This window comes from Treponema sp. UBA3813, from assembly GCA_002368605.1.
Taxonomy (GTDB): Bacteria; Spirochaetota; Spirochaetia; order Treponematales; family Treponemataceae; genus Treponema_D.
Map to the genome: position 1 here is coordinate 92782 of DFEB01000019.1, position 81293 is coordinate 174074.

At 42.1% G+C, this 81293-nt stretch carries 85 protein-coding genes and 1 tRNA gene (1 of these 86 running past the window's edge); 39 read left to right on the forward strand and 47 right to left on the reverse strand.

Annotation, left to right across the window (positions count from 1 at the left end; genetic code table 11):
• A protein-coding gene (sppA, locus tag B2089_RS02520) for a signal peptide peptidase SppA (RefSeq protein ID WP_296326364.1) crosses the window boundary here: on the forward strand, positions 1–400 show its 3' end. Its footprint begins 656 nt before the window's first position; only the last 400 of its 1056 coding nucleotides appear in the window; its start codon lies beyond the left edge, outside the window; its stop codon occupies positions 398–400.
• Between the two features lies 1 nt (position 401).
• Here the strand turns inward: sppA and B2089_RS02525 are convergent, their stop codons facing one another.
• Positions 402–1334: an alpha-hydroxy-acid oxidizing protein gene (locus tag B2089_RS02525; RefSeq protein WP_349675776.1), complete on the reverse strand. Its 933-nt coding sequence runs from the start codon at positions 1332–1334 to the stop codon at positions 402–404.
• 105 nt (positions 1335–1439) lie between these two features.
• On the opposite strand from B2089_RS02525, the gene B2089_RS02530 reads away from it, so the two are divergent.
• Positions 1440–4241, forward strand: a complete 2802-nt coding sequence (locus B2089_RS02530; protein ID WP_296326361.1) for a DNA translocase FtsK — start codon at positions 1440–1442, stop codon at positions 4239–4241.
• 80 nt (positions 4242–4321) lie between these two features.
• Here the strand turns inward: B2089_RS02530 and B2089_RS02535 are convergent, their stop codons facing one another.
• From B2089_RS02535 to B2089_RS02555, 5 genes are all read right to left on the reverse strand, one after another.
• Positions 4322–4630 carry an isoamylase early set domain-containing protein gene (locus B2089_RS02535; RefSeq protein WP_296326356.1) on the reverse strand — a complete coding sequence of 103 codons (309 nt, stop codon included), beginning with the start codon at positions 4628–4630 and terminating at the stop codon, positions 4322–4324.
• A 90-nt stretch (positions 4631–4720) separates the two neighbouring features.
• Positions 4721–5542, reverse strand: a complete 822-nt coding sequence (locus B2089_RS02540) for an outer membrane lipoprotein-sorting protein (RefSeq protein ID WP_296326353.1) — start codon at positions 5540–5542, stop codon at positions 4721–4723.
• Positions 5543–5589: 47 nt separating this feature from the next.
• Positions 5590–6600: a tRNA-dihydrouridine synthase family protein gene (locus B2089_RS02545; RefSeq protein WP_296326350.1), complete on the reverse strand. Its 1011-nt coding sequence runs from the start codon at positions 6598–6600 to the stop codon at positions 5590–5592.
• On the reverse strand, positions 6597–7190 hold the full coding sequence (locus tag B2089_RS02550; protein WP_296326347.1) for a C-GCAxxG-C-C family protein: 594 nt from the start codon (positions 7188–7190) through the stop codon (positions 6597–6599). The genes B2089_RS02545 and B2089_RS02550 overlap by 4 nt, the downstream gene beginning before the upstream one ends.
• A 52-nt stretch (positions 7191–7242) precedes the next feature.
• Positions 7243–8064, reverse strand: coding sequence for an Mrp/NBP35 family ATP-binding protein (locus B2089_RS02555; RefSeq protein ID WP_296326344.1), 822 nt, complete (start codon positions 8062–8064; stop codon positions 7243–7245).
• A 160-nt stretch (positions 8065–8224) separates the two neighbouring features.
• Here B2089_RS02555 and B2089_RS02560 point away from each other — a divergent pair, with 160 nt between their 5' ends.
• Positions 8225–9376 (forward strand): Gfo/Idh/MocA family protein, encoded by a 1152-nt coding sequence (locus B2089_RS02560; protein ID WP_296326341.1) that lies wholly within the window; start codon positions 8225–8227, stop codon positions 9374–9376.
• A 9-nt stretch (positions 9377–9385) separates the two neighbouring features.
• On the opposite strand, the gene B2089_RS02565 is transcribed toward B2089_RS02560, so the two are convergent.
• The 7 genes from B2089_RS02565 to B2089_RS02595 all read right to left on the reverse strand — a co-directional run bounded on the left by B2089_RS02565 (position 9386) and on the right by B2089_RS02595 (position 15896).
• Positions 9386–10180 (reverse strand): helix-turn-helix domain-containing protein, encoded by a 795-nt coding sequence (locus tag B2089_RS02565; RefSeq protein WP_296326336.1) that lies wholly within the window; start codon positions 10178–10180, stop codon positions 9386–9388.
• Positions 10181–10292: 112 nt separating this feature from the next.
• Positions 10293–10802, reverse strand: coding sequence for a DnaA ATPase domain-containing protein (locus tag B2089_RS02570; protein ID WP_296326331.1), 510 nt, complete (start codon positions 10800–10802; stop codon positions 10293–10295).
• A 37-nt stretch (positions 10803–10839) separates the two neighbouring features.
• Positions 10840–11118 carry a hypothetical protein gene (locus tag B2089_RS02575; RefSeq protein ID WP_296326328.1) on the reverse strand — a complete coding sequence of 93 codons (279 nt, stop codon included), beginning with the start codon at positions 11116–11118 and terminating at the stop codon, positions 10840–10842.
• 300 nt (positions 11119–11418) lie between these two features.
• Positions 11419–12429 (reverse strand): hypothetical protein, encoded by a 1011-nt coding sequence (locus tag B2089_RS02580; protein ID WP_296326325.1) that lies wholly within the window; start codon positions 12427–12429, stop codon positions 11419–11421.
• Positions 12430–12540: 111 nt separating this feature from the next.
• A complete protein-coding gene (locus B2089_RS02585) occupies positions 12541–13689 on the reverse strand; it encodes a hypothetical protein (RefSeq protein ID WP_296326323.1) in 1149 nt (382 codons plus the stop codon).
• 92 nt (positions 13690–13781) lie between these two features.
• Positions 13782–14075, reverse strand: a complete 294-nt coding sequence (locus tag B2089_RS02590) for a hypothetical protein (protein WP_296326322.1) — start codon at positions 14073–14075, stop codon at positions 13782–13784.
• A 90-nt stretch (positions 14076–14165) separates the two neighbouring features.
• The gene (locus tag B2089_RS02595; protein WP_296326320.1) at positions 14166–15896 is read right to left on the reverse strand and encodes an InlB B-repeat-containing protein; all 1731 of its coding nucleotides are present in this window, start codon (positions 15894–15896) and stop codon (positions 14166–14168) included.
• A gap of 202 nt (positions 15897–16098) precedes the next feature.
• On the opposite strand from B2089_RS02595, the gene B2089_RS02600 reads away from it, so the two are divergent.
• The gene (locus B2089_RS02600) at positions 16099–16422 is read left to right on the forward strand and encodes a helix-turn-helix domain-containing protein (RefSeq protein WP_296326318.1); all 324 of its coding nucleotides are present in this window, start codon (positions 16099–16101) and stop codon (positions 16420–16422) included.
• Between the two features lie 19 nt (positions 16423–16441).
• On the opposite strand, the gene B2089_RS02605 is transcribed toward B2089_RS02600, so the two are convergent.
• Positions 16442–16720, reverse strand: a complete 279-nt coding sequence (locus B2089_RS02605; RefSeq protein ID WP_296326315.1) for a DUF4160 domain-containing protein — start codon at positions 16718–16720, stop codon at positions 16442–16444.
• Entirely contained in the window at positions 16713–16979 is a 267-nt protein-coding gene (locus tag B2089_RS02610) for a hypothetical protein (protein ID WP_296326312.1), read from the reverse strand. Before B2089_RS02610 ends, B2089_RS02605 begins: the two co-directional genes overlap by 8 nt.
• A gap of 82 nt (positions 16980–17061) precedes the next feature.
• Here B2089_RS02610 and B2089_RS02615 point away from each other — a divergent pair, with 82 nt between their 5' ends.
• Positions 17062–19299 carry a B12-binding domain-containing radical SAM protein gene (locus tag B2089_RS02615; RefSeq protein ID WP_296685749.1) on the forward strand — a complete coding sequence of 746 codons (2238 nt, stop codon included), beginning with the start codon at positions 17062–17064 and terminating at the stop codon, positions 19297–19299.
• Here the strand turns inward: B2089_RS02615 and B2089_RS02620 are convergent.
• Positions 19291–20073 carry a hypothetical protein gene (locus B2089_RS02620; RefSeq protein WP_296326305.1) on the reverse strand — a complete coding sequence of 261 codons (783 nt, stop codon included), beginning with the start codon at positions 20071–20073 and terminating at the stop codon, positions 19291–19293. The genes B2089_RS02615 and B2089_RS02620 overlap by 9 nt on opposite strands.
• 80 nt (positions 20074–20153) lie before the next feature.
• Between B2089_RS02620 and ettA the strand changes: the two genes are divergently transcribed.
• Complete coding sequence (ettA, locus tag B2089_RS02625; protein WP_296326302.1) at positions 20154–21917, forward strand: energy-dependent translational throttle protein EttA; 1764 nt, start codon at positions 20154–20156, stop codon at positions 21915–21917.
• Between the two features lie 234 nt (positions 21918–22151).
• Here ettA and B2089_RS02630 read toward each other — a convergent pair whose 3' ends face one another.
• The gene (locus tag B2089_RS02630; RefSeq protein ID WP_296326300.1) at positions 22152–22658 is read right to left on the reverse strand and encodes a hypothetical protein; all 507 of its coding nucleotides are present in this window, start codon (positions 22656–22658) and stop codon (positions 22152–22154) included.
• 90 nt (positions 22659–22748) lie between these two features.
• Here B2089_RS02630 and B2089_RS02635 point away from each other — a divergent pair, with 90 nt between their 5' ends.
• Positions 22749–23927, forward strand: coding sequence for an NAD(P)-dependent malic enzyme (locus tag B2089_RS02635; protein WP_296326297.1), 1179 nt, complete (start codon positions 22749–22751; stop codon positions 23925–23927).
• A gap of 27 nt (positions 23928–23954) precedes the next feature.
• Here the strand turns inward: B2089_RS02635 and B2089_RS02640 are convergent, their stop codons facing one another.
• Complete coding sequence (locus tag B2089_RS02640; protein WP_296326294.1) at positions 23955–26447, reverse strand: EAL domain-containing protein; 2493 nt, start codon at positions 26445–26447, stop codon at positions 23955–23957.
• A 220-nt stretch (positions 26448–26667) separates the two neighbouring features.
• Here B2089_RS02640 and nadE point away from each other — a divergent pair, with 220 nt between their 5' ends.
• From nadE to B2089_RS02655, 3 genes are all read left to right on the forward strand, one after another.
• Entirely contained in the window at positions 26668–27453 is a 786-nt protein-coding gene (gene nadE / locus B2089_RS02645; RefSeq protein ID WP_296326291.1) for an NAD(+) synthase, read from the forward strand.
• Between the two features lie 157 nt (positions 27454–27610).
• Complete coding sequence (gene trxA / locus B2089_RS02650) at positions 27611–27916, forward strand: thioredoxin (RefSeq protein ID WP_414717853.1); 306 nt, start codon at positions 27611–27613, stop codon at positions 27914–27916.
• A complete protein-coding gene (locus tag B2089_RS02655) occupies positions 27916–28182 on the forward strand; it encodes a hypothetical protein (protein WP_296326288.1) in 267 nt (88 codons plus the stop codon). The genes trxA and B2089_RS02655 overlap by 1 nt, the downstream gene beginning before the upstream one ends.
• A gap of 41 nt (positions 28183–28223) precedes the next feature.
• Here the strand turns inward: B2089_RS02655 and B2089_RS02660 are convergent.
• Both B2089_RS02660 and B2089_RS02665 read right to left on the reverse strand, forming a co-directional pair.
• Positions 28224–28297, reverse strand: a tRNA-Ala gene (locus B2089_RS02660).
• A 237-nt stretch (positions 28298–28534) separates the two neighbouring features.
• Positions 28535–29341, reverse strand: a complete 807-nt coding sequence (locus B2089_RS02665) for a hypothetical protein (protein ID WP_296326285.1) — start codon at positions 29339–29341, stop codon at positions 28535–28537.
• 60 nt (positions 29342–29401) lie between these two features.
• Between B2089_RS02665 and B2089_RS12065 the strand changes: the two genes are divergently transcribed.
• Positions 29402–29575, forward strand: coding sequence for a helix-turn-helix domain-containing protein (locus B2089_RS12065; RefSeq protein WP_414717855.1), 174 nt, complete (start codon positions 29402–29404; stop codon positions 29573–29575).
• Positions 29576–29865: 290 nt separating this feature from the next.
• Entirely contained in the window at positions 29866–31839 is a 1974-nt protein-coding gene (gene htpG / locus B2089_RS02670; RefSeq protein WP_296326283.1) for a molecular chaperone HtpG, read from the forward strand.
• A 216-nt stretch (positions 31840–32055) separates the two neighbouring features.
• Here the strand turns inward: htpG and B2089_RS02675 are convergent, their stop codons facing one another.
• The gene (locus tag B2089_RS02675; RefSeq protein WP_296326280.1) at positions 32056–33081 is read right to left on the reverse strand and encodes a helix-turn-helix transcriptional regulator; all 1026 of its coding nucleotides are present in this window, start codon (positions 33079–33081) and stop codon (positions 32056–32058) included.
• A 186-nt stretch (positions 33082–33267) separates the two neighbouring features.
• Between B2089_RS02675 and B2089_RS02680 the strand changes: the two genes are divergently transcribed.
• The 9 genes from B2089_RS02680 (at position 33268) to B2089_RS02720 (ending at position 39957) form a co-directional block, all read left to right on the forward strand.
• Positions 33268–34656 carry an ankyrin repeat domain-containing protein gene (locus B2089_RS02680; RefSeq protein WP_296326277.1) on the forward strand — a complete coding sequence of 463 codons (1389 nt, stop codon included), beginning with the start codon at positions 33268–33270 and terminating at the stop codon, positions 34654–34656.
• A gap of 46 nt (positions 34657–34702) precedes the next feature.
• Positions 34703–34879, forward strand: a complete 177-nt coding sequence (locus tag B2089_RS02685; RefSeq protein ID WP_296326275.1) for a hypothetical protein — start codon at positions 34703–34705, stop codon at positions 34877–34879.
• Positions 34880–34930: 51 nt separating this feature from the next.
• The gene (locus B2089_RS02690; protein WP_296326273.1) at positions 34931–35290 is read left to right on the forward strand and encodes a hypothetical protein; all 360 of its coding nucleotides are present in this window, start codon (positions 34931–34933) and stop codon (positions 35288–35290) included.
• Between the two features lie 297 nt (positions 35291–35587).
• Positions 35588–35989 carry a hypothetical protein gene (locus B2089_RS02695; protein ID WP_296326271.1) on the forward strand — a complete coding sequence of 134 codons (402 nt, stop codon included), beginning with the start codon at positions 35588–35590 and terminating at the stop codon, positions 35987–35989.
• A gap of 64 nt (positions 35990–36053) precedes the next feature.
• Entirely contained in the window at positions 36054–36389 is a 336-nt protein-coding gene (locus B2089_RS02700) for a Txe/YoeB family addiction module toxin (RefSeq protein WP_296326268.1), read from the forward strand.
• A 17-nt stretch (positions 36390–36406) separates the two neighbouring features.
• Positions 36407–36982: a hypothetical protein gene (locus B2089_RS02705; RefSeq protein ID WP_296326266.1), complete on the forward strand. Its 576-nt coding sequence runs from the start codon at positions 36407–36409 to the stop codon at positions 36980–36982.
• A 13-nt stretch (positions 36983–36995) separates the two neighbouring features.
• A complete protein-coding gene (locus B2089_RS02710; RefSeq protein WP_296326264.1) occupies positions 36996–38042 on the forward strand; it encodes a type I restriction endonuclease in 1047 nt (348 codons plus the stop codon).
• Between the two features lie 184 nt (positions 38043–38226).
• Complete coding sequence (locus B2089_RS02715; protein WP_296326261.1) at positions 38227–38529, forward strand: hypothetical protein; 303 nt, start codon at positions 38227–38229, stop codon at positions 38527–38529.
• 414 nt (positions 38530–38943) lie between these two features.
• The gene (locus tag B2089_RS02720; protein ID WP_296326256.1) at positions 38944–39957 is read left to right on the forward strand and encodes a hypothetical protein; all 1014 of its coding nucleotides are present in this window, start codon (positions 38944–38946) and stop codon (positions 39955–39957) included.
• A 60-nt stretch (positions 39958–40017) separates the two neighbouring features.
• Here the strand turns inward: B2089_RS02720 and hepT are convergent, their stop codons facing one another.
• From hepT to B2089_RS02735, 3 genes are all read right to left on the reverse strand, one after another.
• Positions 40018–40428 (reverse strand): type VII toxin-antitoxin system HepT family RNase toxin, encoded by a 411-nt coding sequence (gene hepT / locus B2089_RS02725; protein WP_296326253.1) that lies wholly within the window; start codon positions 40426–40428, stop codon positions 40018–40020.
• Complete coding sequence (mntA, locus tag B2089_RS02730) at positions 40421–40858, reverse strand: type VII toxin-antitoxin system MntA family adenylyltransferase antitoxin (protein WP_414717856.1); 438 nt, start codon at positions 40856–40858, stop codon at positions 40421–40423. The genes hepT and mntA overlap by 8 nt, the downstream gene beginning before the upstream one ends.
• Positions 40859–41049: 191 nt before the next feature.
• Positions 41050–43563 carry an ATP-dependent RNA helicase gene (locus B2089_RS02735; RefSeq protein WP_296326234.1) on the reverse strand — a complete coding sequence of 838 codons (2514 nt, stop codon included), beginning with the start codon at positions 43561–43563 and terminating at the stop codon, positions 41050–41052.
• A gap of 136 nt (positions 43564–43699) precedes the next feature.
• On the opposite strand from B2089_RS02735, the gene B2089_RS02740 reads away from it, so the two are divergent.
• The 3 genes from B2089_RS02740 to B2089_RS02750 are packed head-to-tail and all read left to right on the forward strand — an operon-like array spanning position 43700 to position 44733.
• A complete protein-coding gene (locus B2089_RS02740; RefSeq protein ID WP_296326230.1) occupies positions 43700–43942 on the forward strand; it encodes an AbrB/MazE/SpoVT family DNA-binding domain-containing protein in 243 nt (80 codons plus the stop codon).
• Positions 43930–44259 (forward strand): type II toxin-antitoxin system PemK/MazF family toxin, encoded by a 330-nt coding sequence (locus tag B2089_RS02745; RefSeq protein WP_296326227.1) that lies wholly within the window; start codon positions 43930–43932, stop codon positions 44257–44259. The genes B2089_RS02740 and B2089_RS02745 overlap by 13 nt, the downstream gene beginning before the upstream one ends.
• Before the next feature lie 48 nt (positions 44260–44307).
• A complete protein-coding gene (locus B2089_RS02750) occupies positions 44308–44733 on the forward strand; it encodes a hypothetical protein (protein WP_296326222.1) in 426 nt (141 codons plus the stop codon).
• Here the strand turns inward: B2089_RS02750 and B2089_RS02755 are convergent.
• The 5 genes from B2089_RS02755 to B2089_RS02775 all read right to left on the reverse strand — a co-directional run bounded on the left by B2089_RS02755 (position 44723) and on the right by B2089_RS02775 (position 49931).
• The gene (locus B2089_RS02755) at positions 44723–45154 is read right to left on the reverse strand and encodes a hypothetical protein (protein WP_296326219.1); all 432 of its coding nucleotides are present in this window, start codon (positions 45152–45154) and stop codon (positions 44723–44725) included. The two genes, B2089_RS02750 and B2089_RS02755, sit on opposite strands and share 11 nt — an antisense overlap.
• Positions 45144–45728: a Gx transporter family protein gene (locus B2089_RS02760; protein WP_296326217.1), complete on the reverse strand. Its 585-nt coding sequence runs from the start codon at positions 45726–45728 to the stop codon at positions 45144–45146. Before B2089_RS02760 ends, B2089_RS02755 begins: the two co-directional genes overlap by 11 nt.
• A gap of 2 nt (positions 45729–45730) precedes the next feature.
• On the reverse strand, positions 45731–46636 hold the full coding sequence (locus tag B2089_RS02765; RefSeq protein WP_296326214.1) for a hypothetical protein: 906 nt from the start codon (positions 46634–46636) through the stop codon (positions 45731–45733).
• A 199-nt stretch (positions 46637–46835) separates the two neighbouring features.
• A complete protein-coding gene (locus B2089_RS02770; protein ID WP_296685773.1) occupies positions 46836–48062 on the reverse strand; it encodes an adenylosuccinate synthetase in 1227 nt (408 codons plus the stop codon).
• Between the two features lie 168 nt (positions 48063–48230).
• The gene (locus B2089_RS02775) at positions 48231–49931 is read right to left on the reverse strand and encodes an SGNH/GDSL hydrolase family protein (RefSeq protein ID WP_296326206.1); all 1701 of its coding nucleotides are present in this window, start codon (positions 49929–49931) and stop codon (positions 48231–48233) included.
• Between the two features lie 142 nt (positions 49932–50073).
• Between B2089_RS02775 and putP the strand changes: the two genes are divergently transcribed.
• The 3 genes from putP to B2089_RS02790 all read left to right on the forward strand — a co-directional run bounded on the left by putP (position 50074) and on the right by B2089_RS02790 (position 53240).
• Complete coding sequence (gene putP / locus B2089_RS02780; protein ID WP_296326203.1) at positions 50074–51642, forward strand: sodium/proline symporter PutP; 1569 nt, start codon at positions 50074–50076, stop codon at positions 51640–51642.
• 125 nt (positions 51643–51767) lie between these two features.
• Positions 51768–52073 carry a hypothetical protein gene (locus B2089_RS02785; RefSeq protein ID WP_296326200.1) on the forward strand — a complete coding sequence of 102 codons (306 nt, stop codon included), beginning with the start codon at positions 51768–51770 and terminating at the stop codon, positions 52071–52073.
• Positions 52074–52220: 147 nt separating this feature from the next.
• Complete coding sequence (locus tag B2089_RS02790; RefSeq protein WP_296326197.1) at positions 52221–53240, forward strand: metal ABC transporter substrate-binding protein; 1020 nt, start codon at positions 52221–52223, stop codon at positions 53238–53240.
• Positions 53241–53268: 28 nt separating this feature from the next.
• On the opposite strand, the gene B2089_RS02795 is transcribed toward B2089_RS02790, so the two are convergent.
• From B2089_RS02795 to B2089_RS02810, 4 genes are all read right to left on the reverse strand, one after another.
• On the reverse strand, positions 53269–53829 hold the full coding sequence (locus B2089_RS02795) for a putative ABC transporter permease (protein WP_296326194.1): 561 nt from the start codon (positions 53827–53829) through the stop codon (positions 53269–53271).
• Between the two features lie 26 nt (positions 53830–53855).
• Positions 53856–54113: a Txe/YoeB family addiction module toxin gene (locus tag B2089_RS02800; protein WP_296326191.1), complete on the reverse strand. Its 258-nt coding sequence runs from the start codon at positions 54111–54113 to the stop codon at positions 53856–53858.
• Between the two features lie 2 nt (positions 54114–54115).
• Complete coding sequence (locus tag B2089_RS02805) at positions 54116–54364, reverse strand: type II toxin-antitoxin system RelB/DinJ family antitoxin (RefSeq protein WP_296326188.1); 249 nt, start codon at positions 54362–54364, stop codon at positions 54116–54118.
• Positions 54365–54428: 64 nt separating this feature from the next.
• Positions 54429–54776 (reverse strand): helix-turn-helix domain-containing protein, encoded by a 348-nt coding sequence (locus B2089_RS02810; protein ID WP_296326185.1) that lies wholly within the window; start codon positions 54774–54776, stop codon positions 54429–54431.
• Between the two features lie 149 nt (positions 54777–54925).
• Here B2089_RS02810 and B2089_RS02815 point away from each other — a divergent pair, with 149 nt between their 5' ends.
• Positions 54926–55276, forward strand: a complete 351-nt coding sequence (locus B2089_RS02815; protein ID WP_296685781.1) for a hypothetical protein — start codon at positions 54926–54928, stop codon at positions 55274–55276.
• Between the two features lie 4 nt (positions 55277–55280).
• Complete coding sequence (locus tag B2089_RS02820; protein WP_296326178.1) at positions 55281–56519, forward strand: hypothetical protein; 1239 nt, start codon at positions 55281–55283, stop codon at positions 56517–56519.
• 74 nt (positions 56520–56593) lie between these two features.
• Here B2089_RS02820 and B2089_RS02825 read toward each other — a convergent pair whose 3' ends face one another.
• The 9 genes from B2089_RS02825 to B2089_RS02865 form a co-directional block, all read right to left on the reverse strand.
• The gene (locus tag B2089_RS02825; protein WP_296326175.1) at positions 56594–59062 is read right to left on the reverse strand and encodes a glycogen/starch/alpha-glucan phosphorylase; all 2469 of its coding nucleotides are present in this window, start codon (positions 59060–59062) and stop codon (positions 56594–56596) included.
• A 34-nt stretch (positions 59063–59096) separates the two neighbouring features.
• Positions 59097–61199, reverse strand: coding sequence for a glycogen debranching protein GlgX (glgX, locus tag B2089_RS02830; protein WP_296326173.1), 2103 nt, complete (start codon positions 61197–61199; stop codon positions 59097–59099).
• A gap of 109 nt (positions 61200–61308) precedes the next feature.
• Positions 61309–63315 carry an ABC-F family ATP-binding cassette domain-containing protein gene (locus B2089_RS02835; protein ID WP_296326171.1) on the reverse strand — a complete coding sequence of 669 codons (2007 nt, stop codon included), beginning with the start codon at positions 63313–63315 and terminating at the stop codon, positions 61309–61311.
• 37 nt (positions 63316–63352) lie between these two features.
• Positions 63353–63853 (reverse strand): hypothetical protein, encoded by a 501-nt coding sequence (locus tag B2089_RS02840; protein ID WP_296685787.1) that lies wholly within the window; start codon positions 63851–63853, stop codon positions 63353–63355.
• A gap of 65 nt (positions 63854–63918) precedes the next feature.
• Entirely contained in the window at positions 63919–64233 is a 315-nt protein-coding gene (locus tag B2089_RS02845) for a hypothetical protein (RefSeq protein ID WP_296326166.1), read from the reverse strand.
• Positions 64234–64341: 108 nt separating this feature from the next.
• Positions 64342–64731: a C-GCAxxG-C-C family protein gene (locus B2089_RS02850; protein ID WP_296326163.1), complete on the reverse strand. Its 390-nt coding sequence runs from the start codon at positions 64729–64731 to the stop codon at positions 64342–64344.
• Positions 64728–65330: a 4Fe-4S binding protein gene (locus B2089_RS02855; RefSeq protein WP_296685790.1), complete on the reverse strand. Its 603-nt coding sequence runs from the start codon at positions 65328–65330 to the stop codon at positions 64728–64730. Before B2089_RS02855 ends, B2089_RS02850 begins: the two co-directional genes overlap by 4 nt.
• On the reverse strand, positions 65327–65536 hold the full coding sequence (locus B2089_RS02860; protein ID WP_296326159.1) for a 4Fe-4S binding protein: 210 nt from the start codon (positions 65534–65536) through the stop codon (positions 65327–65329). Before B2089_RS02860 ends, B2089_RS02855 begins: the two co-directional genes overlap by 4 nt.
• 102 nt (positions 65537–65638) lie before the next feature.
• The gene (locus B2089_RS02865; protein WP_296326157.1) at positions 65639–65983 is read right to left on the reverse strand and encodes a helix-turn-helix domain-containing protein; all 345 of its coding nucleotides are present in this window, start codon (positions 65981–65983) and stop codon (positions 65639–65641) included.
• Positions 65984–66119: 136 nt separating this feature from the next.
• On the opposite strand from B2089_RS02865, the gene B2089_RS02870 reads away from it, so the two are divergent.
• On the forward strand, positions 66120–67094 hold the full coding sequence (locus B2089_RS02870; RefSeq protein WP_296685794.1) for an adenine-specific methyltransferase EcoRI family protein: 975 nt from the start codon (positions 66120–66122) through the stop codon (positions 67092–67094).
• Entirely contained in the window at positions 67094–68179 is a 1086-nt protein-coding gene (locus B2089_RS02875) for a GmrSD restriction endonuclease domain-containing protein (protein WP_296685798.1), read from the forward strand. Before B2089_RS02870 ends, B2089_RS02875 begins: the two co-directional genes overlap by 1 nt.
• A gap of 11 nt (positions 68180–68190) precedes the next feature.
• On the opposite strand, the gene B2089_RS02880 is transcribed toward B2089_RS02875, so the two are convergent.
• Both B2089_RS02880 and B2089_RS02885 read right to left on the reverse strand, forming a co-directional pair.
• Positions 68191–68823: a Crp/Fnr family transcriptional regulator gene (locus B2089_RS02880; RefSeq protein ID WP_296321370.1), complete on the reverse strand. Its 633-nt coding sequence runs from the start codon at positions 68821–68823 to the stop codon at positions 68191–68193.
• A 3-nt stretch (positions 68824–68826) separates the two neighbouring features.
• The gene (locus B2089_RS02885; RefSeq protein WP_296321373.1) at positions 68827–69825 is read right to left on the reverse strand and encodes an HD-GYP domain-containing protein; all 999 of its coding nucleotides are present in this window, start codon (positions 69823–69825) and stop codon (positions 68827–68829) included.
• A 150-nt stretch (positions 69826–69975) separates the two neighbouring features.
• Between B2089_RS02885 and B2089_RS02890 the strand changes: the two genes are divergently transcribed.
• Genes B2089_RS02890 through B2089_RS02915 form a run of 6 tightly spaced genes read left to right on the forward strand, consistent with a single transcriptional unit; the run spans position 69976 to position 75401 of the window.
• Entirely contained in the window at positions 69976–70275 is a 300-nt protein-coding gene (locus B2089_RS02890) for an ArsR/SmtB family transcription factor (protein ID WP_296321376.1), read from the forward strand.
• A gap of 36 nt (positions 70276–70311) precedes the next feature.
• Positions 70312–72411, forward strand: coding sequence for a heavy metal translocating P-type ATPase (locus B2089_RS02895; protein WP_296321379.1), 2100 nt, complete (start codon positions 70312–70314; stop codon positions 72409–72411).
• Positions 72412–72434: 23 nt separating this feature from the next.
• Positions 72435–72911, forward strand: a complete 477-nt coding sequence (locus B2089_RS02900) for a pyridoxamine 5'-phosphate oxidase family protein (RefSeq protein ID WP_296321382.1) — start codon at positions 72435–72437, stop codon at positions 72909–72911.
• A 5-nt stretch (positions 72912–72916) separates the two neighbouring features.
• Positions 72917–73816 carry a DUF4846 domain-containing protein gene (locus B2089_RS02905; protein WP_296321391.1) on the forward strand — a complete coding sequence of 300 codons (900 nt, stop codon included), beginning with the start codon at positions 72917–72919 and terminating at the stop codon, positions 73814–73816.
• A 32-nt stretch (positions 73817–73848) separates the two neighbouring features.
• A complete protein-coding gene (locus B2089_RS02910) occupies positions 73849–74694 on the forward strand; it encodes a YitT family protein (protein WP_296321406.1) in 846 nt (281 codons plus the stop codon).
• Positions 74695–74702: 8 nt separating this feature from the next.
• Positions 74703–75401, forward strand: coding sequence for an epoxyqueuosine reductase QueH (locus B2089_RS02915; RefSeq protein ID WP_296321409.1), 699 nt, complete (start codon positions 74703–74705; stop codon positions 75399–75401).
• On the opposite strand, the gene B2089_RS02920 is transcribed toward B2089_RS02915, so the two are convergent.
• Both B2089_RS02920 and B2089_RS02925 read right to left on the reverse strand, forming a co-directional pair.
• Complete coding sequence (locus B2089_RS02920; RefSeq protein WP_296321412.1) at positions 75396–75524, reverse strand: hypothetical protein; 129 nt, start codon at positions 75522–75524, stop codon at positions 75396–75398. The two genes, B2089_RS02915 and B2089_RS02920, sit on opposite strands and share 6 nt — an antisense overlap.
• Entirely contained in the window at positions 75511–75753 is a 243-nt protein-coding gene (locus B2089_RS02925) for a hypothetical protein (RefSeq protein ID WP_296321415.1), read from the reverse strand. The genes B2089_RS02920 and B2089_RS02925 overlap by 14 nt, the downstream gene beginning before the upstream one ends.
• A 423-nt stretch (positions 75754–76176) precedes the next feature.
• Between B2089_RS02925 and argC the strand changes: the two genes are divergently transcribed.
• Both argC and argA read left to right on the forward strand, forming a co-directional pair.
• Positions 76177–77121, forward strand: coding sequence for an N-acetyl-gamma-glutamyl-phosphate reductase (gene argC / locus B2089_RS02930; RefSeq protein WP_296321417.1), 945 nt, complete (start codon positions 76177–76179; stop codon positions 77119–77121).
• Between the two features lie 69 nt (positions 77122–77190).
• The gene (gene argA / locus B2089_RS02935; protein WP_296685807.1) at positions 77191–78576 is read left to right on the forward strand and encodes an amino-acid N-acetyltransferase; all 1386 of its coding nucleotides are present in this window, start codon (positions 77191–77193) and stop codon (positions 78574–78576) included.
• Here argA and B2089_RS02940 read toward each other — a convergent pair.
• The gene (locus tag B2089_RS02940) at positions 78567–80321 is read right to left on the reverse strand and encodes a DUF4153 domain-containing protein (protein ID WP_296321423.1); all 1755 of its coding nucleotides are present in this window, start codon (positions 80319–80321) and stop codon (positions 78567–78569) included. The two genes, argA and B2089_RS02940, sit on opposite strands and share 10 nt — an antisense overlap.
• Positions 80322–81293 lie beyond the last annotated feature (972 nt).

The following is an 81293-nucleotide window of genomic DNA, read 5'->3' on the forward strand; positions in this document are numbered from 1 at the left end:
CAAAAACATGGGAAATTACAACGCCCCACTCACACAAGAACAGCGGGCAATCTTTCAGTCAATCGCAGACGAGGCTTACGAGCAGTTCACAGGAATCGTCGCGGAAGCCCGCGACATGAGCCTTTCTAATGTAAAAGAACTCGCCGACGGACGAATTTACACCGCAAAGCAGGCAAAAGAAAATGGCTTGGTCGATGCAGTATGCTCATTTGAAAACGCAAAAGATGATATCCGGGAAGATTTTGATGAAGAAATCAACTTTATTGAATACAAATACCGCTACGAAGAAAACTGGATGTCTCTTCTTTCTGGAGCCTCAAGTTTTGTAAAAAATCCAGAAGCCAGCGTTTACGAATTGCTGGGAAAAAGCGGCGCAAAATGCCTTTATTTGTATCAGTAGTCTAAAATCCGTACTTTAAAAGCGAGAGCTCCAGCACTTTTCCGCAAAGCTCTTCCGCACCACCGTGGCAAAGGGCGCTGGCAAAAGGCCGACCGACCAAAACACAGTCCGCGCCCAAAGCCATTGCCGTGGCAACATCTTTAGGCGAACGGATTCCGCCGTCAATCCACAATTCACCGCAATATTTTTTCAGTTCGTCGCCGTACTTGGCAAGGAATTCGGCTGTGCTTCCCTTGCGGGTGTCGATTCTTCCGCCGTGATTTGAAATGTAAGCGATATCAGGCATCACTTCCTTAACGAGCTTTATATCTTCTTTTGTAAAAATCCCCTTGATTGCAAAAGGCATTTTCACATGTTTTTTGATTTGAATAAGCTGTTCCGCAGATTTTTTCTCTAGCTGGACTTTGTTGCGCATGGTCAGGATATTGTATGAATCGATGTCGATGCCCGTAACTTTCACGCAATCTTTCGCCCATTCAAATCGTTCCAAAATCTTTTCGTTTGAATAGGGTTTTATGAAAACAGAAGTGCTCGCATCAGGCGTTTCGATTTTTATCTTTTTTAGGGCTTTGATTCCGAATTTGAGTTTTTCATCAGGATAACCGTCCCCAATGCACAAGCCTACACCGACTTTGTGCATGGCCTGAATAATCGCATCATAAAAATCAGCCTCTCTCTCAAAACCAATATTCTCTACCGCACCAGTCATGGGAGCTATGCTGATTGAAGGAAGGCGGAATTCTGGTTCCAATTCGAGAAATTTCTGTATTTTTTCGATGTTTTTGTTCCTGACAATTTCCCAAGCCGCACAATTCAGAATGAAATTCTCATTTTGATGCACGCCGCCCATACCCGGAAGCTGACCTATGCAGCCCTTTCCGTTACAGACCTTGCAGAAGTTGCACTTAAAAGCGTTCCCGCCCGCCATACACATGATTCTTAAAGTATATCAAATCGCTCATATATTGAAAATCACATTTGGCGCAAAGTTAAAATTCCTCTCTTAACAATTTTTTTCAGATTCCGATAATCATAAAGTATGAAAAAGCAAAAGTATTCGGTTGTGGCAGGAATCATTCTTTTTGTTCTTGCGGCATTATTCTCTATTTCGCTTCTATTGGTTGCCGCTGATTTTGGCGGAATCAACCCGGCTAAAAATTCAATCTTTTATTCTTTAGGAAAGATGCTCACTGGCGTATATGGATTCTGTTCCGTATTTATTCCGATTTTTTTGATTGTTGCCGGAATTCAATGTTTCATGTCGAAATGGCGAATCCGAAATGGTGTTGTTTTGCTAGGTTCGATTTTTCCATTTTTTACGGCCGATGCGATAGAACATATTTGCCGAATGCTTATTGAGTCAGAAACAGATACTGTTTTAATAGTTAAAATTTCCTCGACACTTCTTATTGGACTCTTGATTCTCATAGGTGAATACTTGCTTCTTTCAATTCTTGGAGAAATTCTTGAATCTTCTCTGCAAGAAAATCGTGAATTCTCTCAACAAAGATTCGATGAAGACAAAAATGAAATCGTCTTTTTTAACAGCGATGAAGACGAAATCGATGAAATCACAGATGATGAAAATTCTGAGGAAAAAGAAAACGAAAAAAATTCGGAAGAAACCATCGACCTTTCAAATGATAAGATTTTTCTTGAACAAAAAGAAATTCTCAAAGATTTAATTAACGACGGAAAACCAGCACAAGAACCTGAAGAACGCCCTCTCGAAGAAGAAAACTCAGAAGAAGAGACGATTACAGAAGACCCGACAATTATTGAAAACGAAGAACTTGATAATGAAGAAACAATTCCTGAATCAGTAAAAGAAGATGAGCTTATTGATGACGAGGATTTTGCCGAGCCTATTCTTCCAGAAGAACCTTCGCCTTTTGACCATATTTTCGATGAGCAGGAAAAATCCCACGAAGAAGAAATTTCTATTAACGAAGAGGATTTTCAAAACGAATACGATGAAATGAGTGACGCACGCCCTGTAGATTTTAATGAAAACAATGAATTTACAGAACTTGAAGAAAATCCAGAAGAGGAAGAAATTTCTTTTGATGATTTTGAAGACAACGATGACTCAATAGAATTCGATGAGATTTCGGAAGAGCCTGAACCAGAATTGGAACATGAACCAGAATTGGATCCAGAGCCCGAATTTACAGAAAGCAATCAAGTTGAGAATCCAGCTGATTTCATCAACATTGAGGATATTGCTGAGGACAGTAATGAAGATACAGCCGAAAGCGAAGAAGAACCTTTCGGCGTTGAGGATATTTTCTCTCAAATGGAAGCAGATGCCGCCGCAAATCCAGTGATTAAAAATCAGGAAGAAGAGCCTGCTCATGACTCACTCTATCAACAGGAAGAAAGTAGTTCGCATGTAGATTCAGAAATTCAGGAACCATTGCGCAAATTAAGCGAGTACAAAATCCCCACAGATTTGCTTGAAAAATTCGAAAATGACGAATACTGGCGAATCGACGACGAAACCAAACAGGCCGGCGAAAACCTCAAGCAGACCCTGAATGAATTCGGCATTGAAGCAGAAGTCACTGGCATCCGTAAAGGCCCGGTCGTCACCATGTTCGAGTTGCTCCCAGCTCCTGGCGTAAAACTGAGCAAAATCGTCAACTTGCAGGACAACATTGCCCTCGCTCTGGCTGCAAAATCAGTGCGTATCGTCGCTCCGATTCCAGGAAAACACGCTGTCGGTATCGAAATCCCGAACAAAGAGCGGGCAATCGTCTCTTTCCGCGAGATTATCGAGCAGCCGCTCCCCGAATTCAAAAAGATGGCAATTCCTGTCATTTTGGGAAAAGACATTTCCGGCCAGTCACAGATTATCGACATCGCAAAAACGCCTCATTTGCTGATTGCGGGAGCTACAGGCGCAGGTAAATCTGTCTGCGTAAACTCAATCATCCTTTCGATTTTGTACAACCGCTCACCGAGAGATGTGAAACTGATTATGGTTGACCCGAAAGTCGTTGAACTGAAGCTTTACAACGATATTCCACATTTGCTTACGCCGGTAGTCACCGAACCGAAAAAGGCCTTGCAGGTCTTGCAGTATTGTATCTGCGAAATGGAACGCCGCTATGCCCTCTTGGACGGAATGGGCGTCCGCGACATCGTAAGCTACAACACCCGAATCCGCGAGCGCAAAATCGCCACGGAAAAATTGCCCTACATCGTGGTAATCATCGATGAGTTTGCTGACTTAATGGCAACCAGCGGCAAAGAACTTGAAACAAGCGTCGCCCGACTCACCGCAATGAGCCGAGCCGTCGGAATCCACCTTGTTCTTGCGACCCAGCGACCTTCTGTTAATGTCATCACCGGTCTTATCAAGGCAAACATTCCGAGCCGAATCGCGTTCATGGTCGCCAGCCGCACGGACTCAAACATCATCATTGATGCCGTGGGAGCAGAAAAATTGCTGGGCAAGGGCGACATGCTCTACACCTCAGCCGTCAATCCGATTCCAACTCGAATTCAGGGAACTTTGGTCGGGGACAATGAAGTTGAGCGAGTCGTCGATTATGTCAAATCATTCGGCGGTCCAGACTACATTGACGATGAGATTTTCGTTGATGATGACGAGGAAGGCGATGACGAACCAGGCTTATTCAGCGACGGCGAAGATCCCCTTTATGACCAGGCTTTGCAGATTGTCGTTCAGGCAGGAAAGGCCAGCGCAAGCTACATTCAGCGCCGCCTTAAAATCGGCTACAACCGTGCAGCCCGCTTAGTTGAAGACATGGAAGCCCGCGGAATCGTAGGACCGGCAAACGGCTCCAAGCCCCGCGAAGTGATTCATGTACCATGATAAAACAAAAGTCCGCAAGAACTTTCAGACAAAAAAAGAGCACCCGATTTTGGGTGCTCTTCGTATTTTAAAGCATTAATTTAGCAAATAACAACTGAGTTGTCTGTCGAGCTGAATGGTGCAGGAATATATTTGTCTGCTGCCCAATCATTTTCCCAACGAGCTCCATCAAGAAGATAACGGAACTGATATTCTTTGCCAGCTTCAAGAGCGAGCTTGACTGAGAAAGAACCATCCTTTCCCTTTTTAAGCGGAGTTTCTGTTGAGCTCCAGCTATTGAAATCTCCAGCAATCGTTACAGTTTTTGCTCCCTGTGCTGCTTCTGGAGAGACCGTAAAAGTTACATTACAAGTTTTTTTGTCTTTAGAATAAGATTTTTTCAAAGCCATGATAAAACCCCTTTTTTTTCAATAGTATTTATATTTTATAGTAAAAATAATTTATATGCAAGTTTTTTAAATTTTAATTAAGTTATTGTCCTATTTTTTATTCTTTGCTTTTGAAGCTTTTCCTGTTACAAGCCAGTTTTGCGTAAAGTATGTATCAGAAATTTCTTCATCAAAAACATAATCTTTTACTGTAGCCGTTGTTTTTCGACCAGTGATAAGATTTGTAATACAATTTGAACGACGAAGAGGATATTCAATTCCTGTAACGCCCTTAACCATTTCAATTTTGAGGCATTCGTATAATTTTATCATCCTTTCTTTTGCATCAAAGTATTCAATATGAACAGGAATATATGTTTTTTTGTCAAACCATGAGACTTGATAAGCATATTCAACTTCGCTTTTTTTGTATGGAACAGATTTGATTTTCCAGCAATTATATGTCGTTCCATTTACAGTGATTTTTACATTGTCGTCCATCATGATATTATCGTCTTCGTCTTCGTTACGAATTCGCATATCATTGTATGTAAATTCAGTTCCACCAAAGGATTTGGTTCGGTCTGCCATTGGAATTCGCCGTGCCTGGCGCAGTTTTGGCATATAAACATAGCGGTCATCGGCTTTTTTGATTTTTTCAAGTTGAAGAACGCGCATTCCTTTTACACTTGCCGGTGATTTAAAATCAAATGCGACATTTTTTAAACCATTGTCAACTCCGCTTCCATACTGATTGATTTCAAGAACCTCAATTTTACCATTTCTCTCGATATTTTCGAGAATTAATGTGGTATAATTGTAATCAGGAACTCGATCCAAATCACAGAAAACCTTGATAACATCTTGTGCAGACTCAGCCGAAAGCGCAAAAGAAGCGCACAAGAGCGAAAAGATAACAAAAAACTTTTTCATCTAATGCTCCATACTTAAAATCTATAAGAATATTTTAATGTAAAAAATTAAAATTTCAATTGGATTATTCTGTCATTCGGGCATTTTTCGAAATATTCATGCACTTTTTTTCGCGCGTCATCGTTGTCTTTTGCATTTATCATGGAAGTCTGGAAATAATGACCGAAACTGAAATTAAGGCAGTAAAAAGCAAAGAATCGCTGAAGCCGGGTTTTCCAAAATTCCTGCGGCTGAAATCTCTCCACATCATCGATAAAACGAAGAGCAAGCTCTTCCGCATCAAATGTCATTGTCGGACTTGCTCCCCCTGTCATTGTCGGGCTTGACCCGACAATCTCCCTGAAAATCCAGGGCTTTTGAGCCGCCGCCGTGGCAATCATAATGCCCTGCGCATGGGGAGCCGCTTTTTTCGCCAGCTCATAAGAATCCCGGTCTTTTACATCGCCGTTGAGAATCACAGGAATTTGAGGAAACCTGAGTGCCAAACGCTCCACCGCCTGCCAGTCCGAGTGCCTTGAATGTTTCTGCTTTTGAGTGCGGGCATGAAGTGTAATCATCTGAACGCCTTCTTCTATTAACATGGCGCAAAATGAATGTAACTTTTCCTCAGTATATTTTTCGTCTCCCAAACGGAGTTTGACCGAAAGCCTTTTTGCCGACCTGCCGTCCTTAGCCCCGTTTTCAAGGGCCGATTTTACTGCACGAACCATAGCCTGAGTTTCTTCAATAGGCTTTAGCATCCATGCGATTCCCGCGCCGGTTTTTGCAATCTGAGGAGCCGAGCAGCCCATGTTCAAGTCAATTCCGATTCCAGACCTCTCTGCCAGAAGAGAAGCCGCCTGAGCCATTTTCTCGCCGTTTTTGTCAGTCATCTGCCAGACCAGTTTTTCAGGCTCCGGCCCTTCCAGCAAATAAAACTTCTCCCAGGCTCCACCGGCAAGCAGGGAGGAAGCGTTAATCATCTCGTTAAAATATTCGTCACAGCCGCCAAATCGCCCCACAAGATTCCTGAATGCCTGATGAGTAATGGCATCCATCGGAGCAAGAAAAAGTTTCATTGGGTGCCACCGCCTATGGCGGTCGGGCTTTCCGCTGTTCCGCTATCCGCTTCATTGCTCCACTTCGTTCCGCAACGGCTGACGCCGCAGCTACAATCCCTGACACTTTGCTCATCTAAGAATCTTTGGAAAATTTCAGCGGCAATTCCGCATAACTCTGCACAGGGTCTTTTTTTGTAATATTCTTCAGTACGGGCTTCACTTACAGGAATATCGCTCTGTTTGGCAGCCAGGCCCAATAATTCACGGCATACGATAGAACCGTTTATCTTTCGGAATTCAGCCGCCAGTTTCTGCCCCATTGCGTAAGTCTCGTCTTTTTGAGTTTTGTCGCCGCCAAAGCCGTTGATTTTCCCGCCATTTTCCCCTTTTTTCGCATTGAACATGCCCAAAGAAAAGAGCATACCGCTCACCGTGCCACAGACTTCCCTCATGCGGCACATTCCGCCGCCAAAAGGCTGAACAAGGGCGCCAATCTGCTCCGGCGAAAAGCCAAACTTCTCGGCAAAAACCGCCGCCACCGACTGAGTACAATTCATTCCGGATTTGAAATTAGCCGTCGCCTTTTCGCGAGCCTCTTGTGGGGTCATAACGCTCCTTTTAAACACGAATTAACACTAATTCAGTGTAATTCGTGTCTCCTTACACCGCTTTTATCAAATCGACCGCCGCATCCAAAAATTCTGCATCCAGCCGCTCTACATCACCTTCATCGATTGCTTTAGAAATATCCTCGCTCATGGGGATTCTCGCCAGAACCGGGATTCCGTAGTCTTTTGCGATTCCGTTGATGTTGCTTTCTCCGAAGACTTTGATTTCTTCGTTACAGTGAGGACATTTTACATAGCTCATGTTTTCCACAAGGCCTACAATCGGCACTTTCATCATGTTTGCCATTTTTACGGCCTTTTCCACAATCACGCGGACAAGCTGCTGGGGAGAAGAGACGACGATAATTCCGTCAATAGGAAGGGACTGAAAAACCGTGAGGGGAACATCGCCAGTTCCGGGAGGCATATCCACAAACATATAATCGACATCGTTCCAGACAACATCCGTCCAGAACTGTTTGACCGCGCCCGCAATTACAGGACCGCGCCACAAAACAGGGTCGGTCTCTTTTTCGAGGAGAAAATTCATGCTCATAAGCTGGATGCCAGATTCCGTTTTGACAGGATAAATCGCACCAGACTTGTCACCCATAGCTTTCTGATCAGCAACGCCAAAACTTGTCGGGATTGAAGGGCCCGTAATGTCAGCATCCAGAACAGCTGTTTTAAATCCGTTTTTCTTCATTTTTGAAGCCAGCAAAGCCGTCACGAGGGATTTTCCAACGCCGCCCTTTCCAGAAACAATTCCGATTACCTTTTTGACACAACTTCCCTCGCGGAGAGTCGCCCGCAAGTCCTTGGATTTACAATTTGAGCCGCAGCTTGAGCAATCGTGCGTGCATCCTTCAGCCATTTTAATACCTCTTTAGTTTATCGGGACAAATCCGATAATGCAGATTCTTTTCTTTTATAAAGATAATTAAACATCCGTGTTTTGACAAGAATTTTTGCAGTCAACTGTCTTTTTGCCAGCTCCTTGTGGCAGTTTTTTCGGATTATGTTATAATTTCAATATGAAACAAAATCGTTACATCGCCGCCATCATCGGCACAGGCAGAATCGGATTCTCGCTGGGATTTGACAAAAAAAGGGAGCAGCCCGCAAGCCACACAATGGCACTTTTAGGCAACAAGCGAATCAATCTTATTGCCGCCGCCGAATCGAACAAAGAGAATCTTGAAAACTGGCGTAAATATGTCCGAAAGCATAACGGCAAAAAAGATTTCACGCTCGTTTTTCCGACAAGCAAGGAACTCTACGAAAATGTCACCTGCCTGGATATAATCACGGTGGCGGTAAACGAAGACAACCATCTCCAAGAATGTATCAGGGCCATTGAATATAAGCCCAAACTGGTGATTCTGGAAAAGCCGGTCGCCCTCAACTCAGAAGAAGCCGAAAAAATCCGCGACAAGGCCAAAGAATGTGGAGTGCCCGTCATGGTAAACCACGAACGGCGATTTGCAAAAGACTATCTTTCGGTAGTCAAAATGATAGGGCAAATCGGAGACATCCAATCGGTAGTAGGAGAGCTGGACTCTGGCCTGCGTATTTATGGCGAGGAATTTGAAAAAGACGGAACTTATTCGCTCTTGCACGACGGAACCCATTTGGTGGACATAATTCAGTTTTTGCTAGGAGGGAATCTCGCCAAAGATGATAAAACTAACGACCGTTCGGAAGAAAATAAGGAATTTTCCGGCAAAGAGGCAGATTCAGCTTCAAGCAAAGAAAGTCCTTGCCAAATCCTGAAAAATCCTCTCGTCACAGGCGTTTTTAAGGACGAAAAAGGAATCGTGCGGAATTTTTCCGCTCATTACCAATCGGTAGTCACTTCTTTCGGAACAATCCCTGAAGTCACAATCAAAATGAGCGGCCGCAGTAAATTCTTTGAATTCAGAATCGAAATTTTGGGCACGCTAGGTAAAATCTGCATCGGAAACGGCTTCGCCGAGCTTTTTCTCCGCAAGGAATCAAAACTCTACACGGGCTTTTACTCCCTCACCAAACAAAAACTCAAGCTGCCCAAAAAGACCGGCTACTTTTCAGGCATGATTCAAAACGCGGTGGATTTTCTGGACGGTCAAAGCGAGCTTGTCTCGCCGCTTGAAGATGCAATCAGCGATTTGCGAGCTCTGGAGGAGATTAAGGCTGGGCTAAAGTAAAATTACTGGCTAGTCCGCAAATTTTCCGGCTTTCGTCTGGTTCGCTGCAGCTTTAAGCATTTTGAACCGCTCCATTGTCCTTTCCAGAGACTTGCGGGCGATTTTCATTGCATCTACCAGAGCCTGGTCACAGGCTTCACGAAGTTCCTTGGGATAAAAGGCACCGTCTTTTTTCAACGGGCACTTTACAGGAAGATAAATCCAGTTTTCATATTCGCTTTCTCTGATTTGCAATGCATTAAATCCAGAAAGGTCTTCGGCATCGAGGGGATTTTCTGTGTTCACGCTGATTGAAAAAGCATATTCGGGATGATTTTTTTCAAAATTCGGCACAAAACCGATAAAAAAGAGCATATCAATCTGGCTTTCCCAAAAGTACCGACCGGTTCCATATTCAGAATTCTGCCCCGCCCCTTTGATAAAAAATGAATCGTCGAGAGTCTCAAGGTAAGCGGAGCAAAAATCAAGGATTTCTTTTTGTTTTGTGTCAGGCTCACTGCTGCCAAAACGAAAGGGAACGCCGTCAAAAGCAGTCTCTTCATTTTTTGGGGATTCAGCCGCCGCACTGCCAAAATCAGGACGGGGCAAGTCCAAAGTCGTAGCATCGTCTCTGAAGACATCAAGGGAAACATTCAGGGCATCTGCAAGGGCAAGAAGGTGAAATGAATCTGGGGTGCGCGAGCCTTTTTCCCATGTGCGAATCGCATCATCGCTCACGCCAAGAATCTCGGCAAACTGCGAGCGTTTCAGCCCGCGCATTTTCCGCAAAACCGCAATTTTTTTATGTATACTTAATGATTCCATAATCTGCTCCATGTGCAAAAATTATCGCACAATTCGGCAGCAGAAAAAAGTGACACTTGTCGGTTTTTCGAACTGACAATTTCTTTCTGCCGCTGCTACGAATACAAAGTTTTTACTTTACTTCAACACAGCAACAACCTAAAAGCCTTGTCATAAGGTGGTCATCAATAAAATCGAAGCCTTGAATTGGCCTGTCGCTGGTAAAAACAAGCTGCCCCGACTTCCTATGAATCTCATCGAAAATGTAAAGAATTTCTTCCTGCAAGATTTTGCTTTTTTCAAGAAATTGAATGTCATCGAGGAGAAGGATATCAAGACTACGATATTTTTTCCGAAAGTTATCGAAAGTCTGCTCCCGGAGAGAGTCCGTAAATTCATTCATCAAAGATTCCGTCGTCGTATAAAAAATTTTTACTTCCGGATAGCTTGACTGAATATAATTTCCGATTGCATTTATCAAATGCGTTTTTCCTGAACCTGTCTGCCCGTAAAAAAGAATCGGACAGAAACGCTCGTTTTGGGGATTTTGTGCAAATTTTAAAGCAGTATCATAGGCAATTTCATTATTGCCTGATTCAAAATTCTCAAATGTAAAATCTTTATAAAATATACAATCTTTCACTTTCTCTCTCCTTTAAGGATTAGCTTTAGAAAGCCGTTTATACTTTTTCAAGTACAGTCACGATGGCGTCTGCCTTTTCGGCTATGAATGAACTGATTTTCTCAGAATTTTCCTTATAGATTGGCATAAAATCATATATAGGAAGAGCCTCCCAAATAACAAAATTATTTGTCGCTGTTGGAAAACTCGCTTCTAAAACACGGCGAATGTATTTCTCTTTGCGAGAGAACACATTTGTTTCCGTGGCAAACGATTTCACGCCATATCCAAAGATATTTCGGGGACTGAATTGATTGTTGTTAAAAATGACCGGCATTTTTTTATTCTCAATACAGAACACAATTCGAAAATTATCCCAGTTCTTCTTATAGAAATAAAACTTAAATGATGACTCCAGCTTTTCTGATGTAAAAATGAGCTTCCGCGCCTCAGCAAAATCTTTAAGCACAGGAACAACATATTTTTCAAGCACACTTTGCTCCGCCTTATGAAATAAATCCTGAAAAACAAGCATATTTCCCAAAAGATTTTGCGTCTCTTTATCCTCTAATAAGGAAATCAATTCATCCTGTGTCATAAACTTTATAATCACAATAATTTATAGGGCTTAATCCCGCTACTCGTTAATCAAGTTGTAGGATTCTGCGAGGATTTCACCAACATGATTCTCTTTCAGCCAATCAGAAAAAATTTTTGCCTGCCCTTCCGCTGTCTTTTCTTTTTGAATTTCTGAGATAAGAATTCTTGCAAAAATACGATTCCCATATTTTGATGTAAAAAATATGCCAGGTTTCAGGACTTTTCCTAATTTCTTTGATAGTTTCTCTGTATTCTCAGCATAACTCTCAACGACAATTTCATCAGGACTTTCATTATAGCAGCCAACCCAAATATACGGCTTTTTATCGTACATGATGTTAAATCCAAAATAATCAGAGTTTCCGTCAAAAACAACAGCTTTATACCCATGCTCACCCGCAAAATCCGTCAAATTTTCTGACAAGAATTTGTAAAGCACATAAAAATTTTTCAACCCGCCTTCCGATAATTCCAAAGATTTTCTTTCTGCCATATTGTTTTCCTCCAAAAAGTTCAAAAAGTTTTGTATGATAAGATTTTCTTCCGAATTAAATTTCGTTTTCTTGAAAAGACCGTAAATCTGCCGCCAAAACACTGTGTTTTCAGAAGAAAAATTTTTCGAATGGGTCGAAATCGCATATTTTGAAAGAATGCGGATTCCTTTGTTTATCTCGCCATTTTCACATTGGATTTTTTCATAAAGCTCAATTTGGTCAAAACTTCCGTGCCAAGCGATTTCTGCCTCAATTTTGTTTTCAATAAAATACACATCCTTTCCATGTAGCGTGATTTTTATGTCCGGGCGGGCGGTATAGTCATAACAATTGACATAATACGAGCACTGTGTTTCAACTTTCGTGTCGCAAAAATCTTTTTCAGAGAAAGAAATATGAAAATAATCGTTCAGCAAAGTAACAGCCGCGGGATTTTTATTTTGAATAAGCTCATCAAGGATATAGGCAAACAATTCCGTTAAATAGTTTTCAAGCGGCGATTGCCCTGCCTTTTCCTTGTATTTGAAAAGATTAGTAAAAAGTGCATAGTTCATTGGTTTCCAGCTCCTTTAATTTATTTAACAAGTAAAATTATCGCACAAGAAATTCGCTCGGATAAGTGACAACTGGCGGGGTTTTGGGGAAAATGCTTTTTTCGATTATTGCTATAACGCATACCAGTCATGACATCCACCATTAGGACACCCCAAAGACGATGGTATACCAATTGTCTCTACCTCAATGCCACATTTTTTACACTGATAAGGATTTTCTCCAACTTCGCCAACATTATACCAGTCATGACATCCAGCATCAGGACACCCCAAAGACGATGGTATCCTGCATTTCTTTACTCTAGTAGCACATTTTTTACATATATACCAATATAATTTGGGTCTATTGCTTGCGTGATAAGAACTACTTCTATTAGATGAATTATAATCACTTTCTCTGCCTCTTTCTGAATATGTCGCACCACCAGATGAGGAACTATCTCCAGAATAATTACTTTCACTAGAAGATGTTCCTACCAACCGACAGAAAGCATCTAATAAAGTAAATGGCAGTTTCAAAACGAAAAGCAAAATCTTGAAAAGGTATTTTATACTTAGCAACGAAAATTTGAAAAGATATTTTATTGCTTTAAAATAATATGGGGCAAAAGTAATCAGAAAGAAATATACTTTTGCAGTATAACTTACAGTCCAAGTCCATGGATTTAATTTTACAGGAAGATTTTTTGTTTTTCGTATTCTGTTTTTAAAACCAATGGTAAGTAAAACCGCAAGAAAACTTATATACCAAATAATAAATCTTGTCCCATTACTTAAAAATGGGAAATAGTCTGTTTTAATGTTAAAAATAAATATTTCCCATTCACACAACAATGGTATCCATGGAAGTTCTATTAATAAAATCCAGCGAACAATACCACACTGCGAAGCTTTATATAATTTTACAAACTTTTTGATTTGCTTTTTTATCCATTTTTCAAAATTTATATTTGGTTTTAAATTGCATAAACTTTGAATTCTGTTACCAGAAGAATCTTCCTTAGAAAGGCAACAATCCGTTATTTCAGTGCGATTATCCGATAAAACACCGAAAATAAGTTTAGATTCATAGACTTCATCTTCTAAAAACCCCGCAAAAAAAGTAAATTCTTCTTTTGCTATTTTTGCGGTGAATAAAACACCAATTGTATTATTAGATTCATATATCTGATGTGTTTTTAATTCATATTTTTTATTGAAAACATGGGTAATTGCATCATCCAAAGAATTAGAGATTGATTGTTTTACTTGATAGTCCATAACCCCTTCAGCCTCCATATATCGTGCCTAAAATAGTCGTATATGCCTATTTTTCTAAAATCTGATAGGACTAGGAGAAGTGACAACAGGCGTTAATCACTCCATGCAAGTTCTCCGTCTGGTTTTACGAATACAGTCGCAACCATTCCTGCCTCATCATCTCTTTTTTCTGCCTTCAATTGGTCAAAAATACTTCTGATAAGATGATAAGTTCCTCTTTTGCCATCATACATTTCACCTGACTCTGTAAAATACTCATTGAAATTCAACAATTCCGCAAGCATTGGAACAGACATTTTAGCACCGCTTTCATCAAGAAGCCCTGCAAGCCCCACGATAAATTCTCTCTTTTCCGGTTTTATAAATTCTTCCTCGTTATTTACCATCATTTTCTCCTTTTTAACAACAATATTCTGTTTTTATTTAAAACTATATTACATCATTTTATAACGGTCAAACAAAATTTTACCGTACTTTTATTGTCCACTCTTTTTCCATGCATATTTGCAATATCCCTGCCACCCCTTTCCTGTAAATTCGTCCGCAGCTTCTTTGCTTTCGTTAAAAATAAAACCTCCTTGAGTCCAATACTCTCCTGTAGCCACATACCATGAAGTTTCTGTGTCTTCAAAAAACAAATCTGTCATGTTCTCACATCCATAAAATACATACTTGCCAATAAATGTGACATTTTTAGGAACTGTAAATGTCTTTAAGCCACATTTTGCGAATGCATGCCCGCCTATATACGTACAAGATTCGGGGATAACGACAGATTCAAGATTCGTACATCCATAAAAGTCTCCACCTATCGAGTCCCCTCCTCCTGTAGTTGACAATCCTAACAGATCAGTGAGTCCATCAGGGAGAATCACGCTTGAAAGACAAGTGCAATTTAAAAATGCATCGTACGACATATGATAACTGGTGGTGCCATTAGCAAACTTTGTCTCATAAACTTTTACACGAGATAAATCCAAATCTATACGCACATCGGGATAATTTTCTGAAAGTTCTCTAAGCCAGCTAGCAACCTTGCCTATATTCACTTCACCTGACGAGCCTGAATAATCTCCTCCAAGAATCAGCCGCCTTGACTCCCTTATTCCTGCAATGATTTCTCCTATTTCACTTGGCCCGTATGGAGTGACCTCCCACTTTGCAGTGAAAATAACATCTTCTGTGACAGTGTAGGTCGATTCTACAATATCCTGATTATTTGCAATCCATCCGCCAAAAGCATAATTTGTTTCCGAGAGCGAAGGAAAGTTTGATTCGTCCAAGACAGTTCCATAGTCCACTTCCATTGAATTAGGTACAATTCCAAATTGCGACTCGTATTTGACGGTGTGAATATTTGCCTTCCATTTTGCAACTAGCGTTACATCGTGGGTGACAACATAATCAATATCGTTTACGAGAGTGTCACCATCATACCAACCTTCAAACTGATAACCTTCCGCTTCCAAAGGGGGAATTTCATAATCACGGAATTTCAGACCGTAATACATAGACAATGGTTTAGGGGCTGTCGCATGGTCTGTCTCAAATTTCACTGAATACTCAGCCAGCTCCCACTCTGCATACAAATATGTATAACTCTGAACGACTGTATACTTTCCTGCAATTACAGGGATGTTCGAGTCATACCAGCCTTTAAAAATCATGCCTTCCTTATTTAATTCTGGAAGCTGCTCTGCCGTAAGAACTGTGTCGTAAGGAACTCGCAATATATCAGGAACATTTTCTTTATCATAAACAGAAGAGTACATAACGATACATTTGTTTTTTGAATCATCTGCCTGCGAATTGGTGTTCGTATTTGTGTTTGTTCCATCGGTCGTACTACCGTCACTGTCTCCGCTTCCAGCAGCAGAATTTTCCTCTGTCTTTGCCGCACTCCACTTCGCCGTCAATGTGATGTTCGCCGTAATAGCCGTAGAAAAACTGAATATCGTGTTTTCATTATACCAGTCACTAAAAGTGTATCCGGCACGAGCAGGGTCTGCGGGCTTTACCGCTTTCTTTCCACTTTCCACAAGTTGAGCCTCGATGAAAGTTCCACCATTGCTATTGAAGGAGACAGTGTAATAAGTCGGCTTGGAATTTTTCCCTTCATCCCCACCTTCCGCCTGACATGCTGAAAATCCGAACAAAAGTCCGCATACGGCCAAAATCGAAAACAGTCTCAAAAATTTCACTTTCATAAAAAGCCTCCCTATTTGTTTAACTGGAAAATTATCGCACAAGCAATTCACCAGGAAAAGTGACAGTTGTCGGGTTTTAACATCATACTGTCAGATTTTGCGTATCTTCATACAGTATAATGTTCTATTTTAAAATAGTATTCCAAATAACTGTAAAAATCAATTACAAAATAACAGTATTTTGCTAATTTCTTCTATAAATATGGATTTTAGGGAACGATTAAGAGAAGAAATCGCATTTTCGGGCTTGTCTTACAAAGAACTTTCCTCACAAACAGGCATTTCACATCGGACTATAATCAGTTATGTAAGCGGGCAGGCCTGTATGCCCTCCGCCGATGCCGCTGTTAAACTTGCGAAAGTCCTGAACACGAGCGTTGAATATCTGATTATGGGCGATAAAAATTCATTTCCTCACGAAGACGACAAAGAATCAAGGGAATTGCTCCATATTTTCAAGAAATTGCCCGCCGCACAAAAAAAGCTTTTACTCGCCATCGCCGAAGACATCGGAAAGATGAGCTGAGGGGACAGTCCTTATTTTTTTAACAATAAAATTTGATTGTCTCAACCGCAAATGCTTTCATCCATCGTTGGCAAATATAAAAAAACTGGGCTTGAATAGCCTCAAGCAAATCATTCAATTTATTCTGCGGTATCTGACTCTTGTTATGAGCAACGACACATCCACCTTTTGAGGTCAACCAAATTTTCGTTGCATTTGGCATCGGCTGTCCTGTGCTAATATGAACATGTATTGGTTCATTATTTTCATTAGACCAAAAATAAATCTGATACCCTTTGATTGCAAAAAGATTAGGCACAAATTCCCCCTGATTTTGCAAAGCGGAAAATAAGATGAGCGTTGTTTTTTAAAAATTCCAAAAATTCAGCAATTTCTTCATCAGAATACCCAGTTCGTTCAATCCATCGATATGAAGGAAGCTCGCAACGAGCAGAATCAAAACCATGCGGTGTGGGGCGTTCAAAGTTCACCTCTACAGTAGGATTTGTATTTTCATTTAAAATTTGAGTATGTACAACTTCTGTTCCATCAGGGAAACTCATGTATTCATAAACCATAAGCGCACCTCTTATATATTATAGCACAGAAAACGGTAAAATAGAAATAACATTACTCTCATTTTCTGCTATACTGTCTTCTATGAATATTCTGATTCTCCAGCCGCCAATAGTTCAGCTGAACACGGCTTACCCCAGCGGTGCCTATCTCTCTGCCTTTTTCAAGTCTCTCGGTCACAAGACCCGCTGGCTCGATTTAAGCCTTGAGCTTTACTACGAGATTTTTTCCCGTGCGGGGCTGACCAGGCTTTTTTCCCTCTGCTCAGAAAACGCCCTTAAACTTGCGGACAAGGCGGAGCAAGCTGGAGATGAGGCGACGGCCTTTAACTTACGCCGTTATGTCGCACAAAAGGATTTATGGATTAACTGGATTGATTTTATCACGGCGATTTTGCGTCCGGGCAAGCACGATTCCTTTTCTTCGGGCTACGAGAATGCCCACCGCTTTGTCTTTGGTGCCCATGTTCCCCGCGGCTCTCGAATGGAAAATTACCTCGCAAATCTTACCCACGATTTGACCACCGACGATGCCCGCTCTCTGGCCAGTTTTGCCCTTGCCGACCTTGCGGATTTTATCGCCGTAGCCTTTGACAAGAATTTTTCTCTGGTGCGCTATGCCGAAAGCCTTACCGTAAGCGAGTCCAGTTTTTCGGAGGTCGAAAAAGGAGCGGATTCCCCGATTCTAAAAGAGTTTTATGAGCCATTGTTGCAGCGATTTTTTATGAAAGGGGAAAGTCTTCCCCTCGCTACAGCCGCTTTCGCGTCTTCCGCTACCCCTTCTGCGGGGGAATCCCCCGCAACACCCCCAAAAACTCTCGTCCTTATTTCAATTCCTTTTGCGGGAACATTTGCGGCCGCCCTTGCCACCGGGCGATTTTTCAAAAATCATTTTAAAGATTCAGTCTATGTCAGCTTCGGCGGCGGCTTCGTGAACACGGAATTACGAGATACAAACGAACGAAAGTTAGTTGATTATTGTGACGCGATTTGCTATGACAGAGGCTACGCTTCCTACAGACAATTGTTAATGCAAAATGCTGACTGCATAATTAAAGATAAACCTATTTACAAACTCCGGCAGTTTATCAGACTAACGAGCGGTAGCACATCTATCATCGAGCCGCTTTCCGACGAGTCTTCCGAAGAATACAAACGAGCGTTAGCTTACGAAAGAGAAATCACCTCTTCTTTAATTCCAGATTTTTCGGACATCGATTTTTCCCAATATCCTCGGCTTATTGACGACACGAATCCCATGCACAGGCTCTGGTCTGACGGCAGCTGGATTAAGGCTTACATGGCTCACGGCTGCTACTGGCACAAGTGTGCCTTCTGCGATGTCACTCTGGATTATGTAAAAGGATATTGCCCAACGAACGTTAGTAAGTTATATGAAGGTTTACTAGCCCAGTGCAAGGAAAAGGGCATTTATGGAATCCACTTTGTTGATGAAGCCATGCCTCCTGCCATGATGATTGCCTTTGCCAGGGAGAACATCGCCCACGGCTCGCCAATTACCTGGTGGGGAAACGTGCGCTTTGAAAAATCCTTTACCCGCGATGTGGCGGACTTCCTCGCTTACGGCGGCTTAATCGGAGTCTCGGCCGGGCTTGAATCTGCCACAGGAAACGGCCTAAATGCCATCCATAAAGGAACGGATCTGGAATCAATCGTTGGAGCCTGCTGTGCCTTCAAGGAAGCGGGCATTCTCGTCCATGCCTACATGATTTACGGCTACTGGTGGGAAAAGCCGGAAGATTTAATCAACTCCATGGAAACCCTGCGCCAGTTCTACGCCAACGGCCTGCTCGATTCCTGCTTCTGGCACAAATTCGTCCTCACCCGCCATTCCCGCGTCTACAAAGAATGGACCGAAGGCAAAATCCCCGATTTAAAGCCCATCGACCCCCAGGAAAAACAGAACGCCCCTCTTTTTGCCAAAAACGGACTTCACTTCGAGGGCGAGAAAAAGAGCGAGAAATACGGAGCCGCCCTGGATTTTTCCCTCAACCAATGGATGCACGGCGAAGGTCTGGAAAAGCCTGTTCAAAAATGGTTTGATTTTTCAGTTCCTCACCCGACCGTGCCAAAAAACTTCATCGAAAATCTGATTGCCAAATACGAAGCAAAACGGGATCAAGAATTCAAAGAGATTCCCGCGTCAAATCACGGGAATGACAAATCTTACTGGCTGGGCGGCGAAAAAATCCCCCTGAGTGACGGCAAAATCGGCTGGTTCTACATGGGCGAATTCCACACGGCCAAAAAAAATGCCCCGGAATCAGCTTTCCGAGGCAAAGGATTGTGTATTTTACCGTAAGTTAACATGCATCGAAAAACCGGTTTCTGCGGTTGTGAAGTTAAATTTTGTTCCTTCAAAAATAAGCTTGCCTTTTTGTAAAAAAGCTTTTTTGGTAACAAAAAAAAGTGTCAGTGAAACCGGATGTGTATCGGTTATTAATTCAAATCCGTAATTTATAAACTGCATTTTACTCTTGCTGTAATTTTCAAAGACAATCGGTGAATATGAGAAAAAAACAACCTGAGAAAATTGCTTATTTATTTGATGCTGTAAACTCAAACCAACGACCATACTGTTATACATGACATCTTTCGATGTTGTTTCCAAATTTTTATCATCGTAGGCATAATTAATAAAAGAATAGCCTACATAAGGTGAAATCGTAAATGAAAAAAACAAACGATATGGGAACATACTCTGTATATCAAATTCAATGCACTCCAAATTTTTATTTAAATTTGATTCGTCATAAAAGAAATTAGGATTCTCCGTCCATAAAAAATTCGTTCTTTGATTAAATCCAAGATTCAACTGAGATTTTAAAGTCTGAATTCCATGCCAAAACGAGTGAAACAATATTCCCTTGAAATTTAAGCCTTTCTGTACCTGCGAACTTCCGCCATCCTCTTTAGAAACAAGCACATTCGTAATATTCTGCCAGCCGCTTGTTGTCTCTAAAGTCCAAGTAATATCATCAGTAACAGAAATTGGCTTCAATTCAAGAGAAAAGGCAACGCTTGAACATAAAAAGAGAAGTACTGAAAAAAACAATTTTATCACAAGCCGTTTCACTACTTTTTAAGTCTAACACATTTTTATCTGAAAGTCTTTCGAATAAAGACAAACTCTCATATCTACTATATAATTAAGCCATGGCAAAGACATTCGACGACAAAAAAATCATTTACACTATGGATCGCGTTTCCCGCGCGTATGGAACAAAAGTTGTTTTAAAAGACATTTCCATTTCTTACTATTACGGAGCAAAAATCGGAGTTATCGGTGAAAACGGTGCCGGTAAATCCTCACTTTTCAAGATTTTTGCAGGAATCGACAAAGACTACACTGGCGAAACAAAACTTCTTCCGGGCTATTCAATGGGATACCTTGAGCAGGAGCCATATTTGGAGCCGGGCAAAACCGTTCTCGAAGTTGTAAAAGAGGGCGTTAAGCCAATCACAGACCTTTTGGCCGAATTTGACAAGGTAAACGAAGCTTTCGGTGACCCGGATGCCGATTTCGACAAACTCTGCGCTCGTCAGGCAGAGATTCAGGAAAAGCTGGACGCGGCCGACGCATGGAATTTGGACGCAAACCTAGAACTTGCAATGGACGCTCTCCGCTGTCCTCCTGGCGACCAGGTTGTGGATGTTCTTTCCGGAGGTGAGCGCCGCCGTGTGGCATTGTGCCGCCTTCTTTTGCAGAAGCCTGACATTCTTCTTTTGGACGAGCCAACCAACCACCTTGACGCAGAGACCGTAGCCTGGCTTGAGCGGCATCTCAAAGATTATCCGGGCACAATCATCGCTATCACTCACGACCGCTACTTTTTGGACAATGTTGCGGGCTGGATTCTGGAAATGGACAGGGGCGAAGGCTATCCTTTCAAAGGAAACTACTCAGAATGGCTTGAAGCAAAGGAAAAACGACTTGCCCTTGAAGAAAAACAGGCTTCAACACGCCGCCGCGAAATGCAGGAAGAGTTGGAATGGATTCATGCGGGCGCAAAAGGCCGTCAGGCAAAGCACAAGGAACACATCACCAAGTATGAGACCTTGCTTGCAGAAGAGAGCAAGCGAATCCAGCTTAAAGACACACAGATTTCAATTCCGGCAGGTCCCCGCTTGGGAAGCCTCGTAATTGATGCAGAAAAGCTCACCAAGTCATTTGACGACAAACTTCTTTTTGAGAACCTTGACTTCCACATTCCGGCAGGAAGCGTAGTGGGAATCGTCGGCCCCAACGGTGCCGGTAAAACAACACTCTTTAAGATGATTGCTTCTGCCGCAGGTCAAGAAATTGAGCTTCCAGACGGAAAAATGGGCAAGGAAGTTCCTGATTCAGGAAGCATTAAAGTTGGCGACACAGTTAAGCTGGTTTATGTCGATCAGATGCGAAGCAAACTTGACCCCAACAAAACGATTTACGAAATGCTTTCTGGCGGAAGTGATTTGGTTAAGCTTGGCGCGGTGGACGAAAAAGGCCGCCCTGTGAACGGTGCCGTCCGCGAAATCAACGCCCACGCCTACTGCTCTTGGTTTAACTTTAACTCAGCCGAGCAGAACAAAAAAATCTCAGTCCTTTCCGGTGGAGAAAAGAACCGTCTCAACATGGGCATGATGTTCAAGGAAGCCGGAAACGTGCTCCTCCTTGACGAGCCGACCAACGATTTGGACATCACAACGACCCGCTCTCTCGAAGAGGCAATCAACAGCTTTGCAGGAGTTGTCATGGTAATCAGCCACGACCGCTACTTCCTCGACCGAATCTGCACCCACATTCTGGCCTTCGAGAACAACTCGGAAGTTCACTTCGTTGAGGGCAGCTGGTCTGATTATGTCGAGTGGAGAAAAAATGTTCTTGGAATCGACGACGATGTACCGCACAAGACAGTTTATCGCAAGTTGACGCGCTAGGGGGTGTAGCCCCGAAGTTGCCAGCTTGCTGGCAATGAGCGTGAGCGTAGGGAGCGACCCACATAGGGGCAAAACCTGTGAGACAGGTTTTGAGCGATTCTCCGAACAGCTTTGCTGTGAAGGCGTAAGGGCGAAAGACCCGACCCCGCTTGCGGGGTAGCGCCCGATTTAAAAACAAAAATCCCGCCTGCTTTTTTAACAGACGGGATTTTTTATGCCTTTGGCAGATTATGCTTAGGCAGCAGCTTTTACCTGACTTGGATGCTGAATATGAGCAGCACCAAGAATTGAACCAACAACCGCAACAATAAGACCAATCAAAACCATGTATCCACCGACAGTTGTATATCCAAAGAACGGAGTAACAGGAGTCTGATAGAAACTTGCATAAGCGCCCATGAAATTGGTAAGAGAAGGCGCAATACTTACGATTGAAGCCAATTCAAATGCCAAACCAAGCAAAGTAACGAGGATATCACCAATGATTGTTTTTGTGATAAAGAAAAGTGCGATTCCTGCGATTGAGCAGAGCCAAACAGCAACCATAAATGTGGCATTATACGCGCTTGGTGCTTTATTGAAATACACGGCAGCTCCGAAAATGTTTTTAAGAACTGTTCCAGATGCGTCTTTTACGAAAACAGTTGGAACAAGGAAACCAATGAACACAATAACCATTCCAGCAAGGAAGATAATGCGGTCAATTGAGCGTTCTTTTTTGAGTTTGTCTAAATATTGCATTTGTTTCTCCTCTATATAAAACAATAACACTTCTATTATACACTATTTCAGCCATTTATCAAGAAAAGATTTTGTATTATAATGTCCTTTATGAGTACTATTTACGAAAAAGCATTGGAAAAACACAGTGAATGGCAGGGCAAGATTTCTACTGAACTGAAAATGCCCCTTGAAAATAGAAATGATTTGTCTGTGGCATACACTCCGGGAGTTGCCGAGCCATGCCGACAGATTCATAAAAATCCCGACGATGTTTACAAGTACACCTGGAAGGGAAACACTATCGCCGTCGTTTCTGACGGAACGGCCGTTTTGGGCTTGGGTGACATCGGGCCAGCCGCAGGACTTCCCGTTATGGAAGGAAAATGCGTTCTTTTCAAAAAATTCGCAGGAGTTGACGCAGTTCCCCTTTGCATCGACACAAAAGCCCCCCAAGAAATCATAAAATTCTGCAAGCAGATTGCCCCCACTTTTGGCGGAATCAACCTCGAAGACATTTCCGCTCCCCGCTGCGTGGAAATCGAGCGCACGCTGATTAAAGAACTGGACATTCCGGTTTTCCACGATGACCAGCACGGAACGGCAATCGTCGTAACAGCCGCAATCATGAATGCCCTTAAAGTCGCAGGAAAAAAGGCTCAAGACTGCACTCTTGTTGTGAGCGGTGCGGGCGCAGCAGGAAGTTCAATCATCCGTATGCTCCACAAATTCGGTATCGGAAAAATCTACGCATTCAACATCAACGGAATCATTATTAAGGAAGATTACGACAAGTACGACTTTTTGACAAAAGAGCTTACTGAAATTACAAATCCAGACAACCGCCGAATCACCATGAAAGAAGCAATGGTTGGCGCGGACATTTTCGTGGGCGTTTCTGCCCCGAATCTGGTGAGCGAAGAAATGGTCAAGTCAATGGCACCAAAATCAATTCTCTTTGCCATGGCAAACCCTGAACCGGAAATCACCTACGAAAAAGCAAAGGCGGCGGGAGCCTACATCATCGGGACTGGCCGAAGCGACTACCCCAACCAAATCAACAACATCCTCGCTTTCCCAGGCCTTTTCCGCGGAGCCTTGGATTGCCGTGCAAGCAAAATCACCGAAGAAATGAAAATCGCCGCCGCCCGTGGTCTTGCAAGTCTTGTCTCTGAAAGCGAACTCGGCCCTGATATGATTATCCCCAACCCCTTTGACCCACGCGTGGCAAAAACAGTGGCAAAAGCCGTTGCAGAAGAAGCGCGAAAGGCTGGATTAGCAAGGGCGTAGTTTTATTTAATTTTCTTCTCTATGCCATTATTTTGTTTGGAATACGATTGCTTCGTCCGCAGGAATCGGCTTAGAGAAGAAATATCCCTGAATTGTATCTGCACCGAATTCACGCAAACGATTAAACTGCCATTCTTCCTCAACGCCCTCAATTATCATTTCTTTGTCCAAATCATGCATAAGATGAATAATGTTCTTAATAAATGAATCTTTTCCATCAACAAGATAAGTATCAACTAGGGATTTGTCTAATTTGATTACATCGACAGGAATGTAGGTTAGATATCCAAGTGAAGAATAACCTGTACCAAAATCATCCATAAGGAGTCGAATTCCCAAATCTTTGAAACGCCTAAAAATCTCATCTGCAAGTGCACTTTTTTCGAGGAACAAACCTTCTGTGATTTCAATCTCAAGCAAGTATGGTGGAATATCATATTTTTTGAGCAAATCTTCGACAAATCCAACATATCCGTGATCGTTGAGCTGATTGCTCGAATAATTTACAGAAACCGGGTGCAATTCCTTGCCTCCATCGCGCCACGCGGCCAGTTGTTTAATGACAAGTTCTGTCGTAATTCGGCCGATTCTCCAAATCCATCCGCTTCGTTCCGCAACAGGAATAAACTGTCCAGGATAAATTCCGGGTTCTTTCATTCGTACAAGAGCTTCGTATCCGGAAACTTTTTTTGTCTGAGAGTCGATTTGTGGCTGATAAAGCATAAAGAAGCCGTCGTTATCAAATGCATGCTGTAATTTTTCTTTAATGACGATTTCTTCCTGAGCCTTTTTCTTCATGTCATCATCATAGATGACAAGTCCGTTCTTTCCCCGCACTTTCGCTTCGTACATTGCGCCTTCAGCGTTGATAATATGCTGATCTGGTGCAGTAATTTCATCTGAGCAGGAAGCGCCCATACTTGCCGTAATTGCAAGAGTCTCATCTCCAAGCGGAATTGGACTTCGGAGAACATCGAACAACGCTTTTATACTTTCACAATCCATCGATATTCTTTCATTTGGAATAACAATAAGGAATTCATCACCTCCAAAGCGTGCAAGCTTCCAACCGCCATCTTCTGCCAACCCACGAATCATGGCAACAAGATACTGCAAAATGCTATCAGCAAGCGAGTGACCGTAATTTTCGTTGAGCATTTTGAAATTGTCGATATCAATTATTATGACGGAATAAACATCGCCTTTACCCATTGTGTTGTGAAGCCACTCTGTTATCGTTCGGCGATTGTAAATATCAAGGACTTCGTCATATTTTGCCTGATGCTGCAATTCTTCTTCCCGCTGAATAAGCCGATTTCTTGACTCCTGCAAAGATCTTGCCAACTCTGTCGCAATTTTTCTGCTGATGTTTGAAGAGATGAGGAACAAAAGCATTGCCAAGATAAGCATTCCGACCGCTGGCAAAAATTTACCGTACTGTTCCCAAAATGTTACGGGCCGATTATATAAAACTGTATCCGACGGCAAAATTGAAAAATCAAGGTTATAATGCTTCATTAAATTGTAATCAAATGTCGTTCGACTCGGAATTTGCTCAACAAAAGGAATCGACTCGATTTTAGATCCATTCAAAATTTCTGCGAGGATTTCTCCGGCCTTTTCACACTGCTCCTCAACATCAATGTGGACTCCACCTAAAATTCCCATTCCTTCTCCGCCTACATAATTCCGAAAAATCGGAACACTTGCGGAACGAACAACCGTACTCGTACGAGAGAGCATAGAATACACATTTCTTGATTTGTCAGAGTAGCATGTCATGTAAAAAAGAATAGAATCATTTGGAAGCGACTCAAGCAATAAAATCAAATCATTCTGAGAAAAAAGTGTCGCATCCAAATCAACGAATGCATATTCCTTATATTTTTCACGAAGAGACCAGAAAATCTCAATATCAGAAAGACCAGCTGAACTTTGATCATGAAGAGCAACCAATGTTTTTCGCTTTGGGAAAAGCTGCATGGCAAGATTGATTGTTTCTTCGAGATAATCATTTTCATAAAAACCAATCATGTTTGGTCTTTCGGAAGCCTTTCGCGCTAATTCATAATCATTAATTCCAAAATACACCATAGGCATTTTTGGAAACATTTCATTTTGATGGTCAATCGCAAATTTGAGAGCGTCATCATCGCCGAGCAAAATTGCTTCGTATTTTTTTTGATCTTTTAACTTTGCCTTTAGAAAGTTGTAAAACATGTCAATGCCAGCCTGCCCTCGCTCATCCGCATACATGTAAACGACATCATATTCAATTCCACGAGGATAAAGGCTTTTTTCGAGACCGCGGACTTGAGATTCATAAGTAAAATAAAGAGGATTGTAAGAACTAATAAATAAAACTCGATGTGAAACTTCAACAGGTGCTTGAACGGCTTTAGGTTTTTCGATTCCTAAAACTATAAAGCGTAAAAAAAGAACAGCTGCAAAAATCAAAGAAGGCACGCTTAAGATAAGAGTAATATTTCTTAATAAAGTATATGTCTCTCGTTTTTTCATAATTTGCCTATTTAAATAGAAAAATTCGTATTAATTAATATTATAAACTAGATTTACAGGAATTCTCAAGAAAATTTTTATTTTATTTATAGGTTTTTACTCGTCCTATATATATATATATATATATAGGAGTGTGTATAGTAAAGGCGAAAAACTCTCGACATATCTTAAAATTCTGAGTAAGATTCATAAGATTTAATAATCAAAAAAGGAGCTTGAAATGAGCGAATACAATTTTGATGTAAAAAAAGTCACGGCAGAAGTCATCGAATGGATTCAAAAATGGATTTCAGAAAACGGAAACGAACGAACGAAAGTTATTATTGGCGTCTCAGGTGGCAAGGATTCATCCGTAGTTTCCGCCCTTATGGTCAAAGCACTGGGAAAAGACCGGGTTATCGGCGTGATGATGCCCAATGGCCAGCAAAAAGACATCTCTGATTCCCAAACGCTCGTTAGTCATCTTGGGATAAAAAACTACACCGTGAACATCGCAAAAGCCTACGAAGGAATTCAAAGTGCATTTGCTGACGCAGGAATTATCCAAACTAACGATAGTTTCTCATCTGTCTTTAAGACCAACACTCCTGCCAGATTACGCATGGCCACCCTTTACGGAATAGGCGCGCAAATCGGAAACTGTCGCATTGTCAACACCTGCAATTTAAGTGAGGATTTAGTCGGATATTCTACATTCTATGGTGATGCTGCCGGAGACTTTGCACCAATCAACAAACTTACAACTGAAGAAGTCGTTGCAATCGGGGACTATCTCGGTCTTCCATCTTCTCTCACTCACAAAGCTCCAAGTGACGGAATGTGTGGCAAAACTGACGAAGACAACCTGGGCTTCACTTATCACGAAGTCAATGAAATTGCCCGCAAAAACGAAAAGGGGCCGAATTACGAGAAAATCATCGCAAAATATAAGGCAAACCTTTTCAAAGTAAAGATTATTGCCCTTCCATGCTACCGCCCAGAATTGCCGCTTTTTCTGGAAATTTAGAAAAATTGTAAGAAATTATATTGTATCCTATAGATTTTTCTTTCCTTTTTTCTTTTTCTGTGTTATCTTTAATTACAGGAAGGGGGAACGCAACCTTTTAGGAAAAGGCTTTCTTTCCCCCTTGAACCCCTAATCTTCCAAAACAGGAGACTCGATTATGGAAATTACACTCACAGAATCAAACTTTGAGGCTGAAGTCCTCAAATCAGAAAAACCAGTGCTCGTAGATTTTTGGGCAAGCTGGTGCGGTCCTTGCAAAATGCTTGCGCCTACAATTGAGCAGATTGCCAATGAGAATGATACAATCAAAGTCGGAAAAGTAAATGTCGATGATGAGCCGGATTTGGCACAAAAATACGGAATCGTAAGCATTCCGACCGTAATTCTTTTCAAGAATGGCGAGCCTGTTAAAACTTCGACCGGCTTCGTTCCGAAAGAAACACTAGAGGCTATGTTCAAATAATGCAGTACCGAAGAAAGGAAACTGTCGAAGCCATTCAGTGGAACGGCTCAAATCAGGCAGAAATAAAAGCTATGGCCGGGCAGTTCGCGATGTTTGACTATGCGGACACAAACCATGACGGAAAAACTTTTGACGCTGTTCTAAAAGTAAAAACTTCCGAAAAAATAATTCCTGCTCAAATTGGGGATTATGTGGTTCGCGGCGAAAAAGGCGATTTTTTCATAAGCAAAAAAACTGCTTTTGAAGCTCTGTACGAGCCGCTTTAAAAGTAAAAACTTCCACAATTTATGTGGAAGTTTTTTTGTTTTGGAGACGATCGGACTTGAACCGACTACCTCTACAATGCCATTGTAGCGCTCTAGCCAGGTGAGCTACGCCCCCGAATATGCAGAGTATGACAGATTATCGAAAAAATTTCTAGATGGCTGATATGTGGAAAGATAAGATTTATTGAATTTTCGTGCAAATCTAATTAGACTAAAAGTAAATTGTATTATCATTAAAATCATCATAACATCATCAGGAATAAAATCAGTGTGAGTATTCTTTTCATAAAAAAACTCCTTTTTTGTGCTCAAAAAACTGCGGAGAAAAAAATAATCTCCGCTCATAATTGTTTTATTCAACAACAAAATAAATTTCTGTTTTCAGCATACGATATTTAATATTTTTGATTTTTGCATTGCATGAAAATTCAGAGTCTTTTTTGGCTTTGCTAAATGCTGAAGTATTTGTAAATCCCCAAAGATAAGCGTTTCCGTTTTTGCCGTAAATTTTTGTTGCATACACATCTGGTGTATATCCTTCAACTTCCATATTATTTTTACTTGCATCGAATACTTTTAATTCAATTTTTGTATCGATATTATACAAATCATTTTCTCGTACAAAATCATCCAGCATTAATTCTGTCATGTTTGGAACAACCGAAACCAAAAAATTGATATTTGATGCAACTTCTTTTTTGTTTCTTAAATATTCTTCATCAGAAACTGCAATGTATTTCATTACATCATCAGTCGCCATTTTTTCAATCTGTTTTCCGTTTAAAATCTTTGATTTTTGGAATTTTGAGGAAGATGTCCAATTACCATTTTTATCTACAACAGATGTCAACGCATTGTTCAATTTTAATGAAATATTTCCATTGTCATTTTTAATTGTCCAGTCAAACACATGTAATGTATAACTCAGCAAAACTTTGTCTATTTGAGTTGTCAATATTCTATATTCATCAGCTGCTATATCGAAACTATTTCCCTTTTCAAAATCAAATGACTTTTCGTAAGTTCTTTCACCTGTTTTGATGTTGATTTTAGTATCCTTTAGAATCTCATTTTTCAAAAACTTTTCAATTTGCTTACTGTACTTGCTGACATTTTGATAATTATTTTCCTCAGCAAATTTCCATACTCCAACATACAAATCTCTGTTTTCTGGAATTTCCTGCGAAAACAAGAAACTTGACAACAAGTTATAGACAAAATTCGCACCTTTAGAATTGAAAGAAAAATTTCAATCGTTCAGCTCTCTGTTGATTCGGGAATTTCACGCAGCCACCTTTTTTATATAGAATCCAAAAAGACAATACCTTCCCTTGAAACACTTTCTAAAATTGCAAAGGCGATGAACCTTCATTTACGGGATTTTTTTGTATAGCCTGTGCGTTAAGGATTGTAGGGGCGGCGAAGCCGTTGCGGAACATAGTGGAGCAATGGAGCCGTGAGGCGGAACCCCGAAAAGCCTGACCCGAAGCGATGGGATTGCCGTGTCTCGCACGGCAATGACAGAGCGTAGGGTAACGCCATTCGTTTTCGGCGTTACCTTTTAACGCCCGTCGTTTTAAAAATCCCGAAAAAAATTCTTTGCCGATTCAGCGAAATTTTATTATCTTTATAGAAAATAGATGCCGAATCAAGTTCGGCATGACATCAGAGGTATAAAAAATCATGGCGGAATACCAGTTTCAAACAGAAGTAAACCAGCTTCTTAAACTTATCATTCATTCAATGTATTCAAACAAGGACATTTTCCTTCGCGAAATCGTTTCTAATGCTTCGGACGCTTTGGACAAGCTCAACTACCTCAAAGTTTCGGACGAGGCTTACAAAGGCGTTAAGAGCGAGCCTAGAATCGACATCACTTTTGATGACCCGAATAAGGTTCTGACGGTGCAGGATTCGGGAATCGGTATGAACGAGGAGGACTTGAACGCAAACCTCGGAACAATCGCACGGAGCGGCACGAAAGCGTTCATCGAAAAAATTGCGGAAGACAAAAATGCGGGCGAGTCAAATCTCATCGGTCAGTTCGGCGTTGGATTCTATTCGGCATTTATGGCGGCAAAACGAATCAATGTCTACACCCGAAAAGCCGCGACCGACAAAATCTTCAAATGGTCGAGCGACGGCACAAACAGCTACACGATTGAGGAAATCAAGGCCGACAGCGATGAGGCTAAAAAGTACGGATTCGACAAGGCCGAAACTTGCGGTTCTGCAATCGAAATGCTCTTGAACGATGACTCAAAAGAGTACGCTTCACGATGGAAGATTGAAGAGCTTATCAAACGCTACAGTGACCACATCGCATTCCCGATTTACCTTCACTACACACAGAACAAATACGACGACAAAGGAAACATCACTGGAAGCGAGGACAAGGTTGACCAGGTAAACTCAGCTTCTGCCCTCTGGAAACGAAGCAAGAGTGAGCTTAAAAAGGAAGATTACGACAACTTCTACAAGACAATCAGCCACGACGGTCAGGAGCCTCTGCACTATGTTCACACACACGCAGAAGGAACTCAGGAATACACAACACTTTTCTATGTTCCACAGAACGCTCCTTTCGACATGTATCAGGCTGACTATCAGAGCGGAGTCAAGCTCTATGTAAAACGAGTTTTCATCACTGACGATGACCGCGAGCTTTTGCCGGCTTACCTCAGATTCGTCCGCGGTATCATCGACAGTGAGGATTTGCCTCTCAATGTAAGCCGTGAGATTTTGCAGCAGAACCGAATCCTTGAGACAATCAAGAGCGCATCTGTAAAAAAACTCCTGAGCGAATTCAAAAAGATGGGAGAAGCCGCTGACAAGGCAAAGAAAACTGAGGAAAGCAAGCGAAGCGACGAGGAAAAGGCCACAATCACAAAGTGGAACACATTCGTCAAGAATTTCAATCGCCCGATGAAGGAAGGTCTTTACTCAGACTACGCAAACCGCGAGGAAATTTCAGAAATCGTCCGCTTCAAGAGCACGGACGCAGCTGGAACTGGCGACGACAACTGGACAAGCTTTGCCGACTATGTTCAGCGCATGAAGCCTGAGCAGAAAGCAATCTACTATATTACAGGAACCGACGAGAAAAATTTGCGCGCTTCACCACTCCTCGAAGCATACAAGAAGAAGGGATTTGAAGTCCTGATTATGGCAGATGAAATCGACGACATCGTAATTCCAAGCCTGATGAAATACAAGGACTTCGACCTCAAAGCAGTCAACCGCGCGGGCAGCGACGACGAGCTTGGAGTAGATAAGGACGAAGCCAAAAAGAAGGAAGAAGCCTTCAAGCCAGTCCAGGAAAAAATCAAGAAGGCATTGGGCGACCGTGTTAAGGATGTCGTCCTTTCAAAACGACTTTCTGACTCACCGAGCTGTATCGTAGTTGACGAGAACGACCCCGGAATCCAGATGGAGCGCATGATGCGGGCAATGGGTCAGGCAGGACCTGGAATCAAGCCGATTCTCGAAATCAACGGAGACCACGCAATCGTTAAGACGCTGGAATCTTGCAGTGACGAAAGCTACATTGCAGATGTGAGCGAAGTTTTGTTCGACCAGGCACTGCTTGTGAGCGGAGCCGAGCTTAAGGACCCGATGGAGTTCGTTAAGGCTGTGAATAAACTGTTGAGCAAGTAAGGTGTCACACGGATAATCTCGTCGGGGAAGTTCTGCTAACGCTACGCGTCTAACGACGCTGTGGGGAAGTTGCCTGATGATTCGATGATAAAATTTGTGCAAGCCGCTTCTTCCTTTGTTGGGAGAGGCGGCTTGTTTTGTTATATATTCTCCTTCTCCCCACACATTTTCTCCTGTAAAAATCTCAAAGTCGCCTGAAAGTTGACCAAATTCAAATTATTTTAACGCCATCTTATTCACCTTTTCAAGCCGTTCTTTCCAGTCGTCCACCAGCTCTTTTGGCGCAAGGGGATAGGCCTCATCCGCCCACTGCCAGACCCACCTTCTGATTGAAAAAAGCTGATTGCTCCTAAAACTGAGGATGATTCCGTCTCCGTCAGGCCTGAGATTTTGGGAATCGGCCTCGACTTTCTGGTTTTCGCCCCAGATTCTGTTCTTGGCGTAGCGGGCGGCGTAACCATGCAGGTGAATCTTGAAATCAAGTTTTGTATCGTGGCACATGCAGCCGAAAGAGCCCAGCGTCATCTTCCTGAAATCATAGTCTTTTGGCAGAATGAAGACTTCATTCGTAAGTTTGAGATTTTTGATTTCGCTTAAAGTGTAGCGGCGGCGGCCATTTTTGACTACATCAAGGGCGTGAAGGTTCCAGTTTCCGTTGTCATAAATCAGTTGCCAGGGCTGAACACGGCGGGGATGGCTCTCAGTGTCAGTGAGGGACTGATAATCAAAAGTGATGACAAGATTTTCCCTCAGAGCCTTGTCAATCAGCCGCCAGTTTTCGGCAGGAACTTCCTTACTGGGAGCACCGACGAAAATAATCCGATCATTGTCAGACCTCTTACTGATTCGGATATTTTCCAGCGCAAGGTCGTGATTTTCGATGGAAAGAGACTCAAAGACTTCCTGGGCTTCCTTGTAGAGGGGATTTTCTTTCACCATGTCCATGAGAGTCTTGATAAGCTTGGCAGCCTTTGCCGCATTCTCGTCAGTGTAAAATCTGGGAAGGCGGTACTTGGGATCAGTGTAAAAGTAGCCGCTGCTTTCAAAATCCGTGTCGATTGGGGCTGCATACTTTTCCTGCAATTCCTCAATGTCCCGGAAAAATGAAGTGCGGCTGGTCTTGATTCCGTATTTTGAGCCAAGCTCCGAGATGATTTCCCTCCATTTGAGTTTGCGCCCCGAAGCGATAATCTCGTCAATGGCCTGATAGCGTTTTGCTTTTTCGGTAAAGTCTACGGACATAAATCTCCCCTCCCCATCTCCAAAAATTTACCACTCAGAAATTAAACTGCACTATTTTTGCAACAAAATCATTCCCGTGACTTGGGAATAGCTTTAAATTATATTTTACGGCAAGAATGAGGAAAGTCAACTGCGAGTTGACCGCAAGCCAGCGATTTTCTCATACAGTGTATTCGGGAGATAAATATGGTAAATAATCACAGGATTGACATCAACCTTTCTGAAAAGGGTTTTTTTATTGACGGACAAAGACTTAACATGCTTAATTACCGATTTCATGAAATCCTCAATCGGAGCGGCATGTCGCATATTGGAAACAAGAAAAAATCTGCTCCTGATTCAAACTGTGCTATTTTCTATGTCTATCACTCTGACGCCATGGCCTATATCAGCCTGATGGACATTTGGTTCACGCCGGATGAATCTCCTATAACTCAAAAAGATTTTGACAGGCTTGAAAAATTCTACGAGGAGACTGACTCAAGATTCAATGAGCAGAATTACAAATATAAGCTTTCCGCAAAGATAAATCTGGATATTCTCGAAAAAATCGGGCGAGGCGAAGAATTTACCATTCCCACAGGCATTGACGAAACGACCTACACAGCAGCCTTTTATTCTCCGTCAAAGACAGGGCTTTATTGCTTCCATTTGGATATCAATCCAATTTTTACTGAAGAATTTTGGGAAAGTGACAAATACAAGACAGAAGCCAGGCTTTTTGAGTCTGTAAACAACGGAGACTTGGAGAAAATTAAACTTTATGCAAAAAAAGGGGCGAATTTAAAATTCCATGCAAAATACACGCTTGCATCTTTACTTGATATTGCCATCGTTAACAACAATCCTCAAATGTGCGAATTTTTGATTAGACAGGGGCTGGATGTGAATTACACAAACGGTTACGGGCCTGATTTTTCTTCATTAAATCTTGCCAAATCGGAAAAAGCACTGGAAGCAGGGAAAGTTCTTGTGAAATACGGGGCAAGATATGATTTGTTTAACCTTATCGAGGCAGGCACATTCTCCTCTGAGGACTGTAATCGCTTGTATATGGAAGAACTTGAATTTCTTCTGCAATGCGGCTCAGATGCCAACAAGGGCTTGAAAAACAATCTCTTTACCCCTCTCATGTGGGCGGTCTTTAACAATAATATTCAGGCGGCGGAACTTCTGATTAAGTACGGAGCGGACATAAATGCAAAGACAATTTCTGATGGGACAGCCCTTCGCATAGCCGTTTTAAATAATAATGTCAAAATGGCTTCATTTCTGATTGAGCATGGTGCAGAGGTGAATTCAATAACTGACGGCAAAAGCAACTTGCTTGAGGCTCTTATACAGCAAAATCCGGACAGGGAGATGATTTCTCTTTTATCCCTCTGTGGCGGAAAGATAAACGCAAGCTTGCCGGTACCTGTTGAAGTATATAACAAAAAACTAAATGTGACTTTCGTGATAAAAGAAGCCTTCGTCCCTTATTTTCTAAAAGAAGATGAAGAAGCCCTTCTGTTTTTGTGGAAATTATTTTTGCTCTGTGACACAGCCATTCCCGTGCATTGGGAACGGGTATGAATTATGCTAAAGATAATGAGATTAAGGCTCAGCGAAGGAGGACTTTATGGAAATGTTTATAGGACTTATTTTTATGATGGTGATTGTAGCCGTCTTTTTGATGGTCGTCTTGAACGAGCCATTCTGGCAAGGGTACAGGAATTCCAAATTCATTGATGAAATGATGAAGGAAGAAGATGAAGAATTTTTAGATTTCCGAGAAATAGAAAGAAATCAAGGATGACACGAATAAAAAAGCCGAAAATTCGAGTCGTTTTTTTTCAGGAGGAAAATTATGGAGCAAGAGATGAAAATCATCACAAGGCAGGAAACATTCACCGACCTCGCTGTCCGCGAACTGGGAAAAACCAGGGCAGCATGTTTCTGCAAAGTTCAGTTCAAAAGATGCGGCAAGGAAAGGTGTGCCCGTTGCCCTCAGCATATCAATCTGGAAAACTGCCGCCATTCAATGAGCGATTATGACCGACTGAGACTGGACTCCTATACCGCCGAATACTACGCCGAGTTCAGCAAAAATCCCATGGCTTGGATGAACCACAAAGAATATGTGCGTCATTTTGCCCGCTTCATCCTAGTTTTTATGTTTTTTTTCATTCTGATTCTGGGGATTCCTTGTTTCTTTGCGTTTTTATGATGATGAGGAGATGGGGGGACTCTGTATAAAATATAGGAGATTCCCCTTCCCTGGCAAACAGAGTGCCGAATATGGAGGAATGTTTAGGAATGAAATAGTCAAGAAATTGCTGGGTAAAATTTGGCCTTGCCCATATAAGAGCTTCGTGAATGGGGCTACAATGCGTGTAAGTTCTGCCGGCTGGCTTTTTTTTAGACGATAGATTATTTTGTTTAAATATGGGAGATAGTATGGTATGGTATGGTATGGTATGATATAACCGTTTTTTAAATGCCTTGATTTATAGGAATATGCTTTATGGGTATAGATAATGTACGATGTCCAAAATGTAATGGAAAAGTGAAAATTGAATTTTTAACATTTGATCAAACATGTTATGAATGCTCAAGATGTGGTTATATCTTTGAAGCAACCGATAAATGTTTATCTGATGAAGAATTGGAACGATTCGAAGATAATATTTTTGATTCCGATAAAAAAAATAGAAGGAAGAACATAAATCCTATAACAGATTTTAGAAATGATTTTACAAGAAAATTAAAAAGGGCTGACGAACATTATCATAAGAGCGAACTTGAAAATAAAAATCTTAAGGATGAGAAACTTGATAATTGTAATTCTCCAGTTAATAAGAGCGTCTTAAAGGGAATCCTTCACAAGAAGAATGGAGAAAATATTGAAATTAGAGGAAAAAGATAAGGCAAAATAATGATTTTCTTTTTAGTAATGCAAATTTACTGGAAGAAAAATCGATGAGGTATTTATGAAATACACTGTATTTGATACTACAGGTTTTGATGATTACAAAAGCTGGCTACATGATGATAAATCAAAATATGAAAAAATCAACAGTTTGATTATGTCTATCCAGCGTGATGGTCCACTAAAAGGGATGGGCAAGCCAGAAGTTTTGAAAGGAAACTATAAGGGAAATTATTCAAGGCGGATTGACGATAAGAATCGCTTGATATATCAATATCAGACAAATGATAAAACTGGAGACTCAAATACAATCATTATCGGTTGTAAAGAGCATTATAAGGGAAATGAACAAACACAAAAGCAAATGCTTATAAGCATGCTTAATCTGTCAGAATAATAGGGAGCAAAATGAAAATGAATAAAGACGAAAGCATGAAAAACTACAAAGATGAACTGCAAAAGAAAACTTCAAATTATATGAGCATAATGGAAGAATGGGGAACAACTGTCTTCTACGAAAAACATATAGTCGAACGAGAAAAATTGCATTATCTTGCAATGGAATGTATAAATAAGATTCTTCCACTGGAATTAAAAATTTTTGTGAGGAATTTATGTGCAAACACGCTGGGCTATCCTGACGAACCAATCTTTTACAAGGCATTTGGAGATAATCCAAAAATCGGGAATCGAATCAGCAAAACTGAATTAGAGCAAAAAGGAATTGATATAAAAGAATTTGATGAAATGATAGAAATTTGGGGGTTAGAGGGAACTTTTGTAGAAAAACAATATGTAGATAGCGAAGAATTTTACTATCTGGAAGACTTGTGTAAAAGAGAAGATTTTACTTCAACAGAAGAACTTAGACGCTTGAATGCTTCTGTTGAATTAAAGAACGCAATCTTTCAGCGAACAGACATGTCTATTGACGAGCAGGATAAATATATTCAGTATATTGACACATTGTTATTTTCAAGAAATGTTTAATTTGGAGTAGAACATGTCCTACACATCATCATGGAACAAAATCGTAGCACAATATAATAAGAATCTCTCGGCAAAAGAAGAAATCATACAAACTTCGTGGGAACTGTTATTTTCTACGATTTTTGATTATTCTGATTTTGAAATTGTCTCTCAATTTTCTGTAAAAATGGGAGTTGAGACAAAGCGAGCAGATATTCTCATAAAAAAAGACAATACAGATTTATTTGTCGTCGAATTAAAACGTCATACTTTGCATGAAGGACAGGAGCAACTTTTCAGCTACCTGAACCAATTAAAAATGGATTTAGGAATTCTTGTCTGCGACAATCTTTATATTTACGATTATGATTTTACCCAAAAAGAGAACTCTTATTCAGTTCTAGAAATTCCTTTTGAACAGGACAATTCCAACGGAACAAAATTTGTAGAATTATTCTCAAAAGAGAACTTCGACAAGCTGAAGATTAAAGATTTCATAAAAGAAAGCAACAGCAAAAAAGAATCAGAAAAAAATATTAGAAATGAACTTTCAGCAGCACTTATTACGAATTTGCTAAAAAATCATTTTTCTGAAAAATATCCCAAAATAGATGTTGATAAAATTCTTGACGAATACGATATTTCTGTAACAAAAAAATCTGAAATGCAAACAACCATAAGTTCAGCTTCCCCTGTTTCAAATTATGTATATTCGGCAACTTCATATTCTGGAAACAAAGACAGCACACAATTCATGGTAAATGGAAATCCGACAGTCGGAAAAGGTAAAACTGTGTATGCTACAGTAAAATTATATGTTGACTCACACAATGGAATTTCTCTTGTCGAATTACAGAATGCTTTTCCTGATTCTTTGGGAAAACCCGGATTTGGAAAAATGATTCGCCGCGTAGAAGATGTAACACGTAATGAATGGTCTGGCAGTCGATTTAGTAAACATCCAATTCTTCTTGCGGATGGCACAAAAATAACAGTTTCTACACAATGGAACCCTGACAATATGCACAACTTTATTGAAGGGGTACAAAGATTGGGAATTCATGTAGAGCCTATCCAATAAAAAGAATATGGCAATTCAACCTCAAGTCATGCTCAAATCTTCCAATTCGTCAAATCGGTTAACAAGAGACTAGTACACAAAACTGCTTTAGTATTAAAAAATAAATACATAAAACCTATTTTGTGTTGTTGATAAAAAAATTATGATGAAATTGAAGTTTTACTTAACAATGGAGTTGATATAAATGCAAATACAATCATGTATTATAACGGAAAATGAATTAAAAATTTTCTTAGAAAAATATACTCTTGATTATATGCAAAAAAGCCCGCATAAAAGAAAACAAGAGTTAAATGAGTTTTTATCAGGTAAACAATTAGATGAAAAGTGTGAAAATCTTGTTAGAGAAAAAATAAAATGGCTTGATTTTTATATTACTTATAACAAAAAAGAAAATGATAATTTTCATCAGAATAAGACTATTCATCGAAGATGTTTTGGTTCTGATGATGTAATGGATCATTGCCCACTTGGAGGATTTAGATAATAAAGCATTGTGAAATGTTTTTATGTTATTTAATACGAACATGGGCGTATAACACGGCGTACCTAAAATTGTCGGTGCGTATGGACGTGACGCAATCAGAATTGAAAAGAATTTCATTATTGTGACGATTCCATTCAACAGAATTAATGCAGTTTTTTTGAGCTAAATGACTACTGACAAATCAAAGCAACAGTAAAATTATAAACTGACTGCTTATCCTCATCCCCCTAACACAATCAATGTCACCCTGCCCCGCATGACATTCTTTTTGATTCCGTAAAAATCTAGATGCCGAAATAAATTCGGCATGACGGCACAGACTTCATTCCCGTGCCTTGGGAATAAACCTCCGTTAAACTCACTCCCGTAAATTGCAGGGCTTCCCCGCCCTTCCCGCACTTTCAGGAGGTTTTCATGAAAAAACTCATCGCAGTCTTCTTTGCCCTGGCTTTTCTTACTGCGGCCATTTTTGCGCAGACGGCAAAACCAAAAATCTCACCTCGCACTAATACGCACACTAATACTCGCATTAACGAAATGATTATCGCGACGATTATCGAGGCTCAGGAAAATGTCTATGACTATGACGGTGACGGCCAGATTAATTGCCTTGACTATTCCTGTGTCTTCAAACTGACTTGGGACAAGAATTTTCCCCGGGAAAAATACCGTTGCAGTCTCGTGAGGAACTATCAGCCGGATGTGATGAATCATCTTTTTGCCCAGGTTCAAGATGAAAAATTCCGCAATATCGAGATTGAGACCTGGACAGACAATCCCTATCACTATCTTCTGACAGAAATCTGGCCGACTGACAGATACAATCCGGCTTTCAATCGTTACGGCGAAACTGAACGCTGGCTTTCGGAGGGAAATAGGTCGCTAAAGCCAAAAAAGGCCGAAGTCAGGATTGCAAAATCATATTCTTCTGGCTCATCAGGCTCTTATTTTCATGATTACTCTTCATTCAGCGCGTCCGACACAGGATATTTTTCTGTGGGCTATACGACAAGCATTTTTTCACCGAATTCCGGAAAATCCGGCAAATCCTCTTTCATAAACTCTCAAAAATTCGGAATCGAAGTCTCCACCGAAACGGCTTTCCGCTATGGTGAGCGATTCGCGGTCCTTGTTTTTGATTATCTTCTTGACCACACGGAAGAAAAATCCGCCGATTCATGGCTTTTGGGATTTGACTGGGGCTACTGTTTGATTTCATTTTTCCAGCCATATTTTGGCCTTTCAGCCGGAATGAAGTGGCAGGACTCTTTTTCTTGGGAAAATCTCGGCTTTGCATGGAAAGTCAGCAACGGTTTCAGGTGCAGTTTTTCATCAATCAGCTTGCGGGCAGAAGTCTCCTATGGCACGATTCTGGGACTCGCGGGAACAGTGGCGGCGGGATTTTCCTTGAAAGAAGCACAAAGATAAATGAAGAAATCTGGAAAGAAACAGGAAAATCATTTCTGCGGGAAGAAAAGTAAGCATTGCTCAAATCAATTTTTCTATCTCGCTGGCAAAATTCCTAAAATCATCCAAATGGCTGGTTATGATTGCGTAGATGATTTTGCAGTCAAGATTTTCATATTGATGAACGGCGATATTCCGGAAACCTACCGCGCGACTTAAATTATCAGCCACAGACTGAGGAATCAGTTTGTTTTGGGCAAGCTTTCGGAAAGTCTCTGCCATTGTCGCCGGAGTTTCAGTGTCATAATCAAGAAGAATATGATTTCCGATATCAACGCAAATCTGAACAGCCCTCTGCAAGTTCAGAATTATAATATCCTGCTTGTCTATGTTTTTTTCCAAATCTTCAAGGCTCAAAATCCCCTGACTTTTGACACGGTGGACGCAACGGATGAGAGCCGCAATCTTTGCTTCAAGGACTTCTTTATCCATTTATAAACCTCTTTATTTTTTGCCTGTTCATGTATTCAATCGTAGGAAGAAAATCTTCTTTAAAACAAAGAGCTTTTGTCAGATAAGGGACAAAAATGCTTTTTGAAATCTTGATTTTTATGCCTGTCGTCATAATCTGATAAAGAAAAATACCTTCTGCCTGAGATAAATCCGCAAGGTCGATTTCCCGCTTGCAAAGAAGAGCTAAATCGCACTGGATTTTTGAAAGCTCCTCATAGCCGAGGGAATTCTTAGAATGAAGGGCAATGTCGATGTCACTGTGGGAATTAAAAGTGCCTTTAGCAAAGGAGCCGAACAATAAGACGGTATCTATTTCATCTTTTTGAGAAAAATAATCCTGAATTTTTTGCTTTACCTGCTCCGCTTCATTCATGGATTTATTGTAGCATAAAAAATCAATCAGATAAATATTTTTATTTTTTCAAAAGTCGACTGAAAAGAACGACAGATTTATTTTACAATCCACCTGCCATCTTTCTTGCTTCCAATTCGTTCTATAAGATTTCGTTCCTGCAAATCCCTAAAAGATTCGCGATTGTTGTTGCCAGAATATTCCAAGCCCCCACGGCGGAGCCGCAAAATACTACAAAGAAAAGGGAATTATTCAGTAAGCACCCGATAATCCCACTTGTGCTTGGGGTAGCGGCCTTTCATTTCCTTGCAGATTTCAAGCCATGCCCCAGTCCAGAAATTTTCCAGGTCGTCCGTAATTTGAAGGGGGCGGCTTGCGGGAGACAGAAGTTTCAAAAGGACGGGAATGCCAAGAATCCTTGGAGTTTCAAAGCAACCGAAAATCTGCTGAATTATGGTTTCCAGCGTGGGCTGTATGCTTCCGTCCGCTTTTTTTTCATAGACGATTTTTCGCTTCCGTCCGTTAGCCAAAGTGATTTGCAAGGGAACTTTTTCATCAATTTTGCTTCCATCAAGATACCAATAAAGAGCGTCATAAATATCCTGAGCGTTGATTTTTTGTGACTTAACGAACGGTCGTAACCATTCCTGTGCATTTTGAGCCAGAGAATCAAACTTTTTCTGTAATTCTGATACTGAAACAAGCCCTGTTTGACCATTTTGAGGCTGTTTTTTGATATAAAATTCCACCCTGAGCAAAAAATTCTCAATTTTACTATCGAGCGGTAGGGATTTTAAGCCTTTTTTTGCCACGAGGTCACAAAGTGCCAACGCAAAATCCTCACTTTCAGCAGGCATTTTCTTTTCTTTCAGGACAATGGCGCCATAAGAGAGAATTTCCTTTTTCTGAACAGAAAGATTCTTAAAATCGCTTCCATTCGTTAGTTCAACAAATTCCGTTTTGATTTGACTTTTTGCGTGCTTTTTCAAAAAGACTTCTGCCTGCCCGTCACTTATCGCCTCAAATGAATAGATTTTTCCAGTTCTCTCACCAGCGTCAACTTCCGGAGCGACAAGCCAGGTCGGAAAGCTGGGAATCCGTGCCTGAGACAGAAGCTCCCGGTTAAGCCAGGCCTTTCGCCCGCTGGGAAACTGGTATTCGCCGCGATCAGCGTTTGGCTGAGTCTCCGGGGAAAGGCTGGCAAGTCGGTCGGGATAGCCGTCGAGAACAAAACTTTCACTGTCTGTCGTTGTCGCCATTGCTTTGCCCCGACAATCTCTTAATCGCCTCTTCAAGTCATCTACGAAAATTTTCTGCCGCTCAGGGCTGGCTTGAGCATATTCGGAATAAGGCAGAACGGCTTCCGCGCCTCCAGCCAAAGCCACGCAAGCCAGTCTAGGATGCAGTCCAAGGCGAAGGACGGCTTTTCCTTTTTCAGTGATTTTTGCCGACCTTCCTTTTGAGTCTTCGTGAAATTCTATGCAGTCCAGTTTTTCTAGCAAATCGCTGGCGACATTCCATGCAGAAAGTGACGGCGGAGTAAGCCAGTCCAGCTTTTCGACTTCACCAGCTCCCCACTGGGCACATTCAAGCACAAGACCTGTCAAATCAGCCCGCAAAATTTCCGGGGGATTTTGCTCCACCCGCGCGTCATGCTCGCTCCACAGGCGGACGCATCTTCCCGCCGCCAAACGACCAGCCCGACCAGCCCTTTGTGCTGCACTGAAAAGGCTTTCATTTTCGGTCACGAGATGTTCCATTCCCAAAGCGACATTCATTTTATTGACCCGGCATAAGCCTGAATCAATGACCAGCGTGACGCCTGGCACCGTAAGAGAAGTTTCCGCAATGGCAGAAGAAAGAATCACACGGCGGGAAGAATCCGATGAACAAGGGCGAAGAACCTTTCGCTGCTCGGAAACCGGCACAGAAGAATGTAAAATCAGAATTTCGCAGTCAAAATCTACTTCCGAAAGGTAGTTTTCAAGCTCAGATTTTGTCTTTTTGATTTCAGAGATTCCAGGCAAGAACGCCAGAATCGTGTCGCATCTTTGATTATCTATATAACTATCGTTAGTTTTATTTGCTTCTTTCTTGCGTCCATGCTGAGAATCTTTCCCCAATTCTTCAAAAATCGCCCTGGCTACGCTTACATTCGGCTTATATTCAATCTCAACCGGGAACTGTCTTCCCGGAATCTGCATAACTGGAGCAGGATTTTCTTTACTCCCCAAATACTCAGCTATCGAGCGGTAGTCTATAGTCGCACTCATAACGATAACGAACAAATCATCCCGAAGAAGCATAGTCTCTTTTAAGAAAGCAAGCGCCAAATCAGAATGAATCGACCGCTCGTGAAACTCGTCCAGCACAATCACATTCACATCTTCAAGGAGAGGATCCGCCTGAAGCCGGCGAGTCAAAATCGCCTCGGTAATCACTTCAAGCCGCGTTTTTTCCGAAACTTTTGAATCAAGATGAAGCCTGTAGCCAACAGTTCCGCCAGTTTCCTCACCCAGCAAATCCGAAAGCCTGTCCGCAATCGCACTTGCAGCAAGGCGACGAGGCTCCAGCATAAGGATTTTTCCCTCAAAATGCTCCAGCAAGGCAATCGGTACGGCAGTAGATTTTCCGGCAGCAGTCTCAGCGGTCAGCACGAGAAAGCGGGATTCTGAAGATTTGAGAGAAGAGCAGATTTCTGGCAGAAAAGGCGAAATCGGGAGAGAAGAAAGTTTTTCGTAAGCGCGGGAAAATTCAGGCATGGAGAAAAGTATAGCACAGACGAGAAATTTTTGATATTCTGCGATTCAAACTCGCGATTTAACCTATAAAACGCATCATAAAATTCTTGACGGAATTATGTTATTACATAATAATTACATTATAAGGAGGCATACAATGTTAGTTCCTGTAGTTCCTATCGGAAATTCTCGTGGAATACGATTCCCTAAGCTTGTATTGGACAAATTTCTCGTCAAAGATAAAATGAATATGGAAGTTACCGAGAAAGGCATCCTTCTTACTCCTGTGAAAGATATTCCCCGTGCTGATTGGGCAGAGGCCTTTTGTTCTATGCACGAAAACAAAGAGGATATTTTGGAAGAAATTCCTGAATCAGGAGATTTTGAATGGGAATGGTAGTAAATCAGTACAATGTCTATCTTGTGAACCTTGACCCGACCGTAGGGCATGAAATAAAGAAGTCTCGCCCATGCCTTGTTATTTCTCCAGATGAGATGAACCATAATATAGATACAATCATTGTTGCTCCAATGACGACAAAATCGCACTCATATCCAACAAGAATTCCAGTAAAATTTGAAGGAAAGCAAGGTTGGATAGTCTTGGATCAGATAAGAACTGTAGATAGCATTCGACTTGTAAAACATTTGGGAAAAATAACAAAAAAAGAAGTTTCAGAGGTAAAAAGAGTTATAAAAGAAATGCTGGTTGACTAAGTTGGGAAATACAGCCTCACGCAATTCAATTTTTACAGGAGATTCACCATGTTTCACTACATCTGGCCACTTGCCGTCATCGTTTTTTCAAACACACTTTATCAGATTTGCGCCAAGGGAATTCCGCCGCAGATGAACACCTACGCTTCCATGACCGTGACTTACGGCGTGGCGACGCTTTTTTCTGCGCTTGCTTTTTTCGTCACCTCAAAGGGCGGGAATCTTCTCAAGGAATTCAGCCTGGCAAACTGGGCGACCGTCGTTCTTGGAATTGTCATCACCGGGCTTGAAGTGGGCTTTATCTTCGCCTACAAGGCCGGCTGGAAAGTAAGCACTCTTTCAACTGTGGCAAACGGGCTTGTCGCCATCGCGCTGATTTTTGTGGCCATGATTGGCTATCACGAGGCAATTTCTCTGACTAAAATCGCGGGAATCCTTCTCTGCCTGGCGGGGCTTTGGCTTATCAACAAGTAGTAGATTCCTTTTCCCAGATTTCACAAAGTCTCTCGTCTATAGCTTCGATAATATGTCCTTTTTTGAAGCTGATTTTCTTTTCGGTCAGCAGATTAAGATAAAAGAAAACTTCCGTTAGTTTGTTTCCCACTTTTCCTTTTACTTTCACTTGGGGATTTATAATCAAGCGCGAGAGGAAAACCATTCCAACCAAGATTCCGCTCCTTCGTAAGCCAAGCAAAAGTGAGTCCGAAGTGATTCTAAAACTACCGATTGATAGCAAAACTTCCCCCGACGGTGCCAAAAGTGCAAAAAATGTAACAAAAATTACGATAAAGAGCGAAGGCAAAAGCCGAATCCGGCGACCTTTCACACAGGCAAGAATGAAAAAAATCAGCACGAAAAGCCAGACAGCGGCTGTCAAAAGTATTTCAGATTTCATCAGATTTCTCCACATCAGATTTTGTGGCAGTCTCGGAAAAATCCGTCAAAAGCCCCTTAAACCAATTCGACTTCTGCATAAAAAGTTCGGCGAAAATCCCCAGAAGAAGACCTGTAATCAAACCTGATACAAGCAGAATCGGCGCGATATACTTTGCATTTTCTCCAAACAAAATAAATCTAGCCAAAAAAAGCTGGGCAAAAGTGCTTGCAAGCGAACCGAAAAGAGTTATTCCCACAGCGGAAATAGAAAATAACTTCCGTTCGTTAGTTTCATTCCTACGGTGATTTCCGCACAAAGCATACAATCCCATCATCGCAAGAGCGGAAGCAAATGACCCGCCCGAAGAAAACAAAAAAACATAGGTAAAAAGCGTTCCCGAAATAATTCCCTGAGCCAAGACTTTAAATAAAACCAAAAGCAAAATCTTTCTTGATGGAAGAAAAAAAAGCGCAAGGATTACAGGAAGATTCGCAAGTCCCAGTCGCAAAAACGGCAGAGGCTTGGGAATCGCGTTTTCAATCGCGGCGAGGAAAAGGCAAAGCGCGGCAAGAAAAGAAACAAGTTTTTTCATTATTACTTGAAAGGATCTTTAGATTGGTCTACGGTCAAAAGTTCATCCACATTCACGCCAAAAGACATTCTTTGCATCGATTTTAGCACTTCCTGATAACTGTTCGTCTGAGTTTCAGTTTTTTGCGCGTTCAGGGCTGCCAGAACTTTCTGACAAGGCTTATACTTCGCCGCTCTCGCAAAGAGTTCATTTCGGGGAACTGCCCGCTTCGTAACTTTCAATTCCTCGGCAATCTGGCTTACAACAATATCATCAATTTTTGTACTGATTGAAGCCGAGGAAACAAAAGCCTGGCGAACGGAGTTTTCAGCCGAATCATAAAAAAAGACTTTTATGGCATTTTGATTTTCAGAAGGATTTTCCCCTTGAGATTTTGAGACTGCAATAAGTGAGGCAAATTTTAGAGGACTCTGGGGGCTGCTCATTTTTTCGGTCAAAGCCGGATCAGCATACAAAAAGGCTTTTTCAATGGCCACTGCATTTTCGCAATTCAGGGCAAAAACTGACTTATCGAGCCAAAAATCCATATTCTCATGCACAACATGCACATAGCCTGTGCCCTTTTGGGAAGTTTGAGCGCTTTTGTCTGCGTTTTCAGTTGAATCAGAACTATCGTTAGTTTGTTCTAGTCCAACCTCCCCCTTTTCTGGAATAAATTTTTCATCAATCAAGCCGTCTATTTCGAGAACAGAAATTTCTGCGCCGGCAGAAAGTTTAATCACGGGATGCATTTCAAAATCTCGCCCATAAAGACAAAGTTCGCCCTTTTTGGCAAGAATTTTTCCTTCAACGAAAGTCTCAACGGGAATCGGCTCAACGGCTTCAGAATCTTCTGTAAGTGCAGATTTTTCACAAGAAATAAAAATGCTTAATATAGCCGCAAAAAAAATAAATGCATACGATTTCATGCTATTATTTTCGGCATTTTAAAAAGAATTGTGAATAAAAGGGCGCTCCCCTTCGGGTCAGGCTTTCCGCCGTTCCGTGCTAACGCACTTCATTCCTCCGGAACGCCTGCGGCGCGGCTACAATCCTTAGCGCAAAAAAAACGCACCCCGATTGAGGTGCGTTCTTGCCGTCCGCATTCTTGCAGACAATTTTCTTAATTTATTTGCTCCAAGGGTTCTTACGGATGAATGTCTCGTTGCGCTCGTAGCCTACTGAGATGATGCCGACTTCGGTTTTTGTGTAGTCTTCGATGAATTCTACATAGTCGCGAGCTTCTTTTGGAAGCTCTTCGTAAGAACGGCATTCCTTGAGGCTCTTCTTCCAGCCCTTGAACTTTTTGAGGACAGGTTTTGCCTTTTCCATTGCAGGAACGCTTGCCGGGAAGTCAGTGACGATTTTGCCGTCGATTTCGTAAGAAACGCAGGCTTCGATTTCGTCAAATGTGTCGTAAATGTCAAGATGGGTAAGAACCAAAGAATCGATTGAGTTTGTGATGCAGGCATAGCGGAGAGCAACCAGGTCAAGATAACCGCAGCGGCGGGCGCGGCCGGTCGTTACACCGTATTCACGGCCAGTTTTGCGCACATACTCGCAAAGCTCGCCTTCGCTCTCATTGTTGAACTCTGTCGGCATTGGGCCGTTTCCAACTCGTGTCTGATAAGCTTTGAAAACACCGAGGATTTTATCCAAATCTTTAGGGCCGATTCCGCAGCCAGTTGCAGCGCCTGCTGAACAAGAAGCACCTGAAGAAACATAAGGATATGTTCCCGAATCGATGTCCAGCATTGCGCCCTGAGCGCCCTCAAAGAGGATATTCTCGTTGCGGTATTCGTACATCTTAGCTGTCAAATCGACGCGCATTTCAATGAGTTTGTCTTTGTATTTGTTGAGATATTCGAGATTTTCGCCCTCGAACTCAGCCATTTTCTCCGGCCAGTCAAGGTCTGCCAGGCGGAGACCATCTCGGTGTGCTTTTTCTGAGTATGCGATGCCGATTCCGCGGCCAGTTGTTCCGATTGGGCGTTTGCGGCTTGCGTCCCGGTCTTTGTCCATCTGGCGGTAGCCCGGAAGAATGATGTGGGCACGGTCAGAAATGAAAACACGGCCTTCCCAGTTGATGCCATTGTCTTTGAGCATCTGAAGCTCGTTGAAAAGTGCCTCCGGGTCGATAACCATGCCGGCTCCGAGGAAAACTGATTTGTTCGGGTAAAGGATTCCAGACGGAACCTGATGAAGAGCAAACTGCTTGCCATCTACGACGATTGTGTGGCCAGCGTTTGGACCGCCTGCATAGCGGACGACATATTTAGCGTCTTCTGCCAAGTAATCAACAATCTTTCCTTTTCCTTCGTCGCCCCACTGAGCACCGATTACAACGACCTTCATAAAAGCCCCCAAAATGGATTAGCCGAGCAAAAATTCTCAGCACAAAATACAGAAGATTTTAGCACAAAGAGCATTTTGTTTCAATGAAGCTATATACAAGCAAAAAAAATCCCCCGCAAATTCATATTTCACGGGGGATTATAAGGCGCAATTCACTTCGCCCTAATTTTATTTAGTGTTCTTTTTCTTTTTGAGAACGATAAAACAAAGTGCCGCAAGAACAAAAACGATAATCACGATAATGATTGCTTTCGAAGCTCCTGCGCCACCTGCTGAACCAGAACCCGCATAGCTGAGAGAAAGGTTTGTAAATTCAACATAACAGTTGCGTGATGTAAATGCACCGACATACATGTTTTCTTTATCGAATTCACCCAAGTTGATTTCGTATGTAACAGGCTCTTCTTTTCCGTATTTGACAGTAAATTCAGAACCCTTCTTTACAATTGAAAGATCAACGACTGTATCTTTAACAGGAACTGACTCAACAACATGCTCATTTTCATTCAAAGCCGCATCGATTCGGGCATATCCTGCAGACCAGTTCTCATTTTTTACTTTAAGAGGCGCTGCTGCAACATAGTTGCTGTTAAAACCTGCTACATTGTCATCGATGAGAACATTATCTCTAGCCATAAGACCGAATGAAACCTGATTGTTTGATTTAAAGTTGAGAACTTTTGCAGTTGCTTTAATTGTGAAGTCTTTATCAATTGGCAATTTCTGGAAATAGAACAAGATTCCGTCTTCTGAAGAAGCAATTTTACCAACATCTTTACTTCCGTCTTTTTTACCAGAGTGCATGATAACTCCGGTTTCTGTTTCTTCAATTCCGAAATATTCAGGATTAGAAGCGTTTGTTGCACCACCAATGTTACCAAATGCAGAACCCCACCACGGATCTTTTGTTACAAAGACTGAACTCTTTTCTGAAGGAGCTCCAAAGCCAGGCTCTACATAAGATGGATTTTTGAGTGCTTCAAGATTGTAAGTTGGCTCTGGAAGATTTGCAACGAGGAAACCTTTGAAAGTCGCATCTTTTGAGGCGATATCTTCAACAAGCATTTTAGCAACAACTGCGGCACCATAAGCATTCAAGTGTGTTGTATCAAGAGATGCTTCTTTTGAGCCAGTCATAGCATGAAACTTCTTCGCATCTGCACCAACTTTTTCATAAAGAGCTTTTGTGTTTTCAGTCTGATCGGCAACAATGATTTTAAGTTCTGCTCCCAAATCACGGATTGCTTCTGGATAATCACCGCCTGGGAATTTTTCATCACCAGTTGTGACATGAACGACCGAACCTGTGTACTCACCAGTTTTGCTCATGCGAACGATTGGTGTTACAAGAATTGGAGTTGCGCCTGCATCCTGTGCAAGTTTTACATAGTTATAATAAAGAGAATTCTGGAATGAACCGGCATCATCTTTTCCAGCGTTTGGATCTGTATAGCGCTCTGCCTCAAGTTTTTCGTCGTTGTGACCGAAAGCAATGATGAGATAGTCCCCCTTACGAATATTCTTTTTGAGAAGATCATAATTTTTTGCTGAGCCAGGGTCTGAGATAAAACTTGTTGAAGAACGACCGCTGACAGCCAAGTTTACAACAGCGGCTTTTGATGAATCGAGATAATCCTGAACTTTTGTACCAAATCCAAAGCGAGGAATATAATACGGATCATTGAAAGGTGAAGCAGTTGAATCACCAACAATAAAGATTCGTGAAAGACCACTTGCATCAGGTACAGCAATTTCTGTAGCAACGACAGCTTCTGTTTTTTCAAGTTTAGCTGTTGCGGCATCCTGTGCGAATGAAGAGAAAGAAAGTCCTGCAATCAAAGCAAGACTAGCGAAAAGAAGTTTTTTCATTTCTGTGTCTCCTGATTTTAAAATATACTTCTATTATACAATTCTTGATTTTTAAAAGAAAGACATAAATTTGTCTCTTCCCTTTAAAATCTTCGTAATTTCCGATAAAATCTCTTTCAAAATAAAAAGTTAGGAGAAAAAAATGGATTCAGCATTAATCGCAAAAATCATCGCGTTCGTTTTGTATCTCGGATTTATGATTTACATCGGACTGCGCAACGCGAGCAAAAACAACAACTCATCGGACTTTTTCTTGGGCGGCCGCAAGGTCGGTCCCTGGGTCACGGCTCTTTCGGCAGAGGCTTCGGATTCTTCGGCCTGGCTTTTGATGGGCTTGCCCGGCTTGTGTTACCTGGGCGGCGTCAAAGAGACTTTCTGGACGGCTCTGGGTCTTATCGTGGGAACTTACCTCAACTGGCTTTTCGTGGCAAAACCCCTGCGCAAATGCTCTATTTCTTTCGGTGACTCTATCACGATTCCGGAATTCTTCACCAACCGATTCAAGGACAAATCACATGTTCTTTCTGTTCTGTCGGTGATTTTCATCGTTTTCTTCTTTACGATTTACACGGCTTCGGGCTTCGTTGCCTGCGCAAAGCTCTTCAATTCCGTTTTCGGCCTTCCCTATCATGCGGGGCTTGCAATCGGGCTTCTGGTAATCCTCTGCTATACGATTACTGGCGGCTACACTGCGGTCTGTACCACGGACTTCGTTCAGGGAACTCTGATTTTCGTCGCTTTCGTGATTTCCGCAACAATCGCGGTTTTCGCTTTGGGCGGACCTAGCGAGGCAATCGCTCATGTTCAGTCATTCGATGCCCGCGCCCTTGCGAACGACTTCGGCGAGAATATCCGCAAGGCTTTTGAGGGCAACGCTTCTTACAAGGGAATGTCCATCGCTTCGGCTCTCGCCTGGGGCTTGGGCTACTTCGGAATGCCCCATATCATTGTCCGTTTCATGGGAATCCGCTCAAATGACGAAATAAAAAAAGCCCGCCGAATCGGCACGGTCTGGATGGTCATTTCTTACATCGGAACTTTCCTCATCGGAACTTTGGGAACGGCCTACCTCTTGAAGCACGGCGTTCTTTTGGGAACAGGAGCTGAAAATGTGGTCGTAGAGGGCGTTACTGAATTTGGAGACGCGGAGACTGTATTCAGCGCGACAATGCTCAAAATGTACCCGGCTTTCATCGGCGGAATCTTCCTCTGCGCGATTCTTGCGGCTTCAATGTCAACGGCAGACAGTCAGCTTTTGGCGGCTTCCAGCGCGGTTGGTCAGGATATTTACAAGGGAATCATCAACAAAAACGCGGACGAAAAAACGGTCTTGAATGTAAGCCGCTTCACTGTCTTCATCATCGCCTTGGTTGCCCTTTTCCTTTCACTCAATCCGAATTCTTCAATTTTCGGTCTCGTCTCTTATGCTTGGGCAGGATTCGGCGCGACTTTCGGCCCGCTCGTTTTGCTGGCCCTTTACTGGCGGGGCATGACGGCAAAAGGAGCCATTGCGGGTCTCGTCACGGGATTTGCGGCGGTTGTTTTGTGGCACAATCTTTCTGCAAGCGTACACCCGATTTTCGGCCTTTACGAAATTCTTCCGGGCTTCGTTATTTGTCTGGTTTTCAGCGTACTGGTTTCAATCCTAGACAAAAACAAAGACGAAAAAATGCTTGAAGAATACGACCGATACAAGGCTTGGAAACACTAAGCTGAATTTCTAAAAGCGATTAAAACATACATAAAAACACAATTTGAGATTCGTTCTCATATTGACAAAATCATCGCTCTCGTGTAATTTGAGATTCGTTCTCAAATTTGAGGCGGTGAGGTTGCATGAAATTCATTTTAAAAGGACAGAAGGAAAAAGTTTCGCTTTGGCTGGCGCTCCTGCTGCTTGCGTCTCTTTGCCTTTCTGTCTTTTTTGTTCATGCGGATTTTGACCATGACTGCTCAGGTGAGGATTGCCCGGTTTGCGCGGTCATTCAGATGGCAAGGACGAATTTCCAGAATCTCAATCCCGCACCTCAAATTTCACTTCAAAATAACACTTTCTTTTTTGCCGTAGTCTCGCGTTTTGCAGTGAATGCGATTCGTGTATCAAAAACGCCGGTTTCAGAAAAAACCCGTCTCAATAACTGATGATTCCCGATTTTACAGATAATGCCGCGCCCGCCGTGTAGCAGTGGCGAAGCCAGTCGCCTGCGGTAGCAGGGGACCGAGGGCTACTGAGCTGCGGAAGGGCGGTTGCCAATAAAACTGCGCCAAAAAAAAATCGAGGAAATGAATATGAAAAAATTACTTGCATTTGCGGGCATTTTGCTTGCCCTTGGAATGGGTTCGGCTTTTGCGAAAAAGGCTTCGAACGAGAATAAAGTTAAAGTCGTGACTACGATTTTCCCGGAATATGACTGGGTAAAGGAAATCGTCGGTGAAAAGGCTGACGATGTGGATCTTACCCTGCTTTTGAACAACGGCGTGGATTTGCATTCTTACCAGCCCAGCGTAAAGGACATCGCAAAGATTCAGGACGCGGATATTTTTGTTTATGTCGGCGGTGAAAGCGATGAATGGGTGGACGATGTTCTGAAGAATGTCAAATCCCCAAATCAGAAAGTAATCAATTTGCTTGAAGTTCTGGGCGACCGGGTTAAGGCAGAGGAAATTGTTGAGGGAATGGAGCATGAACACCATCACGATGATGATGAGCATGAGCACGGACATGAGCATGACGGAGATCATCACGATGAACACGACCACGATGACGAGGAAGAACTTGATGAGCATGTCTGGCTTTCCCTCAAAAATGCCCAGATTCTCACTAGTGCGATTTGTGACGCTCTCTGTCAGGCTAATTCTAAAAATGCAGACATCTATAAGAAAAATTTCGTTTCTTACAATAAAAAGCTCGCTGATTTGGACGCAAAATATGAGGCGGCTGTAAAGGCAGCAAGCAAAAATACCCTCCTGTTCGGCGATCGCTTCCCATTCCGCTACCTCGTGGACGATTACGGCCTTAAATATTACGCGGCATTCAGCGGATGTTCTGCCGAAAGCGAGGCCAGCTTCAAGACAATCGTTTTCCTTTCTGAGAAAGTGAATGAGCTTGACTTGCAGCGGGTCTGCCAGATTGAAAGCGGTAACGGCAAAATCGCAAAGACCGTGATTTCAAACAGCAAGAACAAAAAGGCGAAAGTGCTTATTTTTGATTCGCTCCAGTCAACGACGGCCAAGCAGATTAAAAAAGGCGCGACCTATCTCGGCGCAATGGAAAAGAATCTTGAAGTTTTGAAAGAGGCCTTAAGATAAATCTTAAAGACTGACTGAAAGTCTTCCATTAAATCCCGTGATTCAAGCCATGCGTAATCATGTGGAGGATTATGTCGCAAACAAACAATGCCGCGAGCGAGCAGGAAATTATTCTGAATGCCGTTCGCGGCAATTTTTTTTGAATCATAAGAATCACAGGAATCACGCCGTAAAAAAGCAAAAATCCAAAAATCCCGAAAATTCCCACCGAGCGTAAGCAGACATAACCGCCGATATTTCCGAAATTCCAGGGTTCTGTGTAATAATCCCAGAGACGAAGTCCGTCAAAACAATGAAAAAGCACAAATCCGACTAAAAATTCCAAAATTCCTGTCACAAAGAAACTGATTAAAAAAATCGCCAGAGGATTTTTGTGGAATCGCCAGACAGAAACCGCCATAAAAATCGCGCCCACGCCGTAAATCGGAATCCATGGGCCGAAAGTAGTTCCCCGCTTGACGAAATAGCCCCAGGCAAGCCGATAAAAAACGGTCTCATACAAAAATCCACCGATTGCGCCAAACACGCCAATCAAAAGCGCGACAAAGAAAAAATCATCAAGCTCAGAAAATCTTTTTGGAAGATTCATGTCGACCTCCTATATTGGATAGTTTATTATTTGTGATAGTGAGTTCCACAATAAGCTATATAAACACTTCCGTCTTCAATTTTATACACAATTCTGTGGTAGTCATCGATTCGTCGACTCCAAAATCCAGAAAATTCACCTTTTAAAGGTTCTGGTTTTCCAAGCCCTGTATAGCCATTGCGATCAATATCTTTTAAAAGTTCATTTGCTTTTTTTAAAAGTTTTTTATCTGATTGAAGTGAAAGATAATCTTCCCATGCGATATCTGACCAGTTTTTATTCATAATTATTCCTCAATCAAATCATGTTGAGAAAACTTCCCTTCATCAAACTGCTTTATCGACTCCCTAAGCCGCTCCTGATTTTCCTCGCTCCAAAACGGGTCGGCCCTAACCTCGAAAGGAATGCGGCTTTCTCTGAGACAGGCTGCCATAAACATGTTCACTGCGGCTGTCACCGTAATTCCGATAGACTCACAGAATCCTTCAAAAGAATATTTTCGCTCATCATTTGTTCTAATGCTCATTGTTGCCATATATTGACTCCTAAATGCTTGATATATGAATACAATGTAACACACTGTATGAGAAAAAGCAAATTTAAGCTTGTTCTGGAGTATTCTCAATTAACATAAAAAGAGCTTTTTTGTACTGTGCGGGCATTTTCTCAATTTTCATGATGTAGGGAAGATAAATAGAAAATAATTTCTTCTGCTTTTCAAAATTCGTTTTATCGATTGATGAGATTTCGGTCTCCATTCCAAGCAGCGTTTCAATCGGAATGTCGAGGACTTTTGAAATTCTTACCGCTAAATCCGCTTCAGGCATTCCATCTCGCTTGATTCCTGAAGATATCGTGTTTACCGAAAAATGGGCAGCATTTGCCAGTTCTTTGCGACTTATTCCCAAATACTCACATTCATTATCAACATTCTGCCAAAATCCCATGAATTGACTTTATCACAGTTGCGATTTTACCATGTAAATTTATTGCACTTGCATTATTAGCGATTTTTGGTAAAATAGATTTATTGCAGTTGCAATATTTTTAATGAGAGAATATTGTCTATGCGAAATTTAAAGAAGGAAAAATGAAAATGTTGTCAAAAGATGAATTAGTTAAACTAATCACCAAAATTAGCCACGAAACTGTGCAAAAACCAAAATCAACATGCCAATTACTAGGAATGTTATCAAAAAACGGTGAAGCAGCCCTTGCTTATAACTTGCCTAGTACAATAAAGAAAGTCACAATAACCGAATTTTATGAGGCATATAAAGAGTTGAACAGTTCTTTGTCTATAAATCATACCTGGTATACGCAAACATTCCCTGTATATGACAGTTCTTCTCCTTGTAATTTTACTACAATCGGAGCAGTTTTTGTGCGGCTGGAATTCGCTGAATATAAATGCAACAAATATGTAAAGATAAATAAGGAGATATAACCAAATGTCTGATTTTCTTGAAATGCAACGAGATTTCGCTGTTCTTGATATTCGTAAGTTACAACAAGAATCTCTTTGGCTTCAGCAACGAAGCCTCGGTGTTGCTGAAGCAGGTCTTGATATAGACACAAAAAAACTTCTCGCTACAAAAAGGAATGCTTTTCTGCTACAAGAAGTCAAAGAAACTCTACAACAAGGTTTTATAGGACTTTCACAACAAATTGACTATCAAATATCATATCTCGGTTTGCAATTAGAAAGTTTTTCTAATCTAGTAATCAAAAAGATTTCAAACGATGAACGTGAAAATTTTGCCCGTGATGTTATCTTCAACTTAAAAAAGATTAACGAATCGCTTTCCCAAAAAAAAGATAAAAAATTTATTGCTCTTGAGGCAAAAAAACTGCTTTCACAAATAGATACTTTTAAAATCAATACACAAAGTTTTACTCAAATTCAAGACAAGGAATATTTTTTATCAACACTAGAAAGTATCCAAGTAAAATACAATGATATACCAGATGATGAAAAAAAAGAAATTGAAAATTTTTACGATGTTTACTTTTCGGTTAAAGCTGGTTTGAAAAAGCTTGAAGAAATTGAAAAAATTAAGCTTGCGAACTTTCCAGAAAAGATTGAGGAAAAAGAAAAACCAAACTGGGACGGAATTCTACTAATTGAAGGCGAACTACTCCAAGAATTAAAAAATCCGTATCGAACTTTGGAATTGCGAGGACCACAACTAAAAAATTTTATTTCTAAAGTTGATGAGCTTCCAGATTTATTTGAAAAATTCTTTGATGCAAAACAAAAATATACAATCCAAAATTATGAATATACAGTTTATCAGGAAATTAAGAAATTACAGGAAAAAGCAAAACTATATGCAGAGTTCTTAACAAACTTGCAAAAGTGCATTAATGCTTCAAACGATTACATTCAAAAAAATCCAGCGTTTGCGGAGTCATATTCGCGTTTTGATTTCGATGAACTAGAAGCAAAAATTGTTGACTATGAATCATTGCAAACGGAAGCAGAAAAGAAAAAATCACAACTAAAAAATGAAGTGAACAATCAATATCTGAAATACAAGGCGATATTATCTGAAAAAATGAATGGAATTCTTCCACCAACACCAAACAATGAGAAATCTAAGACTGAAAACAAGATTCTACCATTGATTATCATTTTTGGTATAGTTATCTTAGTAAGTTTTTTAGCGTATAAGTTTAGCAGTATTTAACACAACAAAAAACGCCCGCAATGTCGGGAAAATCTCCGAATTGCGGGCGAAAATTGTGCGTTATGAATTAGGCACTAGGCATTCTTAATCTCGCTGTCTTCAACAACTACTTTCTTCAAGTGCCAAATGTCGCGGACATAATCTTCGATTGTGCGGTCTGACGAGAATTTACCTGAATTAGCAATGTTGATAAGAGTTTTCTTTGCCCAACCTTTTTTGTCTGTGTAGGCTTTTGCAAGCTCTTCCTGAGCCTTACAATATTTGTCGAAATCGGCGAGGACATAGTAAACATCCGGGCGCTGACCTTCAACACCGTAGACCAAAGAATCATGAATCTCTTTGAAAATCTGTCGGCTTGGGTCATAAGTGCCGTCAACGAGCTGCTCAATGACCTTTTCAAGGGCAGGATTTCGTTCAAGATACTGCTGCGGGTTGTAAGAATGTTCTTCTTCCATTTTGAGAATTTCTGGAGTGGTGAGACCGAAGACAAATCCGTTCTCTTTGCCTGCTTCCTCGAAAATCTCGATGTTTGCACCGTCCAGTGTACCCATTGTGAGTGCGCCGTTGACCATGAACTTCATGTTTGATGTACCAGAAGCTTCTTTACCGGCGGTCGAAATCTGCTCAGAAACATCTGCTGCCGGGAAGATTTTTTCTGCTACAGAAACACGGTAGTTCTCGATGAAGACAACACGGAGTTTGCCACCGATTCGGCGGTCGTTGTTTACGCGCTCAGCAACAGTGTTAATCAATTTGATGATTGCCTTTGCCCGGCGATAGCCTGAAGCCGATTTTGCGCCAAAAATGAATGTTCGGTTTGGTGCGTTATAGCTTGGGTCTTCAATGATTTTGTTGTAGAGATACATGATGTGAAGCACATTGAGAAGCTGTCGTTTGTACTCATGGAGTCGCTTGACCTGAACATCAAAAATCGAATCCGGGTCAAGGAATTCGTTCTGCTTGTGCTTGAGGAATTCCACGAGGGCTTCCTTGTTGTGGCGTTTGATTGTGATAAGCTCGTTCAAAGATGCGTCATCATCAGCGAATTTTTCAAGTTCCTTGAGCTTGGTCAAATCCTTTTCCCAGCCATGACCGATTCGTTTTGTGATGAATTCAGAAAGTTCCGGGTTTGCGTTCAAGAGCCAGCGTCGCTGTGTGATACCGTTGGTCTTGTTGTTGAATTTCTTTGGATAAAGTTCGTACCAGTCTTTGAGCTCCTGATTTTTGAGAAGCTCTGTATGCAAGGCAGCAACACCGTTTACGCTGAATCCTGCATGAATTGCGAGCCATGCCATGTAGACTTTTCCATCGTGGATGATAGACATGTGATTCTGCTTCTGATAGTCGCTTGGGAATTTTGCACGAAGCTCAATCATGAAGCGGCGGTTGATTTCCTCGACAATCTGGTAAATTCGCGGGAGCAAGCCCTGGAAGATTGAGATATCCCATTTTTCAAGAGCTTCTGCCAGAATCGTGTGGTTGGTGTAAGCGAATGTTTTCTGAACGATGTCCCAAGATGCGTTCCAGCCCAAGCCGTATTCGTCCATGAGAATGCGCATAAGCTCAGGAATTGCCACAACCGGGTGAGTATCGTTAAGCTGGATAACATGGAATTCCGGGAATTTTGAGAAATCCGTGCCGTAATTTGCAACGAAGTGATGAACCAAATCCTGCAATGAAGCCGAACAGAAGAAATACTGCTGCTTAAGTCGGAGAACTTTTCCCTGTGGCCCGTTGTCGTTAGGATAAAGAACTCGCGTAACATTCTCTGCGTCATTCTGGCGGACAACTGCCTCGTGATAGCGCATGTCGTTGAAGAGCTGTAAGTCGAATCCGTCTGGAGAAGAAGCCTGCCACAAGCGGAGGGTATTCACAGTGTTTGTGTCAAAACCGACCACCGGCATATCGTAAGGAGTTGCGGTGACTTCTTCTGCATTTTCGATGTAGAAGCGATCTTGTCCGTCTGGAGTTTTGCCATATTTGATTTCGCCGCCGAATTTAACGGTTACAGCCAAGTCAGAGCGTTTGATTTCCCAAGGATCGCGGTGTTTGAGCCAGTTGTCAGGATATTCAACCTGATAGCCGTTTTCGATTTTCTGTTCGAACATTCCGTACTGATAGCGGATTCCGTAGCCGTGTCCAGGATAGTCCAAAGTTGCGAGAGAATCCAAGAAACAAGCCGCCAATCGTCCCAAGCCGCCGTTTCCCAAACCTGCGTCCGGCTCTTCGTCTTCGATAAGATTGATATTGATGTTCATGTCATCGAGGACTTTTTTGACTTCTTCTTTGATTCCGAGGTTGATAAGGTTGTTGCTCAAAGCGCGTCCCATCAAGAATTCAGCAGAAAGATAGTACAACTGCTTTGTAGGCTTTTTCTCGTAGGCGTTTCGTGTTGCCATCCAGGCAGGCATAATCAATTCCTGAACTGAAGCAGAAACTGCGTCGAACAAGTCATGGCTGTTTGCCTGAGAAATGTCCTTTCCATACTGTCGGCGAAGACGAGCGGAAAGATTCTCTCTGAATTTCTCTGCATCAAATTTCATATAAAACTCCTTTTTCGGTCTTGCACCGACCGTTTTATTTGCTTATTAAAACCAAGATGCTGTTTGCCAAAATGACATAGTGCTCTTGGGAATTTAAAGTTTCTTCATCCCCGCCCAGCAGGATACTCGTTTTGTTTTCGATTGAAGTATCGATTGCCCGGTACCATGTGCGCCCTGCTGAAGGTTTCGGAATCGTAATCGTCAAATCGTGGATATCCATATTCATGGCGACAAAAAAATCATTGTCGTCTCGCGGAAGACCGTTAGCCTTGCCACCCAAGCGGAATCCAAGATAGCGGTTCATTTTCTTCCAGTCAGGAACGGTTCCGTCAAAATTAAACCAGCTGATGTCCGGCGGATTATCAAACTGACTTGTGGCAGCTCCACCGAAGAAATTGCGCCGCTGAAATACCGGGTGCTGGCTTCGGAGAGTAATCAATTTCTGCACGAAATCGAACATCGTGGAATTATTTTTAACATCGTCCCAGTTGAACCATGAAAGCTCATTGTCCTGACAGTAGGCATTGTTGTTGCCGTTCTGCGTTCTGCGGACTTCATCGCCCGCAACGAACATTGGCGTTCCCTGAGAAATCAAAAGCGTGGTGAAGAAATTTTTGATTTGCCGGGCACGGACTTTTTCGATTTTTGGATTGATGACCGGGCCTTCGTAACCATAATTGTAACTCAAATTATTGTCGTTACCATCACGGTTTTCTTCGCCGTTGTCTTCGTTGTGCTTGCTGTTGTAAGTGACCAAATCGTTAAGTGTGAAGCCGTCATGAGCAGTGACAAAATTGATTGAGTGAATCGGGCCGCGTCCGCTCAAAGCATACAAATCGTTTGAGCCTGCGATTCTAGTCGCCGCCTCGTTTGAAGTGTGCTCGTCACCGCGAATAAAGCGGCGGATTCCGTCACGGTAATGATCGTTCCATTCGCACCATCTGCCGCCGGGAAAATTTCCGATTTGGTATGCACCGCCGCAATCCCAGGGCTCAGCGATAATTTTTGTGTTCCGTAGGATTGAATCTTCGGAAATACGCTTTGTGAGGGGCGCGATGTCTGAAGGAAAGCCATTTTCATCGCGAGTGAGTTCACTTGCCAAATCAAAACGGAAACCGTCCACATGCATTTCAAGAACCCAATAGTGCAGGCAGTCCATGATAAAATCCTGCACAACAGGATGATTTGCATTTACCGCGTTACCACAGCCAGAATAGTTCATGTAGTATTCTTTGTGGTCATGGACAAGGTGATAGAAAATTGAATTGTCAAAGCCCCGGAAATTGAGGGAGATGCCGTTTTCGTTACCCTCGGCTGTATGATTGAAGACTACATCAAGAAGAACTTCGATTCCCGCATTGTGAAGAGCCTTTACCATATCTTTGAATTCACGGACACAGCCGCCCGGACTTCTATCGCTGGCATAAGAACATTTTGGAGCAAAGAAACCGATTGTGCTGTAGCCCCAGTAATTTTTCATTCGCGCGCCAGTGCGGGGATTTACATTCGTGTTTTCGTATTCGTCAAATTCCATGACAGGAAGCAATTCCACCGCAGAAACTCCAAGCGACTGGAGATAAGGGATTTTTTCGATTACGCCGCGGTAAGTTCCAGGATGCTCAACCCCTGATGAAGGAGAAGCCGTAAATCCTTTGACATGCATTTCGTAGATGATTGATTTTTCAAGGGGGATTGAAAGCGGCTTATCATCTTCCCAATCATAATCTTCATCATCGACAATGACACATTTAGGATATTTTTCCATATATTTATCTTTTCCGGGAAGCATGTATTTAAAAACCGAGCCTTCAGAAAAAGCCTTTGCCCTGGGGTCGAAAAGAGACTGATTCTTGTCAAAACGATGCCCGCGCCCCGGCGTAAAAGGACCATCAACACGGTAAAGATACAAATCGCCCGGCTTTAAGCCTTCGACAAAAACATGCCACAAATCGCCAGTGCGGTTAGTCTCTGGATTCAGCTCAATCGTGTGATAAGGCTTTGCGTCTTCTGGAGATGAGTACAAATCGAGAAAAACTTTTTTTGCATTTCTGCTGAACACAGAAAAATAAACGCCCTTTGCCGTTACCGTAGTTCCAGGCCTCAGAGCCTTGCCAGCTGAAATCCGAATAGAGTCCATATTGGAAAGATTTTAACACAAAAGCCGCGGAATTTAAAGATAATTTTAGAATACTGATAAAGAAAGAATTATATTTTCGACAGCCGTGCCTTTTTCCAAGAAAGGCAGCTCACCCCAATTCCGCAAGCACTTCCCAGCGGGCATAGTCGGAGTTTAGTTTTTCTTCGACGGACTTGTATTCTTCGCCAGCCTTTTGCGCCAGAGTAAAATCTGAGGAAGCCATCTGCTCTTCAAGGGCAGATTTTTTTTCTTCCAACTCCATGATTTCATTTTCAAGATTTTCAAATTCTTTCTGTTCTTTGAAGGTCTTTTTTCTAGCCTTGGGTTTTGTTCCGTTAGAGGGGGAAGTCTCCCCCTCGCTACAAGCGTTCGCTACGCTACCGTTTTCCGCTACCCCCTCTGCGGGGACACCCCGCAGCGCCCCGTTTAAAAGACACGGTTCAGGCACAGCATTGTTTAGCTTTTTAGAACTATCGTTCGTATGTTTATTCTGCTCCACTTCAGCTTTTTTTGATTCAAGATAGTCAATGTATTCCGAGCATTTTCCCACAAAGCCGGAAATTCCGCCGTCTTCTTCCATAATAAACATGGTGTCGGCGATTTTGTCCATGAAATAGCGGTCGTGACTAACGATGAGTAGGCAACCTTTGTAGCCCAAGAGGAATTCTTCGAGGATATTCATGGTGAAGATGTCGAAGTCGTTGGTCGGCTCGTCCAGAATCAGGAAGTTGGGGTTGGAAATCAGAAGGCGCACCAGGAAAACCCGCTTTCGCTCGCCGCCGCTCAATGTGGAGAGCATGGAGTGCTGGATTTTTCCTTCAAAGCCGAAGTGATTCAAAAACAGGCTTGCACTCAGCGTCTTCCCGTCGTTCATGTGCACGATGTCGGCGGCTTCCTTGATGTATTCCAGGACGGTAAGGCTCAAATCTTTGAAGACCGGGTTCTGCTGGTAGTAGCCGAAGAAAGTGTTCTCGCCCTTTATAACTTCGCCTGAGTCCGGCGGTAAGTTGCCGGTAATGATGTTGAGGAGAGTGGATTTTCCGCTGCCGTTCCCGCCGAAAATGCCGATTTTCTCGCCCTTGCTGAAAGTGTAAGAGAAGTTTCGGATGACCGGCGCATTGTCCGAAGTTTTCAAGAAATTCTTGCTGATTCCGTGCAGCTCCAGAATCTTCCCGCCCAGTCGGCGGCCGGCCACTTCAAACTGAAAGCCCTTGTCCTTGGCGAATTTTTCCCGATTTATGAGCTGCATGTCCCGCTGAATCCGGGCCTTTGCCTTTGTCCCGCGGGCGCAGGGACCGCGGCGGAGCCAGTCCCGCTCAAAACGGAGCACGCTTTCAATCCGCCGCTCGGTGTTCTCTTCGATTTCCGCCTCGATTTCCTTTTTTTCAAGGTAAGTGGAATAGTTTCCCTGATAAAGCTTGAGTCGGGCGCGGAAAAGCTCAAAAATGTTGTTGCAGACCGCGTCCAGAAAATAGCGGTCGTGAGTGACCATGAGAACTGTGCGGTCTGTGTCGTGAAGATAATTCTGCAGCCAGTAAATCGTCTGAATGTCCAGGTGATTAGTCGGCTCGTCCAGAAGAAGAAGTTTTGTATCCTCCACCAGAACCTGCGCCAGCGCGACTTTTTTGACCATGCCGCCTGAAAGCTCGTTCATTTTGCGGCTCAAGTCGTTGATGCCGAGAACTCCCAGAATCGAGCGGATTTGGCTTTCATAGTTCCAGAGATTGCCTTTGTCCATTTCAAGGGTGAGTTCGTCGAAGCGTTTCTGCTGACCGTTAGTTAGTCCATCGGCCATTTTATCGCATAAATCTTCGTATTCTCTGATGATTTTGAGTTTGGGGCTTTCTGATTTGAAAATATGCTCGCGGATTGTGTTTTTTCCGTCAAATTCAGGATTCTGGGAAAGATAACTAACTCCCGATAGTTTGTTTATCGTAATCTGACCGTCATCAGCTGGCAGGACTCCCGCAATTACATTCAAAAGCGTGGATTTGCCGGTTCCGTTTCGTCCGATAATGGCGGCTTTGTCGCCTTCGTTAAGGCCAAAAGTGACATCCTTAAAAAGAGGAGCTTCACGCCCCATTTTAGAAAGTCCATTTACAGAAAGTATGTTCATAATTCACAGCGCGACAAGGAGGGGTCGCGATTCTCCATTATTTTTCAGACTTTGGGAAGATTGTGATTCCCAAAAGCTGATATGATTTTGTTATCGGATAAGGGGAGAAAAGAATTGCAAGAATTCCTTCTGTTAATTTATGCCCCTTGCTTTTCTGCTCGTGAGATTTTAAATTTTCGCACTTCTGTTGTACAAAATCGCGAGCAATTTCAAAGGCTTTTTCATAATCAGCAGTCAAAATCCAAAGCTGAATGGAAAAAGTCGTTGAAAGAAGATTTGATGTTCCTGAGCCATAAATCGAATTAAAATGCTCATGCTCCCTATGAGACGGCACGCCTTGTGATGCAAACAGACTTTGAATCATGGTGCAATCCTGTAATGATGCTACTTTCAAAAACAGCTGGTGTGATTCACCTTTCTGACAGCGTTCAAAATATTTTTCATCAAATTCTTCAGGTATTTCATTTTCATTTGTCATTTCAGAAGACGTATCCCTTAAATCGGCAAAGGAATTTTCAATATTTTTGTCGGCTGTCATTCTGCTTAAAATTTTACTGATAAAAGCGATTAGTAAAATAACTACACCAAGGATAAAAAGATTGTTCATTTTTTTATGTTTTTTTCTTCCTGCCAGTCTTTACAACTTATAAAAAAATGGTCGCCAGAACGGCCGTCGATTCCCGTGGCAAATTCAATTCCGTCTTCTGGGCGCTGGTCTTTGTAGTTTGAAACCGAGTACCAGTAAGTACACTCAACATCGTTATCATCATTATCCACATATTCAGAGGCAAGCTCGAAAAAAAAGAAATAATTACAGCCTTCCCTTTCGATTAAGGAATTTTCATCGATTGGAAGTTTGATTCCGCAATAATATTTAGCAAAATTTTTTGACGCTTTTATAAATTCTTCTTTTGTCATTTTTATCACACAAATTCCTGTTTTTCTAAAAAATTATAGCATAAAGTCAGAAAAGATAGAATCTATGTGAGATGTAAGGCTTATAGGTGAATAAGGTTTTGTAGTTTTTTATTCTCCAGTAACTTCCCCAAGGGCAAGAACGGCATTCCGAACGCAATCCGCGCACTCGCAGAGGACTTTTCCGCTTTCCGCGCCTTTCAAATCCTTGCAGGTTACGGCTCCGCACTTTTCCCGGAATTTTGAGAGAAGTTCCCGGCTCTGGCGGACTGTGCCGTTTCCGTCGGTGCGAAGTCCTAAAATCATGTTGGCTCCAATCAGCGCGCCGCAAGTGGCTTCCATGCAGCCCATTCCGGCCGCAAAGCCAGCGGACATTTTCTGCAAAGTCGCCTCGTCTACGCCTGTCGTATCGGCAAGAACTTTCGTGACCGCCTGGCAGCAATTACACTGCCCGGTCGCCTTAAGGTTTGCGGCAATATCCGCCCTTTCCCGAATCGTCATTTTAGTACCTCTTTAATCTTCAATTTGCAGATGCCCTGCGTCATTGTTCCCATGGGGCAGAACGTGCACCATGAGCGGGGCTTGTACAAAAGCATCACAATCAGGCCAATCAGCGTCGATGTGAGCATGAGACTGTAAAAGCCGTAACTGAATTGTACCACCCAATCAAAATTTTCGGGAAGTAGTCCAGGCGTATAAGCCCATTTCCATGGAAGTCTAAAAGTCCAGAAAAGCTTAACCGCCTGCCGAAGATTCTCTGCCCCGCTGGCCACAAGCCAAGTCTGAAAAACTATATTTCCGAACATAGTCAGAAAGAAAATCAAAAATCCCCAGCGGAAATATTTTGAAGAAAGGGCGCGGGGTGTGGTCTTGTTGCGGGAAAGCCGGAGTTTGCTCCCCAGTAAATTGAAAAGCTGCCCCCGCCCGCAGAAATTGTTGCAGAAGTTTTTGTTTCCGCCAAAAATCGCAAATCCCAGCGGAAGAAGAAAATCAATCATGCCCAGCCAAGCAAAGAGTATGTTAAAAAATCCCAATGAAAAATAGATAATCGACCATATCCAAAGATAGTTGTACCAGTGTTTTTGATTTAATGACTTCATGCGCTGGCCTCCCGCTCAACAGGAGCAATACAGCCCACAGGACAGGTTTTTCCGCATAAGCCGCAGCCGACGCACAAGTCAATATCGACCTTCGCATAACAGCCGCGAAAGACCGAAATCGCACCCCGCGGGCACACATTCCCGCAAGCTCCGCAGGCCACGCAGCGAGACTTATCCACGCCCGCATATTTTTTTGATTTTGCCATAGTACCTCTCAGACACAGATTTTTTGCATCTGAGAGGAAATTTAACAGGAAAAAAATGATTTGTATGTGATGATGTCACATAAATAGAGAAAAGTTGGAAAACTACTTAGCGAATTTATCTAAAAAATCGACAAGAAGTTTTTCTTTTTCGGAAGAAAGCTCTTCACATTTTTTTATGATTTCTGAGTGTTTACGGTAAAGACGAAGTTGATTTTGTTCCTCATCATAGTTTTTTACTGAATTGATTCCTTCACTTCCGTTCACAAGATATTCTACAGAAACTTCCAAAACAGAAGCGATTTTTATTGCCAAATCTGCCTGAGGGCAACTTTTTCGAGAAATTCCTTTTGAAATGTAAGACTCTGGGAAACCTGCTTTTTTGCCAAGTTCTTTCCTCTCCATTCCTAAAAATTTTAGTTCTTCATCTACATTTTCCCAAAAAGTCATAGTTTATTTTATAACCAATTGGTACTCATCTCTTTATTAAAATTCCAATGGGTATTATTATATCAATAAAAATACCAAAAGGGATTTTTTATATAATTTAAAACCTTTTGGAAGTATTGGAGTTCAATAAATTTTTATGGCAAAAAACGCGAGTCTCGGAAAAGCCAGGGATGCAAAAGAAGATGAGTTCTACACTCAGTTAAATGATATTTCTAACGAGCTTAAATATTATAAAGAACACTTCAAAGGTAAAACTGTACTGTGCAACTGCGATGACCCGCGAGTAAGCAATTTCTTTCATTACTTTTCCTACAATTTTGAAACGCTGGGCTTGAAAAAACTGATTACAACCTGCTATAAAAATCAGGAGCGGGATTTGTTCAGCCAGAACAACAGCGAAAAAGCAATCAGCCTTGAATATTGCGGTGAGAAAAATGGTAGCAAAATTCCAACTGTAGAAGAAATTGGAATCAGAGAACTACAGGGTGACGGAGACTTCAGAAGCAAGGAATGTATTGAACTTCTAAAAGAAGCCGACATTGTGGTAACAAATCCTCCATTCAGCCTTTTCAGAGAGTATGTTGCGCAACTGATTGAGTACAATAAAAAGTTTTTGATAATCGGAAGTCAGAACAATATAACCTACAAAGATATATTTCAACTTTTCAAAGAAAACAAACTATGGCTGGGATATAAGGCCGGTGACATGGCATTTAAAGTTCCAGAATACTACGCTCCACGAGAAACAAGATATTGGCAGGATGAAACAGGTCAGAAATGGCGGAGTATGGGAAACATCTGCTGGTATACAAATCTTGATATTGCAAAGCGTCATGAAGATTTGATTTTATATAAGTCTTATTCAGCAGAAGAATATCCGAAATTTGATAATTATGATTGTATCAGTATTCCGAAAGTTGCAGAAATACCAATGGACTATTATGGAAAAATGGGCGTTCCAATTACATTTTTGGATAAATATAATCCAGAACAGTTTGAGATAATTGGTCTTGACCGTTATACAGTTCCAAAAGAATTTTTAGTTGGTGGCAGGCTTGCCATAAACGGTAAGTCAAAATTTGCAAGAATCATAATTCAGCGGAGAAAATAATGGAAATAAAACAGACAGAAATAACAATTCGGGAACTTACAAACGGCTTTTCAGACAATGCGGAAGGCGGCGTTGTGGCATACGGTGGAAAGCTTGACGTGCGCCCGCCCTATCAGAGAGAATTCGTCTACAAAGAAAAACAGCGCGATGCCGTAATAGATTCTGTCGTACAGAATTTTCCGCTCAATGTAATGTATTGGGCAGACCGTGGCGACGGAACTTTTGAAGTAATTGACGGTCAGCAAAGGACAATTTCAATCTGCCAGTATGTGAACGGCGACTTCGCGCATATAATGCGTTTCTTCAACAACCTGCAGGACGACGAGCAGAAAAAAATCCTGGATTATAAACTCAATGTTTACATCTGTAGCGGAACGAACAGCGAAAAATTAAAATGGTTCGAGCGCATAAATATTGCAGGGGAAAAATTAACTCCGCAAGAGTTGAGAAATGCAGTTTACTGCGGTTCATGGGTTTCGGATGCTAAAAAGTATTTCTCAAAAATCGGTTGTCCTGCTGTTTCGCTCGGTGGCGATTATGTAAGCGGAACTGCAAACCGTCAGGAAATCTTGGAGACAGCCATTGACTGGATTTCAAACGGTCAGATTGACGAGTACATGGGAATTCATCAGCATGATGAAAACGCTTCCGCTCTGTGGGTATATTTTCAGAAAGTAATCGCATGGGTAAAAGCTGTGTTTCCTACAAAACGACCTAAATATACAAAAGGTATAAACTGGGGCGAACTGTACAACAAATATAAGGATGCGGAATTCGATACAGTAAAATTGGAAGATGAAATCAAAAAACTGATACTCGACGACGATGTGACGAAAAAATCGGGAATTTATCCCTATGTACTTACAAGAAATGAGAAGTATCTTTCAATCCGTGCCTTTTCGGATAATGAAAAGTTGCAGGCATATACAAAGCAGAACGGAATTTGTAAAATCTGTGGTAAACATTTCGAGCTTGAAGAAATGGAAGCCGACCATATAACTCCGTGGAGTCAGGGAGGTAAAACAAATCTTGAAAACTGTCAGATGCTTTGTAGGGAATGTAATAGAAGAAAATCTGACAAATAGCGTTAAGCCTCTTATTTCAGAATCTCAATCTTTCCGCGCCCCAAAGAAACTTTGCCTTCTTCTGCCAGATACTTTAGCGTTTTGGTGACGACTTCCCGCACGCTGCCGATTTCCTTTGCCAATTCCTCGTGGGTAATGGAAAGCGTCCTGCTTTTTTGCCGCAGAGATTCATCGTGGAGAGCGTTCAAAATCCGCTGGTCAATTTTCATAAACAGAAGCTGCTGAATCGTCCACAAGACTTCGGAAAATTTTTCGGTGGCGTTTTTATAAATGTAGAGACTTACAAGAGGATTTTCTTCTTCGATTTTATGAAGGGCAGGCGACGGAAGCAGGCAGACTTTTGTTTGGCCGAGCGATTCAATCACCACATCAAAAACCAAAGAATCCATAAGGCAAGAAGCCGAAAGAATGCAGACATCCCCCGACTCTACCCGGTAAAGAGTAACTTCCCGTCCTTCTTCGGAAACGCAATAAACGCGCAGGCCTCCCGAAATAACAGCCATCACGCCCTTACAATCTCCGGAAGAGCGATGAATCAACATGCCGGGCGTAAAAGTTTCACTTCGGGCAGAATTTTCAAGGAAGGCCGCCTGAGAAGGTGTCAAATCTTTCCAAAATTCAAAAATTGAAGAGAGATTTTCCATAGATTATTCGGTTCTTATATCGTCAAAGGCACCTTCTTTATAAAGCTCAAGGAAGGCATTCGCGACAACTGGATCAAACTGCGTGCCAGAACATTTTTTTATTTCTTCCACGATAAAATCCATCGGAAGCTTTTTTCGGTATGGTCTTGTGGAACTCATGGCATCAAAGGCATCTGCAACGGAAATAATTCGCGCCACATAAGGGATTTTCTCACCATAAAGCCTAGCCGGATATCCTTTTCCGTCGAATCGCTCATGATGATATTGTGCGCCGTCAGCTATATCTTTTTGGGTCTTTACTTTCTTTAAGATTTCGTACCCTCGTTCGGTATGGCTTTTCATCATTTCATACTCATCTTCCGTTAATTTTCCAGGCTTATTCAGAATTTTGTCTGGAATACCGATTTTTCCGATATCATGAAGAAGCGCAATATTGTAAAATTTTTGAGCCGAGGCTTTGTCTACGCCAAGTTTAAGGGCGAGCATTTTTGTGTACTTTGCGACCCGCAATGAGTGACCGTTTGTGTAAGAATCTTTGCCATCGATACAAACTGAAAAAGCATCGATAATTGAATCCGTGAATTCAACGAGTTCTTTTCTGTGTTTCTCTTGAACACGCTGAATCTTTTCATTTCTCCGATATATGAGAATAACAGAAACAAGGGCAACGAGAGTTATAAAAAGAGCCGGAAAACTTGATGCATGAAAATGAAGGATTCCGCTTGTTAATTTTAATATTCTGAGAATGAGGATTACGATTGAAGTGTAAAAACCAATTTTTCTGTAAAAAACAACAAGGGAAATAATAATAATCGTTGATATTGAAGAAAAAACTCCTGCCAGTGAAGCAATTGGCATTGGATGACCGAAAATCATAAACATGTCTTTTGAAACAGATGTTCTTTGAGAGCATAAGTCGGTAGCGATATAAAGACAGATTAAAAGGACAAAGCAAATTATTGATGGGATTTTGTCTACCGTAATAGAAAACTTTTTCTTCATAAGAAAATTATAACACATATTAAGAAAAATACTCTTTAGATTATCTTAATCCTTCTTTTTTTCACAAATTTTCTTGACAAGAGACTATGTGTGGCATATTATAAAACAACATTTGAACAATTATTCAAATGTTGTTACAAGGAGAATTCTATGCCTGAAATTTCAATGCCCGACGAAGATCTTCTTTTCGACCTTGCCGAGCTTTTTAAGATTTTCGGAGACTCAACCAGAATTAAGATTTTGTTCGCCCTTCTCGGCCGGGAACTTGCCGTAAGCGATATTGCGGACGCCCTTGGTATGACCCAAAGCGCAATCAGTCACCAGCTGCGAGTTCTCAAAACAAACGGACTTGTGCGCTATCGCCGTGAGGGAAAATCATTGATTTACGCCCTCAGCGATGAGCATGTTTCAAAAATCTTGAACATGGGCCTGGAACACATAGAAGAATAACTGCATCCTGCGGTGCATAACTAATAGGAGTAATTTATGGAACATAGACACGAACATCATAATCACCTAGGAGAGCACATTCACTGCGAGTGCGGCTGCTGCGACCACGATGAACAGAAACATGAGCACAGTCACGAAGAAGAGGAATCCCCCCTCAAAAAAATCTTTCTTGCTTTCGTGATTTTTGCGGCAGCCCTTCTGGTGGAGCATCTTCCGATTTTTTCTGCATCATCTCCACTTATGGAAAATTTATCAACTAACTTCCGTTCGGTCGGAAACTTCTTTTACATAAGTGATTTTCCCCGCCTTATTTACGGAATCCTTTATCTTGCCGCTTATCTGATTTGTGGCCGGGATGTCATCAAAGGGGCAATCCGCAACATCCACAAGGGAAATGTCTTCGGCGAGCAATTCTTGATGACTGTGGCTTCCGTGGGTGCGATTTTCGTAGGAGAATTCGCCGAGGCCGTTGCCGTCATGCTTTTTTATAATCTCGGTGAATTCGTGCAGGATTATGCCGTTGACCGCTCACGGGATTCAATTTCCGCCCTCATGGACATTCGCCCAGACAGAGCGACGGTCATTCGCGAGGGAAAAGCTATCGTCGTCTCTCCGGAGGAAGTCCAGATTGGCGAGATAATCGAAGTGAAGCCCGGTGAGCGCCTTTCTCTTGACGGAATTATTATAGAAGGAAAATCATTCGCGGACACCTCTGCCCTTACAGGTGAAAGCCTTCCCAGGGAAGTTTCAGCCCAGGCTCAGAGCGAAGTGCTTGCCGGCTTTGTGAATCAGACCGGTCTTTTAAAAATCCGGGTAACAAAATCTTACGGAGAAAGCGCGGTTTCAAGAATCCTCAACCTTACCGAAAAGGCAAGTGAGGTTAAGGCAAAGAGCGAAAAATTCATAGCCCGATTTGCCCGTGTCTACACACCGATTGTTTGTTTTGCGGCCTTGGCCGTCGCCCTTCTTCCGCCTCTTTTCCTGCAATTTTTCATGCCGGAGCTTTTTGCAAAATACGGCTGGTCTGTGTGGATTTACCGCGCCCTTACCTTCCTTGTCGTTTCCTGCCCCTGCGCCCTGGTGATTTCCGTTCCGCTCGCCTTTTTCTGCGGAATCGGCTCAGCTTCAAAATACGGCGTCCTTATCAAAGGCTCGAACTTTGTGGAAATCCTCTCAAAGGCAAAAATCGCCGTTTTCGACAAAACAGGAACCCTGACCAAAGGCATTTTCGATGTGGCTGAGGTAAATCCTGCAAACGGCATGACCAGCGACGAACTCCTTGCAATCGCCACCCACGCCGAAAGCTACTCAAATCACCCGATTTCAAAATCCCTCAAAAAAGCCCACCATTGCGTGCTTTGTGATGCCCTCAAAATCATCAATCCTGAAGAAATCAGCGGATTTGGCATACGAGCGGTAGTAGATGGAAAGAAAGTCTGCGCCGGAAACGAAAAATTCATGGAAAACGAGAAAGTCAGCGGATTTGACGCTCACAGTCAGAATCAGAATAACAAAGGCTCGTTAGCCGGAACTATTATTCATGTGGCAGTGGACGGCCTTTATTGCGGAAACATCGTAATCTCCGATCAGGAAAAAGAAGATTCAAGGCAAACGATTGTTAGTCTTAAAAAATTGGGAATCAAGAAAACCGTTATGCTAACCGGCGACAGAGAAGAAAATGCCCGCCTTGTGGCAGAAAATCTGGGAATCGACAAGGTTTACGCAGAGCTTCTTCCCGAAGACAAAGTTCATAAAGTTGAGGAACTAATGAACGATAGTTTAGCGTCAAAAAATCATGCTCCACTTATCTTCGTGGGCGACGGAATCAACGACAGTCCCGTTCTTGCCCGCGCTGACGCAGGAATCGCCATGGGGGCACTGGGAAGCGATGCCGCAATCGAAGCCGCAGATGTGGTTCTCATGGACGACAAGCCCAGCCGCCTTATCGACGCAATCAAAATCTCCCGCCGCACGATGAGCATTGTCTGGCAGAACATTTACACCTCAATCGGAATCAAGGTCGCAATCATGGCCTTGAACGCAATCGGTTTGGGAAATATGTGGCTGGCTGTCTTCGGCGATGTAGGAGTCTGTATCCTCGCTGTAGGAAACGCGGCACGAGTCTTGAAGAAATAAAACTTATTGGATAGGATAAAATTATGTTCAGACAAATGCGACGCTTTAAACAACAGGTCTCTCAGGAAAAATGCATTGAAATTCTTAAAAGTGAGCCTCGTGGCGTACTCGCAGTTCTTGGGGACGATGGCTATCCTTACACAATTCCACTTGATTTCTTTTATGATGAGAAGGATGGAAAAATCTATTTTCACGGCGCAAAAGAAGGTCATAAAATCGACGCAATTGAAAAATGCGACAAAGTTACTTTCTGCGTAATGGACAAAGGTTTCAAAAAAGACGATGATTGGGCGTTGAATATTACAAGTGTTGTCGTTTTCGGACGAATCAAAAAAGTCACTGACGAATCAAAAACAAAAGAAAAAGTCTGTAAGCTTGGGTTAAAGTACCACCCGACAGCAGAAGCCGTGGAACACGAATGGGAAAACGCAAAAACCCGCGTGCTTTGTCTTGAACTTGACATAGAACACATGACGGGTAAACTCGTTAATGAGAAATAAAGACTATGAAAAAACTTCCTTTCAGCGTGACATTTTTTCTATTATTTGCAATCGCACTTTTGCCTATTTTTTCAGATTTATTTCATCCACTCCATCCACTCCATCCACTCCAACTTGTCAAAAACGAAGGCAACACTCTCACCGAACGAATTGATACACCATTTAAATTTAAACGAATTGAAGTAGAAAAAGGCAGTTTTGCCGACTACATCAGAAGCTATCCATTGAAACCCGCTGTCAATCCCCTTTTCTTATTCAATGGCGAAAAAAAACAAAATCAAGACGCTCACTGTGCAATCTTTGCCCTCCCTATTCAAAATGAATCACAAACAGACTCAGGTTCAATCATCGCCCTTTATGCGGAATATATGTACAAAATGGGTATGGACGAAAAAATCACATTTCATCTTACAAACGGCGAAAATCTAAAATGGACGGACTGGCAAAAAAACGCAGAATATGGAAGAAATTTCCGAAGCAGCCTGGCTGGAAATCTTAAAAAATGGACTAAATACGAAAAAAAAGCCGGCAAAACGGAGCGTCTTCAATCTTTCCAAAATTACTTGAAGAAAGTTCTGGCAAATATAAGCATCCTTTCAATGCAGACTTATGAAACAGCCACAACGACATTCGCTGCCCTTCAAATCGGTGATATCCTTTGGGATTTGGGAAAGCCCGGCCATTTATGTCTCGTGGCGGACATCTGCGTAAATCCCGAAACAAGCGAAAAAGCAGTCCTTTTTGCCCAAGGATTTTCCCCAGCTCAGGAATTTCACATAATCAAAAATCCCAAACGCATAAACGACCCTTGGTACCACGAGGAAGATTTTGCATTTCCTGTCGAAACTCCAGAATATGTGTTCCCGAATGAAAGCTGGAAACATGCAAAATATCTGGATAATTAACAGCCGAAGAATTTTTATAAAGGAGAAGCATTTTGAAACTTTTCTTTAGATTTTTAACGGTGACAGCAGGGGCGGTTCTCATGGCCGTAAACCTCAACACATTCGTTCATACGGCAGAGCTTCTTCCAGGAGGCTTCACGGGAATCACGCTCCTTCTGCAGGAAATTTTTCTGAAGTATGCGGGAGTAAAAATCCCCTTTGTAGTTTTCTACTGGGGCCTGAATATCATACCGGCGGCAATCTGTTTTAAATATGTAGGAAAACGATTCACGCTCCTTTCAATCTGGGCAATCATCGCATCGGGTTTTCTCACGGACATTCTTCCTGGTTTAAGCGTCACGAACGACATTCTTCTCTGCACAGTTTTCGGCGGAATCGTCAACGGTGCGGCCATAAGCCTTTGTCTTCTTGCGGGAGCTACCAGCGGAGGCACAGACTTCATTTCGATTTATGTATCAGAAAAAACCGGACGCAGCATCTGGAACCACATCTTTATTATGAATGTTGTCGTTCTGGGAATCTTCGGTTTTCTTTTTGGCTGGAGTCACGCGCTTTATTCTATTATATTCCAGTTCGCCAGCACACAGATTTTAAACACCCTCTATAAGCGCTATCAAAAATCCACGCTGCTGATTATCACCGAAAAGCCAGATGAGCTTGTTAAGACAATCCGTGAAACAACAGGTCACGACGCGACGCTTTTTAAGGGTGAAGGCTGCTATACTGGAGCCGAACGGAACATGCTCTATACAGTGATTTCAAGCGATGCAGAGGAAAAACTTATCCGTCAAATCAAAAAGACCGATTCCATGGCTTTCGTGAACATTCTGCAGACGAAAATGCTCAAGGGAAACTTCATCATGAAAAAGCAGGATTAGGCAGAAATATGACACCGCAGAAAATAAACTATCAGAAAGAACTAGAAAAAATCATCGCACAGATTGAAGAAGAAAAGAAAACGACCGTTAGTTTTATAAAGCCAACTCTGCTCCTTCACGCCTGCTGTGGGCCTTGCTCATCCTATGTAATTGAATACTTGGCACAGATTTTTGACATCACGATTTACTATTACAATCCCAACATCCATCCAAAAGAAGAATATTTCCGCCGCCTTGAAGAACTGAAAAAATTTCTTGAACGCTTTCCCCAGGCCACGCAAAACTCCGTTAAACTTGTGGAAGACATCTACAATCCCGAAGAATATTTTAAAGCCACAAATGTCCGCCAAGAAGTTGAATTGCAAAGCGAGCCGGAAAAAGGCGAACGCTGCAGACGCTGTTATCTTTTCCGAATGAAGCGGGCCTGGGAATATGCCTGCAAAAACAATTTCGATTGGTTCACCACGACGCTGAGCATAAGCCCCCACAAAGACAGCGAAAAGATTAATGTGATTGGAAGAGAACTAGAAGAGCAGAAAACTAACGATAGTTCAGCAATTACCATTCACACAAAATTCCTCCCCTCAGATTTCAAGAAAAAAGGCGGATTTTTACGCAGCACCCAGCTCAGCGAAGAATACGGCCTCTGGCGACAGGATTACTGTGGATGTGTGTATTCACAGAGAAATGGAAAGAAGGATTTATAAAGCCTCTTCTAGTTCAAGAACCTCTATCACGCCTTTACAGATTTTCTTCATATATTTTTTATAACCAGCCTCGCTACCAATCGGCACACCGAAATCAACTAGCCAAATTTCACCACGTGTCATCTTTTATCATCTCCCACACGGTGGCTTTTGAAGCATTGCAGGCAAAAGTTTGCTCTTCAATTGGAACTTTTGCATAAACATCATTTATTTGCTTTATGTGCTCTTCTGACGGAGAAAGCGATTTTTTTTCTTCCTCAACTTTCTGCAACACAACGCCTTTATGTAAATTTACGAGACTTTTTAATACTTCAAAAAAAGGAACATCAACATTTTGCATCGTCACCGTCATATATTACCTCCTCGCATTTAAAAATATAACACAACTTTGCGAAAAAAGCATTAAGAAACATTGTTATAAATCAACACGGAGAAAACTGCTGACATTTGTTGGCATTTTTTTTTATTTCTTTCTGTTTACGACTTTTGCATTGCCGAAAAAAATATGTAGACGGGTACAATCGATATAACGGTGATCGTTGCAGTTTTGTTAATACAAGACCTTCTTCGTGGTAAAAATTCCCTAGCACAAGCCATTAAAATCTCTGTATAATAGTACAACTTGCGCAAAGGATTGTAGGGGCGCGTAGCGTTCGTCGCTTGGCGGCGAATGGAGTGCGGTTAGCACGGAACCCCGAAAAGCCCGGCCTCCGCTTTGATGAGCGAAAGCGAATTAAAGCGGAGGATGCGCCCAAATAAACCTCTGGAGCAAAAAATGGCATACAAAATTTTCATTGACGGAAAAGAAGGAACGACAGGACTTAAAATCTACGAGCGATTTGAGAACCGAAAAGACATCGAGATTTTATTGATTGACGACGAAAAGCGAAAGGATCCTGCCGAACGGGCAAAGATGATTAACGCTTCGGACTTCACTTTCCTCTGCTTGCCAGACGCGGCTTCAATCGAGGCGGTCTCGCTCTGCACGAATCCCAAAGTCCGCATCATCGACGCTTCTACGGCTCACCGCACCAACCCTGACTGGGCTTACGGCTTCCCAGAGCTTTCAAAAGAACACAGAGCACGAATCGAAAAGTCTAACCGCGTCGCAGGTCCTGGATGCTATGCTTCGGGATTTGCCTCAATTTGTTATCCTTTGGTCTCTCGCGGAATCATGTCGCCTGATTATCCTGTGGTCTGTCATGCTGTTTCCGGCTATTCTGGTGCCGGTAAAAAGGCCATCGCCCAGTACGAAGCTCCAAACCGTAACCCGGAGCTTGATTCACCACGACTTTATGCCCTCACTCAGGAGCACAAGCATCTTCCTGAAATGATGAAAGTCTCTGGCCTCAACTACAAGCCTATTTTCAATCCTTATGTCTGCGATTATTTCCAGGGAATGACTGTCACAGTCTCTCTTCACGCCCGCCTTCTGGAGAAAAAGCTTACAGCAAAAGAAATCGCCGAAGTCTTTAAGGAACACTACGAAGGCTGCAAATTCGTAAAAGCCTGTGACTTTATGGGCGAAGGAACCCTCACCGAAAGCTTTATCCCTGCAAATACCCTGGCCGGTACCAACAACATGCAGATTATCACCTGCGGAAACGACGAGCGAATCGTCATCACAAGCCGCTTCGACAATCTTGGAAAAGGTGCCAGCGGAGCCGCGGTTCAGTGCATGAACATCATGATGGGAATTGACGAGGGAACAGGTCTGTAGAATTTTCAGCAAAGTATTCTCTTTCAATCACTACTAGAAATTTCTCTTTTTTTTGCCGAAAATGTATATATGCAAGAATCCCCGATTTTACAAAAAGCCGAACGAATTCGCGATGTCATTCGCTATATCAAACGATTCAAAAACGCCACTGTCGTAATTTATATTGACGATGATATTATTGATTCTCCTTTGTTCGTGAGCCATATCCGTGATATTGCGCTGATTCATCAAGCCGGGCTTCGGGTAATTATCGTTCCTGGCGCACGGAAAAAAATCGATGAGGTTCTTTCTCAAAATAAAATTTCTTGGACATATCAAAACGGAATTCGAGTCACCTCAAACGAGGCCATGCCTTTAATAAAGAACGCGGCCTTTGATGCTGCAAATGTAGTCATGACAAGTCTCGCTGGCGAAAATCTTACGGCGGTCATTGGAAACTGGGTTAGAGCACGGGGGAAAGGTGTTCTTTCTGGCGTTGATTACGGAACTGCGGGCGAAATCGACAAGCTTGACGATGAGACCATAAAAACAGTTCTAAACAGCGGCTTCATTCCGATTTTCCCCTGCATAGGCTGGAGCCTTAACGGAAAGCCCTACAACATTTCTTCTGCCCAGCTCTCTTCCCAAATCGCGACCCACTTACAGGCAGACAAACTTTTCTTCCTTTTGCCAAATGCCGAGCTTTCTGAAAAAACTTTTACAATTCCAAAAGATTTAGGCCTTTCTCCAGAAGGTTGTGTTCCTGCCATGAACATTGAGGAATTGGACGAATTTTTGAAAGCGAATAAAAAACTAACGAGCGGTAGTAACAAAGTTAATTCAGAGCTATCCCGCACCGAATCTGAATCAGAAAAAGCAAAAATCATTTCCATGCTGAATCTTGCAAAAAAATCCGTGGAATCAGGCGTTACCCGCGTACACATCTTAAACGGCTCAATCGAGGGAACTTTGCCCTGCGAGATTTTCAGTGACCTCGGTTCCGGCACGATGATTTACAAATCAAACTACGGAAAATTCCGTGCCATGCGCCGGGAAGATATTTCCGCAGTTCTTTCACTTATGCGCCCCTTCGTCAAAAAGGAAATTCTTCTCCCAAGAAGCGAGTCTCAAATGGAAGCTGAATATAATGATTTCATCGTCTACGAACTGGATGGTGCCGTCCGTGCCTGCGCAGCCCTTCACATCTACGACCGTACTCAGGCCGAAATTGCAGCCCTTGCAGTTGACGAAACCTGCGCCCACATCGGTATCGGCCCTAAGATGATTGAATATCTGATTGAAAAGGCAAAAACCATTTCCATCGAAAGCGTTTTCATCCTCACCACACAGACCGCCGACTGGTTTGAAAAGCAGGGCTTTGTCCCAGACAAAATCGAGACTCTCCCTGAAAAACGACGAAAGCTTTGGAATCCTCAGCGCGGCTCAAAATTGTTCCGACTGAAACTTCACTTGTAGAAGGCAAATCCCGAATACTGGAATCTTTTGAAAAGCTTCCTCTCCTCGTTGTATTCGTAGTCTATGTTCTCGAAAAGGAATGTCGTCTTATCGTCAGGACTGTACCAGATGGGGCATGTCGCATCGCCGGAATCCTTTTTTGAAGCGAGCGAGAGGAAAAATTCCGTCACATCGTAAGTTCCGTTCAGCGTATCGATTTTGACCGAAGGATACTTGTCGGCATATTCGTATGTCTCGGCATATTCGTATGTCGATTTATATTCATGCAGCTCTTTCATCCGCCTGAACGGAGCGATGTCGTATGTCGTTTTAAGATTTCCAACACCGCTTTCAAAACAAACGAGTTTTTCGTCCTCCTTCCGCTCCTTGATTCCAAAAAGCTCCTCAAACGGAAGAACATCGGCATTCTTCGATTCCTTTTCGTCAATCTTCCTCATCCACTCAGGAGCCGGAATCTCGCTTATCCAGACGACATAGCTGTAGCTTCCCAAAAGACGCTCCCTGTCATCATCGCTAATCGTATTCTCAAGCTCTTCCCGGTCGTATTCCGTGAGCGCGCCATTTTCCATGTCGAACATCGAATATTTCTCAAGCACGCCGAGCATCCGCCCGTACTGGCTTTTATGCGCCATGTCGATGAGATTGAAGGGAGAGACCGAATCGAAGAGAATCAAAGCCGCAAGAAGCGGGAGCGAATATTTGCAGAAGCGGCCTTTTTTTACGAATGTGAGCGCGATTGTCAGAACCGAAAAAATTATGAAGAGCAGGCTAGAATACCTGTAGCCCGTGAAACCGTAGGCGTCCACCCGGATGAAGAATGCCGGAATCTGCACACAGATTAGGGGAATGAAGGCGAACGCCCCAAAGCGGTAGAAGACGCGCACGACGGGAAGGTTTTCGTACTCCCGAAGGATAAAATAGAAGACGATGTAGAAGCAGGAAGCGAAGGAGACGAACCAGTTGATTTGCCCGTTCGGAAGTTTTAGCAAAACGAGAGCCTTGACGAGGTAGGCGTAGAGAATCAAAAGCAGGACGGCGAATACCGGAAGCAGAATGTAGAGCATGATGATTCTGAAAGCCTTGCCCGAAGAAGCCTCGTTCCGCTTGTAGAAAAGATGGTAGGCGAAGGAGTTGACTGCGACCACCAGAAAGCAGAAGGCCACGCAGCATTCGTAGATGAAGTATTCGTCGCTGTCCAGAATCAGGTTCTGCACCGCGTAAATCAAAAGGCACATTCCAGCCAGCACGACGAGCGACAAGAGCGAACAGAAAAAGAAATGCTTGAAGACGAGGGCGAAATAAGCTTTTGAATCCGTCTTTGGAATGAAGAGGAAAATCGAAAAGGCAATGACGGCGAAAGCGATTCCAAAATAATAAAGCGAATCGTACACGCCAGACTCCCGCCAAAATCCGTCGCGGGCGAAATAGCCGAGGACAGAGCCAGCGATTCCCGCCGCAATCTGGAAAGCGTATTTTTTGAAGGCGGATGATGAAAAACGTTCGGAAAGCAGCGTCGCCGGAATGGAAAAGACGCAGCCGAGCGCGAACGAGTAGCAGACATGCAAGAGCGTCGTCATGTCGAAAAAGTGGCAGAAGAACTCCGGCAGCACCTCGTAGACCTGATAAATCTGAAAGACGTAAAAAAAGAAAGCGAGCAAGGAGAAAGCGAAGACGACTTTCTTTTCCGAAAGATAAAGCAATATTTCCGAAAGCGCGGATTTCACGCGAAAAGAGAATTTTTCCATGCATACAGTATAGCACGGATTATCAGAATGAAAATGAATTCTATTAAGGAAAAAAAACAAGGCTCGATTACAAGAAAGCCATCTTTATTGAGGAAAAATTTCAGCCATAAGAAATATAAAAGCTCATAAAAATTCAAATATTCGTTCGTTAGGAAAATAAAACCGCTCATTATCACCTTAAAATTCAACCAAACTTTAGTTAATATTTCTTATTAAAGTCGCCTTATTTGCTTATATGATTATCCAAATGAATCACCGTTCGTTCTTTAAAAGCTGGAAAATAAAAGAAAAAATAGCGACAGATTTAAACTCACTATCGCTAGGGCGCTAGAACAGCAGAATTTCTGTTTCATGTGAAACACACATTTTCAGCCAATAACCATTAAATGAAGTTGCTGTAGACTTTGTTTCAAACAGATTTGTTCTACATGAAACTTTTGATTTCAAAAGGATTTTCGAACCAAGTTTATTCCTTTATAAAAGAACTCTCTGTTTCGAAAATAAACCTATTCAATGTTTTTTTGAAAAAATTACTTTTTAAGCACTACTTTCACAAATATCATCACACATGAAAAATGAAGAAAAAAAATAAAGCAATGAATCTATGTGATAAAGAAAGTTTCTCATTTATAGCTATTTTCGTTGCCCGCAGTTTTCGTTTCACATGAAACAAAAGAGAATTCGTCAAATAATAAGCAAATTGCATCTAAATTCAAAATCAAAAATACTTTGAAATTCGTTTTTACCAAAAACTCTTTCTAAAAATACCTGGCGGACAATCGACCATTTATTCATTCATTTTTCCACATTTTGTTAAGAACTTGTGGAAAATTCAAAGTTATCAACAGGTTTTAAACAATTTGTGGAAAGGGGGATGACCAATAAGTTCAAAAAGTGTCATTTTCGGGCTTGACCCGAAAATCCATTTAATTGCAATACAAGAGATTGCCGTGTCTAAGCAAGGGCGACAAG

Coding starts and splice junctions, on each gene's coding strand:
- B2089_RS02525 (WP_349675776.1), bottom strand. CDS start 1,334: ATGTGTATGGCGGGCGGGAACGCTTTTAAGTGCAACTTCTGCAAGGTC.
- B2089_RS02530 (WP_296326361.1), top strand. CDS start 1,440: ATGAAAAAGCAAAAGTATTCGGTTGTGGCAGGAATCATTCTTTTTGTT.
- B2089_RS02535 (WP_296326356.1), bottom strand. CDS start 4,630: ATGGCTTTGAAAAAATCTTATTCTAAAGACAAAAAAACTTGTAATGTA.
- B2089_RS02540 (WP_296326353.1), bottom strand. CDS start 5,542: ATGAAAAAGTTTTTTGTTATCTTTTCGCTCTTGTGCGCTTCTTTTGCG.
- B2089_RS02545 (WP_296326350.1), bottom strand. CDS start 6,600: ATGAAACTTTTTCTTGCTCCGATGGATGCCATTACTCATCAGGCATTC.
- B2089_RS02550 (WP_296326347.1), bottom strand. CDS start 7,190: ATGACCCCACAAGAGGCTCGCGAAAAGGCGACGGCTAATTTCAAATCC.
- B2089_RS02555 (WP_296326344.1), bottom strand. CDS start 8,064: ATGGCTGAAGGATGCACGCACGATTGCTCAAGCTGCGGCTCAAATTGT.
- B2089_RS02560 (WP_296326341.1), top strand. CDS start 8,225: ATGAAACAAAATCGTTACATCGCCGCCATCATCGGCACAGGCAGAATC.
- B2089_RS02565 (WP_296326336.1), bottom strand. CDS start 10,180: ATGGAATCATTAAGTATACATAAAAAAATTGCGGTTTTGCGGAAAATG.
- B2089_RS02575 (WP_296326328.1), bottom strand. CDS start 11,118: ATGCCGGTCATTTTTAACAACAATCAATTCAGTCCCCGAAATATCTTT.
- B2089_RS02580 (WP_296326325.1), bottom strand. CDS start 12,429: ATGAACTATGCACTTTTTACTAATCTTTTCAAATACAAGGAAAAGGCA.
- B2089_RS02585 (WP_296326323.1), bottom strand. CDS start 13,689: ATGGACTATCAAGTAAAACAATCAATCTCTAATTCTTTGGATGATGCA.
- B2089_RS02590 (WP_296326322.1), bottom strand. CDS start 14,075: ATGGTAAATAACGAGGAAGAATTTATAAAACCGGAAAAGAGAGAATTT.
- B2089_RS02595 (WP_296326320.1), bottom strand. CDS start 15,896: ATGAAAGTGAAATTTTTGAGACTGTTTTCGATTTTGGCCGTATGCGGA.
- B2089_RS02600 (WP_296326318.1), top strand. CDS start 16,099: ATGGATTTTAGGGAACGATTAAGAGAAGAAATCGCATTTTCGGGCTTG.
- B2089_RS02610 (WP_296326312.1), bottom strand. CDS start 16,979: ATGGTTTATGAATACATGAGTTTCCCTGATGGAACAGAAGTTGTACAT.
- B2089_RS02615 (WP_296685749.1), top strand. CDS start 17,062: ATGAATATTCTGATTCTCCAGCCGCCAATAGTTCAGCTGAACACGGCT.
- ettA (WP_296326302.1), top strand. CDS start 20,154: ATGGCAAAGACATTCGACGACAAAAAAATCATTTACACTATGGATCGC.
- B2089_RS02630 (WP_296326300.1), bottom strand. CDS start 22,658: ATGCAATATTTAGACAAACTCAAAAAAGAACGCTCAATTGACCGCATT.
- B2089_RS02635 (WP_296326297.1), top strand. CDS start 22,749: ATGAGTACTATTTACGAAAAAGCATTGGAAAAACACAGTGAATGGCAG.
- B2089_RS02640 (WP_296326294.1), bottom strand. CDS start 26,447: ATGAAAAAACGAGAGACATATACTTTATTAAGAAATATTACTCTTATC.
- nadE (WP_296326291.1), top strand. CDS start 26,668: ATGAGCGAATACAATTTTGATGTAAAAAAAGTCACGGCAGAAGTCATC.
- trxA (WP_414717853.1), top strand. CDS start 27,611: ATGGAAATTACACTCACAGAATCAAACTTTGAGGCTGAAGTCCTCAAA.
- B2089_RS02655 (WP_296326288.1), top strand. CDS start 27,916: ATGCAGTACCGAAGAAAGGAAACTGTCGAAGCCATTCAGTGGAACGGC.
- htpG (WP_296326283.1), top strand. CDS start 29,866: ATGGCGGAATACCAGTTTCAAACAGAAGTAAACCAGCTTCTTAAACTT.
- B2089_RS02675 (WP_296326280.1), bottom strand. CDS start 33,081: ATGTCCGTAGACTTTACCGAAAAAGCAAAACGCTATCAGGCCATTGAC.
- B2089_RS02680 (WP_296326277.1), top strand. CDS start 33,268: ATGGTAAATAATCACAGGATTGACATCAACCTTTCTGAAAAGGGTTTT.
- B2089_RS02685 (WP_296326275.1), top strand. CDS start 34,703: ATGGAAATGTTTATAGGACTTATTTTTATGATGGTGATTGTAGCCGTC.
- B2089_RS02690 (WP_296326273.1), top strand. CDS start 34,931: ATGGAGCAAGAGATGAAAATCATCACAAGGCAGGAAACATTCACCGAC.
- B2089_RS02695 (WP_296326271.1), top strand. CDS start 35,588: ATGGGTATAGATAATGTACGATGTCCAAAATGTAATGGAAAAGTGAAA.
- B2089_RS02700 (WP_296326268.1), top strand. CDS start 36,054: ATGAAATACACTGTATTTGATACTACAGGTTTTGATGATTACAAAAGC.
- B2089_RS02705 (WP_296326266.1), top strand. CDS start 36,407: ATGAATAAAGACGAAAGCATGAAAAACTACAAAGATGAACTGCAAAAG.
- B2089_RS02710 (WP_296326264.1), top strand. CDS start 36,996: ATGTCCTACACATCATCATGGAACAAAATCGTAGCACAATATAATAAG.
- B2089_RS02715 (WP_296326261.1), top strand. CDS start 38,227: ATGCAAATACAATCATGTATTATAACGGAAAATGAATTAAAAATTTTC.
- B2089_RS02720 (WP_296326256.1), top strand. CDS start 38,944: ATGAAAAAACTCATCGCAGTCTTCTTTGCCCTGGCTTTTCTTACTGCG.
- hepT (WP_296326253.1), bottom strand. CDS start 40,428: ATGGATAAAGAAGTCCTTGAAGCAAAGATTGCGGCTCTCATCCGTTGC.
- B2089_RS02735 (WP_296326234.1), bottom strand. CDS start 43,563: ATGCCTGAATTTTCCCGCGCTTACGAAAAACTTTCTTCTCTCCCGATT.
- B2089_RS02740 (WP_296326230.1), top strand. CDS start 43,700: ATGTTAGTTCCTGTAGTTCCTATCGGAAATTCTCGTGGAATACGATTC.
- B2089_RS02745 (WP_296326227.1), top strand. CDS start 43,930: ATGGGAATGGTAGTAAATCAGTACAATGTCTATCTTGTGAACCTTGAC.
- B2089_RS02750 (WP_296326222.1), top strand. CDS start 44,308: ATGTTTCACTACATCTGGCCACTTGCCGTCATCGTTTTTTCAAACACA.
- B2089_RS02755 (WP_296326219.1), bottom strand. CDS start 45,154: ATGAAATCTGAAATACTTTTGACAGCCGCTGTCTGGCTTTTCGTGCTG.
- B2089_RS02760 (WP_296326217.1), bottom strand. CDS start 45,728: ATGAAAAAACTTGTTTCTTTTCTTGCCGCGCTTTGCCTTTTCCTCGCC.
- B2089_RS02765 (WP_296326214.1), bottom strand. CDS start 46,636: ATGAAATCGTATGCATTTATTTTTTTTGCGGCTATATTAAGCATTTTT.
- B2089_RS02770 (WP_296685773.1), bottom strand. CDS start 48,062: ATGAAGGTCGTTGTAATCGGTGCTCAGTGGGGCGACGAAGGAAAAGGA.
- B2089_RS02775 (WP_296326206.1), bottom strand. CDS start 49,931: ATGAAAAAACTTCTTTTCGCTAGTCTTGCTTTGATTGCAGGACTTTCT.
- putP (WP_296326203.1), top strand. CDS start 50,074: ATGGATTCAGCATTAATCGCAAAAATCATCGCGTTCGTTTTGTATCTC.
- B2089_RS02785 (WP_296326200.1), top strand. CDS start 51,768: ATGAAATTCATTTTAAAAGGACAGAAGGAAAAAGTTTCGCTTTGGCTG.
- B2089_RS02790 (WP_296326197.1), top strand. CDS start 52,221: ATGAAAAAATTACTTGCATTTGCGGGCATTTTGCTTGCCCTTGGAATG.
- B2089_RS02795 (WP_296326194.1), bottom strand. CDS start 53,829: ATGAATCTTCCAAAAAGATTTTCTGAGCTTGATGATTTTTTCTTTGTC.
- B2089_RS02800 (WP_296326191.1), bottom strand. CDS start 54,113: ATGAATAAAAACTGGTCAGATATCGCATGGGAAGATTATCTTTCACTT.
- B2089_RS02805 (WP_296326188.1), bottom strand. CDS start 54,364: ATGGCAACAATGAGCATTAGAACAAATGATGAGCGAAAATATTCTTTT.
- B2089_RS02810 (WP_296326185.1), bottom strand. CDS start 54,776: ATGGGATTTTGGCAGAATGTTGATAATGAATGTGAGTATTTGGGAATA.
- B2089_RS02815 (WP_296685781.1), top strand. CDS start 54,926: ATGTTGTCAAAAGATGAATTAGTTAAACTAATCACCAAAATTAGCCAC.
- B2089_RS02820 (WP_296326178.1), top strand. CDS start 55,281: ATGTCTGATTTTCTTGAAATGCAACGAGATTTCGCTGTTCTTGATATT.
- B2089_RS02825 (WP_296326175.1), bottom strand. CDS start 59,062: ATGAAATTTGATGCAGAGAAATTCAGAGAGAATCTTTCCGCTCGTCTT.
- glgX (WP_296326173.1), bottom strand. CDS start 61,199: ATGGACTCTATTCGGATTTCAGCTGGCAAGGCTCTGAGGCCTGGAACT.
- B2089_RS02835 (WP_296326171.1), bottom strand. CDS start 63,315: ATGAACATACTTTCTGTAAATGGACTTTCTAAAATGGGGCGTGAAGCT.
- B2089_RS02840 (WP_296685787.1), bottom strand. CDS start 63,853: ATGACAGCCGACAAAAATATTGAAAATTCCTTTGCCGATTTAAGGGAT.
- B2089_RS02845 (WP_296326166.1), bottom strand. CDS start 64,233: ATGACAAAAGAAGAATTTATAAAAGCGTCAAAAAATTTTGCTAAATAT.
- B2089_RS02850 (WP_296326163.1), bottom strand. CDS start 64,731: ATGACGATTCGGGAAAGGGCGGATATTGCCGCAAACCTTAAGGCGACC.
- B2089_RS02855 (WP_296685790.1), bottom strand. CDS start 65,330: ATGAAGTCATTAAATCAAAAACACTGGTACAACTATCTTTGGATATGG.
- B2089_RS02860 (WP_296326159.1), bottom strand. CDS start 65,536: ATGGCAAAATCAAAAAAATATGCGGGCGTGGATAAGTCTCGCTGCGTG.
- B2089_RS02865 (WP_296326157.1), bottom strand. CDS start 65,983: ATGACTTTTTGGGAAAATGTAGATGAAGAACTAAAATTTTTAGGAATG.
- B2089_RS02870 (WP_296685794.1), top strand. CDS start 66,120: ATGGCAAAAAACGCGAGTCTCGGAAAAGCCAGGGATGCAAAAGAAGAT.
- B2089_RS02875 (WP_296685798.1), top strand. CDS start 67,094: ATGGAAATAAAACAGACAGAAATAACAATTCGGGAACTTACAAACGGC.
- B2089_RS02880 (WP_296321370.1), bottom strand. CDS start 68,823: ATGGAAAATCTCTCTTCAATTTTTGAATTTTGGAAAGATTTGACACCT.
- B2089_RS02885 (WP_296321373.1), bottom strand. CDS start 69,825: ATGAAGAAAAAGTTTTCTATTACGGTAGACAAAATCCCATCAATAATT.
- B2089_RS02890 (WP_296321376.1), top strand. CDS start 69,976: ATGCCTGAAATTTCAATGCCCGACGAAGATCTTCTTTTCGACCTTGCC.
- B2089_RS02895 (WP_296321379.1), top strand. CDS start 70,312: ATGGAACATAGACACGAACATCATAATCACCTAGGAGAGCACATTCAC.
- B2089_RS02900 (WP_296321382.1), top strand. CDS start 72,435: ATGTTCAGACAAATGCGACGCTTTAAACAACAGGTCTCTCAGGAAAAA.
- B2089_RS02905 (WP_296321391.1), top strand. CDS start 72,917: ATGAAAAAACTTCCTTTCAGCGTGACATTTTTTCTATTATTTGCAATC.
- B2089_RS02915 (WP_296321409.1), top strand. CDS start 74,703: ATGACACCGCAGAAAATAAACTATCAGAAAGAACTAGAAAAAATCATC.
- B2089_RS02920 (WP_296321412.1), bottom strand. CDS start 75,524: ATGACACGTGGTGAAATTTGGCTAGTTGATTTCGGTGTGCCGATTGGT.
- B2089_RS02925 (WP_296321415.1), bottom strand. CDS start 75,753: ATGACGGTGACGATGCAAAATGTTGATGTTCCTTTTTTTGAAGTATTA.
- argC (WP_296321417.1), top strand. CDS start 76,177: ATGGCATACAAAATTTTCATTGACGGAAAAGAAGGAACGACAGGACTT.
- argA (WP_296685807.1), top strand. CDS start 77,191: ATGCAAGAATCCCCGATTTTACAAAAAGCCGAACGAATTCGCGATGTC.
- B2089_RS02940 (WP_296321423.1), bottom strand. CDS start 80,321: ATGGAAAAATTCTCTTTTCGCGTGAAATCCGCGCTTTCGGAAATATTG.